Annotated in this window: 106 protein-coding genes, 2 tRNA genes, 1 other RNA gene and 1 pseudogene (2 of these 110 only partly in view); 62 read left to right on the top strand and 48 right to left on the bottom strand. The window is 70.9% G+C overall.

Going from position 1 to position 112,793, the window contains the following annotated elements:
* Positions 1–902, top strand: the 3' portion of a protein-coding gene (locus ACFPIJ_RS04465; protein WP_380113294.1) for a fatty acid desaturase family protein. 130 nt of this gene lie to the left of the window's left edge; only the last 902 of its 1,032 coding nucleotides appear in the window; its start codon lies off the left edge, out of view; it ends in the stop codon at positions 900–902.
* A gap of 595 nt (positions 903–1,497) precedes the next feature.
* Here the strand turns inward: ACFPIJ_RS04465 and ACFPIJ_RS04460 are convergent.
* From ACFPIJ_RS04460 to ACFPIJ_RS04450, 3 genes are all read right to left on the bottom strand, one after another.
* Entirely contained in the window at positions 1,498–1,680 is a 183-nt protein-coding gene (locus ACFPIJ_RS04460; RefSeq protein WP_380113293.1) for a hypothetical protein, read from the bottom strand.
* Positions 1,681–2,581: 901 nt separating this feature from the next.
* Positions 2,582–2,953 carry a VOC family protein gene (locus ACFPIJ_RS04455; RefSeq protein ID WP_203849243.1) on the bottom strand — a complete coding sequence of 124 codons (372 nt, stop codon included), beginning with the start codon at positions 2,951–2,953 and terminating at the stop codon, positions 2,582–2,584.
* A gap of 48 nt (positions 2,954–3,001) precedes the next feature.
* A complete protein-coding gene (locus ACFPIJ_RS04450; protein ID WP_380113292.1) occupies positions 3,002–4,042 on the bottom strand; it encodes a suppressor of fused domain protein in 1,041 nt (346 codons plus the stop codon).
* A 59-nt stretch (positions 4,043–4,101) separates the two neighbouring features.
* On the opposite strand from ACFPIJ_RS04450, the gene ACFPIJ_RS04445 reads away from it, so the two are divergent.
* Positions 4,102–4,566, top strand: a complete 465-nt coding sequence (locus tag ACFPIJ_RS04445) for a PPOX class F420-dependent oxidoreductase (protein ID WP_380113291.1) — start codon at positions 4,102–4,104, stop codon at positions 4,564–4,566.
* 205 nt (positions 4,567–4,771) lie between these two features.
* Here the strand turns inward: ACFPIJ_RS04445 and ACFPIJ_RS04440 are convergent, their stop codons facing one another.
* On the bottom strand, positions 4,772–6,172 hold the full coding sequence (locus ACFPIJ_RS04440) for a hypothetical protein (protein WP_380113290.1): 1,401 nt from the start codon (positions 6,170–6,172) through the stop codon (positions 4,772–4,774).
* A complete protein-coding gene (locus ACFPIJ_RS04435) occupies positions 6,165–7,475 on the bottom strand; it encodes a helix-turn-helix domain-containing protein (RefSeq protein ID WP_380113289.1) in 1,311 nt (436 codons plus the stop codon). The genes ACFPIJ_RS04440 and ACFPIJ_RS04435 overlap by 8 nt, the downstream gene beginning before the upstream one ends.
* Before the next feature lie 181 nt (positions 7,476–7,656).
* On the opposite strand from ACFPIJ_RS04435, the gene ACFPIJ_RS04430 reads away from it, so the two are divergent.
* Positions 7,657–8,958 (top strand): carbohydrate-binding protein, encoded by a 1,302-nt coding sequence (locus ACFPIJ_RS04430; protein ID WP_380113288.1) that lies wholly within the window; start codon positions 7,657–7,659, stop codon positions 8,956–8,958.
* Between the two features lie 191 nt (positions 8,959–9,149).
* Here ACFPIJ_RS04430 and ACFPIJ_RS04425 read toward each other — a convergent pair whose 3' ends face one another.
* The 4 genes from ACFPIJ_RS04425 to ACFPIJ_RS04410 all read right to left on the bottom strand — a co-directional run bounded on the left by ACFPIJ_RS04425 (position 9,150) and on the right by ACFPIJ_RS04410 (position 15,109).
* Positions 9,150–12,329: a tetratricopeptide repeat protein gene (locus ACFPIJ_RS04425; RefSeq protein ID WP_380113309.1), complete on the bottom strand. Its 3,180-nt coding sequence runs from the start codon at positions 12,327–12,329 to the stop codon at positions 9,150–9,152.
* A 100-nt stretch (positions 12,330–12,429) separates the two neighbouring features.
* Positions 12,430–13,383 (bottom strand): hypothetical protein, encoded by a 954-nt coding sequence (locus ACFPIJ_RS04420; RefSeq protein ID WP_380113287.1) that lies wholly within the window; start codon positions 13,381–13,383, stop codon positions 12,430–12,432.
* Between the two features lie 38 nt (positions 13,384–13,421).
* A complete protein-coding gene (locus tag ACFPIJ_RS04415; RefSeq protein ID WP_380113286.1) occupies positions 13,422–14,366 on the bottom strand; it encodes a GlxA family transcriptional regulator in 945 nt (314 codons plus the stop codon).
* Positions 14,367–14,422: 56 nt separating this feature from the next.
* Positions 14,423–15,109, bottom strand: a complete 687-nt coding sequence (locus tag ACFPIJ_RS04410) for an alpha/beta fold hydrolase (protein WP_380113285.1) — start codon at positions 15,107–15,109, stop codon at positions 14,423–14,425.
* Between the two features lie 53 nt (positions 15,110–15,162).
* Here ACFPIJ_RS04410 and ACFPIJ_RS04405 point away from each other — a divergent pair, with 53 nt between their 5' ends.
* Complete coding sequence (locus ACFPIJ_RS04405) at positions 15,163–16,140, top strand: helix-turn-helix transcriptional regulator (protein WP_417323591.1); 978 nt, start codon at positions 15,163–15,165, stop codon at positions 16,138–16,140.
* On the opposite strand, the gene ACFPIJ_RS04400 is transcribed toward ACFPIJ_RS04405, so the two are convergent.
* From ACFPIJ_RS04400 to ACFPIJ_RS04390, 3 genes are read right to left on the bottom strand one after another with little or no spacing between them, the layout of a single operon-like run.
* Positions 16,093–16,404, bottom strand: a complete 312-nt coding sequence (locus ACFPIJ_RS04400; protein ID WP_380113284.1) for a DUF5808 domain-containing protein — start codon at positions 16,402–16,404, stop codon at positions 16,093–16,095. The genes ACFPIJ_RS04405 and ACFPIJ_RS04400 overlap by 48 nt on opposite strands.
* Positions 16,405–16,426: 22 nt before the next feature.
* The gene (locus tag ACFPIJ_RS04395; RefSeq protein ID WP_380113283.1) at positions 16,427–17,611 is read right to left on the bottom strand and encodes an RNA polymerase sigma factor; all 1,185 of its coding nucleotides are present in this window, start codon (positions 17,609–17,611) and stop codon (positions 16,427–16,429) included.
* Entirely contained in the window at positions 17,608–17,949 is a 342-nt protein-coding gene (locus tag ACFPIJ_RS04390) for a YciI family protein (RefSeq protein ID WP_380113282.1), read from the bottom strand. The genes ACFPIJ_RS04395 and ACFPIJ_RS04390 overlap by 4 nt, the downstream gene beginning before the upstream one ends.
* A 65-nt stretch (positions 17,950–18,014) precedes the next feature.
* Between ACFPIJ_RS04390 and htpG the strand changes: the two genes are divergently transcribed.
* The 9 genes from htpG (at position 18,015) to ACFPIJ_RS04345 (ending at position 27,935) form a co-directional block, all read left to right on the top strand.
* Positions 18,015–19,865 carry a molecular chaperone HtpG gene (gene htpG / locus ACFPIJ_RS04385; protein ID WP_380113281.1) on the top strand — a complete coding sequence of 617 codons (1,851 nt, stop codon included), beginning with the start codon at positions 18,015–18,017 and terminating at the stop codon, positions 19,863–19,865.
* Between the two features lie 2 nt (positions 19,866–19,867).
* The gene (locus tag ACFPIJ_RS04380; protein ID WP_380113280.1) at positions 19,868–20,239 is read left to right on the top strand and encodes a nuclear transport factor 2 family protein; all 372 of its coding nucleotides are present in this window, start codon (positions 19,868–19,870) and stop codon (positions 20,237–20,239) included.
* Positions 20,223–20,471 carry a hypothetical protein gene (locus ACFPIJ_RS04375; protein ID WP_380113279.1) on the top strand — a complete coding sequence of 83 codons (249 nt, stop codon included), beginning with the start codon at positions 20,223–20,225 and terminating at the stop codon, positions 20,469–20,471. The genes ACFPIJ_RS04380 and ACFPIJ_RS04375 overlap by 17 nt, the downstream gene beginning before the upstream one ends.
* On the top strand, positions 20,462–20,629 hold the full coding sequence (locus ACFPIJ_RS04370) for a hypothetical protein (RefSeq protein WP_380113278.1): 168 nt from the start codon (positions 20,462–20,464) through the stop codon (positions 20,627–20,629). Before ACFPIJ_RS04375 ends, ACFPIJ_RS04370 begins: the two co-directional genes overlap by 10 nt.
* Positions 20,630–20,705: 76 nt before the next feature.
* Positions 20,706–21,191, top strand: coding sequence for a hypothetical protein (locus tag ACFPIJ_RS04365; protein ID WP_380113277.1), 486 nt, complete (start codon positions 20,706–20,708; stop codon positions 21,189–21,191).
* Entirely contained in the window at positions 21,191–22,564 is a 1,374-nt protein-coding gene (locus ACFPIJ_RS04360) for a hypothetical protein (RefSeq protein WP_380113276.1), read from the top strand. Before ACFPIJ_RS04365 ends, ACFPIJ_RS04360 begins: the two co-directional genes overlap by 1 nt.
* On the top strand, positions 22,561–23,853 hold the full coding sequence (locus tag ACFPIJ_RS04355) for a VWA domain-containing protein (RefSeq protein WP_380113275.1): 1,293 nt from the start codon (positions 22,561–22,563) through the stop codon (positions 23,851–23,853). The genes ACFPIJ_RS04360 and ACFPIJ_RS04355 overlap by 4 nt, the downstream gene beginning before the upstream one ends.
* Before the next feature lie 9 nt (positions 23,854–23,862).
* Complete coding sequence (locus ACFPIJ_RS04350) at positions 23,863–24,978, top strand: ATP-binding protein (RefSeq protein WP_380113274.1); 1,116 nt, start codon at positions 23,863–23,865, stop codon at positions 24,976–24,978.
* Positions 24,975–27,935: a DUF5682 family protein gene (locus ACFPIJ_RS04345; RefSeq protein ID WP_380113273.1), complete on the top strand. Its 2,961-nt coding sequence runs from the start codon at positions 24,975–24,977 to the stop codon at positions 27,933–27,935. Before ACFPIJ_RS04350 ends, ACFPIJ_RS04345 begins: the two co-directional genes overlap by 4 nt.
* Positions 27,936–28,809: 874 nt before the next feature.
* Here ACFPIJ_RS04345 and ACFPIJ_RS04340 read toward each other — a convergent pair.
* Both ACFPIJ_RS04340 and ACFPIJ_RS04335 read right to left on the bottom strand, forming a co-directional pair.
* The gene (locus tag ACFPIJ_RS04340; RefSeq protein ID WP_380113272.1) at positions 28,810–29,325 is read right to left on the bottom strand and encodes an SMI1/KNR4 family protein; all 516 of its coding nucleotides are present in this window, start codon (positions 29,323–29,325) and stop codon (positions 28,810–28,812) included.
* Positions 29,326–29,356: 31 nt separating this feature from the next.
* Entirely contained in the window at positions 29,357–30,040 is a 684-nt protein-coding gene (locus ACFPIJ_RS04335) for a DUF1963 domain-containing protein (RefSeq protein ID WP_380113271.1), read from the bottom strand.
* A gap of 59 nt (positions 30,041–30,099) precedes the next feature.
* On the opposite strand from ACFPIJ_RS04335, the gene ACFPIJ_RS04330 reads away from it, so the two are divergent.
* The gene (locus tag ACFPIJ_RS04330; protein ID WP_380113270.1) at positions 30,100–30,792 is read left to right on the top strand and encodes a hypothetical protein; all 693 of its coding nucleotides are present in this window, start codon (positions 30,100–30,102) and stop codon (positions 30,790–30,792) included.
* Here ACFPIJ_RS04330 and ACFPIJ_RS04325 read toward each other — a convergent pair.
* Positions 30,789–31,160: a winged helix-turn-helix transcriptional regulator gene (locus tag ACFPIJ_RS04325; RefSeq protein ID WP_380113269.1), complete on the bottom strand. Its 372-nt coding sequence runs from the start codon at positions 31,158–31,160 to the stop codon at positions 30,789–30,791. The genes ACFPIJ_RS04330 and ACFPIJ_RS04325 overlap by 4 nt on opposite strands.
* An 80-nt stretch (positions 31,161–31,240) precedes the next feature.
* On the opposite strand from ACFPIJ_RS04325, the gene ACFPIJ_RS04320 reads away from it, so the two are divergent.
* From ACFPIJ_RS04320 to ACFPIJ_RS04310, 3 genes are read left to right on the top strand one after another with little or no spacing between them, the layout of a single operon-like run.
* The gene (locus ACFPIJ_RS04320) at positions 31,241–32,077 is read left to right on the top strand and encodes an SDR family oxidoreductase (RefSeq protein WP_380113268.1); all 837 of its coding nucleotides are present in this window, start codon (positions 31,241–31,243) and stop codon (positions 32,075–32,077) included.
* Positions 32,078–32,135: 58 nt separating this feature from the next.
* A complete protein-coding gene (locus tag ACFPIJ_RS04315; protein WP_380113267.1) occupies positions 32,136–32,618 on the top strand; it encodes a SigE family RNA polymerase sigma factor in 483 nt (160 codons plus the stop codon).
* Positions 32,615–33,751, top strand: a complete 1,137-nt coding sequence (locus ACFPIJ_RS04310) for a hypothetical protein (protein WP_380113266.1) — start codon at positions 32,615–32,617, stop codon at positions 33,749–33,751. Before ACFPIJ_RS04315 ends, ACFPIJ_RS04310 begins: the two co-directional genes overlap by 4 nt.
* Here ACFPIJ_RS04310 and ACFPIJ_RS04305 read toward each other — a convergent pair.
* Entirely contained in the window at positions 33,748–34,377 is a 630-nt protein-coding gene (locus tag ACFPIJ_RS04305; protein WP_380113265.1) for a hypothetical protein, read from the bottom strand. The genes ACFPIJ_RS04310 and ACFPIJ_RS04305 overlap by 4 nt on opposite strands.
* A 132-nt stretch (positions 34,378–34,509) precedes the next feature.
* Here ACFPIJ_RS04305 and ACFPIJ_RS04300 point away from each other — a divergent pair, with 132 nt between their 5' ends.
* The 4 genes from ACFPIJ_RS04300 to ACFPIJ_RS04285 all read left to right on the top strand — a co-directional run bounded on the left by ACFPIJ_RS04300 (position 34,510) and on the right by ACFPIJ_RS04285 (position 39,619).
* On the top strand, positions 34,510–36,435 hold the full coding sequence (locus tag ACFPIJ_RS04300; protein WP_380113264.1) for an IPT/TIG domain-containing protein: 1,926 nt from the start codon (positions 34,510–34,512) through the stop codon (positions 36,433–36,435).
* Positions 36,436–36,639: 204 nt separating this feature from the next.
* Positions 36,640–37,626, top strand: coding sequence for an efflux RND transporter periplasmic adaptor subunit (locus tag ACFPIJ_RS04295; protein WP_380113263.1), 987 nt, complete (start codon positions 36,640–36,642; stop codon positions 37,624–37,626).
* Positions 37,623–38,297 carry an ABC transporter ATP-binding protein gene (locus ACFPIJ_RS04290; RefSeq protein WP_380113262.1) on the top strand — a complete coding sequence of 225 codons (675 nt, stop codon included), beginning with the start codon at positions 37,623–37,625 and terminating at the stop codon, positions 38,295–38,297. The genes ACFPIJ_RS04295 and ACFPIJ_RS04290 overlap by 4 nt, the downstream gene beginning before the upstream one ends.
* Positions 38,294–39,619, top strand: a complete 1,326-nt coding sequence (locus tag ACFPIJ_RS04285; RefSeq protein WP_380113261.1) for an ABC transporter permease — start codon at positions 38,294–38,296, stop codon at positions 39,617–39,619. The genes ACFPIJ_RS04290 and ACFPIJ_RS04285 overlap by 4 nt, the downstream gene beginning before the upstream one ends.
* Positions 39,620–39,669: 50 nt before the next feature.
* Here the strand turns inward: ACFPIJ_RS04285 and ACFPIJ_RS04280 are convergent, their stop codons facing one another.
* Both ACFPIJ_RS04280 and ACFPIJ_RS04275 read right to left on the bottom strand, forming a co-directional pair.
* The gene (locus ACFPIJ_RS04280; protein WP_380113260.1) at positions 39,670–41,982 is read right to left on the bottom strand and encodes an AbfB domain-containing protein; all 2,313 of its coding nucleotides are present in this window, start codon (positions 41,980–41,982) and stop codon (positions 39,670–39,672) included.
* Positions 41,983–42,151: 169 nt separating this feature from the next.
* Entirely contained in the window at positions 42,152–44,992 is a 2,841-nt protein-coding gene (locus ACFPIJ_RS04275) for a PQQ-dependent sugar dehydrogenase (protein ID WP_380113259.1), read from the bottom strand.
* A 624-nt stretch (positions 44,993–45,616) separates the two neighbouring features.
* Between ACFPIJ_RS04275 and ACFPIJ_RS04270 the strand changes: the two genes are divergently transcribed.
* Positions 45,617–46,261 (top strand): DUF6230 family protein, encoded by a 645-nt coding sequence (locus ACFPIJ_RS04270; protein ID WP_327007819.1) that lies wholly within the window; start codon positions 45,617–45,619, stop codon positions 46,259–46,261.
* Positions 46,236–47,903 carry a DUF6114 domain-containing protein gene (locus ACFPIJ_RS04265; protein ID WP_380113258.1) on the top strand — a complete coding sequence of 556 codons (1,668 nt, stop codon included), beginning with the start codon at positions 46,236–46,238 and terminating at the stop codon, positions 47,901–47,903. The genes ACFPIJ_RS04270 and ACFPIJ_RS04265 overlap by 26 nt, the downstream gene beginning before the upstream one ends.
* On the opposite strand, the gene ACFPIJ_RS04260 is transcribed toward ACFPIJ_RS04265, so the two are convergent.
* Both ACFPIJ_RS04260 and ACFPIJ_RS04255 read right to left on the bottom strand, forming a co-directional pair.
* Entirely contained in the window at positions 47,891–48,961 is a 1,071-nt protein-coding gene (locus ACFPIJ_RS04260) for a CaiB/BaiF CoA transferase family protein (RefSeq protein ID WP_380113257.1), read from the bottom strand. The genes ACFPIJ_RS04265 and ACFPIJ_RS04260 overlap by 13 nt on opposite strands.
* Positions 48,962–48,963: 2 nt before the next feature.
* On the bottom strand, positions 48,964–50,637 hold the full coding sequence (locus ACFPIJ_RS04255) for a DUF885 domain-containing protein (protein WP_380113256.1): 1,674 nt from the start codon (positions 50,635–50,637) through the stop codon (positions 48,964–48,966).
* A 133-nt stretch (positions 50,638–50,770) separates the two neighbouring features.
* Here ACFPIJ_RS04255 and ACFPIJ_RS04250 point away from each other — a divergent pair, with 133 nt between their 5' ends.
* Positions 50,771–51,763 (top strand): DMT family transporter, encoded by a 993-nt coding sequence (locus tag ACFPIJ_RS04250; protein ID WP_380113255.1) that lies wholly within the window; start codon positions 50,771–50,773, stop codon positions 51,761–51,763.
* On the opposite strand, the gene ACFPIJ_RS04245 is transcribed toward ACFPIJ_RS04250, so the two are convergent.
* On the bottom strand, positions 51,659–52,693 hold the full coding sequence (locus tag ACFPIJ_RS04245) for a PHP domain-containing protein (RefSeq protein ID WP_380113254.1): 1,035 nt from the start codon (positions 52,691–52,693) through the stop codon (positions 51,659–51,661). The two genes, ACFPIJ_RS04250 and ACFPIJ_RS04245, sit on opposite strands and share 105 nt — an antisense overlap.
* A gap of 3 nt (positions 52,694–52,696) precedes the next feature.
* Complete coding sequence (locus ACFPIJ_RS04240; RefSeq protein WP_380113253.1) at positions 52,697–53,155, bottom strand: hypothetical protein; 459 nt, start codon at positions 53,153–53,155, stop codon at positions 52,697–52,699.
* A gap of 71 nt (positions 53,156–53,226) precedes the next feature.
* On the opposite strand from ACFPIJ_RS04240, the gene mtnA reads away from it, so the two are divergent.
* Positions 53,227–54,180, top strand: a complete 954-nt coding sequence (gene mtnA, locus ACFPIJ_RS04235; protein ID WP_380113252.1) for an S-methyl-5-thioribose-1-phosphate isomerase — start codon at positions 53,227–53,229, stop codon at positions 54,178–54,180.
* Between the two features lie 73 nt (positions 54,181–54,253).
* On the opposite strand, the gene ACFPIJ_RS04230 is transcribed toward mtnA, so the two are convergent.
* Positions 54,254–55,258 (bottom strand): prephenate dehydrogenase/arogenate dehydrogenase family protein, encoded by a 1,005-nt coding sequence (locus ACFPIJ_RS04230; protein ID WP_380113251.1) that lies wholly within the window; start codon positions 55,256–55,258, stop codon positions 54,254–54,256.
* Positions 55,259–55,372: 114 nt separating this feature from the next.
* On the opposite strand from ACFPIJ_RS04230, the gene ACFPIJ_RS04225 reads away from it, so the two are divergent.
* The 4 genes from ACFPIJ_RS04225 to ACFPIJ_RS04210 all read left to right on the top strand — a co-directional run bounded on the left by ACFPIJ_RS04225 (position 55,373) and on the right by ACFPIJ_RS04210 (position 58,591).
* Positions 55,373–56,530 (top strand): NHL repeat-containing protein, encoded by a 1,158-nt coding sequence (locus ACFPIJ_RS04225; RefSeq protein WP_380113249.1) that lies wholly within the window; start codon positions 55,373–55,375, stop codon positions 56,528–56,530.
* A 121-nt stretch (positions 56,531–56,651) separates the two neighbouring features.
* Positions 56,652–57,209, top strand: a complete 558-nt coding sequence (locus ACFPIJ_RS04220; RefSeq protein WP_380113248.1) for a hypothetical protein — start codon at positions 56,652–56,654, stop codon at positions 57,207–57,209.
* A 402-nt stretch (positions 57,210–57,611) separates the two neighbouring features.
* Positions 57,612–58,136 (top strand): tRNA adenosine deaminase-associated protein, encoded by a 525-nt coding sequence (locus ACFPIJ_RS04215; protein ID WP_380113247.1) that lies wholly within the window; start codon positions 57,612–57,614, stop codon positions 58,134–58,136.
* Between the two features lie 29 nt (positions 58,137–58,165).
* On the top strand, positions 58,166–58,591 hold the full coding sequence (locus tag ACFPIJ_RS04210) for a nucleoside deaminase (protein ID WP_380113246.1): 426 nt from the start codon (positions 58,166–58,168) through the stop codon (positions 58,589–58,591).
* Here the strand turns inward: ACFPIJ_RS04210 and ACFPIJ_RS04205 are convergent.
* The 4 genes from ACFPIJ_RS04205 to ACFPIJ_RS04190 form a co-directional block, all read right to left on the bottom strand.
* Positions 58,562–59,014 (bottom strand): acyl-CoA thioesterase, encoded by a 453-nt coding sequence (locus ACFPIJ_RS04205; protein WP_380113244.1) that lies wholly within the window; start codon positions 59,012–59,014, stop codon positions 58,562–58,564. The two genes, ACFPIJ_RS04210 and ACFPIJ_RS04205, sit on opposite strands and share 30 nt — an antisense overlap.
* Positions 59,011–59,646 carry a TetR/AcrR family transcriptional regulator gene (locus ACFPIJ_RS04200; RefSeq protein ID WP_380113243.1) on the bottom strand — a complete coding sequence of 212 codons (636 nt, stop codon included), beginning with the start codon at positions 59,644–59,646 and terminating at the stop codon, positions 59,011–59,013. Before ACFPIJ_RS04200 ends, ACFPIJ_RS04205 begins: the two co-directional genes overlap by 4 nt.
* A gap of 36 nt (positions 59,647–59,682) precedes the next feature.
* Entirely contained in the window at positions 59,683–60,792 is a 1,110-nt protein-coding gene (locus ACFPIJ_RS04195) for a sensor histidine kinase (protein ID WP_380113242.1), read from the bottom strand.
* A gap of 174 nt (positions 60,793–60,966) precedes the next feature.
* Positions 60,967–61,623 (bottom strand): response regulator transcription factor, encoded by a 657-nt coding sequence (locus tag ACFPIJ_RS04190; protein WP_203849201.1) that lies wholly within the window; start codon positions 61,621–61,623, stop codon positions 60,967–60,969.
* Between the two features lie 87 nt (positions 61,624–61,710).
* On the opposite strand from ACFPIJ_RS04190, the gene ACFPIJ_RS04185 reads away from it, so the two are divergent.
* From ACFPIJ_RS04185 to ACFPIJ_RS04170, 4 genes are read left to right on the top strand one after another with little or no spacing between them, the layout of a single operon-like run.
* Positions 61,711–62,193 (top strand): hypothetical protein, encoded by a 483-nt coding sequence (locus ACFPIJ_RS04185; RefSeq protein ID WP_380113241.1) that lies wholly within the window; start codon positions 61,711–61,713, stop codon positions 62,191–62,193.
* The gene (locus ACFPIJ_RS04180; protein WP_380113240.1) at positions 62,190–63,206 is read left to right on the top strand and encodes a peptidoglycan-binding protein; all 1,017 of its coding nucleotides are present in this window, start codon (positions 62,190–62,192) and stop codon (positions 63,204–63,206) included. The genes ACFPIJ_RS04185 and ACFPIJ_RS04180 overlap by 4 nt, the downstream gene beginning before the upstream one ends.
* Positions 63,207–63,264: 58 nt before the next feature.
* On the top strand, positions 63,265–63,915 hold the full coding sequence (locus ACFPIJ_RS04175; RefSeq protein ID WP_380113239.1) for an ABC transporter ATP-binding protein: 651 nt from the start codon (positions 63,265–63,267) through the stop codon (positions 63,913–63,915).
* Positions 63,912–65,075, top strand: a complete 1,164-nt coding sequence (locus ACFPIJ_RS04170) for an ABC transporter permease (RefSeq protein WP_380113238.1) — start codon at positions 63,912–63,914, stop codon at positions 65,073–65,075. The genes ACFPIJ_RS04175 and ACFPIJ_RS04170 overlap by 4 nt, the downstream gene beginning before the upstream one ends.
* 58 nt (positions 65,076–65,133) lie before the next feature.
* On the opposite strand, the gene deoD is transcribed toward ACFPIJ_RS04170, so the two are convergent.
* Positions 65,134–65,841: a purine-nucleoside phosphorylase gene (gene deoD / locus ACFPIJ_RS04165; protein ID WP_380113237.1), complete on the bottom strand. Its 708-nt coding sequence runs from the start codon at positions 65,839–65,841 to the stop codon at positions 65,134–65,136.
* A 67-nt stretch (positions 65,842–65,908) separates the two neighbouring features.
* Here deoD and ACFPIJ_RS04160 point away from each other — a divergent pair.
* Positions 65,909–65,995, top strand: a tRNA-Ser gene (locus tag ACFPIJ_RS04160).
* A gap of 88 nt (positions 65,996–66,083) precedes the next feature.
* On the opposite strand, the gene ACFPIJ_RS04155 is transcribed toward ACFPIJ_RS04160, so the two are convergent.
* Complete coding sequence (locus ACFPIJ_RS04155; protein WP_380113236.1) at positions 66,084–66,575, bottom strand: M23 family metallopeptidase; 492 nt, start codon at positions 66,573–66,575, stop codon at positions 66,084–66,086.
* Positions 66,576–66,937: 362 nt separating this feature from the next.
* On the opposite strand from ACFPIJ_RS04155, the gene ACFPIJ_RS04150 reads away from it, so the two are divergent.
* Both ACFPIJ_RS04150 and ACFPIJ_RS04145 read left to right on the top strand, forming a co-directional pair.
* Complete coding sequence (locus tag ACFPIJ_RS04150) at positions 66,938–67,417, top strand: DUF6232 family protein (protein ID WP_380113234.1); 480 nt, start codon at positions 66,938–66,940, stop codon at positions 67,415–67,417.
* A gap of 185 nt (positions 67,418–67,602) precedes the next feature.
* A complete protein-coding gene (locus ACFPIJ_RS04145) occupies positions 67,603–67,806 on the top strand; it encodes a DUF397 domain-containing protein (protein WP_380113233.1) in 204 nt (67 codons plus the stop codon).
* A gap of 8 nt (positions 67,807–67,814) precedes the next feature.
* On the opposite strand, the gene ACFPIJ_RS04140 is transcribed toward ACFPIJ_RS04145, so the two are convergent.
* Positions 67,815–68,045 carry a DUF397 domain-containing protein gene (locus ACFPIJ_RS04140; protein WP_380113232.1) on the bottom strand — a complete coding sequence of 77 codons (231 nt, stop codon included), beginning with the start codon at positions 68,043–68,045 and terminating at the stop codon, positions 67,815–67,817.
* A gap of 21 nt (positions 68,046–68,066) precedes the next feature.
* Positions 68,067–68,942, bottom strand: a complete 876-nt coding sequence (locus ACFPIJ_RS04135; RefSeq protein WP_380113231.1) for a helix-turn-helix domain-containing protein — start codon at positions 68,940–68,942, stop codon at positions 68,067–68,069.
* Positions 68,943–69,828: 886 nt separating this feature from the next.
* Here ACFPIJ_RS04135 and ACFPIJ_RS04130 point away from each other — a divergent pair.
* Entirely contained in the window at positions 69,829–70,323 is a 495-nt protein-coding gene (locus tag ACFPIJ_RS04130) for a hypothetical protein (protein WP_380113230.1), read from the top strand.
* Between the two features lie 57 nt (positions 70,324–70,380).
* On the opposite strand, the gene ACFPIJ_RS04125 is transcribed toward ACFPIJ_RS04130, so the two are convergent.
* Positions 70,381–70,468 (bottom strand) — tRNA-Ser (locus ACFPIJ_RS04125).
* A 54-nt stretch (positions 70,469–70,522) separates the two neighbouring features.
* Between ACFPIJ_RS04125 and ffs the strand changes: the two genes are divergently transcribed.
* The 4 genes from ffs to recR all read left to right on the top strand — a co-directional run bounded on the left by ffs (position 70,523) and on the right by recR (position 75,197).
* Positions 70,523–70,616: signal recognition particle sRNA small type (gene ffs / locus ACFPIJ_RS04120), an RNA gene on the top strand.
* 107 nt (positions 70,617–70,723) lie between these two features.
* The gene (locus tag ACFPIJ_RS04115) at positions 70,724–73,702 is read left to right on the top strand and encodes a DNA polymerase III subunit gamma and tau (protein WP_380113229.1); all 2,979 of its coding nucleotides are present in this window, start codon (positions 70,724–70,726) and stop codon (positions 73,700–73,702) included.
* A gap of 571 nt (positions 73,703–74,273) precedes the next feature.
* Positions 74,274–74,594 (top strand): YbaB/EbfC family nucleoid-associated protein, encoded by a 321-nt coding sequence (locus tag ACFPIJ_RS04110; protein ID WP_380113307.1) that lies wholly within the window; start codon positions 74,274–74,276, stop codon positions 74,592–74,594.
* A 9-nt stretch (positions 74,595–74,603) separates the two neighbouring features.
* The gene (recR, locus tag ACFPIJ_RS04105; RefSeq protein WP_203849181.1) at positions 74,604–75,197 is read left to right on the top strand and encodes a recombination mediator RecR; all 594 of its coding nucleotides are present in this window, start codon (positions 74,604–74,606) and stop codon (positions 75,195–75,197) included.
* Positions 75,198–75,217: 20 nt separating this feature from the next.
* Here recR and ACFPIJ_RS04100 read toward each other — a convergent pair whose 3' ends face one another.
* The 4 genes from ACFPIJ_RS04100 to ACFPIJ_RS04085 form a co-directional block, all read right to left on the bottom strand.
* Complete coding sequence (locus ACFPIJ_RS04100) at positions 75,218–75,460, bottom strand: hypothetical protein (protein ID WP_380113227.1); 243 nt, start codon at positions 75,458–75,460, stop codon at positions 75,218–75,220.
* A gap of 287 nt (positions 75,461–75,747) precedes the next feature.
* The gene (locus ACFPIJ_RS04095; RefSeq protein ID WP_380113306.1) at positions 75,748–76,470 is read right to left on the bottom strand and encodes an HNH endonuclease family protein; all 723 of its coding nucleotides are present in this window, start codon (positions 76,468–76,470) and stop codon (positions 75,748–75,750) included.
* A 200-nt stretch (positions 76,471–76,670) separates the two neighbouring features.
* Positions 76,671–78,377 (bottom strand): 2-isopropylmalate synthase, encoded by a 1,707-nt coding sequence (gene leuA / locus ACFPIJ_RS04090; protein ID WP_380113226.1) that lies wholly within the window; start codon positions 78,375–78,377, stop codon positions 76,671–76,673.
* 158 nt (positions 78,378–78,535) lie between these two features.
* Complete coding sequence (locus ACFPIJ_RS04085) at positions 78,536–79,339, bottom strand: hypothetical protein (RefSeq protein ID WP_380113225.1); 804 nt, start codon at positions 79,337–79,339, stop codon at positions 78,536–78,538.
* A 120-nt stretch (positions 79,340–79,459) separates the two neighbouring features.
* On the opposite strand from ACFPIJ_RS04085, the gene ACFPIJ_RS04080 reads away from it, so the two are divergent.
* Together ACFPIJ_RS04080 and ACFPIJ_RS04075 are read left to right on the top strand one after the other, a co-directional pair.
* Positions 79,460–80,725 carry an aspartate kinase gene (locus ACFPIJ_RS04080; RefSeq protein WP_380113224.1) on the top strand — a complete coding sequence of 422 codons (1,266 nt, stop codon included), beginning with the start codon at positions 79,460–79,462 and terminating at the stop codon, positions 80,723–80,725.
* 11 nt (positions 80,726–80,736) lie between these two features.
* Positions 80,737–81,798: an aspartate-semialdehyde dehydrogenase gene (locus ACFPIJ_RS04075; protein ID WP_380113223.1), complete on the top strand. Its 1,062-nt coding sequence runs from the start codon at positions 80,737–80,739 to the stop codon at positions 81,796–81,798.
* A gap of 677 nt (positions 81,799–82,475) precedes the next feature.
* Here ACFPIJ_RS04075 and ACFPIJ_RS04070 read toward each other — a convergent pair.
* Positions 82,476–84,119, bottom strand: a complete 1,644-nt coding sequence (locus ACFPIJ_RS04070; RefSeq protein WP_380113222.1) for a DNA repair helicase XPB — start codon at positions 84,117–84,119, stop codon at positions 82,476–82,478.
* A 326-nt stretch (positions 84,120–84,445) separates the two neighbouring features.
* Between ACFPIJ_RS04070 and ACFPIJ_RS04065 the strand changes: the two genes are divergently transcribed.
* Positions 84,446–84,610 (top strand): hypothetical protein, encoded by a 165-nt coding sequence (locus ACFPIJ_RS04065; protein WP_380113221.1) that lies wholly within the window; start codon positions 84,446–84,448, stop codon positions 84,608–84,610.
* Between the two features lie 43 nt (positions 84,611–84,653).
* Positions 84,654–84,890 (top strand): hypothetical protein, encoded by a 237-nt coding sequence (locus ACFPIJ_RS04060; protein WP_380113220.1) that lies wholly within the window; start codon positions 84,654–84,656, stop codon positions 84,888–84,890.
* Positions 84,891–85,123: 233 nt separating this feature from the next.
* On the opposite strand, the gene ACFPIJ_RS04055 is transcribed toward ACFPIJ_RS04060, so the two are convergent.
* Complete coding sequence (locus tag ACFPIJ_RS04055) at positions 85,124–87,493, bottom strand: helicase-associated domain-containing protein (protein WP_380113219.1); 2,370 nt, start codon at positions 87,491–87,493, stop codon at positions 85,124–85,126.
* 76 nt (positions 87,494–87,569) lie between these two features.
* A complete protein-coding gene (locus tag ACFPIJ_RS04050) occupies positions 87,570–89,225 on the bottom strand; it encodes a glycosyl hydrolase family 18 protein (protein WP_380113218.1) in 1,656 nt (551 codons plus the stop codon).
* Between the two features lie 114 nt (positions 89,226–89,339).
* On the opposite strand from ACFPIJ_RS04050, the gene ACFPIJ_RS04045 reads away from it, so the two are divergent.
* Positions 89,340–89,999 carry an HAD family hydrolase gene (locus ACFPIJ_RS04045; RefSeq protein ID WP_380113217.1) on the top strand — a complete coding sequence of 220 codons (660 nt, stop codon included), beginning with the start codon at positions 89,340–89,342 and terminating at the stop codon, positions 89,997–89,999.
* Between the two features lie 52 nt (positions 90,000–90,051).
* Complete coding sequence (locus ACFPIJ_RS04040) at positions 90,052–90,450, top strand: cold-shock protein (RefSeq protein WP_033364916.1); 399 nt, start codon at positions 90,052–90,054, stop codon at positions 90,448–90,450.
* An 8-nt stretch (positions 90,451–90,458) separates the two neighbouring features.
* Here the strand turns inward: ACFPIJ_RS04040 and ACFPIJ_RS04035 are convergent, their stop codons facing one another.
* The 3 genes and pseudogenes from ACFPIJ_RS04035 to ACFPIJ_RS04025 form a co-directional block, all read right to left on the bottom strand.
* On the bottom strand, positions 90,459–91,277 hold the full coding sequence (locus ACFPIJ_RS04035) for a 1,4-dihydroxy-6-naphthoate synthase (RefSeq protein ID WP_380113216.1): 819 nt from the start codon (positions 91,275–91,277) through the stop codon (positions 90,459–90,461).
* A 200-nt stretch (positions 91,278–91,477) separates the two neighbouring features.
* Positions 91,478–92,170 (bottom strand): futalosine hydrolase, encoded by a 693-nt coding sequence (locus tag ACFPIJ_RS04030; protein ID WP_380113215.1) that lies wholly within the window; start codon positions 92,168–92,170, stop codon positions 91,478–91,480.
* A gap of 323 nt (positions 92,171–92,493) precedes the next feature.
* Positions 92,494–94,086: pseudogene (locus ACFPIJ_RS04025) on the bottom strand (MFS transporter); the annotation flags it as partial.
* An 82-nt stretch (positions 94,087–94,168) separates the two neighbouring features.
* Between ACFPIJ_RS04025 and ACFPIJ_RS04020 the strand changes: the two are divergent.
* Together ACFPIJ_RS04020 and ACFPIJ_RS04015 are read left to right on the top strand one after the other, a co-directional pair.
* Entirely contained in the window at positions 94,169–95,002 is an 834-nt protein-coding gene (locus ACFPIJ_RS04020) for a DUF3027 domain-containing protein (protein ID WP_380113214.1), read from the top strand.
* Between the two features lie 43 nt (positions 95,003–95,045).
* Positions 95,046–95,681, top strand: a complete 636-nt coding sequence (locus tag ACFPIJ_RS04015; protein WP_380113213.1) for a helix-turn-helix domain-containing protein — start codon at positions 95,046–95,048, stop codon at positions 95,679–95,681.
* Here the strand turns inward: ACFPIJ_RS04015 and ACFPIJ_RS04010 are convergent.
* Both ACFPIJ_RS04010 and ACFPIJ_RS04005 read right to left on the bottom strand, forming a co-directional pair.
* The gene (locus tag ACFPIJ_RS04010) at positions 95,671–96,063 is read right to left on the bottom strand and encodes a VOC family protein (protein ID WP_380113212.1); all 393 of its coding nucleotides are present in this window, start codon (positions 96,061–96,063) and stop codon (positions 95,671–95,673) included. The genes ACFPIJ_RS04015 and ACFPIJ_RS04010 overlap by 11 nt on opposite strands.
* 10 nt (positions 96,064–96,073) lie before the next feature.
* Positions 96,074–96,307 carry a DUF2530 domain-containing protein gene (locus ACFPIJ_RS04005; protein ID WP_380113305.1) on the bottom strand — a complete coding sequence of 78 codons (234 nt, stop codon included), beginning with the start codon at positions 96,305–96,307 and terminating at the stop codon, positions 96,074–96,076.
* Between the two features lie 106 nt (positions 96,308–96,413).
* Here ACFPIJ_RS04005 and ACFPIJ_RS04000 point away from each other — a divergent pair, with 106 nt between their 5' ends.
* From ACFPIJ_RS04000 to thpR, 5 genes are all read left to right on the top strand, one after another.
* Positions 96,414–96,857, top strand: coding sequence for a MarR family winged helix-turn-helix transcriptional regulator (locus ACFPIJ_RS04000; protein ID WP_380113303.1), 444 nt, complete (start codon positions 96,414–96,416; stop codon positions 96,855–96,857).
* Positions 96,854–98,179: an MFS transporter gene (locus tag ACFPIJ_RS03995; protein ID WP_380113211.1), complete on the top strand. Its 1,326-nt coding sequence runs from the start codon at positions 96,854–96,856 to the stop codon at positions 98,177–98,179. Before ACFPIJ_RS04000 ends, ACFPIJ_RS03995 begins: the two co-directional genes overlap by 4 nt.
* A gap of 34 nt (positions 98,180–98,213) precedes the next feature.
* Positions 98,214–98,990, top strand: coding sequence for a maleylpyruvate isomerase family mycothiol-dependent enzyme (locus ACFPIJ_RS03990; RefSeq protein WP_380113210.1), 777 nt, complete (start codon positions 98,214–98,216; stop codon positions 98,988–98,990).
* A gap of 1,133 nt (positions 98,991–100,123) precedes the next feature.
* Positions 100,124–100,651, top strand: coding sequence for a hypothetical protein (locus ACFPIJ_RS03985; RefSeq protein ID WP_380113209.1), 528 nt, complete (start codon positions 100,124–100,126; stop codon positions 100,649–100,651).
* Positions 100,648–101,208 carry an RNA 2',3'-cyclic phosphodiesterase gene (gene thpR / locus ACFPIJ_RS03980; protein WP_380113208.1) on the top strand — a complete coding sequence of 187 codons (561 nt, stop codon included), beginning with the start codon at positions 100,648–100,650 and terminating at the stop codon, positions 101,206–101,208. The genes ACFPIJ_RS03985 and thpR overlap by 4 nt, the downstream gene beginning before the upstream one ends.
* A 9-nt stretch (positions 101,209–101,217) precedes the next feature.
* Here the strand turns inward: thpR and ACFPIJ_RS03975 are convergent, their stop codons facing one another.
* The 4 genes from ACFPIJ_RS03975 to ACFPIJ_RS03960 form a co-directional block, all read right to left on the bottom strand.
* Positions 101,218–102,204: an aldo/keto reductase gene (locus tag ACFPIJ_RS03975; protein WP_380113207.1), complete on the bottom strand. Its 987-nt coding sequence runs from the start codon at positions 102,202–102,204 to the stop codon at positions 101,218–101,220.
* 33 nt (positions 102,205–102,237) lie between these two features.
* Positions 102,238–103,344, bottom strand: coding sequence for a septation protein SepH (sepH, locus tag ACFPIJ_RS03970; RefSeq protein WP_380113205.1), 1,107 nt, complete (start codon positions 103,342–103,344; stop codon positions 102,238–102,240).
* Positions 103,345–103,525: 181 nt separating this feature from the next.
* Complete coding sequence (gene serC / locus ACFPIJ_RS03965; RefSeq protein WP_380113302.1) at positions 103,526–104,644, bottom strand: phosphoserine transaminase; 1,119 nt, start codon at positions 104,642–104,644, stop codon at positions 103,526–103,528.
* Between the two features lie 110 nt (positions 104,645–104,754).
* Positions 104,755–105,852, bottom strand: a complete 1,098-nt coding sequence (locus ACFPIJ_RS03960) for a citrate synthase 2 (RefSeq protein WP_380113204.1) — start codon at positions 105,850–105,852, stop codon at positions 104,755–104,757.
* Positions 105,853–106,056: 204 nt separating this feature from the next.
* On the opposite strand from ACFPIJ_RS03960, the gene pdxH reads away from it, so the two are divergent.
* From pdxH to ACFPIJ_RS03920, 8 genes are all read left to right on the top strand, one after another.
* Entirely contained in the window at positions 106,057–106,653 is a 597-nt protein-coding gene (gene pdxH, locus ACFPIJ_RS03955) for a pyridoxamine 5'-phosphate oxidase (protein ID WP_380113203.1), read from the top strand.
* Positions 106,650–107,897 carry an MFS transporter gene (locus ACFPIJ_RS03950; RefSeq protein ID WP_380113202.1) on the top strand — a complete coding sequence of 416 codons (1,248 nt, stop codon included), beginning with the start codon at positions 106,650–106,652 and terminating at the stop codon, positions 107,895–107,897. Before pdxH ends, ACFPIJ_RS03950 begins: the two co-directional genes overlap by 4 nt.
* 16 nt (positions 107,898–107,913) lie before the next feature.
* Entirely contained in the window at positions 107,914–108,852 is a 939-nt protein-coding gene (locus ACFPIJ_RS03945; protein ID WP_380113201.1) for an aldose 1-epimerase family protein, read from the top strand.
* Positions 108,839–109,456, top strand: coding sequence for a nitroreductase family protein (locus ACFPIJ_RS03940; RefSeq protein ID WP_380113200.1), 618 nt, complete (start codon positions 108,839–108,841; stop codon positions 109,454–109,456). The genes ACFPIJ_RS03945 and ACFPIJ_RS03940 overlap by 14 nt, the downstream gene beginning before the upstream one ends.
* A gap of 67 nt (positions 109,457–109,523) precedes the next feature.
* On the top strand, positions 109,524–109,814 hold the full coding sequence (locus ACFPIJ_RS03935) for a type II toxin-antitoxin system VapB family antitoxin (protein WP_203849149.1): 291 nt from the start codon (positions 109,524–109,526) through the stop codon (positions 109,812–109,814).
* 85 nt (positions 109,815–109,899) lie between these two features.
* The gene (locus ACFPIJ_RS03930; RefSeq protein WP_380113199.1) at positions 109,900–111,069 is read left to right on the top strand and encodes an acyl-CoA dehydrogenase family protein; all 1,170 of its coding nucleotides are present in this window, start codon (positions 109,900–109,902) and stop codon (positions 111,067–111,069) included.
* A 68-nt stretch (positions 111,070–111,137) separates the two neighbouring features.
* Positions 111,138–112,004 carry a DUF4230 domain-containing protein gene (locus tag ACFPIJ_RS03925; RefSeq protein WP_380113198.1) on the top strand — a complete coding sequence of 289 codons (867 nt, stop codon included), beginning with the start codon at positions 111,138–111,140 and terminating at the stop codon, positions 112,002–112,004.
* 162 nt (positions 112,005–112,166) lie between these two features.
* Positions 112,167–112,793: the beginning of an ABC transporter ATP-binding protein gene (locus tag ACFPIJ_RS03920; RefSeq protein WP_380113197.1), read on the top strand. It continues 696 nt past the right edge of the window; the window shows 627 of its 1,323 coding nt (coding positions 1–627); it begins with the start codon at positions 112,167–112,169; the stop codon falls past the right edge of the window.

Here is a 112,793-nt window from a genome sequence, read left to right as displayed (position 1 = left end):
GCGGCCTGCTGGTCGCCACCTGGACGGCGTTCGTGCTCATCGGGCAGTCCTGGTGGCAACTGCTCACCGCAGTGCTCCTGGCGGCGCTGTTCACGCAGGTGGGGTTCATCGGCCACGACGCCGGACACCGCCAGATCTTCCGATCCCGCCGCGCCAACGACCTCCTCGGCCTGTTTCACGCCAACCTCGCCATCGGGCTGAGCTACGGCTGGTGGATCGACAAGCACAACCGGCACCACGCCAACCCCAACACCGAGGGCGCCGACCCGGACATCGTCGTGGTGCCGCTGGCGTTCACCGCCGGTCAGGCCGGAGGGCTGCACGGACTGCGCGCGGCCGTCGTGCGCGTGCAGGGCTACCTGTTCCTGCCGCTGCTGACGCTCGAGGCGATGAGCCTGCACCTCAGCAGCGTCCAGGCCGTGTTCCGGGCGAAACTGCGCCGCCGCCCGACCGAGATCGCGCTGCTGGCGAGCCACGCCGTGCTGTACCTGGCGGCGGTCTTCGTCGTCCTCAGCCCGCTGCAGGGCCTGGTGTTCATCGCCGTGCACCAGGGCCTCTTCGGCGTCTACCTGGGCAGCGCCTTCGCCCCGAACCACAAGGGCATGCCGATCCTCGACGCCGACAACGACCTGGACTACCTGCGCCGCCAGGTGCTTACCTCCCGCAACGTCCGCGGCGGCTGGCTCATCGACACCGCGCTGGGCGGCCTGAACTACCAGATCGAGCACCACCTCTTCCCGAGCATGCCGCGCCCCAACCTGCGCCGCGCCCAGGTCCTCGTCCGCCGCTTCTGTGCCGAGAACGGCGTCGACTACTGCGAAACCAGCCTGTGGCGGTCCTGGCGCGAGGTGCTGCGCCACCTGGACGGCGTAGGCGCCACCCTCGCCCCATCCCGGCACTGATTGCCTGCTCGGAAGTCGCTTTTTGTTGTATGCCCCTGATCCCAGGAGCATCAATCCGGCGACGCCTGCACCCGAGGGTGTCTGCGGGCCTTCGCTCCGTGGGCGGGGTGGATCATTCCGGTGATCGAAGGTGTGTGCTGGTTGTGCGGGCGGCCCCTGCGCTCCCTCGATCATGGGGGTGAGATCAACCTGCGAACTGCGCGACCGGACCTACCGTCGAGCGTGGGATGCGTGGGGCCATGTCTGGACGCGTTCCATGCCGTCGCACCCATTGTCAACGCCGACCCGGCACGCCGCGGACGAGCGCCGGCTCCGCCTCGGCCGTCTCAGCGGCAGCGAGCCAAGCAGGTGCGGGTCGCGCTTCACCCACCTGTGTGGCCTGTCCGTTCAGGACATGCTTTGACCGCTTTGGGTGCCAGTGCGGTGCCACAAAAATGTTCGCCGGGTTCACTGCCGCCGGTCCTCCGTTGATCGACACGAACTTCGGGGTCGCCCCCAGCAGCCACACCTTCCTGCCGATCGTGGGTGCACGACGAAGCGCCGATCCGGGTACGTCGTGCGCGACCCGAACCGGTCAACGTTTCCGGGCAAGGCGCTAGTTCGCTTGGCGGTCCGGCTCTTCGGCCAGGTCGGCGGCGTCGAGCTTCAGCAGGCTGAGCAGGCCCGAGTTCTTCGCGGTGTCGATCTCGTCCGGCATCGTCCGGTCGACCCAGTCCGCCCGGTCGTTCTGCCCGCGGCTGCGCAGGACTTCGAGGATCTTGGATTTTGCGACGTTCATGGTTGCTCCCGAAATGGTGACTGCTGGACGGTGGTCATCAGTCAGCCGGAATTCACCATCGCTTGCCCATCGCGCGGACTTGCCCATCGAACGGGCAGCGCGCCAGCAGAACGAACGCGCCGACGGTGCGGCTAAAAGGGAACGTCGCCCGGGGTCGGGCGGTGCCTCCGACTCTACCGCCTGCTTGGCAACGAGGTCCCAGCCGGACAAACTGTGACAAATTCATACGAAGATGCAGATAGCGCCGCAGGCAACGCCAGGCGTCACGGCCGATTGCGCCCAGGCGTGGTGCTTGCCATCGACTGGTTGGTGGCGGCATGCGATTCCGGTGTCGTGTGGGACGGCGCGCCCGTGGTCTTCCCGTGGGCACGTTTGCCGGGCAACTGCCGCCGGAACACCATCCGCGACATCCGTCTGCCACCAAAGGTGGTCGGCGGAACGTGTGGGAAGGGCGGGGCCTGTGGGCGGCCGTTGTGCTCCCCGCGTTGGGTGAGGCGAGGTGGGCGGAGTTGTGCTCTGCGCTTTCCCGCGTTGGGTGAGGCGAGGTGCGTGGAGTTGTGCTCTGCGCTTTCCCGCGTTGGGTGAGGCGAGGTGCGTGGAGTTGTGCCTTGCGCTCTCCCACGAGGTGGGCGGAATCGTGCCCTCTGCTTTCCCGCGTTGGGTGAGGCAAGGTGCGCGGAGTCGTGCCCTGCGCTTTCCCGCGTTCGGTGAGGCGAGGTGCGCGGGAGTCGTGGGTGGGGTTGGTAATGAGGTTCGTGCCACCGCCCGAGGGCGCCTTTGCCGAGCCCGAGGCGCCATGGAACTCGAGGTGCGATCGAGCCCGAGGCGGGGTCGAAGCCGAGGCGCCGTCGACCCCGAGGCGCCGTCGAAGCCGTTGCCGTCGACGCGTTTGTGGCGGTGGTTACGGGGCGGGTAAGTGGCAGACGGCTTCGACGTTGTTGCCGTCGGGGTCGCGGAGGAAGGCGCCGAAGTAGTCCGGGTGGTATTCGGGGAAGAGCCGTGGGGCGTGGAGGACCTCGGCGCCGAATGCGACCCCTGCCTCGTGGAAGGCGATGACCGTCGCGCGGTCGGCGGCGGAGAATGCGACGTGCACTTCGCGCTGGACGACGTCGATGGTGACCGGGCCGAGCCAGAAGTCGGGCTTGGTGACGCCGTAACCGGCGACGCCGGGGAACTCCATCATGCGTTTCGCGCCGAGCGGTGCGAGGACCGCGTCGTAGAACGCCTTGCTGGCGGTCAGGTCGGCGACCTGGATCCCGAGGTGGTCAAGCATGCTTCCAGTCTATGGAGACGACCGACATTTTCTCCGGGATCGGCGGGGTCAGCCGATACGTTCGACCACGTTGCCGTCACCGTCGCGGATGAGGGTGGGGCGGACGTCGACGATGAGGCCGGGGGCCTCCGGCACGGGGGAGACGCCGGCCAAGGGGACGAGCACGCCGGTCAGGTGGTCCAGGGCCTCGTCCGTCAGAACGATCTTGAGTAGGACGGGGTCGCTGTTGGTACCCAGGCCGAAACTGCCGGACGAGAACTCGACGCTGCTGTCGGGGCCGTCGACGACCAGGGTCCGTCCGAAGCGGAGGCGACCACGCAGGATCGCGGCGATGCGCTCGACCGCGTGGGCGCCGACGATCAGGCGGTAGCCGTCGCCGTCCGGGAGCCAGGCGAACTCGGCGACGGCAAGGCTGGCGGTGGACGAACCGTCGCGGCGGCGGCCGGCGGCGACCTTCTCGGCGAAGGCGGGGATGTCGGTGAGCGACTTGCGGCGCAGGTCGGTGACGAACAGTGGGGCGTGCCCGGCGGCGAGGTTGAGCACCGCCTCCACGCTCCACGTCTGGGTGGCCGCGTATTCGTCCAGGGTCATGCCGAAGACCTGCAGGAACCGGACCTTGCCGAACGGGGCGTCGATGACACCCAGCTCCGGATCCTCGACGAAGGCGATGGCGCGGATCAGGGTTTGGTACTCCAACGCGATCGGCCCATTGAGATCCATCTGATGGTTGGGCGCGAAGCCGTTGCCGCTGCTGAAGTTGTAGCGGGCCAGGTTCTGCAGGAAGTTGGCGGCCCAGACCGGCGGCTGGGTCTCGCCCGGCTGGCGGCGCACCCGGAACGTGAACTCATATCCCCACCCGGACCACTCCGCATCCGGATTGGGGGCCGAATACAGCTCGCTCATGCCGTAACTGACGATGTGCCAGTGCGGCACCGGCGTTTCGCGGGCGTAGAAGCTGATGCCATCGAGTGGATCCGGGCCGCCGAGCGACCATTTCAGCAGCGTGGCGTAATGCTTGGGCTCGATGCCGGGGTACAGGCGGTCGAGTGCGGCGTCGATGGCGTCCCAGCCAGGTGCGTCGGAGGTCACCAGCCGACCTAACCATAGTTCAGAAATCCTTCAACCCTTGCTGCGATTAGGGTTGAGGCATGAGTCGTACCATCGCGACAAACACTGACGTGAGCCGCTCCGAGCTGGTCGAGTTCCTTTCGAGCCGGCACCGGGCGCTGGTCATCACCACCCGAGCCGACGGCCGCCCGCAGGCCTCACCCGTCACCAGCGGGGTCGACGCGCAGGGGCGGATCGTCATCTCGACATATCCGGAGCGCGCCAAGACTCGCAACGCCCGCCGCGACAGCCGCGTCTCGGTTGTCGTGCTCTCCGACGAGTGGAACGGTCCCTGGGTCCAGGTCGACGGGGTCGCCGAGGTGCTGGACCTGCCGGAGGCGTTGGAGCCGCTGGTCGAGTACTTCCGCTGCATCTCCGGCGAGCATCCCGACTGGGACGAGTACCGCGAAGCGATGCGCCAGCAGGGCAAGTCACTGCTGCGCGTCACGATCGAGTCGTGGGGTCCGATCGCCACGGGTGGGTTCCCGGCCCGGCTCGCGGACTGACCCCAAAGCGGCACGGCCGCCCGCCGCCCGCCGCGCCCCGACCGCGTGCGCGATGCATCGGTGCCGCCCTGCCCCGTGCCGTGCGCGACACATCGCGGCCGTGGTGTGGCGTGCCCGATGCATCGGGTGCCGTGCCGTGCCGTGGCGTCGCGTGGCGTGCGCGAGGCATCGAGGCCGTGCCGTGGCATGTGCGACCGTGCCGTGGCTACCCGGCGTGGCTGTCGACGGCGGTGAGGCCGTCGGCGAGGACGGACAAGGCGTCGTCCGGTCGGCGCATCGCGGTCAGCAGGTCGGCCAGGTCGAGGGAGAGCTGGGCGAGCTCGCGCCGGGGGCCGGTGCGGCGATGGATGGTGATCGCGGCGCGGAGGTGCTGCTCGGCCGCGTCGAGATCCCCGGCGTCCTGGCTGAGCAGCGCATGCACGCGATGAGCCCGTGCCCGCCGCACATCAACCGCCGATCCGCCGCCGTCGGGCCGATCGGTGCCGAGCGGGCGCCGACCAGGCTCGCCACTATGAAACCCGCCGGATGGCCCGGTCACGCCGGATGGCCCGGTCACGCCGGACAGCCCGTCAACGCTGGACGGCCCAGTCGCGTCGGACGGCCCAGTCGCGTCGGACGGCCCGTCAACGCCGGACGACCGGTCGGCTTCCGCCAGCAGTGCGCGCGCCGTCGCCGGGTCGCCCAGCGCGCGATGCACCTCCGCCAGATCGACCAGCGCGTCCAGCGCCGCCGGCCCCGTCGAACGCCGCCGCGCCGCGGTCAGGTCCGCCAGCGCACCAGCCAGGTCGCCCGCCGAAAGCCGCCTCCGGGCCCGGATCCGCTGCGCCCCGGCGATCTCATCCGCAAGCCAGGACTCCAGGCTCGCGCCACTCGCCGCAACAAGCGCTGCCCTCGCCTCGGGCAGATGGTTCGACGCGGCAAGGGTCCGGGCCGTCGCCAACTGCGCCTCGACCACGCCGGCCCCCGGTCCGGCCAGCGCCAGCGCGGTCTCCGCGGCCACGCCGGCATCCTCGCCCAGGTCCGACTGGCACAGCGCCAGCACGGCGTGGATCGCCAGCACCGACACAGGATCCGGCAGCCCGGCGCGGTGCAGCTCGTCGCGGAGGTCGGTCAGCAGGTACGCGGCGTACCCCGGGTCGCCCTGCAGTCGTGCGCACAGGGCGAGCCCCACGACTGCCGGCGTCCGCAGGTGGGCAAGGGTCGACGGGATGAGGCGTCGGGCCCGCTCGAAGTGGGCTGCGGCGTCGTCGGGAGTGGCGGTCTTCAGGGCTCGACGGCCCAGTACGACCTCAGCCGTGGCCCGACGAACCGGGGGCTCGGCAGGGTCGGCGGCGCGGTGCTCGTACCAGAGCGGCGGTTGTTGCTCTTCAATCAGCTGGATCTCGATGGACAGTGCGTCGCCAGGGTGGCGGCCGGTGGTGAGCTGCGTGACGTCGACCGACAGGCGGTTGGCGAAGTGAGCGAGGGCGTCGTTGGACGGGACGCGGTGACCGTTTTCGACGGATGAGACATAGGCGGCGGTGTAGTTGGGCTCGGCGAGGTCGCGTTGGGTCAGCCCTTTGCCGGTGCGCAGGGCCAGGATCCGCCCGCCGATACCGTCACTCATGGGGCGTCACCAACGGGCGGGCGGCGGCGAGGAGCCCCCGCCGGAAGCTCTCCGCCGCACCCTCGACGTTACCGGCAGCACGCCGCTGCTCGCCCAACAACCTGCTCGTCGTCACAAGTTCGGCGGTAAGACCTGACTCCGCGTAACGATCGGCGGCGCTGCTGAGGAGTTGATCGGCGATCGGGTCGCCGGGTGTGCGGGCGCCGGCGATCCGGCCGAGGATGCGGTCCGCCTCGGCCATGCACTCCTGGTGCCGGGTGCGGTGGCAGATGCCGGCCGCCTCGGTGGCGAGCCGCTCCGCCCCGTCCAGGTCGCCGTCGAGGCGGCGCGCCTCGGCCAGCTCGAGGGTGGCGCCGGCCAGGTCCTGCACCGCGCCCACCTCGCGCAGGATGGCCCGGGCCTGCTCGAACCGCGCGGCGGCCTCGGCGACCCGGCCGACGCGGCGCAGGACGTACCCGTGTGCCCACTGGCAGATGCCGATCTCCCGGGTGAGGCCAAGATCGGTGTAGATGGCGAGGGCCTCGCCGAGGAGCCGTTCGGTGTCGGCGAGGTCGTGATCGCGCCGCAGCTGGGCGACGGTGACGCTGAACTGCGCCAGCCACTCGCGATTGCGCACCCTCGGCAGCAGCGGCAGCGCCTCGCGTTCGAGCCGGCGGGCGCGCTCGCGCCAGTCCAGCTCCAGAAACGTGTACACCAGTGCGCTGGTCAACCGGATCTGCGCGTCGGGATCGGGGTCGGCGGCGGCGCGGACGCTGCGCAACTCGGTCTCGAGCAGCGTGATCGCCTCGCCGGTCGCGCCGGTGATCTGCAGGCAGTAGGCCTCGCGGGCGACCACCGCGGCGCGCAGGGTGACGTGCTGCGGCTCGAGCAGCGTTTTCGCGGTGGTGTACAGCTGGATCGCCGCACCCACGTCGCCCCTGTGCAGCTCGACGTCCCCGGCCAGGTGAACTGCCCGGCACCGCAGCTCGGGCAGCGCGTATCGGCGGGCCCGGCGCTCGACGTCATCGGCCTTGGCGGCCGCGTCGCCCGTCCTGCCGCGGGACAGCTCGCGGCGCGCCTCGGCGAGCACGTCCGTCAGCACGTCGGCCGCGTCCGCGGGGCGACCGTGGCGCAGGTCGTCGGCGTCGACCCCGAGTGTGCCCGCTATGTGGGCGAGCGTCTCGGCAGTCGGGACGCGGACGCCCGCCTCGATCGCGGCCAGGAACGCGCGGGTGTACCGCGGCTCGGCCAGCTCCCGTTGCGTCAGCCCGCGCTCCAGGCGCAGCCGCCTGATCCGCGCGCCGAGCGACTCGTCCTCCGTCACCGCGCCACCTTCCCACATCAACTGCGTATTGACAGCCGCCTGTACGAGTCCTAGCGTTCACGCAACAACGACGGTAACTGGAGTTAATCATCCAGTTGCGCACCCCCACAGTCTCCGGCATCGGGGTGCCGGGAGCCTCCCCGCCCCGATGCCGGCCACCACCCTCCGGGAAGGAACTGCGATGCGCAGAACTGCCCTGGTGCTGTCCGTCACCGTGACCGCCGCCCTGGTCACGACCGGCGTACTCACCCACAACGCCCTCGCCGGCACCAACACCGCCGCCGCGCCACCGCCCGGCGTGGCACCCGCCGTCTTCAGCGCCCTGCAACGCGACCTGCACCTCACCCCGGCACAGGCCCGCGACCGGCTGACTCTCGACAGCCGCGCCGCGACCACCCAGCAGGTGCTGCGCAAGACCCTCGGCGCCGGCTACGGCGGCACCTGGGTCACCACCGACGGCCGGTCGGTCGCCGTCGGCGTCACCGACCTCGTCCAGCAGCAGGCCGTGCGCAACCTCGGCGCCACCCCGGTCCTGGTCGGCCGCAGCGAGGCGCAGCTCAACGACGTCGTCGCCCGGCTCGACCGGCACTCCGCCGCCGCGCCGCGCACCGTCAAGGGTTGGTACGCCGACCTGCGCGCCAACACCGTCGTCGTCCTCGGATCCGCGGCGACGGACTTCCTGGCCGCGGCCGCCGTCGACCCGTCGGCCGTCCGGGTCGAGGCGACGAGCGAGGACCCGAAGCCGTACATCGACGTGGTCGGCGGCAACGCGTACTACATCGGCAGCGGCACCCGGTGCTCGATCGGGTTCTCCGTCGACGGCGGCTTCGTTTCCGCCGGCCACTGCGGCACCACCGGCGCCCGCACCACCCAGCCGAGCGGCACGTTCCGCGGGTCGAGCTTCCCCGGCAACGACTACTCGTGGGTGCAGGTCGACGCCGGCAACACCCCACGCGGCCTGGTGAACAACTACAGCGGCGGCACCGTCGCCGTGGCCGGCTCGACTGAGGCGGCCGTCGGCGCGTCCGTCTGCCGCTCCGGCTCCACGACGGGCTGGCGCTGCGGCACGATCCAGCAGAAGAACGCCTCCGTCACGTACTCCCAGGGCACGGTGACCGGCCTCGTGCGCTCCAACGCCTGCGCCGAACCCGGCGACTCCGGCGGTTCATGGCTGTCCGGCACCCAGGCGCAGGGTGTGACCTCCGGCGGCTCCGGCAACTGCACCTCCGGAGGCACGATGTACTACCAGCCCGTCAACGAGATCCTGCAGGCCTACGGACTGACCCTCATCACCTCGGGTGGCGGCCCGGGCCCCACCGCAACGGCCACGACGACCCCGCCGCAGGGCGGAACGTGGGCACCGAACACCGCATACGCGACCGGCGCGACCGTCACCTACGGCGGCCGGTCCTACCGCTGCCTGCAAGGACACACCTCGCAGGTCGGCTGGGAGCCGCCGAACGTCCCGGCTTTGTGGTCGTAGTTCGCTGGTCATAGTTCGCGGGAATGGGGAGGAGCGGGCCCGACAGCGTCGTCGGGCCCGCTCCGTGTTTCCGCTGTCCAGGATGGCGAGGGCGGCCCGACCCGATCGCGCTCCTGGGTGTTCTGGCTGGGGCGGGCTCGCCGGGGGCGGCCCGCCTGGTTGGTCCGTCGCCGCCAGCGGTTTCAGTGCTGTCAGGTGGTGACGGGCCACCGCAGGCCGTCGACCGTCGGCGTGTCGAGGTCCTTCAGCCTGGTCCGGACCTCGGCTGCCTTCGGGTGGGCCAGATGGTCGAGCGTCTCGACGGCGCGCTGCCACGCCTGCCGCGCCGCGTCCCACCGCCCGGCGGCGGCCCAGGTGTCGCCGAGCCGGATCGAGGTGTCGGCCTCGTTGAAGCGATCGCCCTGTTCCGCGTACCGCAGCAGCGCGTCCCGGTACCGCTCGATCGCCTGTTCGTGCTCGCCGAGCCGGTGGTGGATGTAGCCGAGGCTGTCGAGGGTCGCCGCGACCCCGGCCGCGTCGCCGAGCCCCCGCTGCAGCTCCAGTGCCTCCTCACAGCACTCCAGCGCCAGGTCGTGGTCGCCGAGCCGGGCGTGGTGCCAGCCGGCCGAGTTGAGCGCCCGCGCCTGGCCGACCGGGTCATCGGCCAGCCGGAACAGGTCCAACGCCCGCTCGTCGTGCGCAACGGCCTCCGCGAACCGGTCCTGCGTCTCCAGTAACCAGGCGAGGGCGTGCTGGCACCTGGCCGCCCCGGCGTGGTCCGCACGCTCGACGAACAGGTCGAACGCCACCTGAAGGTGCCGCCGCGCCTCGACGTGCCGTCCACTGCGGATGTATCCGCTCGACAGGCTGCGGTGCGCCAGCGCGAGAGCCGCCGTGTCACCCAGCCGCTCGGCGGCGCCGACCGCGGCCCGCTGCGTCGCGATCCAGTCGCCCCAGTGCCCGCCCCGATCGAGATGGTCGGCCATCGCCCAGGCCAGCCGCCACGCCTCCCGGTCGAACCCGCACGCGACCGCCACCTGCACCGATGCGATGAGCGCCCGCTGCTGCGCCGCGAACCACTCCGCAGCCGCCGCCTCGTCGGCCGGCTCGTCCAGAGAGGCGGACCCGCCGTCCACGGAGGTGTGCCCGTTCGCGGACGTGTGCCCGTCAACGGACGTGTGCCCGTCAACGGACGTGTGCCCGTCTGCGGACGTGTGCCCGCTCCCCACGGCGGTGCGCCTGTCAACGGAGGCGAACCCGATTCCCGCGGAGGCATGCCCCTCAACGGAGGCGGGCCGGCCGTCCACGTCGCCGAGGTCCGGCACGACCGCGTCGCGATCGCCGTGCGCCGGTGCCCGGTCCGTCCGCGCGGCAACTCGTCCGGGCTGGCCGGGCTCGCCTGCGTCGGCCTCGCCGGAACCGCTGAAGGACGCCGGCCGCGGCCGGGTGGTCTGCGGCATGGAGGCAAACGGCGTGGATGGGGGCGGCGTGAATAAAGGTGGCGTGGATGCAAGGGGCGTAGGCGGAAGCGGCGCGGAGGGAAGGGGCGCCGAGGCAAGCGGCGTGGACGGAGGCAGCGTAGACGGAAGGGGCGTGGACGGAGGCAGCGTGGAGGGAAGGGGCGTCGAGGCAAGCGGCGTAGACGGAAGGGGCGCGGGGGGAAGGGCCGCGGAGGCAGGAGGCGCGGGCGAGCGCGGTGTGGAAGGAAGCGGCGCGGGGGGAAGAGGCGCGGAGGCAGGAGGCGCGGGTGAACGCGGTGTGGAAGGAAGTGGCGCGGTGGGAAGAGGCGCGGAGGCAGGAGGCGCGGGTGAACGCGGTGTGGAAGGAAGTGGCGCGGTGGGATCGGGGGCGGGGTTGAGGCCGGCTGGGTGGCGGGACGGGTTGAGGATCATGGCGGCCGTGGTGGCGGCGCGGGTGTAGTGCTCGATGAGGCGGCGGCGGGCGGCGGCGCGCTCCTGGGCGGGCTCGTCGCGGTGGGCAAGGCCCGACGCGTAGGCGCACAGCAGATCGTGCATGCCGAAGCGGCCGGGACGGGGTTCGATGATGAGCTGGGCGCGGACCAGCTCGGCCAGCAGGGGACGTACGGCGGCGACGGGCAGGCCGGCGAGGGCCGCGGCGGCGGGGACGCCCAGCTCGGGGCTCGGGTGCAGGCCGCCGAGGCGGAACAGGCGTTGGGCCGGTGGGGTGAGGCGCTGATAGGACCAGGAGAAGACGGTCTCGACGTCGGCCTTCGGGTCGTCGGAGCGCAGGGCGTCGAGGCGGCCGTGGGCGCTGGACAGCTCGGCCGCTATCGCCGCGAGGCTGAAGTCGGGGTGCAGGGCGGCACGGGCGGCGACGACGGACAGGGCAAGGGGCAGGCGGGCGCAGGCGGCGATGATGCTGTCGACCGCCTCGGGCTCGCGGGCGGTGCGGGCGGCGCCGATGCGACCGGCGAGCAGAGTGCGGGCGTCGGCGGCGTCGAGCAGGTCGAGGGTCACGGGACGGGCGCCGTCGATCGTGACCAGGGCGGGCAGATCGATGCGGCTGGTGATCAGAACGAGGCTGCCACCGCCGCCGACAACGCCGCCACCGCCACTACCGCCGGCGTCGCCACTACCGCCGGCGTCGCCAGCGCGGCCATCGTCGTCACCAGCGCCGCCAGGGCCGGCGCCGCCGACCCCGGCGGGGAGCAGGGGGCGGACCTGCTCAGCGGTCGCGGCGTTGTCGAGCACGATCAGCATCTGCTTGTCGCGCAGCAGGCCGCGATACATCCCGGCGCGAGACTGCGGGTCGGCCGGCACCTGGGCGGGCGGGACCCCGAGCAGGCCGAGGGCGACGCTCAGCGCGTCAGCCGGAGCCACCGGGTGACGGCTGCTGGGCCCGAAGCCGCGCAGGTCCAGAAACAGCTGGCCGTCGGGGAAGAGCCCGGCGACCCGGTGCGCCCAGTGCACGGCGAGCGCGGTCTTGCCGACGCCCGCGGTGCCGGACAGCACGATCGGGCGCCGGCCGGCGGTCAGCCGGTCGAGCAGGGCCAGTTGCCAGGTCCGGCCGGCGAACGTCGCCAGATCGGCGGGCAGTTGCCGGGGCGCGACCCCGGGCCGGTCGCGGGTCCCCTGAACGGTGTGGTCCGCGGCGCGGTGCTCCTCGACCCGGTCGCGGGCCGAGGCCAGGGCGGCCTGCTCCGCCGGGGTGGCGCCGAGGAGCCGGACGAGGTCGTCGAAGCGGTCCGTCGGCGGCAGGACCCTTCCGGCCAGGTATTCGCCGATGATCCCGTGCGACCAGCCGGTGCGGGCGGCGAGCTGCCGGTAGGTCAGCGGGGGACGTCCGGTGGTGCGGGCCTGCCGGCGGCGCAGGTCGCGCAGGAGGTTCGCCAGCGCCGGCATGGTCGTCACCGTCGCGGGGCTGCCCTGCATGTCGTCCACTGCCGCGATCCTCGCCTACCGCTCGTCCCGCAAAACCTACCGTTCGACTTGCGAAATCAACCGCTCGTCTCGCAGCTCCCAGTGTCGCCGGTCATTGCAACCTGCGCACCTCGCGCGGCAGGCTGCGCATCCAGGCCCGCAGCAGGGGCGTGACGGTGCGGGTCAGCGGGCTCGCCGGCGCATCGTCGATCGGTGATGCCCCGGTGAGCGACAGGTGCTCGCCGGCGAAGACGAACGGGTCGATCAGCGGCGTCGGCCGGTGCCGGTCGTGGGCGTCGCTGCGCCCGAGCGCGTCCTCGACCAGGGCGCGGAAGTCGGCCGGCGGCACGTCCTCACGGACGGCGCGGATCGCCTCGTGCAGGTGGCGGCGGACGCCGAGTTGCTGCTCGTGGGCCGGGGAGCCGACGCCGACGAGGAATGTCAGGTAGGTGCGGATGAGCCTGCCGTCGGTGCGGTCCAGGTAGCACTCGACGGACTTGGTCCAGCCGGCGCGGGCGACGGAGAAGCCGAGCCCGACGTGGGTGCCGTCGGCGGCGACGAGGCGGTGGCAGCCGCCGGCGCGCAGCGGACCGGCCAGCTCCGGCGCCCAGACGGGCCGGTGGGCGCCGGCCGCGACCATCCGCTCGACGGTGGCGGCGGCCGCGGCGGCGACCCGGCCGCCCGCGACGCTGCCGAGGCCGAGCACGACCGCGGGAGCCATGGGCGTGACCGCCCGCTCGAAACTGGGGATCACGTCGGAGAGCAGGACCGCCTCGAGGGTGCCGCCGGCGGTGACGGCGGCCATCGGGTCGCCGATGGTCAGCGCGGCCATCGACACGAACGCCGCGCCGGCGAACTCGGCGTCGGTCGGGTCGTCGTCGGGGACGAGCGCTGCGGGGCCGCCGAGGATGCGCCGCAGGAGGGGGTCGACGTCACCGACGACCGCCGCGAACAGGCCCGGTGGGCCGGCCGCGGTCGAAGGAGCCCGCCGGTGCGGCGTGCGGCGGTGGACGGACTGCTGGCGATGTCTGCGTTTGTGGCTACGACCACGGCTCCCCGGACCCATGCCTGCAGTCTGCACCCACCCACCGACAAAAAATCGGATCACGCGCCCCGGAACGCCCGCCGATATGCGTGCGGACCAGTACCGATGATGCGTTTGAACCTGTCCCGGAATGCGGTCGGCGAGCCGAACCCGACCTGAGCGGCGATCCGTTCCACCGGGTCGGTGGTCGCTTCGAGGAGGTGCTGCGCCCTGCGGATCCGGGCCCGGTGCAGCCACTGCAACGGGGTCGTGCCGGTCTGGTCGCGGAAGCGCCGGTTGAGGGTGCGCACGCTCATGCCCGCCCGCGCGGCCAGCCGGTCCAGGGTGAGCTCGCGGGCCAGGTTGTCCTGCATCCAGCGCAGCAGCGGCTCGAGCTCGGCGCCCTGTGGCGTCGGCGGCTGGTCGCGCACGATGAACTGCGCCTGCCCGCCCTCCCGTTCCAGCGGCATCACCGACAGCCGGGCCGCGTCGGCCGCGATTGCGGAGCCGTGGTCGCGGCGGATCAGGTGCAGGCACAGATCCAGGCCGGCCGCCGCGCCCGCCGACGTGAGGATCTGGCCGTTGTCGATGTACAGCACGTCCGGATCGACCGTGACGGCCGGGTACGCCCGAGCCAGCTCAGCGGCGGCGACCCAGTGCGTGGTCGCCCGGAGCCCGTCGAGCAGGCCGGCCGCGGCGAGGATGAACGCCCCGGAGCAGATCGAGGCGATCCGGGTCCCCGCCGCGGCGGCCGAACGCAACGCGTCCACCACCTCGGGCCGGACCGCGGCAGAAGGGTCGGAGCAACCAGGCACGATGACCAGCGCCGCCGCCTGCATAACCGATAAATCGGATAAGTCGGTGAGCCGGAACCCACCCGCCGACACCGACCGCAACGGCGAGCACACCACGACCCGATACGCCGCGGCACCCGACGGCAGCCGCGTCCGCCCGAACACCTCCAGCGGCGTCGACAGGTCGAACGGAATCACCCCGTCGAGCGCCAGCACCGCGACCGTCCGCATGGCCAGAACCTACCGCCGACCCCCGAAACTGCCACGACGATGGCAGGAACCCGCGGTCAACTGGCCGGAACCGCCACCAACGATGCAAGCAGCGCAGCCAGGTCGTCCGGCCGGCTGAACATCGCCCAGTGCCCGGTGGGCAGCTCGTGGACGCGGTAGTCCCGCCGGTCGAGCCCGCTGAAGAACGGATGGCCCGCGTCGATCATCTGATGCACGACCGCGGCCGCGAACGTCGTGCACAGCAGGTCGGTCGGCGGCTGCGAGGCGCTGTCCAGCCGCAACGGCTGCCGGGCGCTGGCCAGCGGATGCGGGACCGCCCGCGCGAGGATCGAGTCCGTCAGGCCGTCGAGTCCGGCGAACTGCAGTGGGTCGTCGGCCGGGTCGAACGACGGCGGCGGGATGAACTCGCCGTCCACTGTGGCCGGTTCGCCCATGTCGGCCTGCGAGACGCCGTCGGGCAGCGGCCCGCTGTCCACATAGATCACCCGGGCGACCTGGCCGGGAATCCGGTCGGCCGCGCCACGAACGGGCAGCCCGCCATAGCTGTGCCCGACCAGTACCACATCCTGCGTATCGGCAACGGCGGATGTCACCTGCCCGATGTGGGTGTCGAGGGTCGCCTCGGCGGTCATGTCGAGGTCCAGTGCGGTCACGTCGTGGCCGGCCGCGCGCAGTCGCGTGGAGACCGCGTCCCACGCCCAACCACCGAGCCACATGCCCGGCACCAGGATGAAGTTCGTCATGCCACGACCGTAGAACCGAATCCGGGCCGATTCCGCCCTGATATAAAGAGCGAGTGGCGCAGTCCACCGAAAAGGTCCTCGCGATGCTGGAGCTGTTGCAGGCGCAGCCCGGCCTGACCGGCCCTGAGCTGGCCCGTCGCCTCGAGGTCGACGGTCGCACCGTCCGCAGATACGCGGGCACCCTCGTCGACCTGGGCGTGCCGGTCCAGGCGGACCGCGGCAGGTATGGCGGCTACCGGCTGCTGCCCGGCTACAAGCTGCCGCCGCTGATGTTCACCGACGACGAGGCCGTCGCCGTCGTGTTCGGCCTGCTCATCGCCGCCCGGCAGGGAGTGACGACGCCGCTGGCCCTCGCGAAGATCGAGCGGGTCCTGCCGGCGAAGCTCCGGGAGCGGGTCCAGGCGGTCCGCGAGACGCTCGGCTTCACCGCGCCCGCCCGCGACTCGACGCCGCCGCCGGCCGGCCACCTCCTCGCGCTCGGTGAGGCGACCCGCGCGCACCGCCGGATCCGGGTCACCTACCGGTCCTGGCGCGGCGACGACACCGAACGGGACTTCGACCCCTATGGCATGGTCGTCCACAACGGACGGTGGTACACCACCGGCCACGACCATCGCAGCGGTGAGGTCCGCACGCTGCGGCTGGACCGGATCCGTTCGATCAAGAGCCTGGAGGTGTACTTCCAGCCGCTCGCCGGATTCGACCCGGTCGCGCATGTGGTGGCCGGGCTGGCCGCGGTGCCGTACCAGCACGACGTCGAGGTGGTGCTGCACACCGGACTGGTCGAGGCGGCCCGGCGCATCCCGGCCACGGTCGGCACGCTCGCCGAGCATCCGGACGGCGTCCTGCTGGCCTGCCGTGCCGAGCACCTGGACGGGATGGCACAGATGCTGGCCGGCCTCGGCTGGGATTTCACCGTCCACCGCCCCGACGAACTGCGCCACGAGGTCGTGGCGCTGGCCCGCCGCCTGGAACGGGCCGTGTCAGTCGTGCGCCAGGGTCGTGCTGAGGACGACGGCCGCGACCAGTGAACCGACCATGATCCAGACCAGCCGCCAGGTCCATTTGTGGGCGAAGTTCAGCGTCCAGCCGGCGCCCTGGCGCTTCGGCACGAACAGCGCCGGATCGTCGGGGTTGACGTAGAAGTTGCCGCGCCACGCACGCGGGTCGGCGCTCATCCCGCGGGCGTTGCCGCCGTCACGACGCTTCGGTGCGGGGACCGCGACGATCGCGAGGGCGAGGACGGCGACCATGAAGGCGATCGCGAGAAGCTCGGCCAAGGCTGCGTGGTTCACCATTCGAGCGTGCCACCGCTTGTCACGGTTCGGAAGAGCAACGTGTCAGAAGGTATGACCGCTGCACGTCGTTGCCGGCGAGTTCGGCCGCCTGGCGGAAGGCCTCCCGGGCCTCCGGCTCGCGGCCGAGCCGCCGCAGCAGATCACCCCGCACGGTGTGAAAGACGTGGTAGCGGGCCAGATCAAGGGCGTCAACGAGCGCCAGCGCCGCGGCCGGTCCGGTCACCTCCGCGACGGCGACGGCACGGTTCAGCGCCACGACCGGCGTCGGTGACAGGTGCAGGAGCTGGTCGTACAACTGCAACACCTGCTGCCAATCGGTGCCGGGCCCGTCCGTGTGGACGGCGTTGATCGCCGCCTGCAGCTGATAGACGCCCGGGCGGTCGAGGGCCAGGCACTGCCTGACGAACAGATGGCCTTCAGCAACCAGGCGTCTGTCCCACCGGCTGCGGTCCTGGTCGCGCAGGAGGACGAGCTCGCCGCCGGGACCCGTCCGTGCGGGCCGGCGCGCCTCTGTGAGCAACATCAACGCGAGCAGGCCGGTGACCTCGGGCTCGTCCGGCATCAGCTCGTGCAGCAGCCGGCCGAGCCGGATCGCCTCCGCGCACAGGTCGTCGCGGATCAGCCGGTCGCCGGAGCTGGCCGCGTACCCCTCGTTGAAGATCAGGTAGATGACGGCGAGGACGGGCCGCAGCCGCTCGGGCAGCCGCTCCGCCGGCGGCACGCGGAACGGGATCCCGGCGTCGCGGATTTTCTGCTTCGCCCGGACGATCCGCTGGGCGACGGTCGACTCCGGGACCAGCAGTGCGTGCGCGATCTCCGGGGTGGTGAGCCCGCCGAGCAGCCGCAGGGTGAGGGGCACCTGCGCGGTCGTCGGCAGCGCCGGGTGGCAGGCGATGAAGATCAGGCGGAGGCGGTCGAGCGGCTCCGGGGTGTCACCGGCGTGCAGCAGGGCCGCCTCGCGGTGCCGGTCCTCGCGTTTCGCCTCGCGGCGCAGCCGGTCGACGGCCCGGTTGCGGGCGGTGGTGATGATCCAGCCGGCCGGGCTCGGCGGCGGGCCCGACTGCGCCCAGTGCTGGACCGCCGCGGCGAAGGCCTCCTGAACCGCCTCCTCGGCGAGGTCGAGGTCGCCGAGGAGGCGGACCAGGACGGCGACCGCTCGGCCGTACTGCTCCCGGAAGGCCTGCTCGACCGGGTCCGCCGTCACCGGAACGGCCGCACCTCGATCGGCAGGCGCGTGGCACGCATCGCCTTGCCGGCCCACTCGAGCGCCTCGTCGAGGTCCTCGACGGCGATCACGCAGAAGCCGCCGAGGTGCTCCTTGCCCTCGATGAACGGCCCGTCGCTCAGCAGCACGCCGTCGTCCTTCGGCCGCAGCACGGTGGCGGTGCCGGGCGGGAGCAGCCCACCCGAGAACACCCACACGCCGGCGTCGCGGAGACCCTGATCGAACGCGTCCACGTCGGCCTCGATCTCCGCCATCTCCTGCGGCGTCGGGGGCTCGCCCTCACTGGGTTCGATCACACTGAGCAGATACCGCCTCATGGTCACCTTTGTACCGCAGGGCCCACGTATTCTTTTCTGCGGCATCTTCACGGAAGGGGTTTCACGTGAGCAGCGAAACGCTGGAGTTCCAGGCCGAGACGCGGCAGCTCCTGCAATTGATGGTCCACTCGATCTACTCGAACAAGGACATCTTCCTGCGGGAACTGATCTCCAATGCATCGGATGCCCTGGACAAGCTCCGGCTCGAATCGCTCATCGACAAGGATCTTGTCGCGGACACCGACGACTTGCACATCACCCTCGCGGTCGACGCCGGGGAGCGGACGCTGACCGTCCGGGACAACGGGATCGGCATGTCCCGCGACGAGGTCATCCAGCTCATCGGCACGATCGCGAAGTCGGGCACGGCCGAGATGCTGCGCAAGCTGCGCGAGTCGAAGGACGCCGCCGCCAAACAGGAGCTGATCGGGCAGTTCGGCGTCGGGTTCTACTCGACGTTCATGGTCGCCGACAAGGTCACGCTGGTGACCCGGCGGGCCGGCCACACCGGCGGCACCCGCTGGGAGTCCACCGGCGAGGGCACCTACGAGATCGAGGAGGCCGACGACGCGCCGCAGGGCACCTCCGTCACGCTGCACCTCAAGCCCGAGGACACCGACGACCAGCTGCACGACTACGCCGCGGACCGCAAGATCCGCGAGATCGTCAAGCGCTACTCGGACTTCATCGCCTGGCCCATCCGCATGGAGGGCTCCGACGAGGCGCTGAACTCGATGAAGGCGCTCTGGGCCCGCCCCCGCAGCGAGGTCAGCGACGAGGAATACCACGAGTTCTACAAGCACGTCTCGCATGACTGGACCGACCCGCTCGAGACGATCCACATGAAGGCGGAGGGCACGTTCGAATACGAGGCCCTGCTGTTCATCCCGTCCCGGGCGCCGTTCGACCTCTTCAGCCGCGACGGCAAGCACGGCGTGCAGCTCTACGTGAAGCGCGTCTTCATCATGGACGACTGCGAGGCGCTGACCCCGCAGTACCTGCGGTTCGTGAAGGGCGTCGTCGACGCGCACGACCTGTCGCTCAACATCTCCCGCGAGATCCTGCAGCAGAACCGGCAGATCCAGGTCGTGCGGCGGCGCCTCGTGAAAAAGGTGCTGTCGACACTGACCGAGCTGCGTGAGAAGGACTCGGATCGATACGGGACCTTCTGGGCCGAGTTCGGCCGGGCGCTCAAGGAAGGCCTGATCGACGACACCGACAACCGTGAGACCCTGCTCGACCTGCTCCTCCTGCCGTCCACCGCGTCCAGCGAGCTGACCACGCTGCGCGACTACGTGTCGCGGATGAAGGAGGACCAGAAGGACATCTACTACATGACCGGCGAGTCGCGGGCGATGGTCGAGCACTCGCCGCACATGGAGGCGTTCCTCGCCAAGGGCTACGAGGTGCTGATCCTCACCGACCCCGTCGACGAGGTGTGGGTCGAGCGGATCAACGAGTTCGACGGCAAACCGCTGCAGTCGATCGCGAAGGGGCAGGTCGACCTCGGTGCCTCGGAGACGCCCGCCGAGCAGCAGGAGGAGTTCGCGCCGCTGCTGACCTGGCTCGGCGAGACGCTCCAGGAGGACGTCAAGGAGGTCCGGCTCTCCTCGCGGCTCACCACGTCGGCGGCGTGCATCGTCGGCGACGCGCACGACATCACGCCGACGCTGGAGAAGATGTATCGGGCGATGGGGCAGGAAATGCCGCACACCAAACGGATCCTGGAGCTGAACCCGACGCATCCGCTGGTCACGGGTTTGCGTTCGGCGTTCCTGGCAGATGCGGATAATCCGGGTCTCGGCGAGACGGCGGAGCTGCTCTACGGCGTCGCGCTGCTCGCCGAGGGCGGGGAGCTCACCGACCCGTCCCGGTTCACCCGGCTGGTGGCCGACCGCCTGGCGCGCACGCTGTGACCGTGCCGGCCTCCGTGGAGACGCTGCTGGCTGCCGAGCGGCGCCTGCAGGCCGCGCAGCTGGCCGGTGACGTGGCGGTCCTCGACGAGCTGATCGACGAGCGGCTCGTCTTCACCGGCCCCGACGGCGTGCTGTACCACAAGGAGGACGACCTCCACCTGCACCGCACCGGCGCGCAGAAGATGACGGCGGTGCAGGAGGAGGAGCTGCTCTCGCTGGTCGACGGGCGGACCGGGGTGACCTGGTTCGTCGGCCGGCTGGCGGGCACCTTCAAGGGCAACGATTTCGACGGACGGCTGCGGTACACGCGCACGTGGCTGCACGACGACGCCTCCGGCTGGAGAGTGGTCGCCGGGCATGCCAGCGCGATCTGACCCGCGGGTCGTGACGCTCGTGCTCGTCTCGTCCGGCGGCGACGTGCTTGGCGCGTTGCCGCCGGACGAGGTCGAGGTGCCGTGGTGGTCGGAGGTCGCCTCGGTGGTCTCCGCCGCCGGGCTGCCGGTCACGGTGCTGCGGCTGCTGTCCACGTCGCTGCCGGCGCAGCTCGGCGGGGCGGTTTCCTATCTGGCGGAGGTTGCCGGTCCGGTGCCGGCACGGTGTGGCTGAAGGAACTGCCGGCGTTCCTGCGCGGCGAGACCGCGGTCCTGCGCTGGATCAACATGGCGACTTCGCCTCTGCTGGGTGCCGTGGTGTACGCCGGGTTCCTCGAAACATCGAGCCGGATGAGTGGCCGTACCACCTCGAAGACGTCCCGAGCTGCCTGAACGAAGCCGTCGAAAATTTTGTCGTACCGATGCTGTAGAACTACCGGCGTCAAGGATCGTCCGACGCTGGAGGTCGATGGCTGTGGACGTGGAGAGGCGCTCGGTGGCGCCCATCATCCCGCCGGTGAAGCCCCGCAAGCTGGCCAAGGTGCCGTTCGTCGAGCTTGCCGACGGGCGGTTGCAGGGAGTCGTGTCGAGCGGCTCCGACGTGGAGCGGGTCTATGTCTCCTCGATCGGGGCCGGCAGCCACGGGTTGAGCTGCAGCACCAACAACAACCGGCCCTGCGGTGGGCTGCGCGGCTCCTATCCGTGCAAGCACCTGCAGGCGCTGCTCGACGAGGCGGTGCTGCAATACGGCGCCGACCGGGTCGCCCGCTATCTGCGCATCGACGTCGAGGAGGGCAGGAGCCTCACCGCCGGATTGCGCGCGCACCATGAGCCGTCCCCGGCGGCGACCGTGTTCAGCAGTTTCCTGCGCCACCTGGCCTATCTGGAGTTGCCCGACACCACGTCACCGGTGCCCGAGCTGCACTGGTTCCCGTCGGTCGGGGCGGCGCGCTGATGCTTCCCACCCAGCTCAGCGCCCTGCTCGCCGATCCCGCCCCGGGTGTGCCCGAGGCGCTGGATCTCGTTTCCTCCCTCGACCAGGGTCTCGTCGACGGCCTGGCCCGGGTGTCGCCGTCGGCGTTCGGCGGCTTCGTCGACGCGTTCGCCGGCAGCCCGCTGCGGGACCGGGTCGCCGAAGCCGTCGACAAGATCGCCGCCGGGTCGATCTCCGACGAGCACCTGTTCGTCCTCGCCGGCGCCCGGTCGGCGCTGTTCGGGGCCGTGCACGACGCGCTGCTCGGCCAGGCCGACGCCGCGCTCGGCCGGACCCGCGCGTCGTGGCCGGGCGGCTCCGGCGACGCCGCCACGGCGGCCAACCTGCTGGCCGGGAGCCGGTCGTGGCTGCGGGAGCTCGCCATCACCGGCTGGCGCGGCGTCGACCACGACCTGGTCACCGCCGCGGGACAGATCATCGAGGCGGCGCTGGCCGAGCCGCGGCTGCGGCGGCTCGCGACACTGCTCGACGGGCTCGCGGCCGAGCTGCGCGCGTGCAGCCCGATCGCGACCATGGACCGGCTGCCGGTCCGGCGGTGGGGCGACCTGTGGAGCCGCGCGATGCTGCTCGCGCAGGACGGCGGCCGGCTCACCCCGTCCGAGCCGGTCACCGGGCGGCTGCTGGTCCTCGGCGCCGACGTGCACGAGCACGCCACCGCCGTGCAGATCCAGGTGCACGGCATCCTGGAGACGCCGGGCGCCGCGCCGCGGCTGGTGCGCACCAGCGTCGCCGCGCCGAAGGTCGACACCATCGTCGGCCCGGCCGTGTGGCGGCTGTTCGCGGCGCACCCGGTGCTGCTGGGCGCGCTCGCGGAGCGGCTGACGCTCGACGTCACCGACCTGCCGCTGCTCGACAGCGGCGACCTGCTGTGGAGCGACGCGCGGGCCAAGGCCGGGCCGCCGGCGGACCCGTTCGCCACCGCCCGGGTGCTGCTCGCCGGCGCGGCCGCCCCGGCGGTGCCGCCGCTGGAGCGCCACCCGGCCCGCATCAGCGAGCCGGTGTTCGTCGAGGGCTACACGGCCGCGGACGGGGCGTTCACCCTCGGGGACCGGACGATCGCGGTCGACACGGACCGGCTGCCGTCGTGCGGGCCGCTGACCCCGCAGCTCGTCGCCGCCTCGCACGCCTGCATCGGGCTGCTGCGATGGGACGACGGCGGGTGGTCGCTGCAGCCGATCGCGGTGCTCACCATGGTCAAGCGCCAGCCGGTCGGGGTGCACACCACCGACTGGGCGCTCGGCCCGACCGACCCGAAGGTGGTCAAGGCGGCTGCGGCGGCCGGTGACGCGGTCGCGGTGCTGCGCGAGCGGGCCGGAAGGTTGCTGCGCAAATGAGCGATGAGAACCGTCGCCAGGTTCTGTACTGGCGGATGCTGGCCCGTGTCTTCGAGGCCGACGAGCAGCATGCCCTCGAGTCCGCGAGTGTCGCCATCGTCGAGGACATCGGCCTGCCCGCGGCGCTGCTCGACCCGGGTGTCTCCGTGGACAACCTGGTGCAGCGCCACCCCGACCTGGCGGGCGCGTTCGACGGGCTGATGGCGCCCGCCGACGACACCCCGCAGGGCGACGAGGTCCGGCGCGCGGCGCTCGTGTCGAAGCTGCTCATCAACGTGTTCGCCACCGGCAGCGGCAACGTGAGCGCCACCCAGCTGGCCAACTGGCAGGCCGACGCCGGCTGGTTCGAGCGGGCCCTCGGCATGGACCCGGGCGAGCTGCGCGGCCGGCCCAACGCCGGTGGTCTCGCCGGCGTTCTCGGCGGGCTCGAAGGCGACCTGGTCAAGCGGATGCACCTGCGGGAGGTGCTGGCCAACCCGGCGCTCGCCAAGCAGCTGACGCCGAGCATGTCGCTCATCGAGCAGCTGCTGCGCGACAAGGACAACCTGTCCGGTGTCGCCCTCGCCAACGCGAAGGCGCTGATCCGCCGGTTCGTCGACGAGGTCGCCGAGGTGCTGCGCACCCAGGTGCAGCAGAGCAGCGCCGGCGTGATCGACCGGTCGGTGCCGCCGAAACGGGTCTACCGCAACCTCGACCTCGAGCGCACCATCTGGAAGAACCTGACCAACTGGAGCCCCGAGGACCAGCGGCTCTATGTCGACCGGCTCTTCTACAAGCAGACCGCGAAGCGCACCACGCCGGCCCGGCTGATCGTGGTCGTCGACCAGTCCGGCTCGATGGTCAACGCGATGGTCAACTGCACCATCCTCGCCTCGATCTTCGCCGGGCTGCCCAAGGTCGACGTGCACCTCATCGCCTATGACACGCGGGCCCTGGACCTGACGCCGTGGGTGCACGACCCGTTCGAGGTGCTGCTGCGCACCCGGCTCGGCGGAGGCACCGACGGCACGGTCGCCATGGCGCTCGCCCAGCCGAAGGTCGCCGACCCGCGCAACACGGTCGTCGTCTGGATCTCCGACTTCTACGAGTCGCAGTCCCAGCCGTTGTTCGACTCGATGCAGGCGATGCACCGCTCGGGGGTCAAGTTCATCCCGGTCGGCTCCGTCAGCAGCGGCGGCCAGCAGAGCGTCAACCCCTGGTTCCGCCAGCGGTTCAAGGATCTCGGTGCGCCGGTGCTGTCCGGCCACATCCGCAAGCTCGTCACCGAACTCAAGAACTTCCTCGCATAGGAGACCGACATGACCGACGACATGCTGCGCGCCCCCGCCGAGGTCAAGTATGCCGACGAGCTCGACTGGCTCGAGTCGATCGACGACGGGCCGAAGCCGTTCTCGTGGCGGCTCAGCCCCAAGATGGTCCGCCTGTTCGTGCTCGGCTCGGAACGCGCCGACGGCCTCGACCGTGAGGTGTCGCAGAAGTGGTTCGGCGACCGCAGTTTCGTCGAGCGCAGCATCGTGACGCTCGCCTCCGACCGCGGCCTGCTGCTCATCGGCGACCCCGGCACCGGCAAGAGCTGGCTCGCCGAGCTGCTGTCCGCGGCCATCTCCCGCAACTCGACGCTCGTCGTGCAGGGCACCGCCGGCACCACCGAGGACCACATCAAGTATTCGTGGAACGTCTCGATGGTCATCGCCAAGGGCCAGTCGAGGGCCTCGATGATCCCGTCGCCGATCATGACGGCGATGGAGCGGGGCGTCATCGGCCGGTTCGAGGAGCTGACCCGCTCCACCAGCGACGTCCAGGACGCGCTCATCTCAATCCTGTCCGAGAAGTACGTGTCGATCCCCGAGCTCGACGACGACAACATCGTCTTCGCGCAGCCCGGCTTCTCGATCATCGCGACCGCCAACAGCCGGGACCGCGGGGTCAACGACCTGTCCTCCGCGCTCAAGCGCCGGTTCAACTTCGTGCGCATCCCAGTGGTGACGAACAAGCGCAGCGAGGCCGAGATCGTCCGGTTCCGCACCTCGGAGCTGCTGCGCCGGCACCGCATCGAGCTCGACGTGCCGCCCAACCTGCTCGACATCCTGCTGCAGAGCTTCGCCGACCTGCGCACCGCGGCCGCGTCGGCGACCAGCGACGACGAGAAGCTCGAGTCGGCACTGTCGACCGCCGAGCAGATCGGCGTGCTGGAGGACGCGATCCTGCACAGCACCTTCTTCGGCGACCGCACGCTGCGCGCGCAGACCCTGGCGGGTTCGCTCGTCGGCTCGCTCGCCCGGCGCAGCCCCGAGGATCTCGCGATCCTCAACAAGTACTGGCACGGGGTCGTCGAGCCGCGCAGCAAGCAGGACGGCGGGGACTGGTCGGCCTTCCTCGAGGGCGGCCGCGAGGCGATCGCCACCCTGTCATGAGCGAGCCTTTCGGGGCGCTGCGGCAACAGCTCGTCGAGGCGGCGACCGCGTTCGCCGCCTCGCCGGGCGCCGTGCCCGACATCCTGGCCGGGATCGTCGACGACGTCGACCGGGCGCTGCGCGAGGAGCTGGAGATCTTCCCGGTCTGCCACCACTCGCCGGCGTCCGCCCTCGCCATGGTCCGCAGGCTGCGTGAGAAGCAGCCCAAGGTGATCTATCTGGAGCTGTGCGAGGACCTCACGCCGCTGCTGACGGAGCTGCGCAACTGCCGGCTGCCGGTCGCCCTGCAGGCGTTCGCGTCCGAGCTGGACACGTTCCCGAAGGACTGGGGCCCGCTCAGCGTCATCGCGCCCATCACCGAGGCCTCGGCCGAATACCAGGCCATCGCCTACGCGCTGGACACCCCGGGCGTCGAGCTGGTGCTGGTCGACCGCTCCACCGACCACGTCTTCCAGTGGCAGCCGCGCACGCCTGCCACCCCGTCGGACGCAGACTCCTCGGATGAGGACGACGCCGGTGACCTGCACGGCGACGCGGTCGGCATCGAGATCGGCGACCTGCGGCCGCGCTTCGCCGAGCTGGAGACGCACCTGCTGCACCACGGCAAGGTGCGCCACTGGTCGGAGTGGTGGGACCAGTATGTCGAGCAGCCGCTCGTCGACGCCGACTACGCCACCTACCGGCAGGTCATGGTGCTCATCGGCAGCCTCTTCCGGCGGCTGGCGCCCAGCGGTGCCGAGCGGGTCACCGTCGACGAGGACCGCGAGCGCTACATGTGGACGCGCATGCGGGAGCACCTCGCCACGTCCGGCGTCGACCGGTCCGACTGCCTCTACGTGTGCGGCGCCTTCCACGCCGCCAGCCGGGTCGAGCAGTTCGGCACCGGGCCCGACGCGGCCCCGTTCGACATCACCCCACGCACCGCGACGAAGTGGCTCTACGGGTTGATCCCGTCCAGCCACTCCGCGATCGAAGGCCAGTTCGGGCTCGCCTCGGGCTCCGTGTCGATCGCGGCGGCGACCTGGGCCAAGGCGGTCAGCCGTTCGAAGCTCGCCACGTTTCAGCTCGACGGCCAGCGCGGCAGCCGCAAACGGGCGGCCCGCCCCGCGGCCGCGGCGGTCGAGGCCGGCCCGGTCGCCGACCAGCTGACCCAGTTCCTGGCCAGCCCGCCCGACCTGCACGGGTTCGACGAGGAGGAGCTGCTCGGCTGGTGCGTCGACATCGTCCGGCTGGCCCGCCGCAACGGCTACCTGGCCAGCACCGCGGACGCCATCGCCGTGTTCGAGACGTCGATCCTGCTGGCCGGCATGCGCAACCGGGCCCGCCCCACGCCGTATGACTTCCAGGACGCGGCGGTCACCTGCATCGAGAAGGACGTCATCCCGGGCCGGCGCGACGTGCGGCGGCTCTGCGAGATCCTGCTCGGCGGCGACCGGGTCGGCCAGGTCGGCTACGACGCCCTGCCGCCCCTCGCCCGCGACGTCTACGACCGGCTCACCCCGATCGGCCTCGACCTGCGCAAGAGCACCGTGCAGCGGGCGCTGCTCGACCTCAACGGCCGCCCGGAGCTGACCCCCTGCTCGCACCTGCTGTGGATGCTGCGCTACCTGCTGCCCGACGGCGCCGTCCGCCCGATCATGGGCTCCCGCCGGCTCGGTGAGCGTTCCATCCAGGAGAGCTGGGACCTTTCCATCGGCAAGCACCAGCGGTACATCATCGAGCTGGGCTACGAAGGCGTCACCGTCGAGCAGGTCGTCGAGCGGCGGCTGCGCCGGTCCGTGTACGCACCCGACGCCACCGCGGCGGTGGCCCTGCGCGCCGTCGAGGACTCGATCCTGTTCCTCGGCAGCCGGCGGTTCACCGACGAGCTCGGCGCCCGGGCCGTCGAACTGCTCGCGGCCGAGCGCACCGTGGACGACGCCCCCGACGTGCTGCGCCGCATCCGCCGGCTCCTCGCGCACTACCGGGCCACGGAGCCGGAGCTGCCCGCGTGGTGCGGGGCGTTCGTCACCGCCGGCTATGCGCACTACTGCACCCTGCTGCCGACCGCCTTCGTCGACGACGAGACCGGCGTCCGGCAGGTCGGCGCGATGCTCGGCTTCCTCTTCACCATGGAGGGCCTCGCGCTGTCCCTCGGCTGCGACCGGGCCCAGCTCGAGATCGCGGTCCGCCAGTCGCACCCCGAGTCGCCGGCCAAGGTCGCCCTGCTCTGGGCCGCCCACCACCAGCTCGGCCTGCTGCCGCTGGCGGACCTGCGGGCCCGGTGCGCCGACCTGCTCGGCAACCCGCTGGTCGTGCCGACGTTCCCGCAGTACCTGAGCGGCTTCGTCCAGGCGCTGGAGCCGGTGCCGAAGCTGGCCGCCTTCGTGGTCGAGGTGATGTCGGACGCGTTCGCCCACCTGCCCGACCCGGTCCTGCTGCCCTGGCTGCCGACCCTTATCACCACCCTGCGCGACCAGGCGGGCGAGCTGGTGCCGATCCTGATCCGCGAGGCGGGCCGCACCTTCCCCGCCACGCTCCCCGCCGTCGACGCCTGGGTCCCGCCGTGGACCAGCACCGCCGGCACCCCGGCCCACGGCGCGGGCTCATCAGGAACCGCCGGACCACGCCCGGGCTCTGGTGCCGGTTCTGCCGGGTCCGCAGGCGGGCCTGCGGGCTGGGCAGGTTCCGATGCTGCGGGTGGACCGGGCGGACTGGGCGGCGATGGGTTCGGTCCGGGCTCGGCGCGCTGGGACGCGGCGATGCCGGTGCTCCGATTGCTGGCCGGACACCCGTCGACCTGCTACGACGTTGCCGGACTGCTCGGCGTGCCGGGGGACGGCGGGGAAGGGCCTGGCTGGCTCGACCTCGACCTGGTCGACACGCCCGCCACACCCGGCGGGTCCACGGTCCAGGCCCTGCTCGAATCCCACCCCGGCGCCATGGACGCTTTGGAGGCGCTCCTGATCGCAGGTTAGGCAACGAATGCGGGTGGCCTCGGGCGAGACGTTCCAGCGGAGATCGCACATTCCAAGGCGCGACGTCCGGGGCCACCGAGCCAGCACCGCCGGCCGCACCAGGTCGGGCCGCGCCGCGCCGCACTGGGACGGTTTGGACAGGACCGCACCCCGCCGTGCCTCGCGCGTACCCCGCCGCACCGGGCTGGGCTGGGCCGCACCGGGTTGGGCCGGGTTGGGCCAGGTTGGGCCAGGTTGGGCCAGGTTGGGCCAGGTTGGGCCAGGTTGGGCCAGGCCGCACCGGGCCGCACCAGGTTGGGTCGGGCCGCACCGGGCTGGGTCGGGCCGCACCGGGCTGGGTCGGGCTGGGTCGCGCCATTGGTCGCCTCCGCTGGTGTGGTGACGGACCGCAACCACGCCACCTGCCCCGCGCGGCTGGAGGCTGCGCGAACCACCGAGCCCGAGGACCGGCACCCGGATTCACTCCACGCGGATCTACCCTCACCAAGGACCGCAACGAGCCGCTGCCACAGGATCTCGGGGACGAACCACCGCCAACGACGCCGACTCCGCGAGGATCAGCGCCGCGGCCGGGATCCCTCACCGAACCGAGGCGCACGCCGCCGCCCGGCCGGTCGCACGCCATCCGCGCAGACGTGTCCTTCGCTCATGAGGGGTCCCTGGGCACCTGGCCCGGAGATCGTTCGGCTTGTCGCGTCGCCAACCGCTCGACAAGACCTTGCACAGATCGAGGTCGCGGACCGGCCGCCCGCGCGACCAGGGGACGACTGCGATCGACCCGCCATGATCGAGCCTAAGGAACCCGGGCGGGGCAGGCAGCGCCCCGGACCGCGCCCGACCGGCTGTCGGGCGGGGCGGCGACAGGCATGGAGGGTCAGAGTTCCTCGTCGTAGTCCCGCTCCGGGCGGAGGGACTCGACGAAGGTGGCGAAGTCCGGTGCCAGCACCGTGATCCGGTAGTCGCGTTCCTGGTCGACGTGGACCACCTGTGGTTCGCCGCCGGAGCCGCAGGATCGGTAGTCGAAGGCGATCATGTCGTGGCCGGCCGAGGGGCAATCGGCGAAGTACACGCCGATGGCGGGGTAGCCCCACTCCTCCATCCAGAAGTGGCTGCCGCCCGCGCCTGCCAGGGAGTACCGCAGGTCGCGGCCGATGCCCATGATGCCGTGCACCTCGATGTGGTCCTCGGCCCAGGTGGTGGGGGTCGGTGCCGGGCAGCAGGGGCGCCGGGGAAGGCCGCCGTTGTGGGTGCGCATCAGGGCCACGTAGGACGCCGGCAGGCGGTAGCCGAGTTCCGCTTCGACCGATGCGATGAGCGGGTCGGACGGGGGGCCGGAGACGTAGGTCAGGGCGTATTCGCCGTCGTCCCAGAAGTCGGCTGGGAGTGGCATGCGGGGGTCCTTCGGTCGAACAAAAAAATGGTCAGGCGGTTTCGAGGTAGCGGCGGGCGGCGGTGAGGCGGCCCACGGCCAGGTCGGCTTCGGGGAGCCAGAAGGAGACGTTGACGACCTCGCCCCAGGAGGTGCCCGGCTCGGCCTCCAGCTGGAGCAGCGGGCGCAGGCCGGGCAGGTGCAGGAAGGCGTCCCGCTGCCAGCCGAGCACCTGGTGCCGGGGCGGCCGGCCGGCGGTGTCCTCGGCCAGGTCGCGGGCGTTCATCGCGGCGACCGGGTCGGTGGTGAAGGCGTCGAGGAGGGCGGGGGCGTCGTACGGCGGGACGGACCCGACCCGGTTCGCGGCGAGCGGCAGCGGCGGGATGACCTGGACGCCGGCCGGGGCGGGCCGCGGGGGAAGCCCGGCGGGCATGTGCAGCACCAGGCAACCGTCGTCGTGCCCCGGGTCGCCGTGCAACGCAGAACCAGCGGTGAAGGCGTCCTCGTGGAAGAAGAGCAGAGCGCCGGTGGTCGGGAGGGTCCAGGTCTCCGGCAGCAGGGCGGCGAGGTCGGCGCAGTCGAGGAGGGCGAGGAGGGTCATGGGGGTGCCGCCGTACGTGGGCCAGTCCGTCCCGTCAGGCAGGCCGGGCAGTCCGCCGTAGCAGTGCCGGGCGGTGGCCGCCGCGGTCACGGTGAGGGCGGCGGCCGGCTCGATCAGGGACTCGAACAGGTGCATGCGGGTCCTCGAGACGCGGTGGAAAGCGGAACTGGCACGGGGACTTTAGCGTGGGTTTCATGGAGCCCTCGGCGATCGTGGTGAGTGTCGTCGCCTGCTTCGGGGTGGCCGTCGCGCTGATCGTCGTCGCGGCGGTGGTGGCGGCGCGGCGGGAGCGGCAGCGGCGGGAGGCGTTGCGGCTCTGGGCGAAGCGGCACGGCTGGCAGGTGGTGGACCGGCCGCAGGTCGAATGGGGACGGCGGATGCCCGGCCGGAACCGGCGGGGTGTGTCGCTCGCGCTGTTCGGGACGCTGGGTGGGCGGCCGGTGGGCATCGGCGACTACTCGCACACGACGACGTCGACGTCGACCGATGCCAACGGGGCGAGCCAGACGACGAGCACCACCCATCATCATGTCGCGGTGGTGGTGCGGCTGCGGATGCCGCGGCCGACGGTGGCCGTGCACCGGCGCGGCGGTGGGTCGAAGCTGTGGCGGACGCTGTTCGGGGACAAGGCGACCGCGGTCGGATATGAGGCGTTCGACCGTGCGTACCGGGTCAATGCCCCGGACCCGCGCCTGGTCAGGACCGTGCTCGGCGGGCCGCTGGTCGCGGAGCACGTCGCGGGGCGGTTGCCGGACTGGAGTGTCGAGGGTGACGAGCTGATGACCTTCGTGCCGGGGCGGATCGGGGCACCCGACGGCATCCCGGCACAGTTCGGCCCCCTGCTGCGGGTCGCAGAGCTGATCGAGGCGCACGCAACAGCAATCTAGCGGGCTTCGTCGTAGCGGGCCTGCGCGGCGGAGATGTCCGGCATCGCCGCCTGGAGCAGGTCGATCAGCTCCGCGAGTTTGGTCGCGATCCGGCGGCCGGGGTCGGTGATGCTGTATTCGACCCGCGGCGGGATCGTGCTCTGCACCGTGCGCAGGACCAGACCGTCCCGCTCGAGGGCGTGCAGCGTCTGCGACAGCATCTTCTCGCTCACGCCGTCGACGCGGCGGCGCAGCTCATTGAACCGGTACGTGCCGTCCAGCAGCGCGGCCAGCGACAGGATGCCCCACCGGCTGGTGACCGTGTCCATGACGGGTCGCGACGTGCAGTTTTTCGCGAAGACGTCGAACACCAGCTTCTCGAAGGACATGAGACCACGGTAACTCAAGGTTTGCACTTTCTAGAAGTTAGTGCTTACTGTGAGAGAGTAACTAGGACGAGGGAGTTCTCATGACCATCACCGTCACCGGTGCCACCGGCCAGCTCGGCCGTCTCGTTGTCGCCGCACTGCAGAGCAAGAACGTGCCGGTCACCGCCGCGGTCCGCAATCCAGCCGCAGCCGGCGGCGAAAACGTCCGGCTGGCCGACTACGACCGGCCGGAGACGCTGGTGCCGGCGTTCGAGGGGACCGACCGGCTGCTGCTCATCTCCGGCAACGAGGCCGGCCGGCGGGTCGAGCAGCACCGGGCCGTCGTCGACGCCGCGGTGCGGGCCGGGGTCGGCCACATCGTGTACACGAGCATCACCCGGGCGGACACCTCGACCAACCCGCTCGCACCCGAGCACAAGGCGACGGAGGAGCTGATCGTCGCGTCCGGCCTGCCGTACACCTTCCTGCGCAACAACTGGTACTTCGAGAACTACACGGCCAGCCTGGCCACGGCGCTGGAGCACGGGGTGATCCTCGGCGCCGCGGGTGCGGGCCGGGTGGCCCCCGCGACCCGGGAGGACTTCGCCGCCGGCGCCGCGGCGGTCCTGACCGGCGACGGGCACGCGGGGAAGATCTACGAGACCGGCGGCGACGCGACCATGTCCCTCGCCGACCTGGCCGACGAGGTCACCGCGCAGTCCGGCACCAAGGTCGCCTACCAGGACCTGCCGGCCGACGACTACGCGCAGGCACTGATCGGGTTCGGGTTGCCGGAGGGGTTTGCGCGCCTGCTCGCCGCCGCCGACGTGTCGATTGCGCAGGGTAGCCTCGACGTGGCGACCGGTGACCTGTCGGCGCTCATCGGGCGCCCGACGACGACGCTCGCCCAGGCGGTGGCAACGGCCCTGAAAAAGTAGGGAACGCGGCGGTGTCCTCATGCGTGTGTGTGCTGTGGGGACGCCAGTAATGACAGCGATGTCCAGGGCACCGGTCGACGACTTCGAGTCGTTCTACCGGGCCGAAGCCGATCGGCTCTACCGCGCGCTCGCCGTCACGCTCGGCGATCCGCATCTCGCCCGCGACGCCGCGGACGAGGCGTTGGCACGCGCCTACGCCCACTGGGGCAAGGTCCGTGACCACGACAACCCGGGTGGATGGGCGTTCCGCGTCGGACTCAACTGGGCCACCTCCTGGTGGCGCAAGGTCCGGCGGGAACGCCCGCTGCCGTCCACGGAGACGGGCGCCCGCGTCGACGGGCCGGACTCGCATGCCGGCGCGCTCGCCGCACTGCGCCGGCTGCCGCTGCCCCAGCGCGCCGTGATCGTCTGCCGGGTCCTGCTGGACCTGTCCACGGTAGAGACCGCCGCGGTCCTCGGCGTCGCCGAGGGGACCGTCAAGAGCCGGATGGCGCGCGGCCTCGCCGAGCTGCGCCAGGCGCTGGGTGAGGAGCAGTCATGACGATTGATGACATCGCCGCCACGGTGCGCCGGGCGGCCGACGCGGTCCCCGACAGCCGCTCCGATCTCTCCACGGTGCTGCGGCGCCACCGGATCAACAAGCGACGCCGCACCGCCGTGGCGGTGGCGGCGATGGTGGCCGTCGTCGCGGCGTCCGGCGCGACAGTGACGCTCACCCAGCGGCACGAACAACCGCAGCCGCCGGCCCAGGTGCAACAGACGCCGGAAAGCAAGGCACCCGAAACGCCGGCAGCGAAGCCGCAACGGCTGCCGCTCGACGTGGGCTGGGCGCTGGGGCAGGACAAGAACGGCGGCAAGGTCACGGTCTACGACGTGCGGAGCATGCTGGAGATGCGACCCGACCAGCGGCTCGTCGCCACCCCGGTCCCGGCGGTCGTCGACGACGTCCGCTCGTGGGTCGCGCTCGACGACGGCCGGTTCGTGGTGCTCGGCGGCAAGGACCTGAAGCCCGGCGTCCAGCGCCAGGACGGCCCCGACGTCACCGACTACGCGATCAGGCTGCTGGTCCTCACCCCCGACGGACGGATCACCCAGCAGCGTGAGGTACGCGTCCAGGGCCAGGACGTCGAGCTCATCGGGGCGACCGCGACGACCGCCTACCTGTACCGGACCCCGGGCCGCATCGTGGCGCACGATCTCCAGACCGGGGCCGAGCAGCCGCTCTCCGCGCTGAATTCGGTGCCCGACCGGGCGACCACCAGGCTGTCGGTCCAGGGCGGGCTGCTGTTCTCGGTGCCGGAGCAGTCCTGCGACCTGACGGCCACCGAACTGGCCACGGGCCGCAAACTGTTCACCGTGCATCTGCCCGGCCTGCCCGAGTGGTCCTGCCGGACGGCGTGGCCGGCCAGGCTGTCCCCGGACGGCCGGACCCTCGCGATGGCGGTGAAGGGCGGCGACGACGAACAAGCGACCGTGAGCCTGCTGAAGATCGACGTCGCCACGGGCAAGGTGACCCCGTTCCCGGTGAGCGGCGGCCCCGTCAGCAAGGAGCTGCGCCCCGGCCCGCTCGGCGTCGGTTGGCTCGGCGGCACTGTCCGGGTCGCGTGGGTACGGATGCCCTCGCCCGGCGTGCACCCCCTGAGCGAGTCGATCCAGGTCACCGACATCGGCTAGTAGGACGCCGCGACGGTTGCGACGCCCGCGCCGACCAGTGCCACCGCCCAGACGGTGTCCAGGTCGACGCGGGCCAGCCGCTCCAGCCGCGAGCCCACCACCTGGTAGGCGACCAGCGCGATCACGCCGGCGACGGTGACCATGGCGGCGGTGTGCACGCCCGTGGCCAGGAAGCCCATCCACAGCGGGTCGCCGCCCGCGCCGTGCGCATGACCGGATACGGCGCCGGCGGGCGGGTTCGCGACCAGCACCGGCACGAGCATGAGGCCGGCGCCGTGGACGCTCGACATGAGAAACGACCACCCGGCGAGCTGGGCCGCGGACAGGTGCAGCCCGGGTGCGCCGACGTGCCGGCGTGACACCGCCCGCCACAGGCCGAAGCCGACCAGGACGGCGCCGCCGCCGATCGCCACGAATCTGGTCGCGACCACCGACTGCAGGGCGCTGACCAGGCCCGCGACGACGAAGATCGAGGCGGCGTGCCCGGCGGCGACCGGCGCCAGGGCCCGGAGCACCGCGGCCCGACTGCGCTCCTGCACCCCGTTGGCGACCGCCAGTAACCAGCCCATGCCGGGGTTGAGGCCGTGGAAGGCCCCCATTGCCGCGAGCAGCGCGATCACCGGCATGGTCCCGCAGCCTAGTGCGGATGTCATCCGGCCGGTGGACACCGGCCGGGTGGTCTTCGCGGCAACGCCTCAGGCCGCCCCCGGCGGAGTCGATGGCAGGCACGACGCGGTCAGCGACTTTGAGGAGCACGGATGCGCCCTGGAGCACGAATCATCGTCCGCACCGCCTTCGGCCTGTTGATGGCGGCCGGTGGCACCCTCGTGGCGGTGCCCCCGGCGGCCGCGGCAACCCAGCCGAACGCCGGCCTGCCGCACGCCGTCGGCGGGTTCACCGCTCCGACGACCCGCACGGACGCGAAGCACAGGATCGGCGTCTCCGCCGCGCTGCCGGACAGCGCGAGCGTCAAGACCAACCTGCCGGCCGTCGGCGACCAGGGGCAGATCGCCTCGTGCGTGGCCTGGACCATCGCCCACTCGCTGATGGGCTACTACGCGAAGAAGGACAACGCGGCCGGCGCCCCGTACGCGCCGCTGTACCTGTACATGCGCTCGGTGCAGAAGAGCGGCGCGCCGAACACGGGCCTGCAGCCGGAGAAGGCGCTGACCGAGGCCGCCACGAACGGCGTCGACACCCAGGACGACTACGTCCAGGGCACCACCAACTACACGATCCAGCCCACCGCCACGGAGATCGCCAACGCCCGCAACTACAGGGTCGCCAAGTGGACCACCCTGCTCGCCGGTGCCGGGCAGGGCACCGCCGGGCAGCTCGCGCTGGAGACGGCGATCGCCGCCGGTTCGCCGGTCGCCATCGGCATGCCGGTCTTCAAGGACTTCATGTACCTCACCGGCAACACCCTCTACAAGACGACGACCGGGGCCAACCTCGGCGGTCACATGGTGACCGCCTACGGGTACGACGCCGAGGGCCTGTGGATCCGCAACCAGTGGGGCACCTCGTGGGGCGCCGCCGGCGACGCGCACCTCGGGTGGGACTTCGTCAACAAGAACGTGCAGGCCGCGTACACGATCAGCGGGGTGAACACGCCGTCCTCCGTCACCGCGCCGCGGCCGTCGGTGTCGACGCTGTCGCAGGTCCGTGGCTCGGTCACGGGTGGCACCGAGGTCATCATCGCCGGTGGCAACCTGAGCAGCGCCACGGCGGTGAAGTTCGGCGAGACCGCAGCCCAGTTCCGCAAGGTCGAGGCGAACGGGGTCACCACCCTGGTCGCCACGACGCCCCCGCACGCCAAGGGCGCCGTCGACGTGACCGTCATCAACGCCGCCGGGGCGAGCGCGCTGAACTCGCAGGCGCGCTTCCTGTACCAGCCGCCGCTGCCCGTCGTGACCAGCCTCAGCGCCGCGAGCGCGTCCGTGATCGGCGGCGACGTCCTGACGGTCACCGGGGCGAACCTGGACGGCGCGACCACGGTCCGGATCGGCGCCAACGCCGCCGCCAACGTGAAGGTGATGTCGCCGACGACTGTCGCGTTCACCGTGCCGGCGAAGCTCGTCACCGGCATCTACGACGTCACGGTGGTGACGCCGTCCGGCGTCAGCGCGACGGTCGCCGCCGGCAAACTCGCGATCGTCAACCCGCCCGCGCCGACGATCACGGCCCTGAGCGCGACCAGCGGACCGACGTACACCACCACGCCCGTCGTCGTGACCGGCACCAACCTCAGCGGCGTCACCGCCGTCCGGGTCGGCACCGTGAGCGCCATGTACCAGCGCATCTCCGACACCCAGCTCAAGGTCACGATGCCGGTCCACCCGGCCGGGCCGGCGACGATCAGGGTCACCACCATCAGCGGCGTCGTCGAGGGCACCGCCACGCCGTTCACCTACATCGCGCCGCCGCCCCCGTCCGTGGCCGCGGTGACCCCCGCGGCCGGTGGCACCAGGTCGTGGACGACGGTCGAGGTCTCCGGCGCCAACTTCGCCACGGTCGACCGGGTCACCTCGAACGGTGTCGTGGTCTCCTACGCGAAGCTGTCGGAGACGAGGCTCAAGGTGTACCTGCCGCCGCGCGCACCCGGCACGGTGCAGATCCAGGTCATCACCAAGGGTGGCACCAGCGCCGCTGCCCCCGCGTCGACCTTCACCTACAAGGTCTGACGCGCTCCAGAGCGACCGCCCCGCACCGGCACCGGCGCGGGGCGGTCGCCTGCATGACCGGCAACAGAGCCGGAGGGGTTGCTTCGGAACGCTGTCATCTTCAGTACATTTCCTCACCCGAATCGGATGCATGACGGGGCATCGCCTCACCCTGACGACCGCTACCCTTTGCCGGACTTCGATCCTTGCTGGGGGTGAACCCGGGTGCGACGAATCCTTTTCGCGGTGGCCGCCGCCGGTGCGCTGAGTGCACTGGGTGCTTGCACGGCATCGGGCCCGGAGGAGGTGAGCACGCCCGGGCTCGCCGACCGGGGCGTCACGATGACGACGGTGAAGCCGACCCGCCAGGACCTGGCCAACAAGGTGAGCCTGAGCGGCAAGGTGCAGCTGACTCCGACGTTCGGCCTGGTCGCGCCAATCGACGGGGAGATCCGCTATCTCGACGTGAAGGCCGCGACGAGCACGCCGACCAAGCCCACCAAGGTCGCCAACATCTGGGTCAACGGCAAGGCCACGCCGATCGAGGTGCCGGCCGGTGCCACGTTCAGCGGCCGGCTCGTCGACGACCGGTCCAAGGTGACCGCCGGCATGCCGATCGTGTCGGCGAAGCAGGCCGGCTACGGCGTCGTCGCGGACATCGAGGGCGCCCAGGCGTACCAGATCTCCGACAAGCTCGAGTCGGTGCAGGCCCAGATCAAGAGCGGTCCCGGCCCGTTCCCGTGCACGGTCCTCGGCACGCTCGCCGCGCTGCCGGCCGGCACCATCCCCGAGCCGGTCACCCCGACCCCCAACCCGTCGGCGCCGCCCACGGCCGCCCCGCCGAAGGTCGTCGGCCAGCCGCAGCAGCCGTCCGAGCCGACGGGCATGCGCCTGGTGTGCGTGCCGCCGGCCGACGTCAAGACGATCAACGGCGCCGCGGCGACCGTCGAGGTGATCACTGCCCGCGCCACGAACGCCCTTGTCCTGCCCGTGGAGGCGGTCGCCGGCGCGCAGGGCAAGGGCAAGGTCGACGTGATCAAGGCGGACCAGACGAAGGAGACCGTCGAGGTCACGCTCGGCCTCAGCGACGGCAAGGTCATCGAGATCAAGAGCGGCCTCACCGGCGACGAGACGGTCGCCGTGCCCGGGCCGAACCTGCCCGCCGCCAAGAACAACGGTGGCGGCGAGCCGATGCCGGGATTCACCAAATGAGTCCGCTCATGGAGATGGTGGGGATCACCAAGACGCTCAAGGGCCAGCAGGAGCCCCGGGTGATCCTCGACGGCGTCGACCTGTCCGTCGCGTCCGGCGAGAGCGTCGCGATCCTGGGCCGCTCCGGTTCCGGCAAGAGCACCCTGCTCAGCCTCATCGGCCTGTTCGACCGGCCGGACGGCGGGCAGTACTTCATGGACGGCCGAGACCTGGCCCGCATCTCCGAACGCAGGGCCGCTGCCCTGCGCAGCGAGCGGTTCGGCTTCGTGTTCCAGCGGTTCTTCCTGCTCAAGCACCTCACCGCCGCGCAGAACGTGGCGATGGCGCTGGTCAACGGTCAGGGCTGGCTGCCGCGCCGGCACCGCCGGGCCCGAGTGCTGGAGGCGCTCGACCTGGTCGGGATCGCGCACCTGGCCAAGCAGCGCCCGGCCAAGCTGTCCGGCGGTGAGCAGCAGCGGGTCGCGGTCGCCCGGGCCCTGGTCCGGCAGCCGAAGCTGCTGCTCGCCGACGAGCCCACGGGCGCGCTGGACACCGAGACCGGCAACCTCGTCATCGAGGTCATGCGCGCCGCCACCGACCGCGGCTGCGGGCTGATCCTGGTCACCCACGACCACGCCCACGCGGCGAAGATGCAACGCGTGCTGTCCCTGAACAACGGGGTGCTGACATGATCAGGCTGTCGGGGCGGTTCCGGTCGGCGCTCATCATCGGCGGGCAGGGCATCCGGTCGCGCAAGCTGCGCACCTTCCTGTCCATGATCAGCCTCTTCCTCGGCGTGCTGGCGGTCGTCACCGTCCAGGCGGGCGCCGAGACGGCCAAGACGCTGCGCCTCGCCGACCTGGAGCTGCACGCGGGCAAGGACGGCACCAGGCAGATGTACGTGCCGCCGCTGCCCGACGCGATGGACGCCGCCCTCACCACCGTGGCCGGCAAGCCCGGCGCCGTCGGGCTCATGGGCTACCAGGCGATCATCGGCGAGCCGAACGTGCTGCCGATCAACCAGGGCGCCGCGCCGTTCGACAGCAGCGACGGCGGCTACTACGGCCCGGGCATGCAGGTGTACTGCGACCCGATGACCGGCGAGTGCCGCCCCGTGCAGCCCGACCCGGGCTCGCAGCAGCCCAAGGGCCAGGCGATCGAGGTCGTGCTGCAGGGCCTGACCGGCGACATCCGGCAGTTCCGCCCGTTCCGGCCCGTCACCGGCGACTGGCTCGACTTCAGCGGCGACCCGTCCTATTCACCGCGCCTGGTGCTCAACAAGGAGGCCGCGAAGGGCTTCAACCGATACCAGGTTCCCGCGGAGATGCGGGTCGAGGGCGCGACCGCCAACCCGACGCCCCGCATCATCGGCGTCATCGACGACGGCAACCCCCAGCCGACCGCCTATGTGCGGGTCGACGAGATGCGCAACTGGATGCCGAAGCCGGTGGCGAACCAGATGTACGGCCCCGGCCTGCAACTGATGTTCGCGCCCGGCGCCGGAGAGACCGAGGCCCTCGTCGTGCGCAAGCTGACCGCGCTCGGCGTACCCCAGGACATGATCAACGTCCAGATCGTCAACGAGCGCAAGAACATCGCCAACGAGCTGGCGGTGATCCGCTGGATCTTCCTCGGCATGGCCGGGCTGGTGCTGCTCATCGGCGTCGCCGGCATCCTCAACGTCGGGCTCGCCACCGTCGGTGAGCGGGTCGAGGAGTTCGCGCTGCGCCGGGCGGTCGGCACCCCGCGCTCGCTGCTGGCCGGCATCGTCCTGGCCGAGACGCTGTTGACCGGGCTGCTGACCGCGGCCGCCGCGATCGGCGTCGGGGTGCTCGCGCTCGACGTCGGCGCGCGCCTGCTCTCCTCGCGGGCGCCGCAGCTGCACGACGTGAGCTTCCCCTGGCAGGCCGGCGTCGCGGGGGTCATCGCGGGCCTGGTGGCGGGCCTGCTCGGTGGCCTGATCCCGGCCGTCCGCGCGGCCCGGATCCCGATCGCCACCGTGATGCGCGCCTGAAAGTGAAACTGGGGGACGCCGGTCGGCGCCCCCCAGTTTCGATCCACCCTTTACGGGGCCCAGGGGTTCTCCACGGACCACGTCGTGTCCTCGGTGAACGATGTGGGGTTGTCCCACGCGTTCGGACCGCCGGGAGTCGCCAGCCACAGCTCCGACGCCCGGTGGCGCAGGAACTGGCCCGGGAAGTTCCAGGCGGTCAGCCGGACCCCGCCGGTGCCCTGCTGGGCGCACCAGGTGGCGTCGGCCTTGAACAGCGCCGAGTTGTCATTGGCGTCCTTGCGGACCCGGTATGCCTGGTGCCGCAGGTACTGACCGGGGTAGTTGCGCGACTCGAACGAGTAGCAGGTCGAGTCGGCCAGGCCCGGCACGATCCGCCAGGTCGCGTCCTGCTTCAGCAGCGCGCTGCTGTTGGCGTCGACGACCTCGGTGTAGCCGAGGCTGTTCTGGTGCCGGATGTACCTGGTGGTGCAGCACGGCGTCACGACCCGGAACGAGTGGTACCCGCTGGGCAGCGTGGCCGGTGGTGGCGGGTTGGTCGAGGCGTTGATGAGCGCCTGGTTCGCCGCCCGGAACCGGGCCACGTCGACCTTCATCACCTGCCGGTCGTAGGTGAGGAAGCCGTTGCTCTCGTTCTCCACGTCGGTGATCTCGGTGTAGACCGACGCGGACAGGCCCGCTGGCATGCCGCCGGTGCGGATCTGGTCGTACAGGCCGACGATGCGGTTGTTGAGGTTCGTGGCGTTGCCCTGGTCCTCGTAGCTGAATCCGTTGCCAGGCGACCACTCATGGCCGGCCACGCGAAGGCCGAGGCCGCCGAACTCGCCCAGGACCGCGGCCCGGGTCGCGGTCGGCAGGGTGGAGCCGGGACCGACGTAGATGTGGTTGTCGATCACGTCGCCGTTGTCGCCGTCGACGGAGCCGCAGCAGTTGACCCCGCTCATGTTGTTGACCAGGCGCGACGGGTCGTAGGCCTTGACCTCGTTGGCGATGCGGGCCTGGTCGTACTGGCCCCAGCCCTCGTTCTGGTCGACCCACATGACCAGCGCCGGTGAGCTGCGGTGCTGGTCGATGATGCGGTCGTACTCCAGCTCCCACTGGGTGCGGGCGGCCGTGGTCGGGTTCTTGCCGGTCGGCATGGCGGGCATGTCCTGCCACACCAGCAGGCCGAGCTGGTCCGCGGCGTAGAACCAGCGCTGCGGCTCGACCTTGATGTGCTTGCGGACCATGTTGAAGCCCAGGTCCTTGTGCGCCTGCAGGTCGGAGCGCAGGGCCGCGTCGGTGGGCGCGGTGTAGATGCCGTCGGGCCAGTAGCCCTGGTCCAGGGTGCCGGACTGGAAGACGAACTGGCCGTTGAGCAGGATGCGCAGCTTGCCGTTGACGCTGCCGATCGAGATCGAGCGCATCCCGGCGTAGCTGCCGACCGAGTCGACCACGGTCGAGCCGCTCTTGAGATCGACGCGGACGTTGTACAGGAAGGGATCGCTCGGCGACCAGCGGTGCGCGTTGGGCACCGGGACGCTGAACGCGGCGCCGGTGTTGCCGTTGGCGGTGCCGACCTGGGTGGTGCCGTTCAGGACGGTGGCGGTCACGGTCTGCCCGGACAGCCCGGCGCCCTGCACGTTCACCGACAGGGTGTTGTTGGAGATGTTCGGCACCAGGTCCACCCGGGTGATCCGGGCGGTCGGGGTCGGCTCCAGCCAGACCGTCTGCCAGATGCCGGACGCGCCGGTGTAGAAGATGCCGCCGCCCGCGTGCGGCAGCACGTCGTTGCGGCGCTGCTTGCCGACGGCCTGCGTGCCGGCGTCGGTCGGGTCGTAGACGCCGACGATGATCGTGTTGGTGCCACCGTTGAGCAGGCCGGTGATGTCATACGTGAAGGCGTCGTAGCCACCGCTGTGCACGCCGCCCGCCTGGGTGCCGTTGACCCACACGGTGGTCTGCCAGTCGACCGCGCCGAAGTTGAGCTGGACCCGGCGGCCGGCCCAGCCGGACGGGATCGTGAAGGTGCGCTTGTACCAGAGCTTGTCGTTCTCGGTGACCTTGCGCTGGATGCCGGACAGGGCCGACTCGACGGGGTAGGGCACCCGGATCTGCTCGCCGAACGTGGCGGGCGGGCTGGTCTGGCCGCTGCCGGTGACCGCGAAGTCCCAGATGCCGTTGAGGTTCTGCCAGTCGGTCCTGGTCAGCTGCGGGCGGGGGTACTCAGGCAGCGGGTTGGTCGTGGACACCGAGTTGGTCCACGGGGTGGTCATCGGTGGTGTCTTGGGGGTCCATGCGCTCGCCGGACTCGCCATGGCGATCACGGTGCCCGCCGTGGCCAGCAACGGGGCCAGGGACAGCGCGAACCATCTGGAGAGCTTCATAAGGCTCCTCGAGGTATGCGTCAGCCCCGGTGGCGGCCGAGGCTGGTCCGTGGAGACGACGGACGTCCCCACGGACCAACACATACACTCACGATCCAACGAAGAGTGTCAAGAGTCACTCATCAATGTCCCGCACAAGCGGGGACAGTGGATCGCACATTTTCCAACATCAGGCGCCGATGAGTTCGAACTTCTCCCAGGGCCCGATCGCCGCCCGGTTCGCGATGAGCGAGCCGGCGCCGTTGTTCTCCGCGGTGACGTACTGGCTGTTCACCGTCGCCTGCAGGCTCTCGCTGCCGTCGGCGTTGCGGATCAGGTTGAACGTCTCCCACGAGCCGGCCGTCGCCCGGTTGGCGAGCAGCGGGTTCGCGCCGCCGTTCTCCGCGCAGACGAACTGGCCGTTGGCCTTCGACTTCAGTGCCACCTTGCCGCCGCCGAGGTCGACGAGCTCGAACTGCTGCGCGGTGCCGATCGTCGCCGAGTTGGCGATCAGTGCGGTGGTCGCGTTGGCCGCGGTCACGTACTGGTTGTTCGTCAGCGAACGGAGGCTGACCGTCGGACCGGTCGAGCTGGTCCCGGTCGTGAACGTGAACGCGTCGACGTCGAACAGGTAGCCCGTGCCGCCCTTGAACACCAGGTAGAGCGTGGTGGCGGTGCTGGGCGCGCCGGCGAGGTTGGCCGTGACGTTGGCGAACGTCTCCCAGCCGCCGGTCGGGGCGACCGTGGCGGTGCCGAGCAGGGTGCCCGTCGCCGAGCCGGCGCGGATCTCGATCGTGCCGCCGGAGCCCGCCGAGGAGACCCGGGCGGTGAACTGGGTGGCGTTGTTCAGCAGGTACGGCGTGTAGGAGATCCAGTCGCCGTTCTCGATGAACCCGGCGGTGTTGCCGCCCTCGGCCGCCGCGTGCGGGGCGACCTGGACGCCCGACTGGGCGCCGAAGTGCTCGCCCTGGCGGTGCTTCGGCTGCAGCGTGCGGATCACGTGCGTGGTGAGCCCGCCGTTGTCGGTGTACGCCGCGTCGAAGACGCCGAAGATGTTCGCGGCCGCGTCGTGCTCACCGTCGACCGGCACGGTGATCGAGCCGGTGCAGCCGGTCTTCGAGGTGATCTGGTGCGCGTGGCTGTCGTGACCCAGCGAGTAGGTCATGCTCACCCGGCTGCAGTTGATCGTGCCGTCCTCGGGATCGGTGACGCTGATCGTGAACGGCACCGTGTCGCCGAAGTTGAACAGCTGGCCGTTCGCCGGCAGGGACAGCGTCACGGTCGGCGCGCTGTTGCCGACGGTGATGACCGTGCTCGCGGAGCCGGTGAGGCCCTGCGGGTCCTTGACGGTCAGCGTCGGCGTCTTCGTGCCGTTGGTGGTGTAGGTGTACGAGGGGTTCGCGGCCGTCGAGTCGGTGGTGCCGTTGCCGTCGAAGTCCCAGGCGTAGGTGAGCGCCCCGCCCTCGGGGTCGGAGCTGCCCGACGAGGAGAAGCTGACCGTCAGCGGGTTGGGGCCGGACGTCACCGACGGAGTGATCTTCGCTGTCGGCGCGCGGTTGCCGCCGCCGATGTACTCCACCCGGTACAGGGCCTGGTTGTTGCTGCCGGTGCCGTAGTCCAGCACGTACAGCGCGCCGTCGGGACCGAAGGCCATGTCCATGACCTGGGTACCCGCCCACGGGAAGGTCGAGATCTCGCCGGGGCTGCCGTCAGCGTTGACCTTGACGGGCTTGATCCAGCGACGGCCGTATTCACCGGCGAAGAAATTGCCGTCCAGGGACTGCGGGAACTTCACCGCCGAGTTCAGCGACGCGTTGTAGCGGTACACCGGACCACCCATCGGCGACTCGGAGCCGCCGCCGAACTCCGGCGGGGTGCCGGCCTCGCCGCCGTAGCGGATCCAGCTGGACTTCGCCGCCGGCAGCGTGGTGAGGCCGGTGTTGCGGAACGAGTTGTTCGTGGGTCCGCCGCAGTTGTACTTCGGACCGGTCGCGTTGGTCGCGAAGTTCCACTCGTTGTAGGTCTCGGCCGTGGTGTTGGTGCCGGTGCAGTACGGCCAGCCGTAGTTGCCCGCGGCCGTGATCCGGTTGAACTCGACCTGGCCGCCCGGGCCCCGGTTGGGGTCGGCGGCGCCGGCGTCCGGGCCGTAGTCGCCCAGGTAGACGATGCCGGTCGGCTTGTCCACGGTCATCCGGAACGGGTTGCGCAGGCCCATCGCGTAGATCTCGGGGCGGGTCTTCGCGGTGCCCGGCGCGAACAGGTTGCCGGAGGGGATGGCGTAGGTGCCGTCGGTGTTCGGCTTGATCCGCAGGACCTTGCCGCGCAGGTCGTTGGTGTTGGCGGCGGAGCGCTGCGCGTCGTACTGCGGGTTGCGGTCGGTCCGCTCGTCGATCGGAGCGTAGGAGCCGGACTCGAACGGGTTCGTGTCGTCGCCCGTGGTCAGGTACAGGTTGCCCGCCGCGTCGAAGTCGATGTCGCCGCCCACGTGGCAGCAGCTGCCCCGGTCGTTGTCGACGGTCAGCACGACCTTCTCGCTGGCGAAGTCGAGCGTGTTGTCGGCCTTCAGCGTGAAGCGGGAGAGGTTGAGGTGCCCCTTCCAGGGCGCGAAGTCGGCGGCGGTGCCGGAGGCCGGCGAGTCACCCGCAGGGGTCGACAGCGTCGGCGAGTAGTACAGCCAGACCCAGCGGTTGGAGGCGAAGCCGGGGTCGACGGCGACGCCCTGCAGGCCCTCCTCGTCGTGCGTGTAGACGGAGAGCTTGCCGGCGACCTTGGTGTTGCCGGCGGCGTCGGTGACGCGGACTGTGCCGTCCCGGGCGGTGTGGATCACGGTGCGGTCCGGCATCACGGCCAGGGACATCGGCTCGCCGAGTTCGGCACTGCCGAGGGCCAGCTGGACGTGCTGGTAGTCGGTGGCCGGGAGGGGGATCGCGGCGGCGGCGGGTGCGTGGGCCACCGCGGCCACGACGGAACTGCCGGCGGCGAGGGTGGCTGCGGTGAGCAGCCGTCTCCACCGGCGCGGGGATGGTGCCATTACGGGGGGTCCTTCCTGGGCTGATGGGGGTTCCAGCCAGGCAAGACGCGCGCCGATCGCGCTTCCTGAATTGCGTGCGGTGCGGGGCGCCGACCCTTCGCGCGCGCGGGCGGTGACAACTGTGGCGGTGGATGGCGGCCACCGTGTTAGTTATCAGAGCTAACTAACCACCGCGGGAGGCAAACGGCAATGCTGAGTTTTTCAAGATGTGGCATTTCGGCTATTGCGCGGAGAACTCACGACAGTCGATGTGCACATTGAGAACCTCCGGGGTTTGTCGTTATAAAACCGTGACCCGATGCCAGATCGCTCACATGTGGTAACCGTCACAGCGGCCCTTTGTCCGTCTTTGCGCTCTTTGAAGGCCGGTCATCGCCCGGAAACACCCCGGTAACCGATTACGCAGCGTGTGATTTCTGGACTTGAGCCGTTACCGGCCAGTAACTACGGGCCTTGTCCGCGCACGTGGGAGGCGGCAACATCGTCCGCACGCCCCACCTCCCGGTTCCACCCCCTGTTAGCGCAGGGCCGGCCGGGGCGTCGAGACACCAAGGCCGGTGCGAGCGCCCCAGTGACAGGGAGCGCCGCACCGTATGCACCCCCGCGACCCAAGAGGAGCTTCACGTGTCCGTAGCTCAGGGCAGCGCGGTGAAGGGCCGCACGAGATGGAAGCGTTTCGCAACCGTCGTCGTGCCTGCCACCTTCATCGCCGGCGCCATCGTCTTCGGCCAGGCGACCGGCGCGATCGCCGCGTCGTTCAGCGTCTCCGGCCAGCAGTTCAAGGTCTCCGCCGACAAGCTCGAGGGCACCGGCTTCGTCCAGTACGGCGGCCTCGCCACGGAGAAGGGCGGCAACCCCGCCAACCCGGCCGACCCGAAGAACCACTTCGTCGCGGTCTCCGGCATCAAGTCCGCCAAGCTCTACAACCTGTGCCAGTCGGTCAAGGTCCCCGGGCTGCCCGTCAGCATGGTGATCCACGCCGGCCAGGCCGCTGGTGCCCCGGCCGAGGCGACCGACCTGCTGATCGACCTGACGTCGCTCAAGGGTGACGCCACGTTCGAGAACATCCAGATCGGCATCGACGCGTCCGACCTGACCAAGGGCGGCGACAAGGCCAAGGGCCTGCAGGGCAGCTTCGCCCAGCAGGCGGACAGCGTGGTCATCACCAACCTCAAGCAGGTTGCCTGGTCGACCACCGCCGGCACGTTCAAGCTCACGGGTCTCGACCTGAGCCTCTCCACCGGTGGCACCCCCTTCGAGTGCTTCTAGTTCCACTGCCTGGGCCCGCGGCGTCAAACACCGCGGGCCCAGTTGTGTTCCCGTTCGATTGCTTCTGCTGGAGGATCCCGTGACCACTCCCACCCCCTCGCACGCCAGACGACGTGCGACCTCAGGTGGCTTCAGTGGGTGGCGTGCCCAGCGTCCGTTCTGGGGCGGCTGGTTCCTGATCCTGTCCGGAGTGGAACTCTTCCTCAGCGCCAACCTGAAACTGGCCCTGGAGGTCCACTTCGGGCCGACGGGGTTCCTGTCCTATGTCATCCCGGCGATGCTGCTCCTCTGCGGCATCCTGACCTGGGTGTCCCCGGGACAGCGGCTGTTCTACGGCATCCTGGGCACGCTCACCGCGCTGTACTCGATCATCGGGCTCAACCTCGGTGGCTTCTTCCTCGGCATGATCCTCGGCGTCGTCGGTGGTGGCCTGGCCGCCGCCTGGTCGCCCGGGACCGCACCCGCCGATTCCGCAGAGTCCGCCGATGAGGACGACACCCAGACCTACGCACGGGCGCCGCTGAACGACCTGCTGTCCGATGAGACGGACGAAACGGCGTACGAGCGGCCGTCGCTGCGCAAGGCGACGGACTCCCCATATGAAGAGCCGACCCGGGAGCAGCCGGCGTTCGACGAGCCCACCCCCCGGCCCACCTCCGGCGTGCTGACGGACTCGCTGCCGATCGCGCAGCGCAGCCCGCTGCACGACGACTACGACGCACCCACCAGCGGTGGGGCGGGCAGCGCCGACGACGAGCGTCCGCCGACGGGCCACGACGGCCTGCCCCGGCGGCGCGGGCTCGGCGTCCCGCTGTTCGCGCTGCTGCTCACCGGTGCCGTCGCCGGTGCCTCGCTGTTCGGGGCCACCCACGGGGCCGCGCCGGCGTTCGCCGCGCCGGCCGCCTGCGCCAGCCCTTCGGTGAAGACCAGCACCGGCACCCAGCCGGCACCCAGCGGCGGCGCGACCTCCGCGTCGCCGAGCCCCAGCCCGTCGCCGGCGACGACCGAGGAGGAGAAGCCGGGCCTGCTCGACTGGCTCGGCGGCCTCTTCGGCGGCGGCAAGCAGGCCGACCCGGTGCCGTCGGCGTCGGCCACCACCGCACCGGCGTCGGCCGCGTCGCCGACCACCTCGGCGGCGGTGCCGGGCACGGCGAAGTCACCGGCGAAGGCGACGGCCTGCCCGAGCGCCTCGGCCTCGATCAACGACAAGAAGGCGAAGATCGCGGAGGGACAGCCGCACGTGGCTGCCGCGCCGTCGATCCTCCTCGCCGAGACGATGACCATGGACAGCCTCGTCTACGACGGGGTTGCGGAACTGACGAAGAAGGACGGCAGCAAGGTCAAGGTGCTGGCGTTCAGCATGAAGAACTCGGTGTCGACGCCGTTCGAGCTGCGGACCCCCGGTGCGCCGAAGCCGCTGCTGACGAAGAGCAAGAAGCTGACCGTCGAGGGCAACGTGAAGTTCTACACGTCGAAGTTCTCCGCCAACGTGCTGGGCATCATCCCGTTGACCTTCACCCCGTCGTTCCCGCCGCCGCCGATCCCGCTGCCGGGGTACTACACCGACTGCAACATCGAGCTCGTGTATGTGCAGTCCAACGTCCTGACCGCAGAAGAACTGAGCATCGCCTACGCGACCTGAGGGGGTGGAAGTCGATAGGTCACCGGGGTCTCCGACAGTCTGATCGGGGACGCCACTGACCTGGCACCGTCGACTTCCACCACCGGCGCGAGTCCCAGCCGCTCAGCGAGCGCGATCCCCTCCGCCACGGTGTTCACCGGCCCGCACGGCACTCCCGCCGCACTCAACGCCTGGATCCAGTGCGCCTTCCCCTGGTGCACCGTCACCGCCTCGATGGCCTCGATGAGCGTCTGGCGGTGCGCGACCCGTCCCGCGTTCGTGGCGAAGCGATCGTCCTCAGGCAACCCCAGCGCGCCGGCCAGCTTCTCGAACTGGCGGTCGTTGCCCACCGCCACCGCGAACTCGCCGTCGCCGGCCCGCAGCGTCTCATAGGGGGCGATGCTCGGGTGCCGGTTGCCCATCCGCTGCGGGACCACCCCGGCGTTGAGGTAGGCCGAGGCCTGGTTGACCAGGCCCGCCAGGAGGCTGCTGAGCAGGTCGACCTCGACCCGCTGGCCCCGGCCGGTGCGCTCCCGGGCATACAGGGCGGCCAGGATCCCCGCCGTCAGCTGCTGCCCGGCCAGGACGTCCACGAGCGCGACGCCCACCTTCGTCGGCGCGCCGCCGGGGTCGCCGGTGATCGACATCAGCCCGCCGACCGCCTGCACCAGGAAGTCGTAGCCGGGGGAGTGCTGGTGCCGCCCGAAGCCGGTGACGCTGGCATAGATCAGCCGGGGGTTGCCGATCTGCTCGTAGCCCAGGCCGAAGCGTTCCATCGTGCCGGGGGCGAAGTTCTCCACCAGGACATCCGCCGACTCCGCCAGTCGCAGCGCCTCGCGTTGCCCGTCCCCGGTGCTCAGGTCGAGCGCCAGACCGCGCTTGTTGCGGTTGACGGACAGGAAGTAGGTCGAGCGGCCGTCGGCGGCGAACGGCGGACCCCACGAGCGGGTGTCGTCGCCCACGCCGGGCCGCTCCACCTTGACGACGTCGGCACCGAGGTCGCCGAGCGTCATCGTGGCGATCGGCCCGGCGAGGACTCTGGAGAAGTCCGCGACGAGGATCCCGTCGAGCGCCCCCACGGTCAGATTCGCTGGAGCGCGGCCCGCAGCGGGTCGAGACCGAGCGAGCCGAGGTTGAGCGCGTCGCGGTGGAACGCCTTCAGGTCGAAGTCGGCGCCCTTGCGGGCCCGGGCGTCGTCGCGGGCGGCCAGCCAGGCGCGCTCGCCGAGCTTGTAGGCCGGGGCCTGGCCGGGCCAGCCCAGGTAGCGGTTGAGCTCGAAGCGGAGGCTCTTCTCCTCGACCCGGCAGTGCGCCCGCAGGAACTCCCAGCCCAGCTCCGGCGTCCACCGCTCGCCCGGCGCGAAGCCGAACGGGTTGTCCCGCGGGATCTCCAGCTCCAGGTGCATGCCGATGTCGATGATCACGCGGGTCGCGCGGAACGCCTGCCCGTCGAGCATGCCGAGCTTGTCGCCCGGGTCGGCGAGGTAACCCAGCTCGTCCATGAGCCGCTCCGCGTAGAGCGCCCAGCCCTCGCCGTGCCCACTCGACCAGGCCAGGATGCGGCGCCACCGGTTGAGCAGCTCGGCCCGCACGTAGGTCTGGCCGATCTGCAGGTGATGGCCGGGGACACCCTCGTGGTAGACCGTGGTGACCTCGCGCCAGGTGGAGAACTCCTCGACGCCCTGCGGCACCGCCCACCACATCCGGCCCGGGCGGGAGAAGTCCTCGCTCGGCCCGGTGTAGTAGATGCCGCCGTCGGACGTCGGCGCCAGCATGCACTCGATCTGCTGCACCTGGGCGGGGATGTCGAAGTGCCGCCCGTTGAGCTCCTGCACCGTCGCGTCGGCGAGCGACTGCATCCAGTCGCGGAACGCCTCCTTGCCGCGGATCGTGCGGGCCGGGTCGGCGTCCAGGGCGGCGACCGCGTCGTCGACCGAACCGCCGGGCACGATCTTGTCGGCGACGGTGCGCATCTCGCTCTCGAGGCGGGCGAGCTCCTCGAAGCCCCACGCGTAGGCCTCGTCGAGGTCGACGGTGGCGCCGAGGAAGTAGCGGGAGGCGAGCTGATACCGCTCGCGGCCGGCGGCCTCCTTCTCCCGGCCCATCGGCGCCAGCTCGCGGCGCAGGAACTCGCCGTGCGCGATCGTGGCGGCGCGGGCCGCCTCGGCGTTGCGGGCGAGCTCCGCGGCGAGCGTCGCGGGTGCTCCGGCGCCGACCTTCGCGGCCAGGTCCGGGTAGAAGTTGTCACCCTCGGGGTCGGCCCAGACCTCGCACTGCTTGGCGACCTCGATGATCTGCCGGGCCGGCGCCACGTGCCCCTGCTGGGCGGCGTGCAGCAGCGAACGCTGCCACTGCTCCAGCGCGGCCGGCACCGCACGGAGGCGGTCCTTGATGTTCGTCGCGGCCTCCTCGCCCTCGGTCGGCATGAGGTCGAACGAGCTCCGCACCCCGTGCAGCGGGCTGGAGATCACATTGATGTCGCTGGTCATGTCGCCGGCCTCGAACCGCTCCAGGGCGAGCCCCAGGCGCTCCTGCATGGCCTCCTTGGCCACCCGCTCCGTCTCGGTGGCAGGGGTCTCGGCGGCGAGCGCGGCAAGGGTGTGCCGGTCGAGGTCGGCGAGAGCGGCGAAACCGTCGGGCGAGAGGTCGGTCAACCTGTCGTCATGCCCGGCCACTCCGACGAAGGTCGCCCCGATCGGGTCGAGGGGCGCCCATTGCTCGACATAGCGGTCGGCGATGTCATCGATAGATCCCACGGGCCGACCCTACGCGACCGCATTGTTGGTTGTCGCCCATGTCCAGGCCAATTCGCAACCAGTGGCCTGACCTGCGCTCAGAGGTCCGAAATCCGCGCGACGGAAGCCGGTCGGCAGGCGCAGAGTAAGGCCCATGACTGCTCCCGCCCCTAACGCGGCCCGATGGCTCCCGGCGTTCCTCGCCATCGCTCTGATCTGGGGCACGAGCTTCATGTTCATCAAGGACGCCCTCGCGGAGCTCGAACCGGTCTACATCGCCGGCTACCGAATCCTCCTCGGCGCCCTCACCCTGCTGATCTTCCTGTTCGCCCGGGGGCTGCGCCCGCCGCGCGGGACGCGGCTGTGGATCCACCTGTTCGTCTACGCGATCGTCGCCACCTCGGTGCCGTTCACGCTCTTCGGCTACGCCGAGCAGCGGGTCCCGTCGGTCCTCGCCGGCATCTGGAACGGCACCGCCCCGCTCACCACGCTCGTCGTCACCCTGATCGCGATGCGCTCCGAGCGGCCGTCCCGCCGGCAGATCGCGGGTCTGCTCGCCGGATTCGCGGGGGTGCTGGTCGTCCTCGGCGTCTGGAACGGGGTCGGGGGCAGCTCCCTCGCCGGGCAGCTGATGCTCCTCGGCGCGGTCACCTGCTACGGCATCGCCTTCAACTACACCCGCTGGCTGATGAAGCGCTTCGAGCTGTCGCCGCTGCAACTGTCCGTCGGCCAGCTGACCATGTCGACGCTGCAGCTGCTGATTGCGGCGCCGCTGATCGCCGGCGCCCCGCCGTCGCCGCTGTCGCACTCGCCCCGGGTGTATCTGGCGGTCGTTGCGCTCGGCGTGTTCGGCACCGGGATCGCGTTCGCGTTGAACAACCACGTGGTGCGGACCGCCGGCATCACCACCGGCTCGATGGTGACCTACCTGCCGCCCTTCGTCGGTGCCGTCGCCGGGGTCGTCGTCCTGCACGAGCACCTGACCTGGAACCAGCCCGTCGGCGGTCTCATCGTCCTTCTGGGCGTCGGCATTTCGCAGGGGCTATTTGTGCGTCTTCGTCCACGCCAGGAGGTCGGCGGCGGGCAGCGTGTTGACGATCCGGTCCAGCGGGACCCCGCAGGCGACGGCGCGCGCGCAGCCGTTTGACAGCCAGTCGAGCTGGCCGGGGGCGTGCGCGTCGGTGTCGATCGAGAACCGGCAGCCCGCCTCCAGGGCCACCCGCAGCAGCCGCTTCGGCGGGTCGAGCCGCTCCGGCCGCGAGTTGATCTCGATCGCCTTGTCGTGCTCGACCGCTGCGGCGAACACCCGCTCCGGGTCGAACCGGCTCTCCGCCCGGGTGCCTCGCCCGCCGGTGATCAACCGGCCGGTGCAGTGCCCGAGAATGTCCAGATGCGGATTCGCCAGGGCGGTGACCATCCGGCGGGTCATCACGTCCGGCTCGTCCTTGAGGTTGCTGTGCACCGACCCGACCACCACGTCCAGCCGCTCCAGGAGCTCATCGGTCTGGTCGAGCGAGCCGTCGGCGAGGATGTCGACCTCGATGCCGGTCAGGATCCGGAACGACATGCCGAGGCCGGCGAAGCCCGCGTTGAGGTCGGCGACGACGTCGAGCTGCTCGGTGAGGCGCTCCGCCGACAGCCCCCTGGCCACGGTCAGCCGCGGCGAGTGGTCGGTGAGCACCAGGTACTCGTGTCCGATGGCGGCCGCGGCCAGGGCCATCTCGTCGATCGGCGACCCGCCGTCGGACCAGTCCGAGTGCGCGTGACAGTCCCCGCGCAGCGCAGCCAGCATCGCGGCGGTCGCCTCGTCGAGGTCCTGCCCCGCGGTCGACTCGAGGCGGCGCAGGTAGACAGGCTCCTCACCGGCGAGCGACTCGACCACGCACCGCGCGGTCACCTCGCCGACGCCCTGCAGGTCCTTCAGCGTGCCGGCGCTCGCCCTGGCGGCCAGCTCGCCCTCCGGCAGCTTCGCCAGCGTCGCCGCGGCACCGCGGAACGCGCGCACCCGATAGGTCTTCTCACCGGCCCGCTCCAACAGGAACGCGATGCGCCGCAGATCGGCGAGCGGATCCCTCATGCCCTAGAAGGTAGTGCTCCTCGAGGCGTTGTGCGCAACGACCGTCCGCGTGCGGGTCAGCGTGGCGAACGGGTTGGCGAACTGCAGGACCAGGGCCTTGAACTGGGTTTCGGGCCGGCAGGTGATCATCAACAGCTGGTCGCCGTTGCGCACGTCCCAGAACGTGCCGTCGTGCACCCCTGCCGTGATCTTCCCGGCGAGGTGGAGGGCCCCCGGGCGCAGCTTGCGCCGGTGCGGCACGGCCGGCGCCTCCGAGCGCGGCACGATCCGGATCGAGGCGATCGCCGCGAGCGGCACCTCGACCCTGCCCGTGCCCGCCCACCAGCTGTCCAATCCTTGCGGCTCGATGACCAGGGCCGTGTCGGTGACGGTCAGCTGCAGATGGGTCGGAATTCTCATCAACGCGATCGGACCGGCCACGATGAGGCCCAGAACCGTCGCGAGCGCCAATCCGGTGCTCATAAGCGCGAATGTACGCCCGTCAACGTTCGTTGTAGGGGGTTTGCCGAAAATCATGACCGTTGGGAGTTGACATGCGAACGATCGACTGGGTCGACGGCGCCGTCGTCATCGTCGACCAGACCCGCCTGCCGGGCGAGGTGGTCTGGCTCCACCTGTCCACTGTGGACTCCCTCATCGACGCCATCCAGCGCCTGGCCGTGCGGGGTGCGCCGGCCCTCGGCGTGGCCGGCGCCATGGGCGTGGCCCTGGCCGCACGATCCAGCGACGACCCGTCGGTCGTCGCCGACCTGGTGCACCGGGTCGAGACCGCCCGCCCGACCGCCGTCAATCTCGCCCGCGGCGCCCGCCGGGCCGCTGCGGTCCTGCCCTCCGCCACCGCCGCGCTGGAGGTGGCCCTGCGGATCCGTGACGAGGAGATCGAATCCTCCGCCGAAATGGCCCGCCTCGGCGCCGACCTGGTCACCTCCCTGTGCGGACCTTCGGCCCGGCTGCTGACCCACTGCAACACCGGCGCCCTCGCCACCGTGGTCGGCGGCACCGCCCTGGCCGTCGCCTTCGAGCTGCACCGCCGCGGCACCCTCGGCGGCGTCATCGCCAGCGAGACCCGCCCCCTGCTGCAGGGCGCCCGCCTCACCACCTGGGAGCTGGCCCGCGCCGGCGTCCCGCACCGCCTCGCCGTCGACTCCGCCGGCCCGTTCCTCATGGCCCGCGGCGAGGTCGACGCCGTCATCCTCGGCGCCGACCGGATCTGCGCCAACGGCGACGTGGTCAACAAGGTCGGCAGCTACGCCCACGCCCTCGGTGCCCGGGCCGCGGGCATCCCGTTCATCTGTGTCGCCCCCGAGTCCACCGTGGACCTCTCCGCCCCGGGCGGGGCCGAGGTCGAGATCGAGGACCGCGGCGCCGCCGAGATCGTCGGCTCGTCCGCTCCTCCCGGGACCGCGGCGGTCAACCCGGCCTTCGACGTGACCCCGGCGTCCCTGGTCACCGCCATCGTCACGGACACCCGCGTCTGGCACCCCTGACGTTCCCCATGATCCGGTAGAGCTTGACCACCCAGGGGTACCCGAGCTCTACCGGATCATGAGAAGCAGGGCGTCAGGCGGGCCGGACGGCGCGGACGGTCTTGCCGTCGTCGGCCACCGACGTGACCCACCCGCCGACCCGCCCGAGCCGCAGCAGGACATCGGCCCGCGCCGGAAGGTCGGCCGTCTCGCCGGGCGTCGGCGGCCACTCCAGCCGCGCCGTGTGCCCCGGCGTCAGCCACGGCACCAGCGTCGTGATCGGGTCGGCGCCGTCGAGGGCGGCCCGCGCCGCGGCCAGGTCGGCGAGCACGGCGTCGAGGGCGTCGAGGACCGCCTCGGCGTTCCCGCCGCACATCGCCGCGGTCAGCTCGGGCCGGGCGGCGGCGACCCGGGTGCCGTCGCGGAAGGAACCCGCGCCGAGCGTGCCGGCCAGCGGGTCGGCGCCGATGCGGGCCGCGACGGCGGCGGCGACCAGGTGTGGCACGTGGGAGATCGTGGCGACCGCCTGGTCGTGCTCCTCGGCGGTGGCGGGCACGACGCGCGCGCCGAGGCCGGTGATGAGGGCCGCCAGCTCGATCCAGTCCCGCAGGCCGGCGCCGTCCTCCTCCAGGCACAGCACCCAGGCGCAGTCGTCGAAGAGGCGCGGGTCGGCGGCGGTGAAGCCGGAGGTCTCGCGGCCGGCCATCGGGTGGCCGCCGATGAACGTGGCCAGGGACTGCCCGCCGGTGCGGAGCCGGTCGAGGGCGAGATCCCGCACGGGTCCCTTGACGGAGGTGACGTCGGTGACGACGCCGACATACGCGAGCGATGCCAGCTCGTCGAAGACGCCGCCGACGGCCGGGAGCGGGACGGCGACGACGGCCAGATCGGCGTCGCGGACGGCGTCGGCGACGGTGGCGGTGACGTGCCAGCGGGCGTTGGCGGGCGCCTGAGCGGCGGCGGTGCGGGCGGTTGCCCTGGTGGCGGGGTCGGCGTCGTAGCCGCTGACATGATGCCCGCGCGCCGCGAGCGCACGCAGGACCGATCCGCCGATCAGTCCGAGTCCGATCACCGCCACGTTCAACGTCGCATCACGCACTGCGGAACTCTCGCACACCACCCGCTCACCCGTTCGGCTCGGGACGGCCGCCGAACGCCTTAAGCATGACCATTAGCGCCTATTTGGGCGGTTACAACCCGTTAGCGTGGTCCCATGCGACTTTTCCGGCAAATAGTAAGAACGGCGCTCGCGGCGGCGGCCGCGACCGTGGTGTGCGGCCTCTTCGGTGGCGCCGAAGCCGGCGCCGCGGTGGTCGAGAAGACGCCGCTGCTGTCGCCGTCGTTCGACGGCACCGTGTGGGCCGTGGCCTACTCCTCCGACGGCGGAACCGTTTACGTCGGTGGATCGTTCGGCAAGGCCATCGTCAACGGCAAGAGCATCACGCGCAGCCGGCTCGCGGCGATCAACGCCCACACCGGTGCGCTGCTCGACTGGGCGCCGGCGGCCGACAACACGGTCCGGGCGCTCGCCGTGAACGGTAACTCTGTGTATGCGGCCGGTGACTTCGCGAAGGTCGCCGGGGTCAAGCGGGACTCGCTCGCGGAGCTCGACGCGACCACCGGCGCCGTCAATGCGTTCAACCATGCGGTGTCCGGCTCGCCGGTCACCCTCGGGGTGGGTGGCGGACGGCTGTACGTCGGCGGCAAGTTCACCACGATCGACACCGCCAAGCGGACCAACCTCGCCGCGTTCAGCCTCACCACCGGCGAACTCGACGCGGGCTGGGCCCCCACCACCGACGACCGCGTGGAGACCCTGGCGGTGACGAGCAGCCGGGTGTACCTCGGCGGCTCCTTCCACAAGACCAACGGGGTCAGCAACGCGCTGCGGCTCACCGCGGTCGACGCGGAGGACGGCAAGCTGGACAAGAACTTCATGCCCCGGCCCTCGGCGATCGTCCTCGCCGTGGCGGTCGGGCCGGACGGGATCTACGCGGGCATGGGCGGGCAGGGCGGACGTGCGGTCGCCTACACCCCCGCCGGCAAGGTCCAGTGGACCCGGGTCTTCGACGGTGACGTGCAGGCGCTCACCGTGCTCGACGGCGTCGCGTACGTCGGCGGGCACTACGACAAGGCCTGCACGACGAACAGCAACGGCTCCCAGGGCGCCTGCACGGACGGGTCGGTGTCGCGGGTCAAGCTCGCCGCGATCGACGCCCGCGGCAAGCTGCTGGACTGGGCGCCGCAGGGCAACGGGGTCGCCGGCGTGCGCGCCATGGCCGCCAACCCGGCGCTCGACCAGGTGGTCGCCGGTGGTGAGTTCACCACCATCGGCGGCGTGACGCAGAAGCGGATCGCTCTGTTCGGATAGTCCTTCGCCCTTCGGTAGGTCGCGTAGCTCAGCCCGGTCGTCCCTGTGGGGAGGCCGGGCTAAGCTCTTTTTCGTGGCAGTGAACGAGTCGCCGTGGAGCTCACCGGACGCTTCGCGCCCTGTGAAGCACCCTGCGACGCACCCCGCGACACCGGCGCCGGCGTTGCCCAGCAGCGCGCATCCGGTGGCGCCGCCCCCGCACGGGGCGTCCGGGGTGACCGCCGCGATGCCTGCCGGCCGCGCGGTCTGGCCGGGCGCCAACGGGCCGCCGGTCATCGGGCCGCCGCCGCGACTGAGCACCACCCGGCCGCTCACCCCCGCCGCGTCCTACGGGGCCTGGCAGGGCGTGCTGCGGCCGCCGCCGTTCGTGGTCAGCCAGGGGCCGCCGCGGCCCACCTATCGCGAGCCGCTGCCGGTGCGCAGCCAGATGGTCACCGCCGGAGCCGCCGCCGGGGCCGCCTGGATGCTGCTGTTCGGGCTGCTCGCCACGTCCGCGCGCGGCTACATCTGGCTCACGCTGATCGCCGCGCTGGTGTCGTGGGCCGCGGCGTTCATCCTGGCGAGGTTCGGCGACCGTGGCGTCGCCGTCGGGGTCGCGGTGTCCAGCGGCATCGCTCTGGCGATCGCCGGGATCGTCGTGGCATACCGGCTGGCCGGCGGCGACTGGCTGCTCTGGTGACAGTGGATCCGCGTCGAGGTGGCAGTGGATCCGCGGTCGAAGGTGACAGTGGATTCGCATCGAAGGTGACAGCGGATCCGCATCGAAAAGCTACGTTCGGTAGCTGGCACAAGGACTTTGCCGCGTGGTCTTGACGTGGATTGCGACGAGTATCACTCTCAGCAACATGGCTTTGAGGCTGCAGCGGCTCGATCCCGAGCGGCGTCGTCGGCGGCTCGCGCTGCTGGTCGAGCTGGCGGACGCGAAAGCGCTTCGCGAGCGGCTCCATCCACGCCGTCTCCGCGCCGATCGTCTCCGCGAGCTCATTGCGACTCGCCGACGACTCGCCGACTAGCCCTGCGCCAACCGCCGATCTGCTCGAATAGTGTTCTCGGGTAACGACGAACACCGACCGGGGGGACCGTGTCGCACTTCGCTGCCGCTGTCACACGCGGCTCCAAGAGCTGGGCCGCGGCCGAGCTCGACCTCAGTGGCGTCGCCGACGTCGAGGAGATCACCGAACGCCTGCGCGACACCGACCCGGACGCGACGGTGTCACTGCTGTTCGTCGAGTCCGACGACGCGTATCTGGTGATCCTGCGCCTCGACGACGGTGAGGATCTGCGGATCTTCGGCTCCGACTCGATCTTCGCCGCGGAGTCGCGTCTCGGCGCCATCCTCCTCGGCGACATCGAGGAGCAGCTGCCGGAGATCGCCGACGAGGAGATCGACGACGACGTCGACGACGATGACGACGAGGAGGGACCCTCGGTCGAGCCCGACATCGAGCCGGTCGGGGATCCGGAGCTCCTCGCCGACCTGGGCCTGCCCGGCGGGCGGCTGCTGGAGCTGTGCGCCCAGGAGGGCATGCTCCCGGCCGACCTGACGGCCGAGATCTGCCAGGCGATCGGTGCCGGCGACGAGATCGAAGAGCTGCGCGAGGCCTGAGGCCATTGCGCGAGCGCTGGGAGCCGGCGATGCGGCGGGCCCTGCTGGTCGCCGCGTCCGCCGGCGCCGACGTGCCGATCGGGGCGGTCGTCCTCGGCCCGGACGGCACGGAGCTCGGCGCTGCCCACAACGAGCGGGAGGCCACCGGCGACCCGACGGCGCACGCCGAGATCCTGGCGCTGCGCCGGGCCGCCACGCGGCTCGGTGCGTGGCGGCTGGAGGACTGCGCCCTGGTGGTCACCGTCGAGCCGTGCACGATGTGCGCCGGCGCGCTGGTGCTCGCCCGGATCGGCACCGTGGTCTTCGGTGCGTGGGAGCCGAAGACCGGCGCGGCGGGCTCCCTGTGGGACGTCCTGCGCGACCGCCGGCTCACCCACCGCCCCGAGGTGCTCGCCGGCGTCCTGGCGGAGGAGTCCGCCGTGCTGCTACGCGGCTTCTTCGACGACCGGCGCTAGCAGACTGTGCGCGTGAGTGCGGGCGTCGTCGCTCCACGGCGCGGGCCGCAGGGTGCGGGGGTCGAGCTTCACGTTGACCCGCCGGCCCTCGGCGTGCACGGTCTGCCCGTCCGCGGACAGGATGCGGAAGCGGTAGACGGCGCTCGTCTCACCCAGCGTCTCGACCCAGAAGTGGACGCCGATCTCGCCGGTGCCGCGGACCGGGGTCTTGTAGGAGATCGAGTATTCGGCGACGGCGTGCAGCACGTCGGACGTGGTCGGCCGGCCGCCGGCGTAGGAATGGCCGCGCTCGCTCCACCACTGGGACAGGGCCCGTTCCAGGAACACCGCGTAGCGGGCGTTGTGCACGATGCCCATCGCGTCGAGATCGTCGAAGTGCACGACGAACGGGGACACGTGACCGGGCAGCACGACAGTGGTCATGGCAGATCCTCCAGATACGGAACCAGGGCAAGGCCGCGGAGCCGCTGCAGGGCGGCCGTTCGCGCGTACGTGTAGATCTCGTCCGCCCACAGCAGGCGCGACTCGTAGACCGCGGCGGTGCCGAGCGCGTTGAGCTCGAACGCCAGCTGCGCCGGGGGCACGTCGGCCCGCAGCTCGCCCAGCTCGACCGCCTCGGCGATCAGCCGCTCCAGCAGGGTGTGCCAGTCGGCGAGGGCGGCGCTCAGCGCGTCGCGGACGCTGCCGGGGCGCACGGTGAACTCGAACTGCGCGTTGGTGAAGAAGCAGCCACCGGGCAGGGCGCCGCTGGCCATGTCGGCGAGGCGGCTCTCCTGCAGCGCCCACAGCCGGCGGATGCCGCGCGGCGCCCGCAGGGCCGGCCGCACCACCACCTCGGTGAAGCGCTGCTCGGCGTGCGCGACCGCGGCGAGCTGCAGCTCCTCCTTGGTGGCCCAGTGCGCGAACAGGCCCGACTTGCTGATCCCGGCCCGCTCGGCGAGCTGGCTGAACGAGAGCCCGTCAAGGCCCGACTCCGTCGCCAGGCCCACGGCCACGTCGAGGATCGCGGTGCGGGCCCGCTCGCCGCGCAGCAGGCGGCCGTCCACGGTGGGCATGCGCTGACCGTACCAACTAAAAAACCGATCGGTCGGTTAGTTTTGTGTGGGAAGGGTCACCGTCACCACCAGGCCGCCACCGTCGCGGGGCCGCGCGTCGACCCGCCCGCCGTGTGCGACCGCGACCGAGCGCACGATCGACAGCCCCAGCCCCGTCCCGGTGGCGGAGCCGGTCCGCGACCGGAGCCGGCGGAACGGTTCGAACAGCCGCGGCACCTCGTACGCCGGGACCGCAGGACCGGTGTTCTCCACGACCAGCTCGGCCCGCGACCCGGTGGTGCGGGTCCGGACCCACACCGTGCCGTCGGGCACGTTGTAGGCGACGGCGTTGTCGACGAGGTTCTGCACCACCCGCTCCAGCAGGACCGGGTCGCCGACCGTGATCGCGGCCTCCAGGGAGACCTCGGCGACCTTCCCGGCCGTGACGTGCCGGGCGATCTCCGCGACGTCCACCGTCTCGTGCACGGTCAGCGCCTGCTCGGAGGCGACGAGCGTGAGCAGCCCGTCGATCAGCCGTTCGTGTCGCGCGTTGACCGCGAGGAGGGTCTCGCCGAGGTGCACCAGCTCCGGAGGCGGCGCGGCACGGCCCAGCGCGACCTCGATCAGCGTCCGGTTGATCGTCAGTGGCGTGCGCAGCTCGTGCGACGCGTTGGCCACGAACCGGCGCTGCCCGTCGAACGCGGCGTCGAGGCGCTCCAGCATCGAGTCGAACGTGTCCGCGAGCTCCTTGATCTCGTCGGCCGGCCCCTTGAGCGCGATCCGCTCGTGCAGGTTGCCGCCGGCGACCCGCCGCGCCGTCTCCGTGATCCGCCCGACCGGGCGCAGCGCCCGCTCCGCCATCAGCCAGCCGAACCCGACCCCGATCACCGTCACCAGCCCGAGCGCGATCCCGCCCTGGGTGAGCAGCGCGTCGAGGGTGTTGTTCTCGATCTCGGCCTGGCGGTCCTGCAGCTGTCTCACGAACGCGTTGACGTCCACGTCCCCGAACTTGATCTCCGCCGGGAGCGACCCGACCGAGGCGGTGTTGCGCTGGTGGATGTTCTGCTTGACCAGGAAATACGTGACGCCGAGCAGGGTCGCGCCGCCGAGCAGGAACAGCACGCCGTACAGGACGGTCAGCCTGGTCCTGATACCCAGCCTGCTCATGCCGTCGCCTCCGCTGCGCTCCGGCGCCGGCCTGAGCCGACGCTGCGCACATGATTCGCGGCTCCTCCGTTGCGCTCCGGCCCGCTCATGCCGTCGCCTCCGCTGCGCTCCGGCGCCGGCCTGAGCCGACGCTGCGCACATGATTCGCGGCTCCTCCGCTGCGCTCCGGCCCGCTCATCGGATCTGGTACCCCACGCCGGCCACCGTCTCGATCACCGGTGGGTCGCCGAGCTTGCGCCGCAGCGTCATTACCGTCACCCGCAGCACGTTGGTGAACGGGTCGATGTGCTCGTCCCAGGCCCGCTCCAGCAGTTGCTCGGCGCTGAGCACCCCGCCGCCGGCCCGCAGCAGCTCCTCGAGGACCGCGAACTCCTTGCGCGTCAGCGCCACGTAGTGACCGGCCCGGAACACCTCCCGCCGGTTCGGGTCCAGGCGCAGGTCCCCGCGCTCCAGCACCGGCGGCGTCGCGGCCCGGGCCCGCCGGCCGAGGGCCCGGACCCGCGCGACCAGCTCCGCGAACGCGAACGGCTTGCCCAGGTAGTCGTCGGCGCCGAGCGACAGCCCGTCGACCCGGTCGAGGACCGCCGACGCGGCCGTCAGCATCAGGATCCGGGTCTCGGGCAGCTCGGCGCTCACCCACCGGCACACGTCGTCGCCGCCGACCTCCGGCAGGTCCCGGTCCAGGACCAGCACGTCGTACTCGTTGACCCCGAGCCGCTGCAGCGCGCCGTCGCCGTCGTAGGCCACGTCGACCGCGAACGACTCCCGCCGCAGCCCCTCGGCAACCGCGTCGGCCAGCAACTGTTCGTCCTCGACCACCAGAACCCGCACAGGTCCATGGTGCCCGTACGCCGCGTAAGCCCGGGATAAGCGGTTTCGCTCATGTCCGTTTTATCGCCGCGCGGGTCTCCTGCTGGCATGAGACGCGTTCTGTTGACGACGGCGGCCGTGCTGCTGCTGGCCGCCTGCTCGTCCACCACCGGCCCCTCGGTCGCCACGGCCGGCGGCGGCGCCACCGTGTCGGCGTCCCCAACGGCGGACAAGGCAGAGGCCAACCGGCGCTTCGCCAAGTGCATGCGGGAGCACGGCGTCGAGGTGCCCGACCCCGGCCCCGACGGCGAGCTGCAGATGAGCGGCGACGTCGACCGCGGCAAGGCGGCCGAGGCGATGTCCGCCTGCCAGCAGCTGCTGCCCAACGGCGGCACCCTGAGCAACCTCACCCCGGAGCAGCTCGAGCAGGCCCGCGCGTTCGCCAGGTGCATGCGCGAGCACGGCATCGACATGCCCGACCCCGACCCGGCCAGCGGCGTCGCCGACCTGCTCGGCAACGGCGCCATCGACATCAACAGCCCCGCGTTCCGGGACGCGGCCAACGCGTGCAGGAGCGTGGTGGGCCGGTGAAGCGCACCCTCCTGCTCGTGCTGCCCGCCGTGCTGCTCGCCGGCGCCGGCGGGTGGCTGCTGCTGGACCGCGACCCGCCCGTGGCCGCCGCCCCGGTCCCGCCGGCCACCACGAAGATCGTCCGCGGGACCATCACGCAGACCGAGGACGTCGACGGCACCCTGGACTTCGGCGCCGCGACCACCGTCGTCGGCCGGCTGCCCGGCATGATCACCGGGTTGCCCGGCGAGGGGCGCACCGTCGAGCGCGGCCAGCCGCTCTATCAGGTCGACGGCACGCCGGTGCTGCTCATGTACGCGTCCGCGCCGCTGTTCCGGCAACTGCGCGCCGGCGACTCCGGTGCCGACGTCGCCGCCTTCGAGAGCAACCTGTCGGCGCTCGGCTTCAAGGGGTTCACCGTCGACGACGCGTTCACGTCGGCGACCGCGTCGGCGGTGCAGGACTGGCAGGAGCGGCTCGGCCTGCCCGAGACCGGCGTCGTCGAGCTCGGCCGGGTCGTCATGGCCCCCACCGCGATCCGGGTCGGCGCCGTCAAGGGGCACCTCGGCGACAACGCCACCGGCCCGATCCTGGACTGGACCGGTCCGACCCGCCAGGTCACCGTCAAGCTCGACGTCACCAAGCAGGACCTCGCCACCGTCGGCGACCCGGCGACCGTGAAACTCCCCGACGGTGCCACCGTGCCCGGCACCATCACGGCCATCGGCGCCGTCGCCACCGTGCAGCCGGGCCCGCCGTCGATCGTCACCGTCGACGTGACGGTGAGCCTCTCCGTGGACCGGTACTCCTCGGCGCCCGTCGACGTCACCCTCGTCGCCTCGCGTCGCGACAACGTGCTCATCGTGCCCGTGTCGGCGCTGGTCGCACTCGCCGAGGGCGGCTACGGGCTGCAGCTGCTCGACGGCGGCACGGTCCGGACCGTCGCCGTCACGACCGGCCTGTTCGCCGACGGCCGGGTCGAGGTCTCCGGCCCGGACCTCCGCGAGGGCCTCACCGTCGGGACAGCGGCATGACCTTTTTGGACAGCGCCATGACCTTTCGGTACAGCGGCATGATCTTCGGGACAGCGGCATGATCGAACTCAGGGACGTGCGGAAGTCGTACCCCGGCGGCGTCACGGCACTCGACGGCGTCTCGCTGTCGGTCGCGGCCGGCGAGATGCTGGCGATCGTCGGGCCTTCCGGCTCCGGCAAGTCGACGATGCTCAACCTCATCGGCACGCTCGACTGCGCCACCGGCGGCACCGTCGAGATCGCCGGCCTCGACGTGGGCGCCCTCGACGACGACCGGCTCTCCGGCCTGCGTGCCCGGACGATCGGGTTCGTCTTCCAGCAGTTCCACCTCGCCGCGGGGGTGACCGCCCTCGACAACGTCGCCGACGGGCTGCTCTATTCGGGGGTGCCGCTGGCCTCGCGGCGGCGCCGGGCCCGCGCCGCCCTCGAGCGGGTCGGGCTCGGCCACCGCGTCACCCACCGGCCCCACCAGCTGTCCGGCGGCGAACGCCAGCGCGTCGCCGTCGCCCGCGCCATCGTCGGGGCGCCACCCCTCGTGCTCGCGGACGAGCCGACCGGCAACCTCGACACCGCCGCCGGGGCCGCCGTCCTGTCGCTCCTGCGGGACCTGCACACGAGCGGCACCACGGTGATCGTCATCACACACGACCGGGACATTGCCGCGGCTCTCCCTCGACGCGTGCGGATGCGCGACGGGAGGATCTTGTGAAGCTCTCCTTCTTGGATGTGGTACGGGTGGGAGGCGCCGGCCTGCGCACCCGGCCGCTGCGGGTCGTCCTGTCGGCCCTCGGCATAGCGATCGGGATCGCCGCGATGGTCGCCGTGGTGGGCATCTCCGCCTCCAGCCGCGCACAGCTGGACCGGCAACTGGACGCCCTCGGCACCAACCTGCTGTCGGTCGGCCCAGGCAAGTCGTTCTTCGGCGACGCGTCGCACCTGCCGTCTTCATCGGTGGCCATGGTCGCCCGGATCGGACCGGTCACCTCGGTGTCCTCCACGGGACGGGTGGCGTCGGCCCGGGTGTACCGAACCGACCGCATCCCGGTCACGGAGACCGGTGGCATCTCCGTGCTCGCCGCGTCGCCCCAGCTGCTGTCCACGGTCGGCGGGGCCGTGTCCGCCGGTTCCTACCTGGGCTCCGGTGCGATCCCGACGGTGGTGCTCGGGTCGCGGGCCGCCGGGTTGCTCGGGGTGTCGCCGGGCCTGACGGTGTGGCTGGGCGGGCACTGGTTCACCGTCGTGGGGGTCCTCGCGCCGGTGCCGCTGGCGCCCGAGCTCGACTCCGCGGCCCTGATCGGCTGGTCCACAGCGACCGAGGTGCTCGACTTCGACGGCTACCCGACCACCATCTACGCCCGGGCCCGCCCGGACGCCGTCACCGCCGTCGCGGGAGTCCTCGCCGCCACCGCCAACCCGTCGGCGCCCAACGAGGTGCAGGTCTCCCGCCCCTCCGACGCCCTGGCCGCCCGCGCCGCGTTCGACGCGGCCTTCACCGGCCTGCTGCTCGGCCTCGGCGCGGTGGCACTCCTGGTCGGCGGCGTCGGCGTGGCCAACACCATGGTCATCTCCGTGCTGGAGCGGCGCGCCGAGATCGGCCTGCGCCGGGCCCTGGGCGCCCGCCGGGCCCAGATCCGGCTGCAGTTCCTGACCGAGTCGCTGCTGCTGTCCCTGCTCGGCGCCGCCGGCGGTCTGGTGCTGGGTGTTGTGATCACCGCTGGGTTCGCGCTGGCGCGATCGTGGCCGGTGGTGGTGCCGGTGTGGGTGCTCGGCGGCGGGCTGCTGGCGACGCTGCTGATCGGCGGGTTGGCCGGGCTGTACCCCGCGGTGCGGGCCGCCCGGCTCTCACCGACCGTTGCTCTGGGCTCCTAGGTGCTCCGGGCTTTTGTTGCTCCGGGCTTTTGTTGCTCCGGGCTTTGTTGCTCTGAACTCAGGCGATGATCGTTTTCAGGGCGATCTCCACCATCTGGCTGAACGTCTGCTCCCGCTCCTGGGCCGTCGTCCGCTCGCCGGTCTTGAGGTGGTCGCTGACCGTGAGCAGGGTCAACGCCTTCGCCTGGAACCGGGCCGCGATCGTGTACAACGCCGCCGACTCCATCTCCACGGCCAGCACGCCGTAGTCGGCCAGCCGGTCGTACAGGTCGGGCCGATCCGTGTAGAACGCGTCAGCGGCCAGGATCGGCCCGACCCGCATCTCGATGCCCCGCGCCGCGGCCACGTCCACCGCCGTGCGCAACAACCCGAAGTCCGCCACCGGCGCGTAGTCGATCAGCCCGTCGAACCTGGCCCGGTTCATGTTCGAGTCCGTGCTGGACCCGATCGCCGCCACCACGTCCCGCAACTTGAGCGACTCGACCAGCGCCCCACAACTCCCCACCCGGATGAGCGACTTCACCCCGTAGTCGTTGATCAGCTCATGCGCGTAGATGCTGGCCGACGGCATCCCCATCCCCGACCCCTGCACACTGACCCGGGTGCCCTCGAACGTCCCCGTGAAGCCGAACATGTTCCGCACCGTCGAGTAGCAGCGGGCGTCCTCCAGGAACGTCTCAGCGATCCACTTGGCCCGCAGCGGGTCTCCCGGCATGAGGACAAGTTCAGCGATGTCGCCCGGCTCAGCGCCGATGTGCGTGCTCATGCCCCCGATCCTGCCAAACGGCGATCCCCCGCGCGGACGCGGCCAGGCATCCGGTAGCCTTCTCGGCGGTGGCGTGTCCGAGTGGCCTAAGGAGCACGCCTCGAAAGCGTGTGAAGGTGCAAGCCTTCCCGGGGTTCGAATCCCCGCGCCACCGCACTCGGCCAGCACGAACGCCCGGCTCGTCCCCTGCGGACGAGACCGGGCGTTCGTCGTTCCGGGTTGTGTGAGGGTGTCCCTGCTGACTAGTCCCAGGCGTCGAGGTTGAGGAAGCGGGCGAAGCCGCGCCAGGAGATGGTGCCCATGACGCCGTCGATCGGGCCGGTGTAGCCGTTGGTCAGGCGGAGCCAGTTCTGCATCCGGCGGTAGCACGCCGGGCCTGGTTCGCCGGTTGTCTCGGTGGTGGTCTTGGGCAGGGCGCCGGTGGGCGGGTGGGCCGCGACGTACTCCAGCGGATTGATCCTGGTACCGCTCGGGTTGATCATGTGCCAGTGCAGGTGTGGGCCGGTGGAGGAGCCGGAGCCGGGTGCGCCGACCGCGCCGCCGGACCTTCCGACGGTCGCGCCGCGGGCCACCGACGTGCCATTGGCAAGCACGAACGCGGACAGGTGCAGATATTGACTCTTGTACCCGTCAGCGTGCGCGATCGTGACGGTGTTGCCGCCGGTGCCGTTGTTGGGGATGTTCGTGACCGTCCCCGCGCCGCAGGCGGGCAGGCCGATGACCGCGCCGCCCACCGCAAACCCGCCGCCTCTCTTTTAGGGCAATGTCGGGCGTTTCGCCGTCCCGGCGCCTTCCGGGGTCGCTCGTTCGGCCGCTCAAGGTGACCGGCAGGAGACGTGTGGGTGCGGTGCGGCCATCCGTTGTACGTCAATCTGCGATATGGCAGGTTGTGGTCTGGCGATCTGTGAGGCACCTCATCCATACTGGGACAGCGGATGGACGGCCAGAGTCTCAACCGCTCAAGTGTCCGGTGGGGGCCGGGCCCGGATCGACAACCGACTCTGACTGCGTGGTGATTCGCTTGCGGATGGGGACCCGCAGAACCACCTCGTAGCACGGACGACCGCGATGACTTGCCCGACATGGAGGGGGAGCAATGTCAACGACGGTGTTCTATCGAAGTACCGACCTGATGATCACAGAGGAGATCTTCGCCCTGTGGTCGCCGGAGCCCCGGGTTTTCGTGCTGGACGAGGTGCAGGGGGTGCACGTCGTCCGGGGTTCGATTCACCCGGTTCGGATCGTTCTGATGGTGATGGGCGTTCTGGCCGTCGTCGGCGTGCTCATCGCGTGGCCGGTGATCAATTCGGCGGGGGAGTACCTGTTCGCTTTCGCCGCGCTCACCGCCCCGCCGATGGTGGGTTCGACATCACGCGCGTTCACGCCCCGGACACTGCACCTGGTGGGTCGGCACCTGGGCGTGCAGGTCACCCTGTTCAGTTCCTCGGACATGCTCATGTTCGGCCAGGTCAAGCGGGCGCTCATGAGGGCGTTCGAGGCTCGTTCTCGCAGTATGGACCGGCGCGACCTGGCCGGTTACGACGAGGCGTATCAGTTGCTCAACCGGGTCCTCTAGCGACCTGAAGGGTTGTGCCGCCTGCGAAGTGCATAACGCAGGCGGCACAACCATCGCCTTTTCACCCCGGTTTGCGCATGAATGAGGCATTCACATATGCCAAAGTCACGCAAATCGATGAATCTCGGTGGCGCCGGTCGTGACCGTCCGTATCCTGGATGCCAGGTCTAGGTGAGGAGGACTCTGTGACTGACGGTCGAGAGAATCTGATCTGGCGAAAGAGTCGGTTCTGCGCGTCAAACGCCTGCATTGAAGTGGCGACCGGGGCGGACGGCCAGCTGGTGCGCGACTCGACGGATCCTGACGGACCCCGGCTGTCCTTCGACAGCACGAGTTGGGCGTTGTTCATCGCTGCGGTGCGGCATGACGAGCAGGGCCTGTCCGGCTGAGGGCCGGCTCATTCCCGCTTTAAGGTGTTGTCCCGGATGCCGGCGATGAAGTTGCCCCAATCCGCTCGGCTGAAGGTCAACATGGGGCCTCGGGCCTCTTTGGAGTCCCGCATCAGGAAACTACTCGATTGCTCGGCAATCTCGATGCACGCGGCGTTTGAGCACGCTTTACTCTTACGCCACGTCAATGGCCCTGTGGTCGGCAGCACGTTACCCGGTTTCCTTTCGCATGTGAACATCGCTTGGTGGTGCCAAACTCCCTAGGGAGTCGATTTTGTGCGGGCAGACTTCTCGACGAGCTCGCCGATGCGCCGTTCGATGAGTTCCACTGACTTTTCTTCGTCGTGGGCGGCCTGCCAGATCTTGTTCCACTGTTTCAGGTGGCGCGTCAGGCTGGCGGGGTCATCAATGATCTCGTCCCGGGTGGCGTTCTCGCGATAGAGGACCGCATGCTCCAGGTCCTCTTGGCCGAGATACAGGATCTCCCAATGGCCGATGCCGGGATTGACGACCTCGTAGGGTGCGATCCGGGCCGTCACCCAGCCCTCTCGAATGACTTCCAGCGCGGCGGAGAGTTGTTGCCGGAGCACGTCAGGGTGCCCATGGCCGCGGTAGAGGACCGATTCGTCCAACAGCATGAAGATCTGCGGTTTGACCTTGCGTTGATCGATTGCCTGCCTGCGGCGCGTCCGGGTCTCGATGCGCGCCGTGATCTCCTCTTTGCTCAGCTCGTCCTCGAAGAATTCCAGCAGACTTCGTGCGAATGCCGGGGTCTGCAGGAAGGCGGGCAGATAGGAAGCGCAGAAGATCCGTATGGAGGTCGCCTCGAACTCGTAACTGAACCATTGTTTCATGGCGGTCGTCACGAGGCTCGCGAACCGGCGTTCGTCCCACCACTGCCGGCGCTGCTTCGAGGCCTTCGCCGCTTGAATGAGCTCGTCGACCCGAGCTTTTTCGCGGACGCTGAGATATGTCAGCAACGGGCGGAGGTCATTCTGGGAGATCGTGACCTCGCCGCTCTCGATGCGCATCACCTTGGAGAGCGACCACTCCATCGCCTCAGCGACCTGCGTCTGCGTCAGGCCTTTCGCCGTCCGCGCATCTTTGATTGCCAAACGGACCGTGCGGCGGGCCACGGCAGGAGTGTCACCCGATGCCATGACGTCCAGCCCCTCCAAGGGACACATGTCTACCTGCGACATTGCAGGCAGCTAGCCACTTCCAGACCCTACGCGCATGATCATGGCTGCACGCGGTCAACGCCAAAAACCGTAACAAGCGTGTGGTGCACCGCGCGTCAGCCTCATGGGAGGACGCAGGCAAAACGGGCGCGCGGGTGGTCGCCCACGGGATGGTAACGACCAGCCACCCGGCAAGGTGCGATATTGCAAGTTGCGTTTCTGCATCATCTCGATGAACCCGGGATGACCGCGCGCGAGGCATGCCCGCGCGCGGTCTTTCGGGACCTAACTACGTGCTGGTTTGCACTGCTCCAGGGCTCTGATCAAGGCGCGGCGGACCTGACCGAAGGTGCGGGCGTCCGTGGTGCAGAAGAGCCGAACGTCGCTGCTGCCGTAGCGCGCTCTGATCTCCAGCAGTGGGCGGATCGAGGGAGATCCGTGCCGGACGATGTACGCCCCATGGAGTTCGGTCATCCGGAAGCGGGCTGGACTCGGCTGGAGGACGGCAACGTGGTCGCTGGTGACCATGATGTCCGGACTCCGATAGAAGGTGCGCATCTCCTTTCCCCTCTCGGTCTTGCGGAGGGGTTCTCGATGCGCAAGGATTGCTGTGGGTATCACCGCTGACCCTCCGCGTAGTCGTAGAGGTGGAAGCGATCACAAACAGCACCCGGTGGCCGCCGGGTGCTGTTGTGTTTCAACGCCTCCAGAGCCGGTTTGGCCATGCGCTCATCGTCGCATGTGCCGTCACTATCCGCTAGCTCACATTCAGCTATATGGCAGATTGAGCGTGGGGAACCGGATCGGCCGCTCGGGAGTCCAAGCCCGCATGAGGGTCGCCTTGCTCGCCGTCCTGCTGCTCGCGCTGGCGGGCTGCAACCGCATGCCGGACATGAAGGCCAAAACGGTCGAATATCAGGCCGATTACCCCCATTACCCGACACTGGCCGAGCTGTTCGCCAAGGCCGACCTCGTCGCCGAGGTGACCCTTGCCGGGAAGGCCGAGGTTCGCGGGGCGACGGCGACGGTGCCCGACGTGCACACCGTGTTCGCCGCCACCGTCGGACGGATCTTCAAAGGCGAGGCGCCGGCGGCGCTGGAGATCAAGCAGGGCGGCGGCCGCTACAAGGGCACGGAGTTCATCGAGGCCGGCAGTGTCAGTCTGCGTCCGAAGGGTCACTACCTGGTGTTCGTCGAGGTGTACGCCGATGCTCCGGCCTCACTGCTCAACCCCACGCAGGGGCAGTACCGGCTGGAAGACGACGGCACGGTGACCCCGGTCGACGAGGCCGGCCTGCGCTTCACCCTCGCGGACCTGGGACGGCTGGGCGGCTAGAGAAGCCGAAACGCCGGGCGGCCCTGGCGGGCTTCCCGGCGTTCTGCCTGGTCAGGCTGGCGGAGGATACGAGATTCGAACTCGTGAGGGTTTTATCCCAACACGCTTTCCAAGCGTGCGCCCTAGGCCTCTAGGCGAATCCTCCGTGCGCCAGGATACCCATGCCCCGACCGCCGCGCGCTACGGGGTATTGTGTTCCTAAGCCACTCGTGCGGCGTCATCTTACGAACCTCCCCAGGGCCGGAAGGCAGCAAGGATAAGTGAGCTCTGACGGGTGCACGGGTGGCCTCTTCATGTCCGGGCCACGGGCGGGTCGCGGCAGAGCGATTTTGTCGGTGCCTGGAGGTACCGTGGTCCCGGCCCGCCACACCGAGCCGATGACGCGAACGGAGGTCCGCTGGTGGCGCTCGCGCTGTACCGCAAGTACCGGCCTCGCACGTTCGCCGAGGTGATCGGGCAGGAGCACGTCACAGAGCCGCTGTCGCAGGCGTTGCGCTCGGGACGGCTCAACCATGCCTACCTGTTCTCCGGGCCACGCGGCTGCGGCAAGACCAGTAGCGCGCGCATCCTCGCCCGCTCGCTGAACTGCGAGAAGGGCCCCACACCCGACCCGTGCGGCGACTGCGACTCGTGCCGCGCGCTCGCGCCCGACGGCTCCGGCTCGATCGACGTCATCGAGATCGACGCCGCCAGTCACGGTGGCGTCGACGACGCGCGCGACCTGCGGGAGCGGGCGTTCTTCGCACCGGTCTCCAGCCGGTTCAAGGTCTACGTCATCGACGAGGCGCACATGGTCTCGTCGGCCGGGTTCAACGCGCTGCTCAAGCTCGTCGAAGAGCCGCCGGAATACGTGAAGTTCGTCTTCGCGACCACGGAGCCCGAGAAGGTGCTCGGGACGATCAAGTCCCGCACCCACCACTACCCGTTCCGGCTGATCCCGCCGGGGGTGCTCCGTCCCTACCTGGAGCAGCTGACCGCCGCCGAGGGCGTCGCCGTCGAGCCGGCCGTGTTCCCGCTCGTGGTCAGGGCGGGCGCGGGCAGTGCCCGGGACTCGCTCTCGGTCCTGGACCAGCTGATCTCGGGTGCCGGTCCGGACGGCGTCACCTACCGGCGGGCCGTGGCCCTGCTCGGCGTCACCGACGTTGCCCTCATCGACGAGATGTGCGACTCACTCGCCGCCGACGACGGGCGCGGCGCCTATGGCGTCATCGACAGGGTCGTCGAGGCGGGGCACGACCCGCGGCGGTTCGCCTCCGACCTGCTCGAGCGGCTCCGCGACCTCATCGTCCTGCAGCAGGTCCCCGACGCGGTCGCGAAGGGCCTGCTCGACGCGCCGCACGACCAGCTCGAGCGGATGGGCGCCCAGGCGACCCAGCTCGGGCAGGCGACCCTCTCGCGGTTCGCCGACATCGTCCACAACGGGCTGACCGAGATGCGCGGGACCACCGCGCCGCGGCTGCTGCTGGAGCTGATCACGGCCCGCATGCTGCTGCCCGGGGCGGACGACTCCACCAACGCGCTGCTGCAGCGTCTGGAGCGGATGGAGCGGCGGGTGCTGGCGGGCGGCGCCGTTGTGGCGCCGGTCGGTGGCGCGCCCGTGCCCTCCGCTGCGGTTGCCGAGCCGGCCGCGCCCAGCCAGCCGGCGTCGTCCGCCGCGGTGTCCGCGCCTGCATCTGTGTCCGCGCCTGCATCTGTGTCCGCGCCTGTGTCTGCGTCTGCGCCCGCGTCTTCGGCCCCTCCCGCGTCGGTGTCGGAGCGGCCGGCGCAGCCCGCGGCTGAGCAGCACGTGGCCGTGGCGCCGGTCGGGCATGAGCAGCCCCCTTCTGCCCCGTCTCAGCCTGCCTCCTTCCAGTCGGCTCCGCCTCACGCGACCCCTCAGCCGGTGCAGGGTGGGCAGGCGGTCGGTGCGCTCGACGCCGGTGCGGTCCGGCGGGTGTGGGCGGATGTGCTGTCCCTGGTGAGCGGGAAGTCGAAGAAGGCCGCGGCGATCGTCCGCGAGGCGACCGTGCAGGACGTCGAGGGCACCACACTGGTCCTCGGGTTCAAGCACACGGCGCACGCCAACATGCTCAATGCCTCACCCGACGTGCTGATCGCCGCGCTGAGCGAGCTGCTCGGCGGTAAGTGGCAGATCAGGTGCGAGGTCGGCGGCCAGCCGGGCGGCGGGGGCGGCGGCAGCCGACCCAGTCCGCCGCGACCGACGTCACCCTCCGGGCCGGGCAGCCCGCCGCCGGGACCTGCTGACAGCGGTCCTCGTGGCGGCGTGGCGGTGCCGCAGCAGGCCGCCGAGGCCTGGCCGACGCCGGCACGTCCCGCGGGCGATCCCGTGCCGGCCGACGCGCGGGCGGCGGACCTCAGCCTGGCCTCCGCCAGGTCCGGTGGCACCGCCGGACCGGTGGGGTCGGGGGACGGCTGGCCCACCCCGGCGGCAGTTCCTGGCGCCGCCGCCGGTTCTCAGGGCGGATGGCCCACGACCGCCGTGCCGGGCGGCACCGCGGCGCAGGCCGGCCGCGTGGGCGGTCAGCCGGGTGGTGGCCAGGCCGACGCGTGGCCGACGCCCGCCGTGCCGGGCGGGGGCGGGATGGCCGTCGTGCCGGGCGGGATGGCCGCGCAGTCAGACGGCTGGCCGACGCCGGCGGTGCCCGGTGGGGTGGTCCGCACACCGTCCGGTGGGGCGCTGGCGGATCCGCGCGCCCTGGTCGGCCAGGGCGGCTCGACCGTCGGCGAGCAGACCCATGCGGGTGGTGCGCAGGCGACCGACTGGCCCGTCACCAGCACTCCGGGTGGTTCGGCTTCGGGCGGCGCGAGTCCTGGTGGCCTGGGTTCTGGTGGTTTGGCTTCTGGTGGTTTGGCTTCGGGTGGTTTGGGTTCGGGTGGCCTGGGTTCGGGTGGCTCGGCTCCGGGTGGAGCGGTGCAGGGCGCGACCAGGTCGCCGGACGCCGGGCAGTCGTTCAACGGTGCCGGCACGCAAGTCGGCCCGTCGCCGAACGGCGGCGGTCCGTCCACCGGGACGCACGGCGGCCAGTCCTCCAACGGCCCCCGCACGCAAGGTGGCGCCAAGCCGCAGAACGGCACCCGGTCACGCAGTGCGATCGAGCAGGCCCGGGAGGCCGCCAGCCGGGCGGCCAACGCGCCGCGGCGGGGCGGGCCGGCGTCCGCGCCGGCGGCCGAGTCGGTGTGGGAAGGCGCGGGAGCGGACGAGCCACCATTCGATCCCGACTATGACCGACCCGTCGCCGATCCGCGGTTTCCGGGGTTGGACCCGGGGGATGAACTGCTCGATGACGCCAACTCCGTGCGCGAGTCAAGCGAAGAGGCCGCGCTGCGGCTGCTCAGCGAAGCCCTCGGCGCGGAGAAGATCGGCGAGACGACGAGCTGAGCCCACCACGCCAACCCACGACCACGAGCTCGGGACCCGGCGGACCAGGCGGGCCGAGCACCAGGCAGAACGGCAGGCCGAGTTCACAGGCGAGTTCACCGGGCGGGTTCACCGGGCGAGCCCGCAAGGCGAGCCCGCAAGGAGGGCGAGGCGGCCCGCCAGCCACGACGCGACCTGGCGCACTGACCACGACGCGAGATGACACGCTGAGCACCAAGCGAGAGACGCACCGAGCACGACGAGGCATGCTGAGCAAGATCGGCATGCCGGGGATGACCCGGCCCGCTGGGCACGACCAGAGCAGGCCGGACCGCTGAGCACGACCAAGGCGAGACGGCCCGCTGAGCACGGCCAAAGCGAGACGGTGCACCGAGCATGACCCGGACGGCCCGCGAGCCGCGCAACGAGCCAGGCGGGACGGCGTGCGGCCGGCCCGGGCGGCATGCGGGAAGATGCAGCTTCAGGACAGACCGCCGGCTGGGTATACCAGCTGGACGAGCCAGGTAAGACCAGCTGAGCATTGCCGAGTATCGAAGAGGAGCAGACCGTGCGCCCCGGTGGACAGCCCAACCTGCAGCAGATGATGAAGCAGGCGCAGAAGATGCAGCAGCAGATGGTTGCCGCGCAGGCCGAGTTGGCCGAGGCCGAGCTGACCGGCACCGCCGGTGGCGGCCTGGTCACGGCGGTCGTGCGCGGGTCCGGTGAGGTGGTCAGCATCAAGATCGACCCGAAGGCGGTCGACCCGGAGGACGTGGAGACCCTCGAGGATCTCGTGGTCGCCGCGCTGCACAACGCCGCGCAGGCCGCGAAGGACCTGACGGAGGAGAAGATGGGACCGCTGACGGCGGGGCTCGGCGGGTTGGGCGGCGGCCTCGGGCTGCCCGGATTCTAACCGCCGCAGATGTACGAAGGTGCCATCCAGGATCTGATCGACGAACTGGGCAGGCTGCCCGGCGTCGGTCCGAAGAGCGCGCAGCGGATCGCGTTCCATGTGCTGTCGTCCGACCCGTCGGACGTGAAGCGGCTCGCCCAGGCGCTGACCCGGGTGAAGGAGCTCGTGCGGTTCTGCACGCGCTGCTTCAACGTCGCGGAGTCGGACCTGTGCCGGATCTGTCGCGATCCACGCCGCAGCGATGAGGTGTACTGCGTCGTCGAGGAGCCCAAGGACGTCGTCGCGATCGAGCGGACCGGTGAGTTCCGGGGCAGGTATCACGTGCTCGGCGGGGCGATCAACCCGCTCGAGGGCGTCGGGCCGGACAACCTGAAGGTCCGCGAGCTGATGATGCGGCTCGCGGACGGCACCTGCAAGGAGCTGATCCTCGCGACCGACCCCAACACCGAGGGCGAGGCCACCGCGACGTACCTGGCGCTGCTGGTCAAGCCGATGGGGCTCAACGTGACCCGCCTCGCCAGCGGGCTGCCGGTCGGCGGTGACCTCGAATACGCGGACGAGATCACGCTGGGCCGCGCTTTCGAGGGACGCCGGGCGGTCTAGGGGACGCCGGGCGGTCCGGTCTAGCCTTCGGGACGGTTCAGGATGCCGACCGCCACGGCGTGCACTGCGGCGATGTCGGCGGGGTCGCCGAGGTGGGTCTTGGTGCCGGTCACCACGTACCACTCCTCGGCGTCCTTGTACTGGACCCGCACGAGCGCGGCGCCCGTGGCGTCGACCTCGGAGCGCAGGGTGAGCTCGCCGGTGACGACGCCGACCTCGTCGGTCATCACCCCGCCCGGCCCAGCCATGATGTCGGTCGTCAACGGCGCGGGCACCGCCGTCCCGCCCCCGGCTGGAGCAGCCGCGGCAGGCGCAGCCGCGGCAGGCGCAGCCGCGGAAGCCTCAGGAGCGGCTGCCGGAGTCTCAGGAGCGGCCGGGGAAGCCTCAGCGGGAGCCGCAGCCGGACCCGCCGCCGCTGAACCCGTAGCCTCGGCCCCCGCCACAGCGGAAGGGGCGGCCGGTGCCTCCGTAGTAGCCGGAGCCGCTGCCGGCCCCGGTGCTGCGTCTGCCATCTCGGCCGCCCTTCATCACAAACGAGAGAAAAACCTGGCTACTTGCAGGTCGCGAGCATGTCCGTCAGGGCCGACTTCTCAGCGATGGTGACGGTCAGCTTGTAAAAACTCTTCACCGTTACCCAGTTTTGCGCATACGTGCACCAGTAGGCCTTGTTCGGCGGCTTCCACGTCGACGGGTCCTGGTCACCCTTGGACCGGTTCGACTGGAGGCTGACGGCGAAGAGCTGCGGGCGCGTCAGGTCGTTGGCGAACTGCTTGCGCTGCTCATCGGTCCACTTGCTGGCACCCGAGCGCCAGCCGGCCGCGAGCGGGACCATGTGGTCGATGTCGAGGGCCTTCGGGTCGGTGAGGTTCTTGTCGTCGTACGGGCTGTACCAGGTGCCGGAGAGGATCTTGCACTCGGCGTCGGCCTTGACGTCCTTGCCGTCACGCTTGAGCACGACGTCGCGGGTGTCGCAGCCGTCGCCCTGGCCGATCCAGTGGGTGAACTTCTCGCGGCTGTAGCCGGCCATCGACCCGCTCGCCGCGACGGTGAGCTGCTCGAGGGCCGCGGTGGCAGCGGCCGGGTTGCCGGCGGCCGGCTTGCTCGCGCCGGTGGTGGCACCACCGCCGCCAGCCGTGGACGTCGAACTGGGCGCGGACGCGCCCGGTGTGGAGGAGACCTCGCAGCTGCCGGCGCCGGTGAGCACCGTGGCGAGCGCGAGGGCGAGGATGACGGCTTTGCCGTTGGAGGGGCGCACGCCACCACTGTGCGGCATCGGCGCACGCGGCGCGCGCAGCGCCACGGTGCGATTCCCGACACGACCCGGGAGAGAACCCCAGGAAGACGGGACCGCAGTCCCTGTCGGCCGGGACGCCGGGACCGGCAGGATCTGACGCATGCGAACGAAAATCTGGGCAGGACCCACATAACAGCGAGTGGGCCGGCCCAACAGGACCGGCCCACTCGAAACGACGATCAGTTACGGTTTGCGGCGCTCAGCACCGCGCGCAACGATGCGGTCACAATGTTGGCGTCGATGCCGACGCCCCAGAAGGTCTGGCCGTCGACGGAGCACTCGACATAGGCCGCGGCCTGCGCACTCTCGCCCGCGGTGAGGGCGTGCTCGGCGTAGTCCAGGACCCGCACGTCGACGCCGAAGTCGCCCAGCGCGTGGACGAAGGCGTCGATCGGGCCGTTACCGGTCGCGGAGACCGAGCGGACGGCACCGTCGACCGCGACGTCGGCGGTCAGCGTGACCTTGCCGTCGACGGTCGAGGCCTCATACCCCTGCAGCGCGAACCGGCGGTCCGAGAAGTACTCGCCGGAGAAGAAGTCCCACATCGCCTGCGGGCTGACCTCGCCGCCCTCGTCGTCGGTGTGCCGCTGCACGACGCCGGAGAACTCGATCTGCAGGCGGCGCGGCAGGTCGAGGTGGTGCTCGGACTTCATCACGTAGGCGACGCCGCCCTTGCCGGACTGCGAGTTGACCCGGATGACCGCCTCGTAGGAGCGGCCGACGTCCTTGGGGTCGATCGGCAGGTAGGGCACGCCCCACGTGTAGCGGTCGATGTCGACGCCGGCGGCGTCGGCGTCGCGCTGCAACGCGTCGAGGCCCTTCTTGATCGCGTCCTGGTGCGAGCCGGAGAACGCCGTGTAGACCAGGTCGCCGGCGTACGGGTGCCGCTCGTGCACGGGCAGCTGGTTGCAGTACTCGACGGTGCGCTTGATCTCGTCGATGTTGGAGAAGTCGACCTGCGGGTCCACGCCCTGGGAGAACAGGTTCAGGCCCAGCGTGACCAGGTCGACGTTGCCGGTGCGCTCACCGTTGCCGAACAGGCAGCCCTCGACCCGGTCGGCGCCGGCCATCAGGCCCAGCTCGGCGGCGGCGACGGCGGTGCCGCGGTCGTTGTGCGGGTGCAGCGACAGCACGACGGACTCACGCCGGGGCAGGTTGCGCGACATCCACTCGATGGAGTCGGCGTACACGTTGGGGGTCGCCATCTCCACCGTGGCCGGCAGGTTGACGATCAGCGGTCGGTCGGGCGTCGGCTGCAGCACCTCGATGACCGCGCTGCAGACCTCCAGCGCGTAGTCCAGCTCGGTTCCGGTGTACGACTCCGGCGAGTACTCGTAGTAGATCTCCGTGTCGGGGGTGATCGCCTCGGCGTACTTCTGGCACAGCCGCGCGGCGCTCGTCGCGATGTCGGTGATCCCGGCCCGGTCCAGGCCGAACACGACCCGCCGCTGCAGCGTGGAGGTCGAGTTGTAGAAGTGCACGATGGCGCGCTTCGCGCCGCGCAGCGACTCGAACGTGCGCTCGATCAGGGTGTCGCGGCACTGGGTCAGGACCTGGATGGTGACGTCGTCCGGGATCAGGTCCTGCTCGATCAGGGTCCGCACGAAGTCGAAGTCGGTCTGCGACGCGGACGGGAAACCTACCTCGATCTCCTTGTAGCCCATGCGGACCAGCAGCCCGAACATGCGGCGCTTGCGCTCCACGGACATCGGGTCGATCAGTGCCTGGTTGCCGTCGCGCAGGTCGACGGCGCACCAGCGGGGCGCAACGGTGATCTCACGGGAGGGCCACTGGCGGTCGGTCAGCGGGACCGGGAACTGTTCACTGAAGGGCCGGTAGCGCTCAACGGGCATCCGGCTGGCAGTCTGATTGGCGATCTCGGACATGGCTCAATGCTCCTGAAAAGGTGGTCTGGACCAGAAAGGGTCGACCGGCAGGAGCGCAGACGCGACTCAACCCCGCGACGAGGTGCCGGCCTGTCGGGCCTCGTCGCGGCGACGAAGAAGGAGAACCGTCTGCCACATGTCGAGCGAGAGCTTACCACTCACCGGGAGCGCGAGATCGACGGAGCAACCGATGGTGACGAAGACGACGGCTTCGGTGGTGGCGGCGCGGACGTCCCCAGCGGCGCCGTGGTGACCACCGGTCCGGGCAGCGAGATCGTCTCGGGCGCCGCCACCGGCTCCCCGGTCAGCGTCAGCTGGCCCATCGGGATCTTCGCGGCGGCGAGGATGCCGCGGTCGTTGTAGCAGAACACACCGGCGTCGATCGGCGGCTGGACCGAGGTCACGCCCGGCTCGACCGCGAAGCACGGCGCCGACGTGCCCGCCAGGGGGTCCGCCGGAGCCACTGCCAGCGGCACCTGGCGGTCCAGGAGCACGTCGAGCCAGGCGGTGAAGACGTACTGCAGCCGCGGGTCGATCGAGACCGGCAGCTTCTTGTTGCTGGCGGCGACCCTGACGCAGCCGCTCGCGGGGTTGATCGAGCACTGGTAGACGCCCTCGGGCCGGTTGGCGATCGCGACGTCGGCGGTGCCGCCCAGCGCGCCACCCTGGATGTCGACCCGCCACGTGCGGTCGGTGGCGACGGTGACCAGCACCGACCGGGGCGCCTTGCCCTGCACGACGAGGGTGTACGCGGCGATGTACCGCTGGTCCTTGGCCACCGCGACCCGGGCGGCGAGCATGCCGCGCGGGTCGGGCTGGGCGGGAACGCCGGTCGCCGGGACCGACGGCGGGTCCACCGGCGTGCCTCCGCTGCAGGCGGCCAGCAGCAGCCCGGCGATCACGGAAAACGCCGTGCCGGTGGTCACAGTGACCGCGGTTACCCCGACCCGACGTGAGCGCACGTGCGTATTCTCGCCCGTCGGACGGCCGGATCGTGGGAACGCCACTCCCGAGGGATACCTGCCGCCGGTACGCTCGGCTGCGTCAACATCGCCCGTACGGGTGGAAAGGAGCTCGACGGCGTGGCGCTGATCGTGCAGAAGTACGGCGGGTCTTCCGTCGCCAACGCCGAGCGCATCAAGCGTGTCGCCGAGCGGATCGTCGACACGCGGAAGGCCGGCAACGAGGTCGTCGTGGTCGTCTCGGCCATGGGTGACACCACCGATGAGCTCCTCGACCTCGCGTCGCAGGTCAGCCCGGTCCCGGCCGGCCGCGAGCTGGACATGTTGCTGACCGCCGGCGAGCGCATCTCCATGGCGCTGCTCGCGATGGCCATCAACAATCTCGGGTACGAGGCAAGGTCGTACACCGGCAGCCAGGCAGGCGTCATCACCACCTCGACGCACGGCCGGGCCCGGATCATCGACGTGACGCCCGGACGTCTGCGCGGCGCGCTGGACGAGGGTGCGATCGCGATCGTCGCCGGCTTCCAGGGGGTGTCGCAGGACACCAAGGACATCACCACCCTCGGCCGGGGCGGCTCGGACACCACAGCGGTTGCGCTGGCCGCCGCGCTGCACTCCGACGTGTGCGAGATCTACACCGACGTCGACGGGATCTTCACCGCTGACCCGCGGGTCGCGAAGAACGCCCGGCACATCAAGCAGATCACCTACGAGGAGATGCTCGAGCTGGCCGCCTGCGGCGCGAAGGTGCTGCACCTGCGCAGCGTCGAGTATGCGCGGCGGTTCAACCTGCCGATTCACGTCCGCTCGTCGTACTCAACCGCCAACGGCACCATGGTCACCGGATCGATAGAGGACCTTTCTGTGGAGCAAGCACTCATCACCGGCGTCGCGCACGACCGCAGCGAAGCGAAGATCACCATCGTCGGCGTGCCCGACCAGCCCGGTGTCGCGGCGCGGATCTTCCAGACGGTCGCCGCCGCGGAGACCAACATCGACATGATCGTGCAGAACGTGTCGACGGAGGGCACCGGCCGCACGGACATCTCGTTCACGCTGCCGAAGACCGACGGCGCGACCGCCAAGGCGGCCCTCGAGCGGGCCAAGGCAACCGTCGACTTCCGCGACATCCTCTTCGACGATCACATCGGCAAGGTCTCGCTCATCGGCGCCGGCATGCGCTCCAACCCGGGCGTCGCGGCCAAGCTCTTCGCCGCCCTCGCGGAGGCCGGGGTCAACATCGAGATGATCTCCACCTCGGAGATCCGGGTGTCCGTCGTGTGCCGCGACACCGACCTTGACGTGGCCGTCCGCGCCATTCACGACGCCTTCGAGCTCGGCGGTACCGAGGAAGCCGTGGTTTATGCGGGGACCGGACGGTAGGTTCGCTCGTTATGGGCGCGTTACCAACGCTGGCCGTCGTCGGTGCAACCGGCGCCGTCGGCACAGTCATGTGTGAGCTGCTCTCCTCCCGCAAGAACATGTGGGGGGAGATCCGCCTCGTCGCCTCGAAACGCTCCGCCGGCCGCACCCTGGTCGTGCGGGGCGACGAGGTGGTCGTGCAGGAGCTCGCCGCCGACGTGTTCGACGGCGTCGACGTCGCGATGTTCGACGTCCCCGACGAGGTGTCCGCGGAGTGGGCCCCGATCGCGGTGTCCCGCGGCGCGATCGCCGTCGACAACTCCGGCGCCTTCCGGATGGACCCCGACGTGCCGCTGGTCGTACCGGAGATCAACCCGGAACAGTCGCGCAACCGGCCCAAGGGCATCATCGCCAACGCCAACTGCACCACGTTGACGATGATCGTGGCGCTCGCCCCGCTGCACCGCGAGTACGGGCTCAAGGAGCTGGTCCTCGCCTCCTACCAGGCCGTCTCCGGCGCGGGCAAGGACGGCGTCGACACGCTGCTCAGCCAGCTCCAACGGGTCAGCGGCGACCCGAGCCTCGGCTCCCGCTCCGGCAACGTGCGCCAGGCCGTCGGCGACGACCTCGGCCCGTTCCCCGCGCCCCTCGCCCTCAACGTGGTCCCGTGGGCGGGCTCCCTGCGCGACGGGGGCTGGTCGTCGGAGGAGCTCAAGATGCGCAACGAGTCGCGCAAGATCCTCGGCCTGCCCGACCTGAAGGTGTCCGCGACCTGCGTACGGGTCCCGGTCGTCACCGGCCACTCGGTCGCCGTGCACGCCGTCTTCGGCGTCGAGGTCGACGCCGAAGGCGCCCGCGAGGTGCTGCGCCACGCGCCGGGCGTGATCCTGGTCGACGACCCCGCCGCCGGCGAGTTCCCGATGCCGATCGACGCGGTGGGCACCGACCCGTCGTGGGTCGGCCGCATCCGGCGCTCCATCGACGACCCGCGCGCCCTGGACCTGTTCGTCACGGGCGACAATCTGCGCAAGGGCGCGGCCCTCAACACCGCGCAGATCGCCGAGCTGCTCTCCAAGGAGCTCCAGGCGTCCTGACAGCCCCGCTGACAACGGGCGCTTTGCCGTGGTCGCCGCCGCAACGAGGTTTGCCGTGGTTACCGTGCAACGGGCACTTAGCTGTGGTCGCCGCAAGACGGGGCCTTGCCGTGGTCACCGTGCAACGGGGCTTTGCCGTGGTCACCGTGCAACGGGGCTTTGCCGTGGTCACCACGGCGACCCGCAGTTGGCATTGATCATGATGCGGTCAGGTCAGGGCAGGTCAGGTCAGGGCAGGGCCAGACCGGACCAGGGCCGGACCAGGGCAGGGCCAGGCAGGGCAGGACCGGCCAGGCAGGGCCAGGCAGGGCAGGACCGGCCAGGCAGGACCGGATCGGATCGGGCAGGACCTGGGCCGGACCGGATCGGACCGGATCGGATCGGACCGGATCGGACCGGGCAGGATCGGACCGGATCGAGCAGGACCGGACCGAGCAGGACCGGGGCCGGGTTGGGTCGGCGCCGTGCCGTCGCTGGGTTTGACCAGCTCGCCGGCCTGCGCGGGCAGCCGCCCACGCCGTCGGGGGCAGAGTCCTGCCCAGCTCGGCGTCTGCAGGCGGCGCCCAGCTCAGCGTCTGCTGCCCCGCCCGCTGTTCCGCGTGGACGGGGCGGCCGGGTCGGTGGGGTGCTTGGGTTCGATGGAGTGCTTGGGTCGGAGCGGCGGTCAGGTCTCGGCGTTACGGGGCCAGCACGTCGTCGGCGTCCGTGATCGTGTACGCGTAGCCCTGCTCGGCCAGGAAGCGTTGCCGATGGGCGGCATACTCGGTGTCGATCGTGTCGCGGGCGACGACCGTGTAGAAGTGGGCCTGGCGCTTGTCGGCCTTCGGGCGCAGGACGCGGCCGAGACGCTGGGCCTCCTCCTGGCGGGAGCCGAAACTGCCCGACACCTGAATCGCCACGGCGGCCTCAGGCAGGTCGATCGAGAAGTTGCCGACGCGGGAGATGACGAGGGTCTTGAGCTCGCCGGTGCGGAACGCGTCGAACAGGCGCTCGCGCTCCTTGTTGGTGGTCGCTCCCTGCACGATCGGCGCGTCCAGGAACTCGCCCAGCTGGTGCAGCTGGTCGATGTAGCCGCCGATGACCAGGATCTGGTCGTCCTTGTGCCGCTCGACCAGAGCACGCACCACGGGCAGCTTCGTGCGGGCCGTCGCCGCGACCCGGTAACGCTCCTCGGGCTCGGCGACCGCATACGCCATGCGCTCCGTGTCGGTCAGCGTGACGCGGACCTCCACACACTCGGCGGGTGCGATCCAGCCCTGTGCCTCGATGTCCTTCCACGGCGCGTCGTAGCGCTTCGGGCCGATCAGGGAGAACACGTCGCCCTCCCGGCCGTCCTCGCGGACGAGCGTCGCGGTCAGGCCGAGCCGACGCCGGGCCTGCAGGTCGGCGGTGAACCGGAAGATCGGGGCGGGCAGCAGGTGGACCTCGTCATAGACGATGAGACCCCAGTCGCGGGCGCCGAACAGGTCCAGGTGCGGGAACACGCCACCGCGCCGGGTCGTCAGCACCTGATACGTGGCGATCGTGACCGGCCGGATCTCCTTGCGCTCGCCGGAGTATTCGCCGATCTCCTCCTCGGTCAGGCTGGTCCGGGCGATCAGCTCGCGCTTCCACTGCCGACCGGCGACCGTGTTGGTGACCAGAATCAGGGTCGTCGCCTTGGCCTCGGCCATCGCCGCCGCGCCGACGAGCGTCTTGCCGGCACCGCAGGGCAGGACGACGACGCCGGAGCCGCCGGCCCAGAAGGAGTCGACCGCCTCGCGCTGATAGGAGCGCAGGACCCAGCCGTCCTCGGCGAGATCGATCTGGTGCGCCTCGCCGTCGACATAGCCCGCGAGGTCCTCCGCCGGCCAGCCCAGCTTGAGCAGGGCCTGCTTGAGCCGTCCGCGCTCGGACGCGTGCACGACGAGCGTGTCAGCGTCGACGTTGGCGCCGAGCATGCCCGCGAGCTTCTTGCTCTTCGCGACCTCGACCAGCACCGCCCGGTCCAGTCCGCGCAGGACCAGCCCGTGCACAGGGTCGTTGAGCAGCTGGAGCCGCCCATAGCGGTCCATCGTCTCGGCGATGTCGACGAGCAGCGCGTGCGGCACCGGATAACGGGAGAACCGCAGCAGCGCATCGACGACCCCCTCGGCGTCGTGTCCGGCGGCGCGCGCATTCCACAGGCCGAGCGGCGTCAAGCGGTAGGTGTGCACGTGCTCCGGCGAGCGTTCGAGCTCGGCGAACGGCGCGATCGCCATCCTGCACGCCAGTGCGTCGGGATGGTCGACCTCAAGCAGCAGGGTCTTGTCGGACTGGACGATCAGTGGACCTTCGGGCACCGGACCAGTGTCGCACGCACCTGTGACAGTTCCCGAAATGTGGGAGGTTCGGAAACCGTGCAACCTGTGAGGGGGTTCGTTGCGTCACTGCTAGTGACTGCCTTGCGATGGATGCGATCTGATTCGCCTCCATCGCTTGTTGTGTCGCTGTTGTGCCAGCACGGCGGTGGTGGAGGCCGGACGCGCGCGTTCGGATCGGAAGATGGCGGTGTGGTCGCGGGGGCCGGCTACCGCCTGACCGATCGGCGTATCGGGGGCGGGCGCGTCGTCCGCTCCACCTCCGTAGACTGGTCCACGTGGGTCGGCGGTTTGGCGACAGAGCGGCCTTGACGTTCGGCGGGTTCGCCGCAGTGGCGGTGGCCGTCGGCTGGTTCCTGCTGTCGTCCCAAGTGGCACACACCGATGTGCAGACCGCCGTGAGCGAGTCGCTCGGTGCGATCCTCGTGCTCATGCTGATCGTTTCCGTGATCGGATCCATCCGTCGAGGCTGATCGACACCGTGACAGCGGGCGATGAATCGGTACGCTGTGGAGGATGACCGACCTGGAAGGTGCCTCGGCATCAACCATGGACGATGAGGCTGCCGCCGGCTTCTCGCCCCTGGCGATGGTCGGCGTCGGTGCAGTCAGCGCCCTCGGTCTGGCCTGGTTCCTGGTGTCGTGGCTCGTGCTCGGCAGCCCGCTCACCGACGCGATCGGCGAGACGGTCGGCAGCCTCGCCGCGATCCTGCTGATCGTCTCGATCATCGGCGCCGCTCGCGCAGGCGACTGACCCGGCCCCCGCCGCCAAGCACCACGGTCGCGGCCGGGACGGTCGCGTCGTGGCCGGAGGCGGACGGACCGCGGATGCGGGCCGGCCGGCAGGCCGCGGGGTTTGTCGCGGCCGGCAGGTCGCGTCCGCCGCGACTGTCCGCGGAGGTGGCAGGGAAGGCCGCCAAGGCCTGACCGGTGGCTGACGGGAGCAGCGGACCGCGCCCACGACGGACCGGAGCAATGAAGGTCCGCCTATCCGGACGCGTCCTCCGGCGCGGCGGCCGTGATGCGGTGCAGTGCGAACGTGTGCAGCATCTCGGTCCGCTCGTCCTCGGCGCGCAGGTAGCCGCCGCCCATGGACACGGGCCTGACCAGGCGGGACGCGGTCGCGCCGTGGGAGTCGACGTAGCCGACCCAGACGCGCGTCTTGTCCCGCAGCGCCTGCTGGAGCACCTCCAGGGCCTCGGTGTGGGAGGCCGTGGACGTGCCGTTGGCGCGGACGGTGACCGGGGCGCGGCGGGCGACACGGGCGGCGGCGTCGCCCCGGCGGATCTGCTCGATGACGCCGGCGAGCCGTGGGGTGGACAGCCGGGCTGCCGCGGCGGGGTCCTCGATGCCGCGATGTGCCCAGCTGGGGCGGGGTGGGCCGCGGCGGGCCTTCGGGCGGGTCAGGACGGCGGCGCCGGTCGCGTCTTCCTGAACGGGTGGGTATCCGGCCTCGCGGAGCGCCTCCAGGAGCCGCGCGGGAGTGTGGCGGCTGGCGAGGACCGTCGGGGCGAGGCGGCGCAAGGTCAGCGACTGGAGGCGGCGGTCGGCGAGGACCTCGGCGATCAGGGTCTCGTCGTCGCTGCGCACGTAGGAGTTGGCCGAGCCGATGCGCATGCCGCCGTGGCGGCGGGCCATGTCGTCGATGAGATACGTGAGCGTCTGTGGCACGGGTGTGCGGGACCGGCGGGCCAGGAGGGCGTGCAGGTCGGAGGCGGTGTAGCCGGCGTCGAGGCTGCGGCGGACCGACTCGGCGGTGATGCGGTGGACGCTGGCGGACTCCTGCACGCCGAGGAGCTCGAGCTCGCCGGCGAGGGTCGGCTCGGGCGGGCCGGGGACGATGACGGACAGGTCCGCCTGCAGCAGGACGTGGTCGACCGGGGCGGGCAGGAGCGTGTCGAGCAGGGCCGCGGAGCCGGTGAGGGCGGCGCCGTCGGGGGCGTTGAGGCCGAGCGGGTCGTCGGTGTCGACACTGCCGGAGACGACCTCGTCCAGGAGCAGCCGGCCGAAGCCGGTGAGCCCGTCGAAGCCGGTCAGGCCGAGCAGCGCGGCCTCGGCGAGATTGGCCTCGACGACTGCGGCAGCGGCGCGGGAGACCCGGCGCGGCGTGCGCCACGACAGCAGGTCGACGACGTCGGACGGGGCGATGGTGGCGCCGGGCGGCAGCTCGGACAGGACCTGCAACGCGGCCCGGCGCTGCGCTGGAGCGCCGGGGCGGGACAGCTCGGGGGCGAGCGCGTTGATCGGGCGGTCACGATCGTCGCGCTGGCCGATGAGCGACGGTGCGCGGGTCATCGTCAGCCAGGTCACGGCGACGCGGTGCCAGCGGGCCGCGATGCCGAAGGCCCGCCACACGTCATAGGCGACCGTCGGCAGGAAGACGCTCTCGACCCGCTTGTTGTCGATGATCTCCTCGCCGAGCAGGCCCGCGGCGGCGGCGATCTCGACCAGGAGGGCGGCGGCCGGCTCGTCGACGCCGGTGAGTTTGGCGAAGCGGCGCAGCTCGCGCACGCCCATGCCGCCGGAGCGCAGCACGGTCGGCGGGTCGGCGTTGATCGCCTCGATCAGGGTCTCCAGGTTGCGCACCAGCTCCAGGACCTGGCCGGCGCCGGCACGGTCGAGCTGCGCGGCGTCGCGGGTCGGGGTCTGCACCTGCGGCGGGTCGGGGTGCAGCTGGCCGAGGGGGCCGGCGTCGCGGCGCAGGACGAGGGAGACCTCGACGGGCAGCTCCACCGCGTCGCGGCTGACGGCGACCAGCAGGTGCTGCTCGACCAGCCAGCGGACGGGCGAGTCAGGGTCGGAGCGCAGGCTGGCAGGGGTGACGGTGCCCACGGGCGGGCCGGCCGCGAGCCGGTCGAGCACGGCCCGGGCCGCCGGCGGCGCGGCGAGCAGCGTCCGGCGCAGCCTGGCGGCGTCGGCGACCAGGGCGCCGGCGAGCGGGTCGAGCTCGGCGGCGGGCCGGCCGAGCCCGGCGGGATAGGGGGAGCAGACCTCGTCCACGGCGCCGACGACGCGGAGGGCGCCGTCGTGTCCGAAGGCGATGCCGTGCTGCACGAGCAGGTCGATCGCGGCCCGGACCCTGGCCGCCTCGACCCCGGAAGCGGCGGTGAGGGTCAGCACGGACTCGGTGGACGTGGTGTGGCCGATGCGCGTGTAGCGCAGTGCGTCGAGGATTTCGAGGGTGAACGTGTCGAGGCCGTCCAACGCCCGGGCCACCGCCACGCGGGACTGCGCTCGATGGGCGAGGGCGGAGAAATCCGAGGGCGGCGGGATGACCAGATCCGGGCGCAGCCGGATGAGCGCCATCAGCCCGTCGTCGGGCAGGGCGCGGAAATGGTCTGCGAGCGAGGTAGTCATCTCACCTCATACGCTAACCGGCCCGTATGACAAAAGAGGGCGGGGCCGACGGCCCCGCCCTCTTTCGAAAGGGTTGTTACTTCAGACCGTTGCTCACCGCGGTGATCAGTTCACCGTTGGTGGTGTCACCGGAGAGCTCCCAGAAGAACGCGCCGCCGAGGCTCTGCGTCTTCGCGTAGCTCATCTTGCCGGTGATGGTGGCCGGCGTGTCGTAGCTCCACCAGTTGCTGCCGCACTTGGCGTATGCGGTGCCGCCGATGGTGCCGGTGGACGGGCAGGTGTTCTTGAGGACCTTGTAGTCCTCGTTGCCCGCCTCGTACGTGCCGGGCGCCGCACCGGTGGCGCTACCGCCCGGGGTGGCCTGGGTCACGCCGGTCCAGCCACGGCCGTAGAAGCCGATGCCGAGCAGCAGCTTGCTGGACGGGACGCCCTTGGCCTTGAGCTTGGTGATCGCGGCCTCGGCGCAGAAGCCGGCCTGCGGGATGCCCGCGTAGCAGTTCAGCGGCGAGTGCGGAGCGGTCGGGCCGGCCGCGTTGAACGAACCGAAGTAGTCGTACGTCATCGGCATCAGCCAGTCGAGGTTGCCCACGGCGCCGGCGTAGTCCGTCGCGTCGATCTTGCCACCGTTGCTGCCGTCGGCCGTGATGGCCGCCGTGACCAGCTTGCTCGAGCCGAACTTGGTGCGCAGCGCGGCGATCAGGTTCTTGAACGCGTTCGGGCCGCTGGTGTCGCACTGCAGGCCACAGGCGTTCGGGTACTCCCAGTCGATGTCGATGCCGTCGAAGACACCGGCCCAGCGGGGGTCGTTGATCAGGTTGTAGCAGGAGTTCGCGAAGGCGGTCGGGTTCGCGGCGGCCTGCGTGAAGCCGGCCGACCAGGTCCAACCACCGAACGACCAGATGACCTTGAGGCCCGGGTGCATCGCCTTGAGCTTCTTCAGCTGGTTGAAGCTGCCCCGCAGCGGCTGGTCCCAGGTGTCGGCGACGCCGTCGACCGAGTCGGCAGCGGTGTACGCCTTCTCGTAGTCGGCGTAGCTGTCACCGACCGCGCACTGACCGTTGGCCGGGTTGCCGAACGCGTAGAGGATGTGCGTCAGCTTCGCGGCCGACCCACTCGTCTCGATGTTCTTCACGTGGTAGTTGCGGCCGTAGACGCCCCACTCGGCGAAGTAACCGACGACCTTCTTGGAGCCGGTGGCCGGCGGCGTGCTCTGCGTCGGCGACGGGCTCGTCGGCGGCTGCGAGGTCGGCGGCTGTGAAGTCGGCGGCTGCGACGTGGGCGGGTTGGAGGTCGGGGGGTTCGACGTGGGCGGGTTGGTGGTGGGGGTACCGCCACTGCACGTCACGCCATTGATCTTGCAGTTGATCGGCGGCTTCGCGCCGCTGCCGTTCATGCCCCAGCTGAAGCTGGCGCCGGCGGCGAGCGTCGGAGCCCACGACTTGTTCGTCGCCACGTAGTGCTGACCGGTGCGCACGACGTCGGCGTCCCAGAAGCTGGTGATCTGACCGCCCGCGGGCAGGTCGAACTCAAGCGTCCACCCGTTGATGGTGCTCGAGGTGCCGTTGGTGATCTTGTAGTTGGCGCCCCAGCCGCTGCCCCAGTCCTGGTCGACCGTGAACGTTGCGCTGAGGTTGCCGGCGGCGTTGGCGGTAGTGGTGACGATGGGGACCACGGCCCCGGCCACTGCCAGCGCGGCGGCGACGATGAGGCCGTTGCGGACGGATCGTTTCATCGCGTCTCCTGGATGATCCTTTAGGAAACTTTCCTAAAAGTGTTGGTGACGCTAGTGGCCAGAGTCTCACCCCGTCAATACATAACCGGCGAGTATTTCGATGGCATACCTATCGTGACCTGGGCATCCTTAAAGGTGTCTCAACAACCGGTTGTCATTGGCTTTGACCTTGACATGACGCTCCTCGACACCAGGCCAGGGATCGCGGCCGCGTACCGGGCGCTCACGGCGCGTACTGGCGTGCACGTCGACGCCGACCTCGCCGTGTCGCGCCTCGGCCCGCCCCTGCGCACGGAGTTGTCCGAGTGGTTCCCGCCCGAGTCCGTCGAGGAGGCCGTGCGGATGTATCGCCTCTTGTACGAAGAACATGCGATAACGCCCGCGGTGCCGCTTCCCGGAGCCCTGGTGGCGCTGGCGGCGGTCCGTGCGGCCGGCGGACGGATCGTGGTGATCACATCGAAGCTCGGCAGGCTCGCATCACTGCATCTCGCACATCTGGACATTCCGGTCGATGAGGTGCATGGCGATGTGTTCGCCGCCGAGAAGGCGTCGGTACTGCGTTCCATCGGCGCCACTGCGTATGTCGGCGACCACGTCGCTGACATGCAGGCCGGTGTGCTGGCCGGCGTGCCCGTCCTCGGCGTCACGACCGGACCGTGCTCCGCCGCTGACCTGCAGGCCGCCGGGGCTTCCTTGGTGGGTCCCGATCTGCACGCGTTCCCGGCGTTTCTCCGGGGCGTGATCTCGGTTGGCCGTCCGGGAAGCGATGACTAGCCTTGGGGTGTTGTGGGTGGGACGGGTCAAAGACACTGGGGAGCAGGACAGCGTGCCGACGGGTCGAGTGAAGTGGTACGACCAGGAGAAGGGTTTCGGGTTCCTCACCAGCGACGACGGTGGAGACGTCTTCGTGCACAAGGCGGCGCTGCCGGCCGGCGCGGGTGAGTTGAAGACCGGCCAACGGGTCGAGTTCGGGGTGGTCGAGAGCCGCAAGGGCAGCCAGGCGATGCACGTCAAGCTCCTGGACGCGCCGCCCTCGGTGACCGAGGCGCGCGCCGTCGCCAGCCGTCGCCAGCCGGACGAGCTGCACGGCCTGATCGAGGACATGATCAGGGTCCTCGAGGCGAAGATCCAGCCCGACCTGCAGCGGGGTCGCTTCCCCGACCGCAAGACCGCTAAGACCGTCGCCGAGGCGGTCCACCTGGTGGCCCGCGAGCTGGAGGTCTGACCGCCTGGCTAGGCGCCGACGAGGGGTGTGGCTGGGACCAGCCCCTCGGCGGCCGCCCTGGTCAGCAGGGCATCGACCGCGGCGTGACCGTCCGGGCCGAGTGACGAGGTGAACTCGTTGACATACAGCCCGATGTGCTGGTCGACGACCGACTGCTCCATCTCCTGGGCGTGGGCCAGGACGTAGTCACGGCTCCGGGCCGGATCGGCCCACGCCTGCCGCACCGACTCCTTGATCCATGCGGTTGCCTGCTCGGGGTCGACCCGGTCGCGGTGCGCGATGATCGCACCGAGCGGGATCGGCAGGCCCGTGTCGCCCTCCCACCACTCCCCGAGATCCGCGAGCGCGTGCAACCCGTGCCGCTGGAACGTGAACCGCGCCTCGTGGATCACCAGCCCGGCGTCGAACTGCCCCTTGGCCACCGCCGGCATGATCTCGGCGAACGGCACGATCTCCACCCGCTTCGGCGGCGCCCCTGCCGACCACAGGCGCATCAGCAGATACGCCGTGGTGCGGTCGCCCGGCACCGCCACCGTCCGGCCTTCGAGGCTGGTGATCGCCTGGTCCTTCACCAGGACCAGCGGCCCGCAGCCCCGGCCGAGCGCCCCGCCGCAGGGCAGCAGCGTGTACTGATCGAGCAGCCACGGCAGCGCCGCATAGCTCACCTTGACCAGATCGAACTCGCCCCGCTCGGCAGCGGTGTTGGTGACGTCGACATCCGCATAGGTCACGTCGAACGCCGGCGCGCCGGGCACCAGCCCGTGTGCCAGCGCGTGGAAGACGAAGGTGTCGTTGGGGCACGGCGAGAATGCCAGGGAGAGCGTCACAACCTCGAATCTAACGCCGTCGCGGAACTCTGCACGACGAGTCGCGAAACGCCCGGTGTGACCCTTACAACGCATTCGACACCTGTGGATGCGGGACTTGCCGGTTCCACGTTCTGGGGTGGTCTTCTTAATGATCGAAGTCGCCGGCCGGCCGTCCGCACAGCCCGGATGGACCCGGCGGATGTTGGTGGACCCGGCACTCAGCGGCCGGCCAGGGTGGCGAAGGCCTCGCGGAGGGTTTCGAGGGCCTGCGGGATGCGCCAGGCGGCCCGGTCCCGGGGCCCGACGGCGTTGGAGACGGTGCGGATCTCGCCGAACGCGGTGCCCGGCCAGAGCCGGGCGGCGGTGGCGACACCGAAGCCCTCCATGCCCTCGGCGACCGCGTCCGGGTGGCGCTTCTGGACGGCTTCCTTGGTCTCGGCGGTGCCGGTGACGGTGGAGACGGTGAGGACGGGGCCGCCGACGGCTTCGGGAAGGGCCAGGCGCAGGGTGCGCAGCAGTGCTGGGTCGGCGTCGTGGCGGGCGGTGCCGAAGCCCAGGTCGTCGACGCTTTCGAAGCCGTCCGGGCCGGCGGCGCCGAGGTCGGCGGCGATGCTCTCGGTGGCGACGACGAGGCCGCCGATCTCGACCCGCCCGGCGAAGCCGCCCGCGATGCCGGCGGACAGCACCACCCCGAACGGGCGGCCGTCGTTGACCGCGGTCGTGGTGAACTGCGCGGTCACGGCGGCTGCGGCGGCCGGGCCGACGCCCGCGGCGACGACCACGACGGGCGCGCCGGTCTCGAGGTCGTCGGATTGCGGGTCGGCGATGCCGAGGCCGGCGAGCACGGTGGCCCGCTCGATCTCGACCGCGGTGACGATCAGTGCGCGGTCATATCCCAGGAACGGTCTCATCGGTCGTCATCCTCCAGGCGTCTGGTCGAGTCCATGCCAGAGGGGCGATACAGCGTGTATCCAGGCGGCGCGAGGGGGGCCGTCTCGGTGTCCACGTCGACGGCCGGCATCTGCCGGGTCGCGTCCACCGGCTGCTGCCGAGCGCCGGCCTGGCCTCCGCCGCGCGGGCCGCCTCCGCCGCCCACTGGCGATCCGGAGCCGGTCGGGGCGGTCGCGGGAGCGGCGGAGGGGCGCCGGCGCCAGCCGAAGCGGCGCCGCGAACGGTCGTCCTCACCGCCTTGCGCGGCGGCGGCAGTGGTCGGAGCCTCCTCGCCGGAGCGGGCCTGGAACGGCATCCGCCGGGTCGCACTGGCGGCCGCCCCTGAAGCCGCTCCGGCGGCCCCTGACGTTGCGCCGGCGGCCGGGCCTGAGGTCCCGCCGGCGGCCGAGCCCGTGGTCGCGCCGGCCGGTCGCGGCACGGTCGTCGCGTCAGCCCCACGCCGCCCGTCCGAGCCGCCCGCCGATCCGCTGGGCTGGGTGGCCGCGACCGGGTCGGTTGGCTGCTCGTCATGCTCGAGCGGGGCGCCGCGCAGGCGCTCCTTGCGCAGGGAGATCGCCGACCAGATCGCGCGGACCGCCGCGAACGCCATGAACGTGGCGGCCACGATCAGGCCCCAGTCGGCGCCGAACGGGATGAGGCCGACGGCACCGCCGAGGACCCAGGCGACCATGAGCAGGGTCTCGGAGTGGGCGAACGCGCTGGCCCGGACCTGCTCGTCCGCACGTTCCTGGATCGAGGCGTCGACGGCCAGTTTGGCGAGACCGCTGGCGATCGCGGTGACCAGGCACAGCAGCGCCACCGCGCCCAGGGAGTCCCGGTCGGCGGCGATGAGGGCCACGAACGCGACCACGGTGATGCCGACCGCCTGCAGCAGGGCCGGCCGGTGGATGCGCAGGCGGGTGCCGATGGCGGTGGCCAGGAACGAGCCGACGCCGAGCGCGGCGGCCACGACCACGACCGCCACCTGCTCCGACAGCCGCCACGGGCCGAGGCCGACCGGGAGCACCTTCTCCTTGATCGCGAACGCGAGGAACAGGGTCAGGAACCCATACAGCGCGCGCAGGGTCGCGCTGCCGATCAGGGCGCCGACGACGAGCCGGCCGGAGAGGATCTTCGCGCCGCGGTGGCTGGGGCGCTGCAGGACGCGAGGGACCTGCTCGGGCGGGTCCGAGTCGGCGCGGGGCGGCAGCCGCAGCGAGGTGACCATGCCCCAGAAGAAGACGATGACCGACAGCCGTAGCGGCCACTGCGGGCCGAACTGGGCCGCGGCCAGGCCGATCGGCAGCACGATGGCGCCGGCGAACGTGCCGAACACGGAGGCACGGGCCCCGGCCTCGGACAGGCCGAGCCCCTTGGGCAGCACGCGGGGCACGGCGGCACTGCGGGCCACGCCATAGGCACGGGAGAGCACCAGCATGCCGAACGCGGCCGGATAGAGCGCCCACCCGGTGAGGTGCTCGGAGATCAGGACCGCCAGGAACGCCCGGCCGAGCATCGTGACGGCGAGCGCATATCGGCGGCCGTGCCGGAAGCGGTCGAGAACCGGTCCCACGATCGGGGCCAGCAGCGCGAACGGCAGCATCGTCACGATCAGATACAGCGCCACCCGGTCGCGGGCTTCGCCCGCCTCCACCGAGAAGAAGATGGTGCCGGCGAGGCCGAGCGCGACGAGGGTGTCGCCGGCGCAGGACGCCGCGTGCAGGTCGAGCAGGCGGAGCATGCCGGTCTCGCCGCCGGCGCCGCGCTCGCGGACACGTAGCAGGTTGCGACCCACGAAGCGGCCGGCCCGGGCACCGCCGACGGTGGCGACCCGTGCTGCCCGCACGGTGGTCACCACGGTCTGCGCAACGCCTCGTATCACCGACATGCCCCCCATCCTGAACCATGGGTGCGACAGTTTCCGGCCACGCCGGGGCCGCCGTGCTCATCGGGCGTGGCGATGAGGAACAATGGAGGGCGTGACAGCCTCGACTGCCCCGACCCGCTCCAGCGGCCGCGCGGGCAAGCCCGACCAGGTCTGCGCGGACGCCGTGGAGATCGCCCGCCTCGGGCTGGACGTCGTCGACCCGGACCATATCGGTGAGCACCTCGGCGTGGTCGCCGAAGGTGAGCGGCTCGTCACCCACTTCTTCGCCTGTGGCCTGCCTGGATACCGGGGCTGGCGCTGGGCGGTGAGTGTGACCAGGATCCCGCGCAGCAAGCAGGTGACGATCTGCGAGTCGACGCTGCTGCCGGGCCCCGACGCGCTGCGCGCGCCCGAGTGGGTGCCGTGGCAGGAGCGGCTGCAGCCCGGTGACCTGGGCGTCGGCGACCTGCTGCCGACGCCGGCCGACGATGTGCGGCTCGCGCCGGGTTACGTGCAGTCCGATGACCCCGCGGTCGAGGAGACCAGCTGGGAGCTCGGTCTCGGGCGGGTCCGGGTGCTGTCCCGCGAGGGCCGGCTCGATGCCGCCCAGCGGTGGTATGACGGCGACCGCGGTCCCAACGCGCCGATCTCCGTCGCCGCGCCGTCGGCGGCCCGGTGCGGTTCGTGCGGGTTCTACCTGCAGCTCGCCGGTTCGATGCGGCAGTCGTTCGGGGTGTGCGGCAATGAGTACGCGCCCGACGACGCCCAGGTCGTGAGCGTCGACCACGGCTGCGGCGCGCACTCCGAGGTGCTGGTCGAGCAGGTCCAGGCGGTCGACGAGCTGCCGACCGTGTTCGACGACAGCGAGGTCGAGTCGGTGTCGGTCAGCCGGGCCCACGGCTCGGTCGACGAGGCCGAGCCCGCCGAACCCTATGGCCACGGCTGAGTTCGGCTATCGGGAGCGACCGTCGCGCATACCCGGCGCGACGGTGTGGCAACGCGGAGCGGGCGGGAGTGAGCTGGTCCGCGTCCTGCCCGACGGCTGCATGGACGTGATCCACTATGCCGGCCAGCTGCTCGTCGCCGGCCCTGACACCACCGCGAAGCTGGGCGTGAGTGAAGGCGCGCGGACGTACACGGCGATCCGATTCGCCCCCGGCACGGCGCCCGGCCTGCTGGGTGTGTCCGCCGACGAACTGCGTGACCAGCGGGTGCCGCTGTCGGCGCTGTGGCCGTCGGCGCGCGTCCGGCGCCTCACCGAGCTGCTCGACGAGGCCGCCGATCCGGCCCGGCAGCTCGAGGCGGCATTCGCCAGGAACGACAAACCGGACGAGCCCTGGGTCGGGGCGGTGGTTGATCGGCTCAGGGCACACCGTCCGGTGTCGGAGATCGCGGTCGACGTCGGCCTGAGCGAACGGCAGCTGCACCGCCGAGGCCTGCAACTGTTCGGGTACGGCCTCAAAACGCTCTCCCGGATTCTGCGCGTGAACGCGGCACTGGACCTGGCCCGGGGCGGCATGCCGTTCGGCCTGGTGGCGGTCAGCAGCGGCTACGCCGACCAGGCGCACCTCTCCCGCGAGGTGAAGGCGCTGGCCGGCGCACCCCTGCGCGAGGTCATCCGATAGTGCAGTAGAGGTCGACGCCGTTGCCGTCGGGGTCGTGCAGGACGGCGTACCGCATGCCCCAGAACGCGTCCCAGGGTGCCAGGTGACCCTCGTACCCTGCGGAAACCATCGCGTCGTAGACCTTGTCGACCTCGGCGGGTGTGTCGCACTCGAAACCGATGGCGGACCGGCCGGCGCCGGCCCCGGGCGACCATTCCGGGTCGAACGAACGGATCGTCTCCTCGGTGTCCCAGCAGATTCTCATGCCGCCAGGCAGCGCGTGTTCGGCATGCGGCGCGGCGTCCTGATCGGCCGGGATGTCCAGGCCGAGCAGGCGGTAGAACGCGAGGGTTCTGGGCATGTCGGCCACCACGAGGCCGACGTAGTTGAGTTTGGGAGCCATGCCTCGAAGGCTAGGCGCCGCCGCTCTCCCCGGTCTTGAACGAATCGGACGCCGCGCGCCGCCGCTTCCGGTTGCGATCGTGCACAACCATGGTCAAACCGCCTGGAATGCCCCACAGCACGCCGGCGACGGCGATGCCGAACCAGTTGCCGTGCCCGGCGTCGGCCAACTCGTCGCGAAACGGCAGCATCACGAGCACCGCGATGATCCACAGCCCGAGCCCGGCGAGGGCGAACGGCACCATCGGCGGGTCGAGCGGCTTCGGCTGGCTGGTCACGCCGCACACGGTACTCCCCGTGATCACCGACACAGGTCGTTAGCCAAGCTTATTAGATAAGCTAACGATCGTGATGATGGTCCGTGCCCCGAAGATCACTGCAGCGCAGCTCGCGGCGGCGCTGCGGGACAGCATCACCAGACTCAACCGCCGCCTGCGTCAGGCCAGGCCGATCGGCGACCTGACGATCACCCAGCTGTCGGCATTGACAAGCCTCGAGCTCAACGGCGCGCTGACCCCTCGCGAGCTGGCCGACGCCGAGCGGGTCCAGCCGCCGACCCTCACCAAGATCGTGGCGAAGCTCGAGGAGCGCGGCCTGGTCCAGCGCACCCCGCATCCGACCGACGGCCGGCAGGTCATCCTCGCCGCCACCGAGTTGGGCCGCGCCGTCATCCTCGAGCACCGCCGCGCCCGCGACGAGTGGCTGGCCAAGCAGCTCGCCGCGCTCACCCCGGAGGAGCGCGAGACGCTCGGAAAGGCGGCCGAGATCCTCGGCCGGATAGGCCGCAACGCATGACCGTCTTCGGTTCGCTGAAGGTCCGTAACTACCGGCTGTTCACGACCGGGCAACTGGTCAAGCTCCTCGGCACGTGGATGATGGTCGTCGCGCAGGACTGGCTCGTCCTGCAGCTGTCCGACAACTCGCCCACCGCACTGGGCGTCGTGACGGCCCTGCAGTTCACGCCTGTGCTGCTGCTCACGTTGTACGGAGGTCAGCTCGCCGACCGGTTCGACAAGCGCCGCCTGCTCCTCATCGCCAACTCTGCGTCCGCCGTGGTCGCGGGACTGCTCGGCGCGCTGGTCCTCACCGGGGTCGTGAACCTCTGGTGGGTCTTTGTGACCGCGGCCCTCTTCGGCGTGATCAGCGCGATCGAGACCCCGGTGCGGCAGGCGTTCGTCTCCGAACTGGTCAGCCGGGAGCTGCTGCCCAACGCGCTGTCGCTGTCCTCCGCCACGTTCAACACCGCGCGGGTCGTCGGCCCCGCGATCGCCGGGCTGGTCATCGCGCTGTTGCACGACCGCACCGGCCCGATCTTCATGATCACGGCGGCCTTGTGTCTCGCCCCGCTGGTGGGGCTGACCCGCATGCGCACCGAGGAGCTGTTCCGGGTCGAGGGGCCGCCGGTTGCGGCGAGCGATGCCCGTACCATCGACGGACTGCGCTATGTCAAGCGCCGACCCGATCTCAGTCTCGCCATCCTCCTGGTCCTGGTGGTCGGGCTGTTCGGCTTCAACTTCCAGCTCACGCTCGCCGTCCTGGCGAAGGTCGAGTTCAACGCCTCCGCCCAGTATTTCGGCCTGCTCACCACCGCGCTCGCCGTCGGTGCGCTGGCCGGCGCCCTGGCCAGCTCGCGCCGCCGCGCGCGACCCACGGCCTACGCGGTGCTCGCCGCCGCCGTGCTGTTCGGAGGGTTCGAGACGCTCGTCGGGTTCGCGCCCACGTTCCTCACGGCGGTGCTGCTCCTCCTGCCCACCGGCTTCTTCATGATCTACTTCGCGCAGGCGGCGAACCAGCGCGTCCAGCTCGGCACCGATCCCGAGTTCCGTGGACGGGTCATGGCGCTGTACGTCCTGGTCTTCCTCGGCAGTACCCCCCTGGGCTCGCTGATCATCGGCTGGTGCGCGGAGCGGTACGGGCCACGGTCCGGCATCTGGATCGGCGGCCTCGTGTCCGTCCTGGCCACCTTCGTGGTGGCCGCCATGCAGCTGCGCAAGGTCGGCGGGAAGGTGAGCGTGCACCTGCGCCCCAGCCCCCACCTCCACGTGTTCGAGCCGGCCCGGAAGGACACCCCGGCGTTCGAGTTGCGCGTGCCCCGGGTGCGGCCCGCTGTTCGCTGATTTTTTGTCGTACCCATGTGATTAGGTCGCGGGCATGGAGCGATCGCGATTGCTGGAATGTCTTGCCGCCGACTACGCGCGGCTGCGGGAGGTCGCCGCGTCGGACCTGACCGCCGCGGTGCCGAGCTGCCCCGGCTGGACCGTTGCGGACCTGGTCAGGCACGTTGCCGAGGTCTACCTGCACAAGGTCGCGTGCATGCGGCTCAACGCATTCCCCGATCCCTGGCCACCAGCCGGCCTGCAGTCCGAGGAGCCGATCGAGCTGCTCGACCGCGCCTACGCCGAGCTCGCGGCCGAGTTCGCCGCCCACGACGCCACCGACCCGTCGCGCACCTGGCACGAGCCCGACCAGACGGTCGGCTTCTGGATCCGGCGGATGGCGCAGGAGACCGTGATCCACCGCCTCGACGCCGAGCTGGCGCTCGACGCGCCGGTCGCCGCCATCCCCGACGACCTGGCCGTCGACGGGATCGACGAGGTGCTGAAGCTGTTCGTGGGGTATGGCTCACACGCGTGGCTGGAGGACTTCCAGCCCGTCCTGGCCGGCGCGGCCGGCCGCACGGTGATCGTCGGGGTCAACGACGGGCCTGGCTGGCTGATCCGCACCGAGAAGACCGGCGCCGACGTCAGCGACGCCAACCCGGCGACCGCCGCCTCGACCCCCTTGGACGCCACCGTCAGCGGCGACGCGGCCGGGGTGCTGCGGTGGCTGTGGGCGCGGGAGTCCCCTGGCGGGTCCGACGTGCAGGCCGAAGGCGACGAGGCCACCCTGACCGAGCTGCGCAACTTACTGGTCGCCTCGACGCAGTAGCGGTGTGCACCGCGACCGGCGTGGGCTGAGGTCGGCTGACCGACGGGGGCGGCCGATTCAGGGGGGCGGTCGTGGTGTCTTTCGGCAACGGACGACGAGGGCGGGGTGGCGACATACGGCAGGACTGATGACGGTGCGCAATGCAGGGCACGGCTGGCGGCGGGACCGGGGCGCGTGATCGACGACGCGCCCCGGGCGGCCAGGGTCGACCACGGTTGCTCGGTAGTGACGGTGCCGGGGCGGTGGGCCTGGCGACTGGGCTGGAGTGTTGGCCTGGCTGCAGAGGACGGTTCCGGGTGGTCAGGCCAGCCACGGGTGCTCAGCAAGGGCTGAAGACGGGTCAGTGGCAGTGCTGACCATGGGTGCTCAGGGTTGACGATGGACGGGGTAGCAGCGGCTGACGGCAAGACCGGACGGCAGGGCCGACAGTGGTGCCTGGCGACAGAGTGGGCAGCAGTTGGCGGTGGTGGCTGGCGGGCTGACAGCCGGGCGATGCGGGAGTGGGCGATCCGGTGGCGACGAGGGGTGCCACCGGCTCGACCCGGGTTCAGCGGTCCGCGGGGTTCAGCGATCTGCGGTGCTCTAACGGCCCGTGGGCTTCAGCGATCTGCGGGGCTTCAGCGATCTGCGGGGCCTCAGCGATCTGCGGGGCCTCAGCGATCCGCCGGGCTGCTGCAGGTCCCTCGACGCAAGCGCCGCGCCCGCGTCCCTGCCCTATGTCGGCCAGCCTGTTGTGCACCCGGCGCCAGCAGATCGAAGTCCCGGGTCGAACCGGCCCGGCCGAGCATCCCACGACTTCGATCACCGGCAGGACCCACGACAACCCGCGACCAGCAGCCGGACACACCAGCCGCCGTGATCAACGGCGCGCAACGGCCGTCCCGGACGCCACGAGGCGACTTCGATCTGCCTCGACAGCACATCACGACCGGGGCGGGCCGGCCACAGAACCGAGGACTCGGAGGCGGGCAGCGGCGGAGCGCGAAGCAAAAAAGTCCAGTCGAAAGCCGCACGAAGCGCGAACCGGGCGAATTCGCACAGCGGAGGGCGCCGGGGGTGGGTTGATTGCGAGTCGGTGCCGAAGTTGGGGTTATCGGTGGCGATCGTTGTTCATGCGGGCTTAGCCTCAAGGTGTGGGCGTGCTGCGCGGCCTGCTGGTCGTCGGCGCCATCGGGCTGATCGCCGTGGCGCCGTGTCTGGTCTGCCTGCTGCTCATCTCCGCCGGCGAGATGATCGAGCAGGTGGGGCGGGGGTTCCGGCGGGCCTTCAGGAAGCTGTTCCGGCGCAAGGAGCGCGAGCCGGGGTGGCGCGACGGGCCGGTGCGGCGCTGGTGGCACATGAGCTGGGCGGGACGGGCCCTGCACACGGTCGCGGCGGCGCCGGTGCCGGTGCCGGCGGGGCCGCCGATCGAGCAGCTCGCGGGGGACCTGCGGCGGTTGAACCGGCTGCGGATGGGGGTGGCCACCAGGTCGCCGGTGTGGTTCAACGCGGTGCAGCGGGCATACGACGAAGCGTTGCGGGTCGCGTGCGTGCAGTTGGGGATCGACCAGTACCTTGACGAGGTGAGCGGGGTCGACCTGGAGGTTGAGCGGTTGAGGGTCGAGGGCGAGTTGCAGCGCGCCGGGCTGGCGTTGCGCGACACCAAAACCGAGCAGCGGTGAGGCTGTTCATCGCGGCGTACCTGCCGGACGAGGTTGAGCGGCACTTCGCGGCGATGGTCGGCACGCTCGCCGTGGCCAGGCCGATGCCGGAAGGGCGGTCGCTGCGGCTCGTGCCGGCCGAGCAGCGGCACATGACCCTGGCGTTCATCGGAGACGTGGAGGACGAGCGGCGGGACGACGCGGTCGAGGTGCTGGAGGCGTTGCCGCAGATCGTGCCCAGGGCCCGGATCGGGGGTGGTGGCAGGTTCGGGCGGGGGAAGTTCACCACGCTGGTCGCGAAGGTCGACGGGGACGTTGCGCCGCTCGGGGACGCGGTGCGGAAGCTGCTCAAGAAGCGCAGGCTGCCGTTCGACCACCGGCCGCTGCAGCCGCACGTGACGATCGCCCGGCCGGGGGACCGGCTCCCGGGCGCCGACCTGGCCGCCGATCTGGACGTGCTCCGTGCGTACGAGGGTCCGGAATGGCTGGTGGACGACGTGCGGCTGATGAAGAGCGAGCCCGGGCCGCGGCCAACCTATGAAGTGCTGGCCACGACCCGAGATGCAAAGCAGGGCTGACAGCAGCCCCTACCAGGCCCAGGCCTCCGGGCCGGGGCCGCCGTTGCCGACCGGCGGGAAGAGCTCGTCGAGCCGCTGCAAGGTCGCCTCGTCCAGGGACACGTCGAAGGTGCCGAGGGTCGAGTCGAGCTGCTCGATCGTGCGGGGCCCGATGATCGGCGCGGTGACGCCGTCCTGCGCGAGCAGCCACGCGAGAGCCAGGTTGGACGGGTCGGCGTCCAGCGACGCGGCCAGCTTCTCGTACGCCTCGATCGCGGTCCGGTGCTGGAGCAGGCCTTCCGCGGCGCGGCCCTCGGAGGACCGGCCAGCGGAGCCCGCGGCGGCCTTCGCGATGGCGCCGCTGAGCAGGCCGCCGTGCAGGGGTGACCAGGGGATGACGCCCAGCCCGTACTGGCGGGCGGCGGGCAGCACCTCCAGCTCGACCGTGCGCGCCATGAGGTTGTAGATGCACTGCTCGGCGACGAGGCCGAGGAAGTGTCGCCGGGACGCCGACTCCTGGGCCTGCGCGATGTGCCAGCCGGCGAAGTTCGACGAGCCGACGTAGAGGACCTTGCCCTGCGCGACGAGGAGCTCCATCGCCTGCCAGATCTCCTCCCACGGCGTGCTGCGGGAGATGTGGTGCATCTGGTACAGGTCGATGTAGTCGGTCTGCAGGCGGCGAAGCGAGGCCTCGGCCTCGGCGATGATGTGGCGCGCGGAGAGGCCCTGGCCGTTGGGCCACTCCTGCATCTTGCCGTAGACCTTGGTGGCCAGGACGACCTTCTCGCGCCGGCCGCCGCCCTGGGCGATCCAGCGGCCGATGATCTGCTCGGTGACGCCTTCGCCGAGCTTCCAGCCGTAGACGTTGGCGGTGTCGAAGAAGTTGATGCCGTGATCCAGTGCCCGGTCCATGATCGCGAAGCTGTCGGGCTCGGTGGTCTGGGGCCCGAAGTTCATGGTGCCGAGGCACAGGCGGCTGACCGAGAGGCCGGTCCGCCCGAGGTTGGTGTACTCCATGTACACCAACCTATCCCCTGGGAAATGCAGAGATCAGCTGGTTTCCCGGGCGGCGGACGGTGCCCCGCCGAAGAGCACGTCGTCCCAGCTGGGCAGGCGCTTGCGCGGCTTGTCGGGGGTGCTCGGCTGATCGCCGGACGCGGCCGACGGGGTGTTGCGCCGCGGGCGGAGCACGGCGAGCGACGGCACCGCCGGGATCTCCTTGCTCTGGTCGCTGTCGTCGTCGAACGGCGAGCGGCCGATCAGCGCGGCCGCGCCACGCGCCCGGTTCTCACCCTGGACGACCGGGGCAGGAGCGGGAGCGGGCTCGTCGGAGGGCGACGAACCCAGCGGCCGGTCGAGCGACGCGAGCAGCGCGTCCCGCCCGGCCCGGATCGGGTCGGGGTTCATGGAGCCCAGCCCACGCCCCCGCGTCGAAGGGGGCGACGGCTGGACGTTGGACGGGCGGATCAGGTCGTGCCCGCCACTGCCGTGGCGCAGCGGGTCGGGGCGCATGCCGAGATCGCCGCGGCTGGTCTCGCCGCGGGTGGGCAGCGTGCGGTCCGGCGCCGGCGGCTCCTGGCCCAGCACGTGCGGTGCCCGCTCGGTGCACAGGTACTGCGCCATGTCGTCATGCGGGGCGACCTGCTGGCGGGCCTTGTCGAGCTCCCACACGGCCTGCGCCGTCGCCTTGCCGCTCGGCCAGGTCGCGGTGATCCGCCAGGTGCCGTCCTCGCGCCGGTACGCATCCCACGAGATCTTCTCCGTGTCGATGCCGTGCTGGCCGAGGCGCGCGTCGACGACCTCGGCGAGGGACGAGCCCTTGTCGGAGGTCTTCAGCCGGGTGCGACGGGCGTGCTGGGCGAGCATGGCCCGCTCCTGCAGGACCGGACCGGCGTAGCGCAGGACCCGGTCGACCGGGACGCCGGCGACGCGGGCGACCTCTTCGGCCGACTCGCCGGAGCGGATGCGCGCCTGGATGTCACGCGGCGCGAGCTGCGACGCGGCGGTCTCCATCGTCGTGGTCGGGTGGCTCTGGTCGGGACGCAGCGCGCTGTGCACCCGGTCATCGATCGGGAGCGCGAGCAGTCGGCCGACCTCATCGGCGAGAACGAACGCTTGGCCGTCCTCGGAGAGGGCGACGAATCGCACAGGCCGCATAGCGTGCCTCCGTCCCACCCGCATCGGCACCGACTTTCCCGGCACCACTCGGTCACAGTACGCGTAACCCTAGCTGGAGCGAAGCGTGCCGCGCCGGGAGAAAGCAAAGACGGAACTCAACACGAATGCCCGCCACCAGAGCAAACGAAGCAAACGGGCGGCGGGCATTCGTACATACAAACTAAAGACGCTCGATGACGTAATCGATGGAAGCCGTCAGCGCCTCGACGTCGGCCGGGTCCACGGTCGGGAACATCGCGATCCGCAGCTGGTTGCGGCCGAGCTTGCGATACGGGTCGGTGTCCACGATCCCGTTGGCGCGTAGCACCTTGGCCAGGGCCGTCGCGTCCACGGAGTCGGCGAAATCGATGGTGCCCACGACGTTGGACCGCACGGTGATGTCGGTGACGAACGGCGTCGCGACGGGCGAGCGCTCGGCCCAGCCGTACAGGATGGCCGCCGACTCCGCGCTGCGCTTGGTCGCGAAGGACAGGCCGCCGTTGGCGTTCATCCAGTCGACCTGCTCGGCGGTGAGGAAGATCGTCGACAATGCCGGGGTGTTGTAGGTCTGCTCGAGGCGCGAGTTGTCGATCGCCGTCTGCAGGTCGAAGAAGTCGGGGATGTAGCGGCCGGACTCCTTGATCTCCGCGACGCGGGCGATCGCGGCCGGCGACATGATCGCGATCCACAGGCCGCCGTCGGAGCCGAAGCACTTCTGCGGGGCGAAGTAGTAGACGTCGGTCTGCGCGAGGTCGACGTCGAGGCCGCCGGCGCCGGAGGTGGCGTCGGTCAGCACCAGCGCGCCCTCGTCAACACCGGAAGGCCGCCGGACCGGCACGGAAACGCCGGTCGAGGTCTCGTTCTGCGGCGAGCAGTACGTGTCGACGCCGTCCTCGGCCCGCAGGAACGCGGCGGTGCCCGGGTCGGCCTTGATGATCGTGGGGTCGCCGATGAACGGCGCCTTCTTCGCGGCGCTGCCGAACTTCGCGCCGAACTCACCGAAGCTGGCGAACTGCGCGCGGTCACGGATCAGACCGAAGACCGCGATCTCCCAGAACGCGGTGCTGCCGCCGTTGCCCAGGACGACCTCGTAGCCGTCGGGGATGCTGAACAGCTCGGCGAAGCCGCGGCGGAGCCGGGCGACCTCGTCGCGGACGGTCTTCTGCCGGTGGCTGGTGCCGAGGTAGGAGGTCGCGACACCGGCGAGGGCCTGCACGGCCTCGGGCCGGACCTTGCTCGGGCCTGAGCCGAAGCGGCCGTCGGCGGGCTTCAGCTCGTCGGGAATGCGGATGTCGACCATGTGTGAGTACTCCGGGTTGCGGCGGCGGGCGGGCAGGTGCGGGTACTCCGCGAATCCTGCCACCTCCGCCGCCGCGATCCCGGCCGATTACCGCCGCAGGGCGATACGCATCACAGGAGGTTGTTCCAGCCTTCGACGTCGCTCGGCTTGCGCGGCGCGGGGCCGACGTAGGTGGCGGACGGCCGGACCAGGCGGCCCAGCTCCTTCTGCTCGAGGATGTGCGCGCTCCAGCCGGCGACCCGGGCGCAGGTGAACATCGACGTGAACATGTGCGCCGGGACCTCGGCGAAGTCGAGCACGACCGCGGACCAGAACTCGACGTTGGTGGCGAGGACCCGGTCGGGGCGGCGGGCGTGCAGCTCGGCGAGGGCCGCCTTCTCCAGGGCCTCGGCGATCTCGAAGCGCGGCGCGCCGAGCTCCTTGGCGGTGCGGCGCAGCACGCGGGCGCGGGGGTCCTCGGCACGGTAGACGCGGTGGCCGAAGCCCATGAGGCGCTCGCCGCGGTCCAGGACGCTCTTGACGTAACCCTCGGCGTCGCCGCTGCGCTCCACGGCCTCGATCATGCCCAGGACGCGGGAGGGGGCGCCGCCGTGCAGCGGGCCGGACAGCGCGCCGATGCCGGAGGAGATGCAGGCCGCGGCGTCGGCGCCGGTGGAGGCGACGACCCGGGTGGTGAACGTGGAGGCGTTCATGCCGTGCTCGGCGGCGGAGATGAAGTAGGCGTCGACGGCCTTGACGTGGCGCGGGTCGGGGTCGCCCCGCCAGCGGCGCATGAACCGCTCGACGATCGTGTCGGCCTTGTCGATCTCCTTCTGCGGCACGGCCGGCAGTCCCAGGCCACGGGCGGCCTGAGCGACGAACGACAGGGCGGTGACGCTGACCCGGGCGAGGTCCTCGCGGGCCTGGGGGGTCTCGATGTCCAGCAGCTGGCCGAGGCCCCAGTAGGGGGCCAGCATGGCTACCGCGGACTGCACGTCGACCCGGATGTCGCCGGAGTGCACGGGCACCGGGAACGGCTCAGCAGGCGGCAGGCCGGGGCCGAACTTGCCGTCGACCAGGAGTGCCCAAACGTTGCCGAACGACACCTGGCCGATGAGATCCTCGATGTCGACGCCGCGATAGCGCAGCGCGCCGCCTTCCTTGTCGGGCTCCGCAATCTCGGATTCGAAGGCGATGACGCCCTCGAGTCCCGGCTTGAAATCGGACATCTCGCACTCCTGCTGGTTCGGGGGTGTCTGACTAGGTTTGTTACCCGCCGGTGTTCCCTTTGACATCTTCACCCCGAGGGGGTGTCAGTACCGACTGAACGGGGGCTCAGATGTGTCCTACGTGACACATCTTCACGCATCTGTGATCGTCGGAGGAAGGATGTGAGCGTGAGACCCAGCACATCGCCGCAAGATTTATCGCGGATGCGGAACGAGTACACCGGGGAGCTGACCGAGCAGGGCCTTGCCGGGACCTGGCTGGAGCAGTTCGCCACCTGGTTCGCCGACGCGGTCGAGGCGGGACTGCCCGAGCCCAACGCGATGCTGCTCGCGACCGCCGACGGCAGCGGACGGCCGAGTGCGCGCACGGTACTGCTCAAGGGATACGACCAGCGTGGCTTCACGTTCTTCACCAACTACGAGTCACGCAAGGGCCGGGACCTCGCGGCGAACCCCCGGGCCAGCCTGGTCTTCCCGTGGTACCCACTGCACCGCCAGGTGATCGTCTGCGGGGCTGTGGAAAAAGTCTCCCGCGAGGAGACCGAGGAGTATTTCGCCATCCGGCCGCACGGTGCGCAGGTCGGCGCGTGGGCGAGCCCGCAGTCGCGGGTCATCCGGTCGCGCGACGAGCTGCGGGTGCTGGTCGAGGAGGTGGAGGCCCGAGGCGAGCGGGGTGCCCCGCCGTTCTGGGGCGGGTTCCGGGTCAGCCCGGACGAGGTCGAGTTCTGGCAGGGGCGGGAGAGCCGGCTGCACGATCGCCTCCGGTACACCGGCGACACCGTGGAAAGACTCGCGCCTTGAGCGTGCAGGAGCGGCTGCGCAAACACGTCATCGATGTCCGGCCGCTGCGGCACGTGGCATACCGGCGGCTCTTCGTCGGCAACGCGGTGTCCTTCTTCGGCGTCCAGTTCACCGCGGTCGCCGTGCCGGTGCAGGTGTACGACATCACCAGGTCGGCGCTGTGGGTCGGCATCGCCAGCTTCGTCGGCCTGGTCCCGCTGATCGTGTTCTCGATCTGGGGCGGCGCGATCGCGGACGCGTTCGACCGGCGCAAGGTGCTGCTCACCAGCTCGACGCTGATGTGGCTGACCACGCTCGGCCTGCTCGCGCAGGCGGTGCTGCACGTCGACGACCCCTACCTGATGCTGGCGCTGATCGCGGCCCAGTCGGCGGCGTTCGGCGTCAACAGCCCGGTCCGGCAGGCGATCATCCCGGCGCTGATCGGGGAGGGCGAGGTCGCGGCGGCCAACACACTGAGCTTCACCGCCTCCAGCATCTCCTCGATCTTCGGGCCGGTCGGCGCCGGTCTGGTCATCGCCTCGGCCGACTTCTCCGTCGCGTACGCCATCGACGCGGTCCTCTTCACGATCGTGCTGTGGGCGGCGCTGCGGCTGCCGTCGCTGCCACCGGCCTCGCTGACCGGGGCTGAGGCGAGGACCACCGGCGGGCTCCGCGACATCCGCGAAGGCCTGCGGTTTCTCGGCGCCTCGAAGCTGATCCTGCTGACGTTCGCGATCGACATCGCGGCGATGGTCCTCGCCATGCCGAAGGCGCTGTTCCCGGTCGTGGCCGACCAGCGCTACGGCGCGGCATCGCTGGGCTGGCTGTACGCGTCGATCGCCATCGGGTCGACCCTGGCCGGTCTCACGTCCGGCTGGATCGGCCGGGTCCACCGGCAGGGGATCGCGCTCGTCGGCGCGGTCGTCGGCTGGGGCCTGGCGGTCGCGGCCGCCGGTGCGGTGCCGTGGCTGTGGGCGTGTGTAGCTTTCATGGCGGTGGCCGGTGCCGCCGACATGATCAGCGGGGTGTACCGGCAGACGGTGCTCCTCAGCGCGCCCGACGCGATGCGCGGCCGGCTGCAGGGCGTGTTCTTCGCCGTGGTGGCCGGAGGTCCACGTCTGGGTGACCTTCGGGCCGGGTCGGTGGCCGACGCGACCAGCGCCACCTTCTCCTGGGTCAGCGGCGGGATCGCCTGCGCCGTGGTGGCCGTCCTGCTCGGCCTGACATTTCCCGCCCTGCTTCGGTACACCGACCGGTCGGACTGAGGATATTGTCGCGGCCATGGACACCGCCGCCGCCGCGCAGCTCTCGCACGCCCCTTCAGGTACACAGTGGACGATCACCTCGGGCGGCCATGAGGCCGTCATCGTCGAGGTCGGCGGTGGCGTGCGCAGCTATACCGTCAACGGGACCGACGTGATCGCCGGCTTCGCCGAGGAGGAGCACGCCGTCGGCTGTGCCGGGCAGGTCCTCGCCCCGTGGCCCAACCGCATCCGCGACGGGCAGTACGCGTTCGGCGGCGATCACCTGCAACTGCCGCTCACCGAGCCCGAGCGGCACAACGCCATCCACGGCCTGGTCAACTGGACCCGCTGGCGGCTGGTCGACGCCGCGCCGGACAGCGTGACCGTCGAGCACGACCTGGTCCCGCAGCCGGGGTACCCGTGGCCGCTGCGCCTGCGCACCACCTGGTCCGTCGGCGAGGGCGGCCTGCGCGTCGAGCACGAGGCGACCAACGTCGGCTCGGAGGCGGCGCCGTTCGGCCTGGCCACCCACCCGTACGTGCTGGTCCCGGGCGTCGCGGTGGACGACCTGACGCTGAAGGTCCCGGCCCGCAGCCGGCTGCTCGTCGACGCGCGCCTGCTGCCGATCGGCGCGGCCCGGGTGACGGGCAGCGAATACGATTTCGTGGAGGGCCGGCGGCTCGGCAGCACCATCCTCGACACGGCGTTCGGCGAGGTGGAGCCCGACGCCGACGGCGGCTCGCAGGTGACGATCACCGCGCCCGACGGCCGGGGCGTCACGGTCTGGGCCGACTCGTCATTCGGCTGGTGGCAGGTGTACTCCTCCGACACGCTGCCTGCCGATCGGCTGCGCAAGGCCCTCGCCATCGAGCCGATGACCTGCCCCCCCGACGCGTTCCGGTCCGGCCGTGATGTGGTGACCCTGGAGCCGGGAACGTCCTGGCACGGGGTATGGGGGATCCGTGGAACTGTCTGAGGCGATCCGCCGGCGGCGGATGGTGCGCAACTACGACCCGTCGCGTCCGGTGGACCCGGCAGTGGTCGACAAACTGCTGGGATACGCGGTGCACGCGCCGTCGGCCGGCTTCTCGCAGGGCTGGGAGTTCCTGGTCCTGACCTCCGACGAGGAGCGGGCGAGGTTCTGGGCGGCGACCACGCCACCGGACTCCGGCCTGACCTCGTGGATGGAGGGCATGAGCCGGGCGCCGGTGATCGTCGTGCCGCACAGCCACCGCGACGCGTACCTGGACCGGTACGCCGAGCCCGACAAGGGCTGGTCCGACCGCGACGAGGCCCGCTGGCCGGTGCCCTACTGGCACATCGACACCGGGATGGCGAGCCTGCTGGTGCTGCTCGGCGCGGTCGACGAGGGGCTGGGCGCCTGCTTCTTCGGCATCCCGCCGGCGTCCGACGCGGCCTACCGGGAGGCGTTCGGGGTGCCCGCGGAGTACACGCCGATCGGCGCGATGACGATCGGCTACCGGGCCACGGACGTCAAGTCGCCGTCACTCAAACGGGGTCGCCGCGAGTCGCAGACAGTCACCCACCGAGGACGCTGGGGCACAAGCGCCGATTTGTGACAACGCTCGGCGTCGGTTCTGTCGCACCGGGTCGGTACCCTGGCAGCGTCAGGGGGGTGAAACGTTCATGATCTTCAAGGCGGTCCGCGACGGTCGGCCTTATCCGGAACATGGGCTGACGCTGAAACAGTGGTCCGAGATCCCACCGCGCCCGGTGCGGCTCGACCAGCTCATCACCACCAAGCGGGAGCTGGCGCTGGACAAGCTGCTCGCCGAGGACTCGACGTTCTACGGCGACCTGTTCCCGCACGTGGTGCAGTGGGAGAACCGGTTGTACCTGGAGGACGGACTGCACCGCGCCCTGCGCTGGGCGCTGCAGCAACGCACCTCGATCCACGCGAGGGTCTACCAGGCGTAGGGGCTGTGCCGAGGTCGGAGGCCGGGCTGCGGCCCGGGTGCCCGCCTCGGCACAGCCCCGCATCGTTTGACTTACAGTGTTAGTTGTGACGACGACCCGGCCCCTTGACCTGCTCGATGTCGACGCGCTGCACTCCGAGGAGGAGCTGGCGATCCGCGCCGTCGTGCGCAGGATGGTCGACGACCATGTCCGTCCGAACGTCGCCGACTGGTATGAGCGGGGCCAGGTGCCGGTCCGCGACCTGGCGAAGGAGTTCGCGGGGGTCGGCCTGCTCGGCATGCACCTGACCGGATACGGGTGCGCCGGGTCCAGCGCGGTCGCCTACGGGCTCGCCTGCCTGGAGCTGGAGGCCGGCGACTCCGGCGTCCGCAGCCTGGTCAGCGTCCAGGGCTCCCTGGCGATGTTCGCGATCTGGAAGTACGGCTCCGACGAGCACAAGGACCGCTGGCTGCCCGGCATGGCCGCCGGCGACCACATCGGCTGCTTCGGCCTGACCGAGCCCGACCACGGCTCCGACCCGGCCTCGATGGCCACCCGGGCCCGCCGCGACGGCGACGACTGGATCCTCGACGGCACCAAGATGTGGATCACCAACGCGCCGGTCGCCGACGTGGCCGTGATCTGGGCCCGCACCGAGGCGGGCGTCAACGGGTTCGTCGTGCCGATGGACACGCCCGGCGTGACGGCCCGCGAGGTCAAGCACAAGCTGTCGCTGCGTGCCTCCTGCACCGGCGAGATCGTCCTGGACGGCGTCCGGCTGCCGGCGGACGCGCTGCTGCCGGACGCGAAGGGGCTGAAGGCGCCGCTGTCGTGCCTCACCGAGGCGCGGTACGGCATCGTGTGGGGCGCGCTCGGCGCCGCCCGCGACAGCCTGCACACCGCGCTGGACTACGCGGGTGCGCGTGAGCAGTTCGGCCGGCCGATCGCGGGTTTCCAGCTGACCCAGGCCAAGTTCGCCGACGCCGCGGTCGAGCTGCAGAAGGGCTACCTGCTCGCGGTGCACCTCGGCCGGCGCGCCGACGCCGGGGTCCTGAAGCCGGAGCAGGTCAGCGTCGGCAAGCTCAACAACGTCCGGGAGGCCCTCGCCATCGCCCGGCAGTGCCGCACGATCCTCGGCGCCAACGGCATCAGTGCGGAGTACCCGGTCATGCGGCACGCCGCGAACCTGGAGACGGTGCTCACATACGAGGGCACCTCGGAGATCCATCAGCTGGTCATCGGGCAGAAGCTGACCGGGCTCGCCGCGTTCGGCTGAGATCGATTCGCGGCGCTTTACCGACCCCTCTACCGTGAGAGCAAGAAGATCCTCCCGGAGGAGTCAGCATGGCCCGCAACGACGAAACCGTGACCCCCGACGACTCGGACGACGAGCCGACCCAGCGGCGCGAACCGGACCCGAACACCGCCGAATACCCCGAGATCACGTCCGGGCCCGCTGACACCCCACCGACCTCGGGCAAGGGCTGGTCGCCGAAGATCGGCGACCGGATCGACCCGCGCGACCGCCCTGACCGGGACGCGCCGGTGATCGTGCCGGTCAAGGCCGGCGGCGGCGCGATGCGTGGCCTGTTCTGGCTCGTCGCCACGATCGGCCTGATCGTCGCGCTGGTGCTGGGCGCCAAGACGATCGGGCTGTTCCCCGACCTGAAGAACCCGTTCGCGAAGGAGCAGACCGACCGCAGCGGACCGGCGCTGCTCAAGTCGGTGCAGGACCTGAGCCAGTACGTGGCGGCCGAGGGCAACTTCGAGGTCATCGTCGACGTGCAGAAGGACCGCAAGTACATCCCGGACTTCCTGCTCAACGAGCGGATCCTGTTCGTCGCCGCCGGGTCGGTGGAGGTCTACGTCGACTTCGCCGGGATCGGTCAGGGCGCGGTGAAGGAGTCCGAGGACCGGCGCACGGTGGAGATCACGCTGCCGGCGCCGCAGCTGCGCCCGGTGCGGATCAACAACGACCGCAGCTACGTGTACCAGGAGGATCGCGGGCTCTTCAACCGGCTCGCGGACGCCTTCAAGTCGGACCCGAACCGGCTGCAGGAGGTCTACAAGCTCGCCGAGGAGAAGATCGGCACGGCGGCCAAGGAGGCCGGTTTGAGCAAGCGGGCCGAGGAGAACACCAGGAAGATGCTGCAGCAGTTCCTCGGGGCACTCGGATACACGTCCGTGACCGTAAACTTCCCGGCGTCGTAGCGCGGGGCGAACTGCAAGCTTTCCTAACGGTAGTTGCGCGGTAACACGCTGAACACTGGTCATTTACCCGATGGACCAATAGCGTGCCCCTCGTCACAGTACTTGACTCGGGGTAACTGAGTTATCCGCGAATTGCTTTGCTGACCTGGGGCGGAGGTGACGGTGGCTACCGTCGCACTCAAAGATGTGATGAAGGTTTTCGCCGACGGCACGGTGGCCGTCGACCGAGTGAACCTCGACGTTGGGCAAGGCGAGTTCATGGTGCTTCTCGGGCCCAGTGGCTGCGGGAAGTCGACCTTGCTGCGCATGGTCGCGGGTCTTGAGGACCCCACGTCGGGCGCGATCATGCTCGACGGTGACCTGGCCAACGACCTCCCGCCGCGGGAGCGGGGGGTCGCGATGGTCTTCCAGGACTTCGCGCTCTACCCGCACATGACGGTCGGGGAGAACATCGGCTTCCCGCTGCGGCTGTCCGGGGTCGAGCCGGAGCCGCGGGCCGAGCAGGTCGCCGAGGTCGCCAGCGCGCTGGGCATCGGTGACGTGCTGGCCCGCAAGCCCGGGCAGCTCTCCGGTGGCCAGCGCCAGCGGGTCGCGATGGGCCGTGCCATCGTGCGCCGGCCCAAGCTCTTCCTCATGGACGAGCCGCTGTCCAACCTGGACAGCGGCCTGCGGGCGGAGCTGCGCGCGGAGATCTCCGGCCTGGTCCGCGAGCTCGGCGTCACCACGATCTACGTCACGCACGACCAGGCCGAGGCGCTGACCATGGCGGACCGGGTCGCGATCCTGCGC

Source organism: Dactylosporangium cerinum, from assembly GCF_042653625.1.
Classification (GTDB): Bacteria; Actinomycetota; Actinomycetes; order Mycobacteriales; family Micromonosporaceae; genus Dactylosporangium; species Dactylosporangium cerinum.
The sequence above is the reverse complement of the archived record's forward strand: the minus strand, read 5'-3'. Positions and strand labels throughout refer to the sequence as shown.

Coding starts and splice junctions, on each gene's coding strand:
- ACFPIJ_RS04460 (WP_380113293.1), bottom strand. CDS start 1,680: ATGAACGTCGCAAAATCCAAGATCCTCGAAGTCCTGCGCAGCCGCGGG.
- ACFPIJ_RS04455 (WP_203849243.1), bottom strand. CDS start 2,953: ATGCTTGACCACCTCGGGATCCAGGTCGCCGACCTGACCGCCAGCAAG.
- ACFPIJ_RS04445 (WP_380113291.1), top strand. CDS start 4,102: ATGAGTCGTACCATCGCGACAAACACTGACGTGAGCCGCTCCGAGCTG.
- ACFPIJ_RS04440 (WP_380113290.1), bottom strand. CDS start 6,172: ATGAGTGACGGTATCGGCGGGCGGATCCTGGCCCTGCGCACCGGCAAA.
- ACFPIJ_RS04430 (WP_380113288.1), top strand. CDS start 7,657: ATGCGCAGAACTGCCCTGGTGCTGTCCGTCACCGTGACCGCCGCCCTG.
- ACFPIJ_RS04425 (WP_380113309.1), bottom strand. CDS start 12,329: ATGCAGGGCAGCCCCGCGACGGTGACGACCATGCCGGCGCTGGCGAAC.
- ACFPIJ_RS04420 (WP_380113287.1), bottom strand. CDS start 13,383: ATGGGTCCGGGGAGCCGTGGTCGTAGCCACAAACGCAGACATCGCCAG.
- ACFPIJ_RS04415 (WP_380113286.1), bottom strand. CDS start 14,366: ATGCGGACGGTCGCGGTGCTGGCGCTCGACGGGGTGATTCCGTTCGAC.
- ACFPIJ_RS04410 (WP_380113285.1), bottom strand. CDS start 15,109: ATGACGAACTTCATCCTGGTGCCGGGCATGTGGCTCGGTGGTTGGGCG.
- ACFPIJ_RS04390 (WP_380113282.1), bottom strand. CDS start 17,949: ATGAGGCGGTATCTGCTCAGTGTGATCGAACCCAGTGAGGGCGAGCCC.
- ACFPIJ_RS04375 (WP_380113279.1), top strand. CDS start 20,223: ATGCCAGCGCGATCTGACCCGCGGGTCGTGACGCTCGTGCTCGTCTCG.
- ACFPIJ_RS04365 (WP_380113277.1), top strand. CDS start 20,706: ATGGCTGTGGACGTGGAGAGGCGCTCGGTGGCGCCCATCATCCCGCCG.
- ACFPIJ_RS04360 (WP_380113276.1), top strand. CDS start 21,191: ATGCTTCCCACCCAGCTCAGCGCCCTGCTCGCCGATCCCGCCCCGGGT.
- ACFPIJ_RS04355 (WP_380113275.1), top strand. CDS start 22,561: ATGAGCGATGAGAACCGTCGCCAGGTTCTGTACTGGCGGATGCTGGCC.
- ACFPIJ_RS04350 (WP_380113274.1), top strand. CDS start 23,863: ATGACCGACGACATGCTGCGCGCCCCCGCCGAGGTCAAGTATGCCGAC.
- ACFPIJ_RS04345 (WP_380113273.1), top strand. CDS start 24,975: ATGAGCGAGCCTTTCGGGGCGCTGCGGCAACAGCTCGTCGAGGCGGCG.
- ACFPIJ_RS04340 (WP_380113272.1), bottom strand. CDS start 29,325: ATGCCACTCCCAGCCGACTTCTGGGACGACGGCGAATACGCCCTGACC.
- ACFPIJ_RS04335 (WP_380113271.1), bottom strand. CDS start 30,040: ATGCACCTGTTCGAGTCCCTGATCGAGCCGGCCGCCGCCCTCACCGTG.
- ACFPIJ_RS04330 (WP_380113270.1), top strand. CDS start 30,100: ATGGAGCCCTCGGCGATCGTGGTGAGTGTCGTCGCCTGCTTCGGGGTG.
- ACFPIJ_RS04325 (WP_380113269.1), bottom strand. CDS start 31,160: ATGTCCTTCGAGAAGCTGGTGTTCGACGTCTTCGCGAAAAACTGCACG.
- ACFPIJ_RS04320 (WP_380113268.1), top strand. CDS start 31,241: ATGACCATCACCGTCACCGGTGCCACCGGCCAGCTCGGCCGTCTCGTT.
- ACFPIJ_RS04315 (WP_380113267.1), top strand. CDS start 32,136: ATGTCCAGGGCACCGGTCGACGACTTCGAGTCGTTCTACCGGGCCGAA.
- ACFPIJ_RS04310 (WP_380113266.1), top strand. CDS start 32,615: ATGACGATTGATGACATCGCCGCCACGGTGCGCCGGGCGGCCGACGCG.
- ACFPIJ_RS04305 (WP_380113265.1), bottom strand. CDS start 34,377: ATGCCGGTGATCGCGCTGCTCGCGGCAATGGGGGCCTTCCACGGCCTC.
- ACFPIJ_RS04300 (WP_380113264.1), top strand. CDS start 34,510: ATGCGCCCTGGAGCACGAATCATCGTCCGCACCGCCTTCGGCCTGTTG.
- ACFPIJ_RS04290 (WP_380113262.1), top strand. CDS start 37,623: ATGAGTCCGCTCATGGAGATGGTGGGGATCACCAAGACGCTCAAGGGC.
- ACFPIJ_RS04285 (WP_380113261.1), top strand. CDS start 38,294: ATGATCAGGCTGTCGGGGCGGTTCCGGTCGGCGCTCATCATCGGCGGG.
- ACFPIJ_RS04280 (WP_380113260.1), bottom strand. CDS start 41,982: ATGAAGCTCTCCAGATGGTTCGCGCTGTCCCTGGCCCCGTTGCTGGCC.
- ACFPIJ_RS04275 (WP_380113259.1), bottom strand. CDS start 44,992: ATGGCACCATCCCCGCGCCGGTGGAGACGGCTGCTCACCGCAGCCACC.
- ACFPIJ_RS04250 (WP_380113255.1), top strand. CDS start 50,771: ATGACTGCTCCCGCCCCTAACGCGGCCCGATGGCTCCCGGCGTTCCTC.
- ACFPIJ_RS04245 (WP_380113254.1), bottom strand. CDS start 52,693: ATGAGGGATCCGCTCGCCGATCTGCGGCGCATCGCGTTCCTGTTGGAG.
- ACFPIJ_RS04240 (WP_380113253.1), bottom strand. CDS start 53,155: ATGAGCACCGGATTGGCGCTCGCGACGGTTCTGGGCCTCATCGTGGCC.
- mtnA (WP_380113252.1), top strand. CDS start 53,227: ATGCGAACGATCGACTGGGTCGACGGCGCCGTCGTCATCGTCGACCAG.
- ACFPIJ_RS04225 (WP_380113249.1), top strand. CDS start 55,373: ATGCGACTTTTCCGGCAAATAGTAAGAACGGCGCTCGCGGCGGCGGCC.
- ACFPIJ_RS04210 (WP_380113246.1), top strand. CDS start 58,166: ATGCGGCGGGCCCTGCTGGTCGCCGCGTCCGCCGGCGCCGACGTGCCG.
- ACFPIJ_RS04205 (WP_380113244.1), bottom strand. CDS start 59,014: ATGACCACTGTCGTGCTGCCCGGTCACGTGTCCCCGTTCGTCGTGCAC.
- ACFPIJ_RS04200 (WP_380113243.1), bottom strand. CDS start 59,646: ATGCCCACCGTGGACGGCCGCCTGCTGCGCGGCGAGCGGGCCCGCACC.
- ACFPIJ_RS04195 (WP_380113242.1), bottom strand. CDS start 60,792: ATGAGCAGGCTGGGTATCAGGACCAGGCTGACCGTCCTGTACGGCGTG.
- ACFPIJ_RS04185 (WP_380113241.1), top strand. CDS start 61,711: ATGAGACGCGTTCTGTTGACGACGGCGGCCGTGCTGCTGCTGGCCGCC.
- ACFPIJ_RS04175 (WP_380113239.1), top strand. CDS start 63,265: ATGATCGAACTCAGGGACGTGCGGAAGTCGTACCCCGGCGGCGTCACG.
- deoD (WP_380113237.1), bottom strand. CDS start 65,841: ATGAGCACGCACATCGGCGCTGAGCCGGGCGACATCGCTGAACTTGTC.
- ACFPIJ_RS04150 (WP_380113234.1), top strand. CDS start 66,938: ATGTCAACGACGGTGTTCTATCGAAGTACCGACCTGATGATCACAGAG.
- ACFPIJ_RS04140 (WP_380113232.1), bottom strand. CDS start 68,045: ATGTTCACATGCGAAAGGAAACCGGGTAACGTGCTGCCGACCACAGGG.
- recR (WP_203849181.1), top strand. CDS start 74,604: ATGTACGAAGGTGCCATCCAGGATCTGATCGACGAACTGGGCAGGCTG.
- ACFPIJ_RS04095 (WP_380113306.1), bottom strand. CDS start 76,470: ATGCCGCACAGTGGTGGCGTGCGCCCCTCCAACGGCAAAGCCGTCATC.
- leuA (WP_380113226.1), bottom strand. CDS start 78,377: ATGTCCGAGATCGCCAATCAGACTGCCAGCCGGATGCCCGTTGAGCGC.
- ACFPIJ_RS04075 (WP_380113223.1), top strand. CDS start 80,737: ATGGGCGCGTTACCAACGCTGGCCGTCGTCGGTGCAACCGGCGCCGTC.
- ACFPIJ_RS04060 (WP_380113220.1), top strand. CDS start 84,654: ATGACCGACCTGGAAGGTGCCTCGGCATCAACCATGGACGATGAGGCT.
- ACFPIJ_RS04055 (WP_380113219.1), bottom strand. CDS start 87,493: ATGACTACCTCGCTCGCAGACCATTTCCGCGCCCTGCCCGACGACGGG.
- ACFPIJ_RS04050 (WP_380113218.1), bottom strand. CDS start 89,225: ATGAAACGATCCGTCCGCAACGGCCTCATCGTCGCCGCCGCGCTGGCA.
- ACFPIJ_RS04030 (WP_380113215.1), bottom strand. CDS start 92,170: ATGAGACCGTTCCTGGGATATGACCGCGCACTGATCGTCACCGCGGTC.
- ACFPIJ_RS04010 (WP_380113212.1), bottom strand. CDS start 96,063: ATGGCTCCCAAACTCAACTACGTCGGCCTCGTGGTGGCCGACATGCCC.
- ACFPIJ_RS04005 (WP_380113305.1), bottom strand. CDS start 96,307: ATGGTGCCGTTCGCCCTCGCCGGGCTCGGGCTGTGGATCATCGCGGTG.
- ACFPIJ_RS04000 (WP_380113303.1), top strand. CDS start 96,414: ATGATGGTCCGTGCCCCGAAGATCACTGCAGCGCAGCTCGCGGCGGCG.
- ACFPIJ_RS03995 (WP_380113211.1), top strand. CDS start 96,854: ATGACCGTCTTCGGTTCGCTGAAGGTCCGTAACTACCGGCTGTTCACG.
- ACFPIJ_RS03990 (WP_380113210.1), top strand. CDS start 98,214: ATGGAGCGATCGCGATTGCTGGAATGTCTTGCCGCCGACTACGCGCGG.
- ACFPIJ_RS03975 (WP_380113207.1), bottom strand. CDS start 102,204: ATGGAGTACACCAACCTCGGGCGGACCGGCCTCTCGGTCAGCCGCCTG.
- sepH (WP_380113205.1), bottom strand. CDS start 103,344: ATGCGGCCTGTGCGATTCGTCGCCCTCTCCGAGGACGGCCAAGCGTTC.
- serC (WP_380113302.1), bottom strand. CDS start 104,644: ATGGTCGACATCCGCATTCCCGACGAGCTGAAGCCCGCCGACGGCCGC.
- ACFPIJ_RS03960 (WP_380113204.1), bottom strand. CDS start 105,852: ATGTCCGATTTCAAGCCGGGACTCGAGGGCGTCATCGCCTTCGAATCC.
- pdxH (WP_380113203.1), top strand. CDS start 106,057: ATGCGGAACGAGTACACCGGGGAGCTGACCGAGCAGGGCCTTGCCGGG.
- ACFPIJ_RS03945 (WP_380113201.1), top strand. CDS start 107,914: ATGGACACCGCCGCCGCCGCGCAGCTCTCGCACGCCCCTTCAGGTACA.
- ACFPIJ_RS03935 (WP_203849149.1), top strand. CDS start 109,524: ATGATCTTCAAGGCGGTCCGCGACGGTCGGCCTTATCCGGAACATGGG.
- ACFPIJ_RS03925 (WP_380113198.1), top strand. CDS start 111,138: ATGGCCCGCAACGACGAAACCGTGACCCCCGACGACTCGGACGACGAG.